The organism is Paenibacillus sp. FSL R5-0928, assembly GCF_037970385.1.
GTDB classification, from domain to species: Bacteria; Bacillota; Bacilli; order Paenibacillales; family Paenibacillaceae; genus Paenibacillus_AQ; species Paenibacillus_AQ odorifer.
The window spans coordinates 6,505,920-6,621,262 of the sequence record NZ_CP150225.1; the positions used below are offsets into that span (position 1 = coordinate 6,505,920).

The following is a 115,343-nucleotide window of genomic DNA, read 5'->3' on the forward strand; positions in this document are numbered from 1 at the left end:
CCTTTACTTTACCTCCGCGAAGTAATACAACACTGTGCTCTTGTAAGTTATGTCCGATACCCGGGATATAAGCTGTTACCTCGAGACGGTTCGTCAAACGAACACGGGCATATTTACGAAGCGCTGAGTTTGGTTTACGTGGAGTCATTGTGCCTACACGAGTGCACACACCGCGTTTTTGCGGAGCGCTCAAATTTGTAGCCTCACGCTTGAGGGCGTTATACCCTTTTTGAAGAGCGGGAGATTTAGATTTTTCGATTTTGGCTTGACGGCCTTTACGAACCAATTGGTTAATTGTTGGCATGTTGTTGCCACCCCCTTCCTGAAATGATAGTCGATTTAAGAACTCTAAGCCCACAGACCCAGGCGGTTCATAAAAAGACAAATGAAAAGTTCTTGCCGCTGGTGTTCACCCCAGTACAAAAACATTTCTGTAGCTATTGTTTTAAGACGGCTGCCATCGCAGCGCCAACTTCTATTCCGCAGGCCTTGCCCAAATTCAGCATCGTATCCACATATGTGATCTTAACACCTTGTTTGTTACAAAGCAAAACTATCCTGGAAGTAAGCCTTTGATCTCCGTCCTCTGCCACATAGACTTCTGCGGCTAGGCCCAACTCTACCGCCTTGACGGTTTGTTTGGTACCGATCTTGACCTGAGCATCCTGTAGTCCTCTATCATCAGTCATTCTCTTTACCTCCAATGAACAAGGATAACATGGCTACTCACGCACCTTAGACATTTTAGCATTATCAATAGATGGTGTCAAGAAATTCAGCAACAATTTTTATAGAAATTATACACAGCAGAACACTCATGCCATCCCTATGAGTAGGTATGACATGAGCACACTACCATGATTGCTAATTTATTCAGCAGGAACCGTCTCTAATGATTCAAGTTCGCTTTCTGCATTTGGATCACTTAGCTTAACGTTACGGTAACGGTTCATCCCAGTACCTGCAGGAATCAACTTACCGATAATAACATTTTCTTTAAGTCCAAGCAACTTATCTACTTTACCTTTGATAGCAGCGTCTGTTAGGACACGAGTAGTTTCTTGGAATGATGCAGCTGACAAGAAGGAATCAGTTTCAAGAGACGCCTTGGTAATACCGAGCAAGACTGGTTTAGCAACAGCAGGCTCTTTACCAGACAAGATAGCTTCCTTGTTAGCACCTTCGTACTCATGAATATCCGCAAATGCACCTGGCAACAGACTTGTGTCACCTGCGTCAATGATACGGATCTTCCGAAGCATTTGCTTGATCATAACTTCAATGTGCTTATCATTGATCTCAACGCCTTGGTTACGGTATACACGCTGTACTTCTTGCAGAATGTAGTTTTGTACCCCACGGATCCCTTTGATACGCAGCATTTCTTTAGGGTCAATCGAACCGTCTGTCAGCTCATCGCCGGCTTCGATTTCTTGGCCTTCACTAACACGTAGACGTGAACCATAAGTAATGGAATAAGTCTTGGATTCAGCTTCACCTTGAACCTCGATTTCGCGACGGTCTTTGGTTTCACGGATTTCCTTGATTACGCCATCGATTTCACTGATTGTAGCTTGACCTTTAGGGTTACGAGCTTCAAACAACTCCTGAATACGCGGCAAACCTTGAGTGATGTCATCACCGGCAACACCGCCGGTATGGAACGTACGCATTGTAAGCTGGGTTCCTGGTTCACCGATAGATTGTGCGGCAATAATACCAACTGCTTCACCAATCTCAACGTGTTTACCAGTTGCCAAGTTACGTCCGTAACATTTCTTACAAACACCATGACGGGCACGGCAGCTCAGTACAGAACGAATTTGCAGCTTAGTTACACCTGCGTTTACAATTGCCTCCGCTTTATCGGAGTCAATCAAATCATTGCGGTGAACAATGATTTCGCCTGTTTCTGGGTGACGAACAGTTTCGAAGCAGTAACGACCTTCAATACGGTCATACAGATCCTCGATAACCTCTTTACCATCCTGAATACGACTAACTGTGAAGCCTTTATCGGTTCCACAATCTTCTTCACGGACAATAACGTCCTGGGCAACGTCAACAAGACGACGTGTCAGATACCCTGAGTCAGCGGTACGAAGTGCGGTATCGGCAAGACCTTTACGCGCTCCGTGAGTGGAGATAAAGTACTCCAAGACGGTAAGACCTTCACGGAAGTTCGCCTTGATTGGCAATTCGAAAATCCGACCTGAAGGTGTTGCCATCAGACCACGCATACCACCCAGCTGAGTGATCTGCGATTTGTTACCACGCGCTTTAGAGTCAACCATGAGCATGATAGAGTTGAAACGGTCCATCGACTTAAGCAGGATGTTCGTAAGATCATCCTTAGTCTTCGACCAGATCTCAATAACACGGTCATACCGTTCGTCATTGGTGATCAAACCACGGCGATATTGGTTAGCAACCACATCAACCTTAGCTTCAGACTCTTTCAGGATGGTAACCTTTTCCTCAGGAACAATAACGTCCGACACGGCAACTGTAACACCAGAACGTGTGGAGTAAGTGAATCCGAGCTGTTTAATTTTATCCAAAATCATAGAAGTTTTGGTTGTGTGATAAGTTTCAAAACAACGAGCAATTATCAGACCCAGATATTCTTTACCTACAGCACTGGCTTCTGGAGCGGATTCAATCAGCTCGCGAATGTTCGCGCCTTTTTCGTAGATAAAGTATTTCTCTGGTGTGCCGTGCAGCAAGTTGGTTTTGGTTGCTTCGTTGATATAAGGGAAACTACTTGGGTAGATTTCATTAAAGATGATCTTACCGATCGTAGTAATCAACATTGCATTTTGTTGTTCTTCCGTAAAGCATGTTTTGCCAAGTGCTTTAGCCGGAATAGCAACACGAGCATGAAGTCCTGCAGTTCCGCGTTGGTAAGCTGATACAGCTTCGTTAACGGTACGCAGAATCATACCACTACCCTTTTCTTCCTTGTTATCCATGGTCAAGTAGAAAGTACCAAGGACCATATCCTGGGAAGGTGTTACAACTGGCTTACCGTCTTTAGGGTTCAAGATATTACCAGATGCAAGCATGAGAATGCGTGCTTCCGCTTGAGCTTCTGCAGACAGAGGAACGTGCACCGCCATTTGGTCACCGTCAAAGTCGGCATTGTACGCCGTACATACGAGTGGGTGAAGACGAATAGCATGACCTTCCACCAAAATCGGTTCAAATGCTTGAATACCGAGACGGTGAAGTGTTGGTGCGCGGTTTAGAAGCACTGGGTGTTCTCTAATTACTTCTTCGAGTACATCCCAAACTTCAGGACTTACGCGTTCAACTTTACGTTTCGCGCTCTTTATGTTGTGGGCAAGGCCCTTATTAACCAATTCTTTCATAACAAAAGGCTTGAACAATTCTAGCGCCATTTTCTTAGGAAGTCCGCACTGATACATCTTGAGGTACGGTCCTACAACGATAACGGAACGTCCAGAGTAGTCAACCCGTTTACCGAGCAAGTTCTGGCGGAAACGTCCTTGTTTACCTTTCAGCATATGGCTGAGCGATTTAAGTGGACGGTTACCAGGACCGGTTACCGGACGTCCCCGACGGCCGTTATCGATGAGAGCATCGACAGCTTCCTGGAGCATCCGTTTTTCGTTCTGCACGATAATGTCAGGAGCACCGAGATCAAGCAGTCTTTTCAGACGGTTGTTCCGGTTAATAACACGGCGATAGAGATCATTCAAATCGGACGTAGCAAAACGGCCACCATCCAACTGAACCATCGGACGAAGCTCCGGAGGAATAACCGGAAGAACATCCATGATCATCCAATCAGGCTTGTTGCCGGAGTTACGGAATGCTTCAATGACTTCCAGACGTTTGATCGCCCGGTTACGGCGTTGGCCTTGGGCCGTACGCAGTTCTTCTTTGAGGAATTCCAGCTCTTTATCGATGTCGATATCTTGAAGAAGCTTTTTAACAGCTTCAGCACCCATGCCGGCTTGGAACCCGTAACCGTATTTTTCACGGTAGCTACGATATTCTTTCTCGGACAGAAGTTGTTTCTTTTCCAGTGGAGTTTCACCTGGATCCGTTACAACATAAGATGCGAAATAGATAATTTCTTCAAGTGATCTTGGAGACATATCTAGTGCAAGCCCCATGCGGCTTGGGATACCTTTGAAATACCAGATATGAGATACCGGAGCAGCCAATTCAATGTGACCCATACGTTCACGACGAACTTTAGCACGGGTAACCTCAACGCCACAACGGTCGCAGACTACGCCCTTATAACGGACACGTTTGTATTTACCGCAATGACATTCCCAGTCTTTTTGTGGTCCAAAGATACGCTCACAGAAAAGACCCTCTTTTTCCGGTTTCAATGTACGATAGTTAATGGTTTCCGGTTTCTTAACTTCTCCGCGGGACCATGAACGAATCTTCTCCGGAGAAGCGAGTCCGATTTTCATAAATTCAAAATTGTTAACGTCCAACAAGGAGCAACCCTCCTTAACCTAATCCTGATTTAGTACCGCTTTGCCCTCTTCTGACTGTTACATCAAAAGAGGGCGTGCGGTCCTTTATAAAATGGAACTTTTAAGCTCCAGCTTGATTATTCTACTCCGACTTCTGAACCTTCTAAATTGAGGCTTAGTTTGTCGCCTGACGTCTCGTCCTCATCGTCCAATTCTCTCATTTCAATTTCCTGCTCGTCACCGCTAAGAATCTTAACATCCATACCCAGGGACTGCAGTTCTTTGATCAATACCTTGAACGACTCAGGAACACCTGGTTCCGGTACATTTTCACCTTTGACAATGGATTCGTACGTCTTCACGCGACCAACCACGTCATCGGATTTCACGGTCAAAATTTCTTGCAATGTATATGCAGCACCGTAAGCTTCAAGCGCCCACACTTCCATCTCCCCGAAACGCTGTCCACCAAATTGAGCTTTACCACCCAATGGTTGTTGCGTAACTAGTGAGTAAGGTCCTGTTGAACGGGCGTGAATCTTATCATCAACCATGTGCGCCAGTTTGATCATGTGCATGACACCAACAGTAACTTCACGTTCGAAGCGTTCACCTGTACGGCCATCATACAGTACAGTCTTACCATTACGCTGCATACCTGCTTCTTCCATCGTATCAAACACGTCGTACTCACGCGCTCCGTCAAATACCGGCGTTGCAATGTGAATTCCCAGACGCAATGCGGCCATACCAATATGGACCTCAAGCACCTGTCCGATGTTCATACGAGAAGGAACGCCCAGAGGGTTAAGAACAACCTGTACTGGCGTACCGTCCGGAAGGAACGGCATATCTTCTTCTGGCAGGATACGGGCAACGACACCCTTGTTACCGTGACGTCCGGCCATCTTGTCACCCTCAGAAATCTTACGTTTCTGAGCGATGTAGACACGAACCAATTGATTTACACCAGGAGGCAGCTCATCGCCGTTCTCACGTGTAAAGACTTTAACGTCCACGATAATACCATCACTACCATGAGGAACGCGTAAAGAGGTATCCCGTACTTCACGAGCTTTCTCACCAAAGATAGCGTGCAGGAGACGTTCTTCTGCTGTCAGTTCAGTTACACCCTTAGGAGTAACCTTACCCACCAGAATGTCACCAGCGCTGATTTCCGCACCGATGCGGATGATTCCGCGCTCATCAAGATTGCGCAGAGCTTCTTCGCCGACGTTCGGAATATCGCGCGTAATTTCTTCAGGCCCCAGTTTAGTGTCGCGAGCTTCAGATTCGTATTCTTCGATATGAATCGAAGTATATACATCTTCCTTAACCAGCTTTTCACTTAACAGGATCGCATCCTCGTAGTTGTAACCTTCCCAAGTCATGAACGCAACGACTACGTTACGGCCAAGAGCAAGTTCGCCCATTTCTGTGGAAGGACCGTCTGCCAGGATATCACCCTTCTTAACAATGTCCCCTCTTTTAGCTAGAGGACGTTGGTTAATACAGGTACCTTGGTTAGAACGCATAAATTTGTGTAATTTATATTTAACGATATCGCCTTTAACTTCCTTGCCTTCGACAGTCTCAACGCGACGCAGCCAAATTTCATTAGCTGAAGAACGTTCGATAATACCGTCATACTTGGAAACGATACATACGCCAGAATCCTTAGCGGATTTATGTTCCATCCCTGTTCCGACCAGCGGAGCTTTTGGAATTAGAAGCGGAACGGCTTGACGTTGCATGTTAGATCCCATCAGTGCGCGGTTGGAGTCATCGTTCTCAAGGAACGGAATGAGCGCCGTAGCGACAGATACAACCTGTTTAGGCGAAACGTCCATGTAATCGACACGATTACTTGGCATCGTTGTAATGTTGTCTGAGTCTTTGTTGTAACGAACGATTACCATATCTTCTTTAAAGGTGCCATCTTCTTCGATCAACACGTTAGCCTGAGCAACTACATAATTATCTTCCTCATCAGCAGTCAGATAGTCAATTTGCTCAGTCACCTTACCAGTCTTCGGATCCACCCAACGATACGGAGCTTCAATAAAGCCGTATTCATTGATGCGGGCAAAGGTGGACAAGGAGTTGATCAACCCGATGTTTGGACCTTCCGGCGTTTCAATTGGACACATCCGACCGTAGTGACTGTGATGGACGTCACGAACTTCAAAGCCCGCGCGTTCACGTGTCAAACCACCAGGTCCGAGGGCGGACAGACGACGTTTATGCGTAAGTTCCGCAAGCGGGTTCGTCTGATCCATAAATTGAGACAGCTGGGAGCTACCGAAGAACTCTTTAATAGACGCGATGACCGGACGAATGTTGATCAGAGCCTGAGGCGTAATCGCATTAGCATCCTGAATCGACATTCTTTCACGTACAACACGTTCCATCCGGGACAAACCGATACGGAACTGATTCTGCAAGAGTTCACCTACAGAACGCAGACGACGGTTACCCAAGTGGTCGATATCATCGGTATTGCCAATTCCGTGAAGCAAATTAATAAAGTAGCTGATTGAGGATATAATATCAGCTTGAGTAATATGCTTAACAGATTTGTCGATGTTGCCGTTAGCGATCAGCTTAATAACCCGGCCTTCTTCAATTGGCGAGAATACGTCAATTGTTTGAAGAGGAATATCTTCGCTGTCCATAACTCCACCAGTAACGCGGTAGTTTTTAAAGGCAACATTTTTTTCGAAATATGGAATCAATTCATCAAGCAATCTACGATCGACCATTTGGCCGGATTCTGCCAGGATTTCTCCAGTAGAGTCATCAACCAAAGGCTGAGCAAGACGTTGATTGAAAAGACGGTTCTTAATGTGTAGCTTTTTATTGATTTTGTAACGGCCTACGTTAGCTAGGTCGTAGCGTTTTGGATCAAAGAAACGCGCAACCAGCAAACTTTTGGCATTGTCTAGTGTCGGCGGTTCGCCCGGACGCAAACGCTCATAAATTTCAATAAGCGCCTTCTCCGTGGAGTCCGTGTTGTCTTTATCCAGCGTATTGCGAATATATTCATCATTGCCAAGCAATTCCAGAATTTCGGCATCACTACCGAAACCGAGAGCACGCAAAAGTACGGTAACAGGAATTTTACGAGTCCGATCGATACGAACATACATAATGTCCTTAGCATCGGTTTCAAGTTCCAACCAGGCTCCGCGGTTCGGGATTACTGTGGCGGTGTAGGTTTTTTTGCCGTTCTTATCCACTTTTGTGCTGAAATAGACGCTTGGAGAGCGAACCAACTGGCTGACAATAACCCGTTCCGCACCATTAATAATAAAAGTGCCGGTCTCCGTCATCAGCGGGAAATCTCCCATGAACACTTCCTGCTCTTTAACCTCACCGGTCTCTTTATTAATGAGCCGCACCTTTACACGCAGAGGAGCCGCATACGTTACGTCCCGCTCTTTAGCGTCGTCAACCGTATATTTCGGTTCACCCAGGCTGTAATCAATGAACTCTAGTACCAAATTACCTGTGAAATCCTGGATCGGCGAGATGTCCTGAAACATTTCCCGCAATCCTTCCTCCAAAAACCAATCATAAGATTTTTGTTGGATCTCGATCAGGTTCGGGACCTCGAGTACCTCGTTAATTCTCGCATAGCTCCGCCGAGTGCGTCGACCATACTGAACAAGATGTCCTGCCAACTTTACTCACCCCTCATGTCTACTCACTTAAAAATTGATTGCGAACCCTTGTTTGGAACCGTATAATGGAACCATACTACAAGGATTCAGTCATAAATAAAAGAAAAGCCCTTATCGAAATCTTCGAAAAAAGAGCGCATTTATCCATGACCAAAATACTCCTTATCAAGTAGATTTGCCCAAAACGTACATATTATACGTCACCAAGCAATAGTTTATGCGCTATTATCTATTACCACGCAGCATTTGCTACGTTAGAGCATAGACAACCAACTCGCAAAAACTTGCCGTGCGGCATGCGCTAGCCGGGCGACAATATATTGCTTGACATTTCAGCAAACTAAAGACATGGAGCCTATCTTAATACTGACATTTTATAATAATACCATTATCACTATCACATGTCAATAACCTATTGTATTTTTTTTTTGCGCTTTAATAATACGATAGCCTTTGTCTTTCCCTACTTCTTCCACCATTGAGAACAAGCTTTCTAGTTTTGCCACTGCGGATGGAGCACCCTGCTTCTTCTGAATCACAATCCACAGGTAGCCACCCTCATTTAAATGTTCATACGCATCTTCAAAAATCTTATGCACTACAGCTTTTCCTGCACGAATCGGAGGATTAGTTAGAATCACATCGAACTTCTGCTGATCATTCAATGCGCCGAGCACATCGCTTTCCATTATCGTAACATTCCGGATTCCGTTGTGCTGAGCATTCTCACGCGCCAGTTCTACCGCACGACTGTTAATATCAATCATGGTTACATGTCCTTTGGGAGCTAGGTATGCTGCACTTATGCCAATCGGCCCATAACCACAACCTACATCAAGCACCGCTGAACCGTCCGGAATTATCATAGCTTCAATAAGAACTCGGCTACCGTAATCGATGTCTCCTTTAGAGAATACACCGGCATCGCTCGTAAAACGAAAGCTTTTGCCTCTTAGTACGGTATCAATGCTACGTCTGTCATGACGTACTTCCGGCTGCTGCGAATAATAATGTTGCGACATCTCTTTCCTCCCTTTCCTATTATGTTAGCAGTTGGTATAAACGCCCTACTAACTCTATTTATAAAACAAACCCCTTGAACAAGTTCAAGGGGTTTTCAGTAATAGAAGGAATTACTTCACTTCTACAGCTGCGCCTGCTTCTTCCAATTTTGCTTTAGTAGCTTCGGCTTCGTCTTTGCTTACTTTTTCTTTGATTGCTTTTGGTGCGTTGTCTACAAGATCTTTAGCTTCTTTCAAGCCAAGACCAGTGATTTCGCGAACGATTTTGATAACGTTGATTTTGGAAGCGCCAGCGCCTGTCAAAATTACGTCAAATTCGGATTGCTCTTCAGCTACTGCTGCTACCGCACCGCCAGCTGCTACTGGAGCTGCTGCAGTTACGCCGAATTCTTCTTCAATTGCTTTAACCAGGTCGTTCAGTTCCAATACGCTCATGCCTTTAATTGCTTCCAAGATTGCTTCTTTACTCATGATTGAACCTCCATTTTATATTTAAATTTATTTGTGGTATTGATTATGCTGCAAGAGTCAAAGGCTTACGCGCTTTGTTCTTCTTTTTCAGCAACAGCTTTAACTGCAAGCGCGAAGTTGCGCATTGGAGCTTGAAGTACGCTAAGCAGCATGGACAGCAAACCATCGCGGGATGGAAGCTCAGCCAGTGCTTTCAGTTGTTCCGCGTCAATGACACGACCTTCAACTACGCCGCCTTTCAATTTCAAAGCGTCGTTTTTCTTGGCGAAATCGTTCAAAATTTTAGCTGGTGCTACTGCATCAGTTGTGCTGAATGCGATAGCTGTTGGACCAGTCAAAACTTCATCCAATTCACTCAACTCAGCCGCAGCAGTTGCGCGACGTAGCAATGTGTTCTTCAGGACTTGAAACTCAACGCCAGCTTCACGAAGTTGCTTACGCAGTTCAGTCACTTGGGAAACGTTCAATCCACGGTAGTCAGCTACAACAGTCGAAAGACTGTTTTGCAGTTTTGCAGTAACGACGTCAACCGCGTCTTGTTTTGCTTGAATTACTTTTGCATTTGCCAATGTATACACCTCCTGAAAATTTATGTGTCGGCGTTCTTTCCAAGGAAAGCTTCACCGCTCCTACGCAGGCAGTAGAAAAGCCTCCGCAGAATCACGAAGGCTTGATAAAACGAAAGTTATACGAGCGAGCTCGTTACTTCTTGTTTCTATCACAACACCTCGGTAGGAAATTAAGCACTAAGGCACCTACTGTCTACGGTAAGCATATTCAAGGTTAAGATTGATACCTTAAGTTTCACAACTGTTATAGATTATCAAAATTGACTCAAAGAGTCAACCCTTAATTATCTGAAGACGGTTGTGTTCACACGAGCGCTAGGTCCCATTGTAGAAGAAATCGAGATGCCTTTAAGGTATACACCTTTAGCAGCAGCTGGTTTCGCACGGTTCAAAGCGTCGATAAGAGCTTTAAGGTTATCGTTCAATTGTGCAGCATCAAAGGACACTTTACCGATTGGCGCGTGAATTTGACCTGCTTTGTCGAGACGGTATTCGATTTTACCGGCTTTGATTTCTTGCACAGCCTTGGAAACATCGAATGTAACTGTGCCAGCTTTAGGGTTAGGCATAAGACCTTTACCACCAAGCAGACGACCCAGTTTACCGACTTCACTCATCATATCAGGTGTAGCTACGCAGACATCAAATTCAAACCAGCCTTGTTGAATTTTGTTGATCATGTCTTGATCACCAACAAAATCAGCGCCAGCAGCTTCTGCCTCTTTCGCTTTTTCACCTTTTGCAAATACAAGCACGCGTTGTGTTTTACCAGTGCCGTGAGGCAGGACAACAACACCACGAACTGCTTGGTCTTGTTTACGCGGGTCTACACCCAGACGAACTGCTGCTTCAACGGTTTCGTCGAACTTAGCAGTCGCTGCCTTTTTCACAAGCTCTACAGCTTCTGAAGGCTCGTAAGTTGCTTCGCTGTTGATCAGCTTAGCAGCTTCTTGGTATTTCTTACCATGTTTAGCCATGAAAATGTTCCTCCTTTGTGGTGTTAGCGGAAATTCCTCCCACATACTTGCGGGTCACGAATGACCGATTCTTCGAAAACTACTAGTCTTCGATTGTGATACCCATACTGCGGGCAGTACCTTCAACCATACGCATTGCAGCTTCAACAGTTGCAGCGTTAAGGTCAGGCATTTTTGTTTCAGCAATTTCACGTACCGCAGCGCGGCCGATTTTTGCTACTTTTTTCTTGTTTGGTTCGCCGGATCCTTTTTCTACTTTAGCAGCGATGCGAAGCAGAACAGCAGCCGGAGGAGTTTTAGTGATGAAAGTAAAGGAACGGTCTTCAAATACTGTAATTTCAACCGGAATGATCAAGCCAGCCTGGTCGGCAGTACGAGCATTAAATTCCTTACAGAATGCCATGATGTTGACACCTGCTTGACCTAACGCCGGACCTACTGGAGGCGCTGGATTCGCTTTCCCTGCAGGAATCTGCAGTTTCACCATTTTAATAACTTTTTTAGCCATGAGTGACACCTCCTTGCAAAAATAGTGGTCTTCGAACGCCAATAGCGCTCTCCCACAAGAAACCCTAGCTTATGTTATATTTTCTCCACTTGAGTGAAATCCAACTCTAGCGGGGTTTCCCGTCCAAACATGTTAACATGCACTTTGATCTTGCTCTTGTCAGCCAAAATTTCTTCCACGGAGCCCACAAAATTCGCAAACGGACCAACCATAATACGTACGGATTCCTTGATTTCGAAATCAATCTTCGCTTTAGGTTCAACCATGCCCATATGCTTCAGAATTTGTTCTACCTCTTCCGGAAGCAAAGCTGTTGGTTTAGACCCTGAGCCTGTCGAACCAACAAATCCAGTAACGCCCGGAGTATTGCGGACAACATACCAGGAATCATCAGTCTGAACCATTTCCACCAAAACATATCCGGGGTAAACTTTACGCATAACGGTTTTTTTCTTACCGTCTTTGTTTACGATTTCTTCTTCCATAGGAACAAGAACGCGGAATATTTTGTCTTCCATGCCCATGGACTCAACGCGCTTTTCCAAATTGGCTTTGACCTTATTCTCATACCCAGAATAGGTATGAACGACATACCATCTTTTTTCCATATCAAGCCACCTGGGACCTCTCTAAATAATCGCTTCAATCACAGCGGAAATACCGATGTCCAGAACCCAGAAGTAAATAGCGACAACTACAATCGTACCGAGAACGATCAATGTATAGTTGGTCAATTCTTTACGACTTGGCCAGCGAACCTTTTTGAGTTCACTCCAGCTCTCAGTGAAAAAGGAAAACATAGACTTGAAACTACGTTTCATGCCGACTACACCTCCACAGACTATCTGGTTTCGCGATGAGGAGTTTGCGAGTTACAATACTTGCAAAATTTCTTCATCTCCATGCGGTCGGGGTGATTTCGCTTGTTTTTGGTAGTCGCATAGTTTCTTTGTTTGCAACTTGTACAAGCCAAAGTGATAATTACCCGCATGATGTGCACCTCCCGAGACGTCCTTCCAATTCACATTAGAAGACGCAAATATTGATCCTAAAAAAAAGCCGCGAATTTAGGCCTACCTAAAACACTTTAGCATAATGTCAAGGTCTGTGTCAACGAAAGAATTCCGTTCTGCACTGGGTAATTCCGGGTTTAGTAGTCATATGGCCGTACCCTGTCTTTGGGTCTATCTCTTCCTCACACTTCGCTGTCTTCCTTACCATTATGGGGTATTCCGTCTGTGTATAAACCTACCTTCAACGGCAACGACTAAAATCGGCTCAAATAGTAATTTATGGTGCAAGCACCTAATTCTATCCGAGTGATTTCAAAAAGACTAAAAAAAAGAACTCGATGTCCGAGCCCTCTCTTGTTCATTATATCATCAATTGTCACGTACTTCTAGATATCTTTCTAATTTCCTTTTTACTCGTTGTAGAGCGTTATCAATAGACTTTACATGCCGCTTAAGATCTTCAGCAATCTCTTGATAGGATCTTCCGTCTAAATACAACATCAGAACCTTGCGCTCCAAGTCACTTAGAATCTCCGCCATCTTATCTTCAAGACCAATGAATTCTTCTTGATTAATAATTAGCTCTTCTGGATCTAGAACCTGTGTTCCACAAATGACATCCATAAGTGTTCTATCAGAATCTTCGTCATAAATGGGCTTGTCCAAGGAAACATAAGAGTTCAGCGGAATATGTTTCTGACGAGTGGCCGTCTTAATAGCCGTTATAATCTGTCGTGTAATGCAGAGCTCAGCAAAAGCCTTGAATGAAGAGAGCTTGTCACCTTTAAAGTCACGAATAGCCTTGTATAGACCAATCATTCCTTCTTGTACAATATCTTCACGGTCTGCCCCGATCAAGAAATAAGAGCGGGCTTTAGCACGTACAAAGTTACGGTATTTATTAATCAAGTGTTCTAATGCGCCACTGTCGCCACCACGGAAAGCCTCGACAATATCTTCATCACTTATGAAATCATACTCAGACAGCATTATTTCCTTGAGGTCGACACTCACCAAGAATCCCCCCGGCTGCAACGCAAGACACATCGTTACTTCGCGAAATATAGGATCAGTATATATTATGTTACCTTCCACCGTCAACCGGAGTTTGTCCAAAATCAATCTAGAATAGCATAAATTGGAATAAAATATTTCCTGATTCTTCCTCGATCTCACTGTCTGCGCCATTTTTCCAGCTTACTGCGCACATCGGGAGGCAGTTTGTCTTCCAAAGAATGACGAGTAGAACTGACACCGCCAGGTTCGATAGCTTTTTTTACTTGTTTTTGATTCTCTTCAATTTCCAGATGCAATTCCCTTGCCGAAATTCGCAATGCACCTTGTGCAAAAATAATATGCTGCTCTATAAAATCACTCGTAGCCACATAGATCTGCCGGCGCCGATTGCTATATTCCCCAACCAGTCGCTCAATGCATTCATCTGCGGTTTCTTTTTCCTTGGTGAAGTACACCTGGACCTTACCCTGGACAAAAGACCTTCCCAACCCCGGAACACGGTATGCATCAAAAACAGCAATAACTCTTCGTCCAGAGAAAGCCTGGTAATCTGCCAGCAAATCCATCAAGCGGTCGCGTGCTTCCTGCATACCAATCTGGGACAGTGCCACAAGTTCCGGCCAGCCACCGATCATGTTATATCCATCCACAAGCAGCACATCGCGCCAGTCGGCCATAGCTATCCCTGCTGTTGCCGGCGGCGTATCACTTCATACATAATGACTCCTGCGGCGACAGAGGCATTTAATGAATTGATCTTTCCGGCCATCGGCAGCTTAAGAAGCACATCACATTTTTCACGAATCAGGCGTCCCATTCCTTTATTCTCATTGCCGATTACAACAGCTACCGGACCCGTGAAAATATCGGATTGGTATAGATTCTGATCGGTATCCACGTCTGTTCCTACTACCCAGACTCCCTGCTCTTTTAGACGGTCAATGGTCTGACCCAGGTTTGTAACCCGGGCAACCGGAACATACTCCACAGCACCCGCGGATGTTTTGGACACGGTCGCAGTTATCTGAGCCGAACGGCGTTTAGGTACGATTACCCCATGTACTCCAGTACAATCCGCCGTCCGCAGAATCGAACCCAGGTTATGAGGATCTTCAATTTCATCAAGCAAAATAAGGAATGCCGGTTCTCCTTTGGCTTCTGCTATAGCTAACAAATCATCCACTTCAACATAGGCAAATGGTGCTGCTTGTGCAACCACCCCTTGATGCTGCACACCTGGTGCCAGTTGATCCAGCTTACGCTTGTCCACATGCTGAATGACAATTCCCGCTTTCCGGGCTTCGGCAACGATGGGTGCTGTCAGATGCTTCTGGGCTGTCTCTGCGATCCATATTTTATTTAATGTACGACCAGCACGAAGCGCTTCAAGCACAGAATGCTTCCCTGCCAATATTTCCTCTTCAGTCTTCAATTCTTCTTCCATGTTCACTTCTCCTATTTTCTATTTCGCCAAAGCCTATCACGGCTGTTTCAACATAAACTGTATACCCTTGTGCACAATTTCTTCTATTCTCTCCTGTTGTCCTGTGTAGTACAAGTAACCAATCAAGCACTCAAAAGCTGTAGCATGACGGTATTCAAGCACATCCGCATTCTTAGGAACACTTCCCGATTTCGCATTTCTCCCCTGACGGGCGACATCCTTCTCCTCTTCCGTGAGACTAGGCTCCAAAAAGTTCAGAATTGCACACTGTGCTTTAGCGGATACCAGCCCTGTAGCAGAACGATGCAAATGGTTCGGACGCAAATTCGGAAGAGATACTAAATACTGGCGAACAGCCACCTCATAGATAGCATCTCCTACATAAGCTAGAACAATAGGCGAAAGTAGTCGCGCAGGTTTGGAAGGCTCATAAGGAAACCATCCGTTATCAAACTTGCGTTCCTCACTCATTTACGACGCCACCGCATTCCTTGTGGAGTATCCTCAAGCAATATGCCCAAGCGGCCTAATTCATCACGGATCTCGTCAGACCGGCTCCAATTCTTATTCTTACGAGCTTCAACCCGCTCGGCGATCAACCGTTCAACTTCTTCACTTGCAATTTCCTCTTCCAGTTCAGGCGTCAAACGCAGCACAGCATTCATTTCGCCAAAAGCTTGCAGTAATGCAGCAAAATCAGCAGGAGCAGCCTCGTTATTCGCAAGCGTATGGTTTGCCAGGCTCACCCAATCGAACATAGCCGTGATCGCATCAGGCGTATTAAAGTCATCCTGCATTCTAGCATGGAAATTGGCCACTATAGCCGACAGCTTATCATTAATCTCTGAGTTGACCTCACCTTGAGCACCATCAGCAGCGAGTTCAAGCCGATGTTTAACGTTACTCTCTGCAAGCGTGATCCGTTCAACGCTCTTTTCGGCGGAAGTCATAGATTCCTCTGAGAAATTCAACGGGTTGCGGTAATGGGTCGATAGCATAAAATAGCGGATAGCTCCTGCTTTAAAACGCTCACGGATGTCTTTTACAAGCCAGCCATTACCGAGCGATTTCGACATTTTCTCATCACCAATGTTGATAAATCCATTATGCATCCAGTAATTAGAGAGTGGTTTACCAGTCAGAGCTTCAGTCTGAGCGCATTCGCATTCATGATGCGGGAACTGCAAATCTTGTCCACCACCATGGATATCGATCGTATCCCCCAAGAACTCCCGCGCCATAGCCGAGCATTCAATATGCCAGCCGGGACGTCCGTCTCCCCAAGGGCTACTCCAGTGCACTTCACCAGGTTTGGCTGCTTTCCAAAGCACAAAATCCTCCGGTTTTTCCTTACGTGAGTCCACCTCAACACGGATACCAAACTGCAGCTCATCCAGATTCTGACGAGATAATTTACCGTAGTCTTCAAATTTTGAAGTGCGGTAATATACATCGCCGCCGCTTTCGTATGCGTATCCTTTTTCCTCAAGCTCTTTAATAAATCCAATGATCAGCTCCATGCTTTCCGTTACACGGGGATTCAAGGTTGCCGGTTTAACACCAAGCCCTTCCAGATCCTCACGGTAAGCAGCAATAAAAGTTTCCGCTACCTCTGCTACAGTAGTGTTCATTTCTTCGGCTTTGCGAATCAGTTTATCATCAACATCCGTGAAATTCGTAACATAACGCACCTCATTACCTAACTGCTCCAAGTAATTCCGGACCATATCAAAAACAATTATAGGTCTAGCATTTCCGATATGCATATATCCATAAACGGTTGGACCACACACATACATCTTAACTTTGCCCGGTCTCTGGGGCACAAACTGCTCCTTGCTGCGTGTCATTGTGTTATATATTTGTAAAGCCATCCTTATTCCAGCCCTTTCTGTTCATCCGGATTCCTTAATACCGGGATGCTTAAATTTCATAGTCACCAATATACTGCTGAGCTTCTGCTATCCGCTGTGCGGTTTTTTGTTTATCTTCTGCGCCAAGCTTTTCCCTAATTTCTTCGATTTCTTTCTGCAAAAACCGCAGTGAATCGACAAGCGGGTCAGGCATCTTCGTATGATCGAGCCGATCGGATACCCGTTCTCCATTACGTTTTACCACACGACCTGGATTCCCTACTACTGTACTGTTGTTAGGCACTTCACGCAACACAACAGCATTCGAACCTATATTTGAATTGTCACCAATACGAAAAGATCCTAAAACCTTCGCACCGGAACCAATAACTACATTGTTGCCAACCGTGGGATGTCGCTTACCTTTTTCTTTTCCGGTTCCTCCAAGCGTAACCCCTTGATAGATTATAACATCATCACCGATTTCGCAGGTTTCTCCGATAACTATCCCCATACCATGGTCAATAAACAGCCTATTTCCGATGACAGCTCCGGGATGGATCTCAACACCAGTCATAAATCTGCTAAACTGCGAAACCATACGAGCCATTGTATACCAGCGGCGTTTGAAAAAAGAGTGGGCGATCCGGTGACCCCAAATGGCGTGCAAGCCGGCATATGTGAAGACAACCTCGAACCAGCTGCGGGCAGCAGGATCGTTGTCAAATACCGCCCGAATGTCCGACTTAATATGCTTAAACATCACGGTTCCTCTCTTCTTAACTTCCTTATCTCCTGTTTACAGGTACACAAGAAAGGTATTGTCTCCAGGCCCATCATCCTTATCATACATATGCTGTGAGTGTTCGCTTGGTTTGTTATCTCGTAAAAATATAAGACAAAGAGTATTGTATGAAAATTATTTTTGCTTATATTTAGACAAAAAACGCCCCTGCAGCATAATGCTGCAGAGACGTTTAACCGCGGTTCCACTCTGCTTGAACGAATCAAATGAGCCGCTATTGTAACAAACGGCAGAATTTCTTCATTCCACTTGGCATCATTAACGGCGACGTTCCCGGCGCGATCTAATGAGCCTTAAAAAGGTCATTCAACCGTGCAGCTCACAGGCGCATGTTCTGCCCCGGACAAATGAATAACTCCCAGCCCGAAAGGGTGTCCCTTTCTCGGTTATTCTCTCTGGCAATTGTCTTCAATGGACGTACTTCTCCTGATCACAGCTATTATCATATAATTCTATCTTAGCGCAAAAGACAAGATACTGACAAGGGGGTTTAGTCGTATGAAATACGACCTTAAGCGCCCTTAATTTGTGATTTCAAACGTTCGATAACGCGATTTTTGCCGAGCAAAGCAATGGTTATATTAAGATCACGTCCGTGCGTTTGTCCGGTCAGAGCCACACGAATTGGCATAAAGAGTGCTTTGCCCTTATGACCTGTTTCTTTCTGTACTTCCTTAATCAGAACAGCCATGTTGCTTGCACTGAAATCCTGACAGGCTTCAACTTTAGCCAGGAAAGCAGACAATACCTCAGGGACTTGGCTTTCAGCCAGAACCTGCGCTGCTTCCGTCTCTAACTCTAGGTGACTGCGGAAGAACAGTTCCGATAGCGCCACGATGTCAGAAGCTGCAGTCATCTGCTCTTGATACAACGCGACAAGGCTTTCCGCCCATGTTTGTTGCTCTTCGTTCAGCTCAGCAGGTATTTTACCCGCTTTTTGCAGATGTGGAATAGCTAGCGCAGAGATCCGTTTAGGATCAGCATGCTTAATATAATGATTATTCAGATGCGCCAGCTTGTTTTTATCAAATACAGCCGGGCTTTTGGACAAACGGTCCGCATCAAAAATAGAAATAAGTTCTTCTTTACTGAAGATCTCTTCTTCTCCCTCTGGAGACCAGCCAAGCAGAGAAATGAAGTTAACCAGAGCCTCAGGCAAGTAACCCAATTCATCATATTGCTCGATAAACTGAATAACGGATTCATCCCGTTTGCTGAGCTTCTTGTGGTTGTCGCCAACAATAAGCGTCATGTGACCAAATAAAGGTGGCTCCCAGCCAAGCGCTTCATAGATCATAAGCTGGCGGGGTGTGTTGGAAATATGGTCTTCTCCACGCAATACGTGGGTAATAGCCATCAGATGATCGTCAACAGCTACCGCGAAGTTATAGGTCGGAATTCCGTCCTTCTTCACAATAACAAAGTCACCCATTTCTTTTGTGTCAAAAGAAATACTGCCTTTTACGAGATCATCAAACGCATACGTACGATCTTCTGGCACACGGAAGCGAATGCTGGCAACTCGTCCCTCAGCTTCAAAAGCTAGACGTTGCTCTTCAGTCAGATCACGATGTTTGCCAGAATAACGAGGCGTTTCTCCGCGAGCAGTCTGTTCTTCACGTTCCGCTTCCAGCTCTTCCTCTGTGCAATAGCAGCGGTAAGCCAGACCTCTGTCCAGCAAATCCTGCCAATGTACACGATATAAGTCAAGACGTTCTGTCTGACGATAAGGTCCGTACTCTCCGCCCACATCAACGCTCTCATCCCAATCCATACCCAGCCATTTCAAATACTTAAGCTGGCTCTCTTCACCACCAGCGACATTGCGCTTTACGTCTGTATCTTCAATTCTGATAATGAATTTACCGCCTTTATTACGGGCGAACAGATAGTTAAACAGCGCCGTTCTGGCGTTACCTATATGTAAATGTCCCGTAGGGCTCGGTGCGTAACGCACCCGGACTTCATCCGTCATTGTATTCCCTCCGCTTCATATGGTTGAACTTAATTTACTACTTAGACCATCTCAAGATGATATCACATCTTGGAGTAGACAGACAATAGATTGTGCGGCAATTCCTTCGCCGCGTCCGGCAAAACCAAGCTGCTCAGTTGTAGTAGCTTTAACATTCACCTTGGACGGGTCGGCATTAAGCGCACGTGCGATAATCTCGGTCATTTGTGGAATGTATGGAGCCATCTTAGGCTTTTGGGCGATAATTGTTGAATCGATATTTCCCAGCTTATATCCTCGCTCACGAGCAAGTGCCCATACCTCTTCTAATAACTTCAAGCTATCTGCGTCCTTAAAGGCTGGATCTGTATCCGGAAAATGTCTGCCGATATCACCAAGTCCAAGTGCGCCTAGAATCGCGTCACTAACTGCATGCAGCAGTACATCTGCATCGGAATGCCCAAGCAATCCTTTTTCGTAAGGAATCGTAACTCCCCCAATAATACAAGGCCTGCCCTCTACCAGCTGATGCACATCAAATCCTTGTCCTACAGCGATCATGATTGTCCCTCTCCCCTGTTTCTTTCTGTGAATTCTGCATAATCCAAATCATCAGGTGTCGTAATCTTAATATTTCTGTAGCTTCCCTCTACCACAGAAACCGGAATCCCCGCACGCTCCGCCAAGCTGGAGTCATCGGTGCCCAGAAAGCCATCCCGTTCCGCCGCTGCATAAGCCTCCAGCAAATCAGAAAGACGAAAAGTCTGCGGGGTTTGAATCGCCCACAGACTTCGCCGATCCGGCGTAGACAGTACTTGTCCTTCATTATCCACCTGTTTGATCGTATCCTTGACGGGTACAGCAAGAACCGAAGCACCCATCTGCTTCGCTCGTTCGTAGCAAGCCTCAATTTCATTCGGCTGTACAAACGGACGAACACCATCATGTACCATTACCCACTGTGTCGTAAGTTTCAACAACCCTTTATGTACGGAATGCTGACGCTCAGATCCACCAGTTACTATAGCCTTAACCTTGTCCAGCTTATAGAGCTGTATCCATTCCCGGCAGCGTTCAACATCCTCTTCACCGGTTACGAGCACGATTTCAGAGATCAATTCGTGCTGCTGGAATACCTCCAGCGTATGAACGATAATCGGCTTCCCCTGCAGTAACAAATATTGCTTGCTCTCCGCAGTTCCCATTCGCGTTCCTCTGCCTGCCGCCACAATGACGACGCCCACACTGTTTGACATTAATCTGGCTCCTGTCTTTCACGTATAATCCCATCATAACGTGTTTGGCGGGCATTTCCAACCCATAGGACAGTCCCCATACACTTTATCTTCACTTATTGCGCTTTTTCCAAAAGTTTTGGCTTAGCAAATATCATTCGTCCGGCCGAAGTTTGCAGCACGCTAGTGACCAGAACCTCCATCGTAGTCCCGATATATTCCCGTCCGCCCTCTACAACAATCATCGTTCCATCGTCTAAGTAGGCTACACCTTGCCCATGCTCTTTGCCATCCTTAATGACCTGAACTACGATTTCCTCACCAGGCAGCACTACTGGCTTCACAGCATTCGCCAGATCGTTAATATTCAGTACGGAAACGCCCTGCAATTCGCAAACCTTATTTAAGTTGAAATCATTAGTGACTACTTTACCTTGCAGTACCTTCGCCAACTTCACTAACTTACTGTCAACCTCAGAGATTTCTTCAAAATCTCCCTCATAGATCAATACCTTCACATCAAGCTCTTTTTGAATTTTGTTTAGAATATCAAGCCCACGCCGTCCCCGGTTCCGCTTCAACAAATCCGAAGAATCAGCAATATGCTGGAGCTCTTCTAGTACGAATTCAGGTATGACAATGGTTCCCTCAATAAATCCCGTCTTACAAATGTCAGCGATTCTTCCATCGATAATAACACTTGTGTCGAGGATTTTATGTTCCTCAAGCCCGCGGCCTTCCGGCTCAGCCGCTTGACCCCAGCGTCCAGATGTCCACAGTGCAGCTAGCTCCTCTTTTTTCTCCAAACCGATCCGCAGCCCCAGATATCCAAAAGCTAACGTAGCTGGCACTTGCAGCAGCTGCCCAGCTTTCCCAAGCCAGATCATTGCAGGGTATAACAGAAGAGATAACAGAAGCCCCCCTGTAAGCCCAGCTGCACTTGCAGCTAATTCATTCATTGGAATACGCGAACAGTAGTGAACCGCCTCCCGAAGTTTTGAACCTCCCCATTCCGCGCATAAAGACCCCGCAAACAAAAAAATAATGGCACCCAGCACCGTAAATAAAATGCTTCCTTCTACAGGTAAGCTTTCACCCAGCTTTTCCATCCCCTTGGGGAATCCTCTTTCGAGCGCATGGTATAGCGAAAAACCTGACCAAGCACCACATATTAAGGCAAAAGACAAAATCACTTTTTTCCACATAACCTAACGCACCTCCTTTTTATTCATCCTAAATGGATCTATTCCTCACCAGTATGTTCCAATTTTCAAGACGATAAACTTGGGGTAGCGCTGGAAATGCAAAAAGGCTTTGCCATCCCTTAGGGAAGACAAAACCTTTGGTCATAATTTATTCAGTTACCTTACCTTATGGACCGATTAACCGTTCTTGGAGTGATACACTTTATCCTCTGAACGGCTACGACGACGATGACGGCGTCTGGCAGTCAACCGATCAATATTTTGCTTAAAGCCGTATAGTGCGTAAATTCCAAGTAAGACAAAGATCAGCTTAGCGATTTGCTCTGGGAACACTACAGCTACAGCCACTGCAACAACAATAACCACTGGCGCTCCAACCACCGCTTTTTTCGGCAATCCAATCTTTTTGAAATTAGGATATTTAACAGTGCTGACCATCAAATAAGATAAGAGCAGTGTAGCAACGATCATAAACGGAGCCGAAACATCTTTATTAAAAAGAGCTAATGTGGCCAGTACACCACCTGCAGCAGGAATTGGCAAACCGATAAAATAACCCGGAACCCCCGGACGAACATTAAAACGGGCTAAGCGCAAAGCACCAAACACCGGAAAAATCGCAGTTACTGTCCAGCCTAATGCAGAGTTCAAATCCTGCAGGCTTGAGACGTACAAAATAACGGCCGGTGCGACTCCGAAAGAAACGACATCAGATAAGGAGTCCAGCTCCTTGCCAAATTCGCTTTCGCATTTTAGAGCGCGAGCTACTCGACCATCTAAGCCGTCTAACAGCATAGCAATAATAACCATGATAGCGGCCATGCTAATCTTACCGTCAAACGCCATCATGATACCAAACATTCCGAGCATCAAATTACCTATCGTAAAAAGACTCGGAATTGATTTTTGTATCATTTCTTCACCTCAATTTTCTAACTTTGGCCTTTAACGTCCCCAATATTACGTGATTGTATGTTATTTACATTTGCCTGTCAATAAGAACTTGCTTCTGTAAACGTTTGAGCCCATCCTGAATATTACGGGCCCGCACCTCCCCAATTCCGTCCACTTCATCCAATTCAGCTATGCTTGCGGACATCAAATTAGGCAGCATTTCAAACCGCTCCACCAGATTGTGAATGATCACATTCGGAAGCCGCGGAATTTTGTTAAGCAGGCGATAACCACGTGGAGTCACCACTTCTTCAGAGGTAATTGCCGTAGAAGAATAACCCAGTATACGGGCAATATGGTTGTCATCCATCAAATCATCATCGCTTATCCGTTTGAGACCGGCGATAATTTCACGGATTTTATCCTCCTGCTCTTCCTTAGCATAGTCTCTGTATAGAAGCCATGCTTCTTCCTCTGTATTTCCAACCAGTTCTTCCATCTGCATGCTGATCAGGCGTCCTTCGTTGCCCAATTCGTTGATATAACGTTTGATCTCCATTTTTATGCGCAGAACCATCTCTACACGCTGGATAACACCCACTACTTCAGCAACGGTAACAATGCCCTCATATTCTGAAGCTGACAAATTCGTCAGTCCTTGCGTGAGCACTGCTTTATACTTCTCGAGTGTCTGAATCGCTTGGTTAGCCTTTGCCAAAATTGCGCCGATCTCTTTGAGTGCATAACGTATCGAGCCTTGATAAAGCGTGATGATATTGCGGCGTTGTGAAATGGAAACCACCAGCTTACCCGTTTGCTTGGCTACCCGCTCCGCGGTCCGGTGACGGATCCCCGTCTCGATGGATGAGATAGAGGAATCCGGTATAAGTTGTGTATTAGCATACAATATACGCTTTAAATCCTCACTTAGAATAATAGCTCCGTCCATTTTAGCTAGCTCATATAAATAATTGGGCGAAAAATCGCAGTTAATGGAGAATCCGCCATCCACTACGTCCATCACCTCAGGACTGTACCCTACGACAATAAGTGCCCCTGTCTTAGCGCGCAGCACATTCTCCAAACCTTCCCGAAAAGGTGTACCCGGTGCCGCCAGTCTGAGCAGATCATTCATATTCTCTAATTGGTTATATTCTTTCATATCCCTGTGCCCCCTAATCTAACGCGACCGATAGTGCATCTGCTACGGTACTGACGCCAATAATCTGGATATCTTGCGGGTGCTTCCATCCCTTCATGCTCTTCTCAGGCATAATCACCCGCCGGAAGCCAAGCTTTGCGGCCTCCTTAACGCGCATTTCCGCGCGCGAAACGCCTCTTACCTCACCGGTAAGTCCTACTTCTCCGAAGAAAACGTCGTAAGGTTTTGTTGAAATATCACGAAAACTGGAGGCGATACTAATAGCTACAGCTAGATCAATCGCCGGTTCATCCAGCTTTACTCCCCCGGCAACATTAAGGTATGCATCCTGATTCTGCAGGAACATGCCCATCCGTTTCTCGAGTACAGCGATAATAAGTGCCATCCGCTGGTGATCCATGCCTGTGCACATTCGCCGTGGGGAAGGGAAGTGGGTGGCAGCAACAAGTGCCTGAAGTTCTACAAGCACAGGTCTAGTTCCCTCCATACTAGCCACCACAGTAGAACCAGCCACGCCAAGCGGACGTTCCGATAAAAAGAGCTCCGATGGATTCTCTACTTCGGTAAGCCCCGCTTCACCCATTTCGAAAATGCCGATTTCATTCGTAGAGCCAAAGCGGTTTTTTACAGCCCGCAAAAGTCTATACGTATGATGCCGCTCACCCTCAAAATACAGCACGCAGTCCACCATATGTTCAAGCATCCGTGGTCCAGCAATAGCCCCTTCCTTGGTAACATGACCAACGAGAACTGTTGCAATTCCACGAATCTTAGCGATACGCATAAATCTTGTCGTACACTCCCGAACCTGGGTCACGCTGCCTGGCGCACTCGTTACTTCTGGCATAAATACGGTCTGAATAGAATCGATGACAAGAAATTGTGGCTGGATTTGTTCGATCGCTTCTTCTATGCTTTCCATATTTGTCTCACATAGTACATAAAGCTCCGTTGACAACGCATCGAGGCGATCCGCGCGCAGCTTAGTTTGCCTTACCGATTCTTCGCCCGAGATATACAGTACTCGCAATCCCTGTGTTGTAAGGGCGTGCGAGGTCTGTAATAAGAGCGTAGATTTACCGATTCCTGGGTCTCCCCCTACTAGTACCAGCGATCCTGGTACGATCCCCCCACCGAGAACACGGTTAAGCTCACCTATACCTGTCAGTATGCGCGGTTCCTTGTCACTTTCTATACTTATGATCGACTGTGCCTTTTCTTTACTATGAAAAATAGGGGCATTCATTCCCTGTGTTTTGACTACGCTTTCCGTTTCCTCCACCATGGAGTTCCAAGCCTGGCACCCTGGGCATTTCCCGAACCATTTTGGCGATTCGTATCCACAGTCGGTGCAAAAAAATTTTGTTTTTGCTTTAGCCATTTGTTCTCCTTACGGTCCGAACTGTTTACAATTCGGATCATTTTCTTCTAATGAAAGTTTACCATTTCTACCCCTTTAACGAAAGGTCATTCGGTATTTGCATTAAATGTATATTTAAAATTGATCTATTTCCAATAAAAAAAGCTTCCGCTCCTCTATAAATAAGGAGCGAAAGCCTTGTTTATTTTATTCGGATTCTACTTCTTTTTCAAGCGCTGGCGCTACTGGAGCGTCCACTTTAGTCACCACAAGTTCTCCGCCGACCTCATCAATATTGAGGGAATCACCCTTTTGGATATTTCCTCTCAACAATTCCTCAGAAAGACGGTCCTCAATATGCTTCTGAATTGCCCGGCGCAATGGACGTGCACCAAAGGCTGGGTCATAACCTTCTTTAGCCAAGAAGGCCTTCGCTGCATCCGTGAGTACGAAATCAACATCATATTCACGCAGGCGCTTGCGGAGCTCATCAGACATCAACGTAACGATCTCAGCGATATGTTTCTCATCGAGTGAGTGGAAGACGATGATTTCGTCGATCCGGTTCAAGAACTCTGGACGGAAGCTCTTCTTGAGCTCTTCCATAACCTTGCCCTTCATATTGCCGTATTCTGCTCCTGCATCTTGCACAGCCGTGAATCCAAGTGTCGAATTCTTCTTGATTGCCTGTGCGCCTACGTTAGAGGTCAGAATGATAAGTGTATTACGGAAGTCAACTACCCGGCCTTTAGAGTCGGTAAGGCGACCATCTTCAAGCACTTGCAGCAAAATGTTGAATACTTCCGGATGCGCTTTTTCAATTTCATCAAGCAGTACTACAGAGTATGGTTTACGACGTACCTTCTCTGTTAATTGGCCGCCTTCTTCATAGCCGACATATCCAGGAGGGGCACCAACTAAACGGGACGTGGAGTGCTTCTCCATGTATTCCGACATATCAATACGAATGACCGCATTTTCATCGCCGAACATAGCTTCAGCAAGCGCACGTGCCAACTCAGTTTTACCTACACCCGTAGGACCGAGGAAGATAAACGAGCCCATTGGACGTTTCGGATCTTTAAGACCCGCACGCGCCCGGCGCAATGCCCGGCTGACAGCCTTAACAGCTTCGTCCTGACCAATCACTCGTTCATGCAGCAGAGCCTCCATGTTAAGCAGACGGTCGGTCTCTTCTTCCTTCAGCTTGCTTACAGGGATCCCCGTCCAGCTTGCGACAACCTGTGCGATATCTTCAGGTGTAACTTCAGAGTCGGTGCGTCCTTGTTTTTCTTTCCACTGGTTCTTAGTCGTATCAAGCTCTTCACGGATTTTTTGCTCCGTATCACGCAGGGCAGCCGCTTTCTCAAACTCTTGGCTCTGAACAGCGGAATCCTTCTCCTTGCGGATATCATCCAAGCGCATTTCTAGTTCCTTCAGATTTGGCGGGATAGTGTAAGAGTGAAGCCTTACTTTAGACCCTGCTTCATCGATAAGGTCAATGGCTTTATCCGGCAGGAACCGATCCGGAATGTAACGATCAGACAGCTTTACAGCTTCCACGATAGCTTCATCCGTAATTTTCACACGGTGATGTGCTTCATAACGATCGCGAAGTCCAAATAGAATTTGTACCGCTTCTTCTGGAGATGGCTGATCCACCGTAATCGGTTGGAAACGGCGCTCCAAAGCTGCATCTTTTTCAATATATTTACGATATTCATCCAGCGTCGTCGCACCGATGCACTGAAGTTCTCCGCGGGCTAAAGCCGGCTTAAGAATGTTAGATGCATCAATAGCACCTTCTGCGCCACCAGCACCGATCAGCGTATGAAGCTCATCGATAAAGAGTACGATATTCCCCGCTTGGCGAATCTCATCCATGATTTTCTTGAGGCGGTCTTCAAACTCACCGCGATATTTAGTACCAGCCACTACAGAACCCATATCGAGCGTCATTACGCGTTTGTCGCGCAGTGTTTCTGGAATTTCATTATTAATGATCTTTTGGGCCAAGCCTTCAGCAATAGCTGTTTTACCAACCCCAGGTTCACCTATCAACACGGGGTTGTTCTTCGTCCGGCGGCTCAGTACCTGAATAACACGTTCAATTTCCTTGCTACGACCGATAACTGGATCCAGGTTGCCATCCTTCGCATAAGCCGTCAAATCGCGTGCTAGGCCGTCTAGAGTCGGTGTGCTGACATTAGCAGGTGTTCCGCTATGACTGGATGCAGCCTCGCTGCTTCCCAGAAGCTGAAGCACTTGCTGACGAGCTTTGTTCAAGCTGATGCCGAGGTTATTAAGCACACGAGCCGCGACACCTTCTCCTTCACGAATAAGTCCTAGCAGAATATGCTCAGTGCCGACATACGTATGTCCCAGCTTGCGGGCTTCGTCCATCGACAACTCGATTACTTTTTTGGCGCGAGGAGTATAAGCAATGTTCGTAGGTTGTTCTTGGCCTCTGCCAATCAGTGTCTCCACTTCATCCTGGATTTTCTCAAGACCCAGACCCAAAGCGATTAATGCTTTAGCAGCAATGCCGTCTCCTTCACGAATAAGTCCTAGCAAAATATGTTCTGTGCCAATATTGTTGTGTCCTAAACGAACAGCTTCTTCCTGCGCTAGCGCTAGCACTTTTTGTGCGCGTTCCGTAAATCTTCCAAACATCATATCTCCTGCACCTCCATGAATAATAAATATCTATATTAATGTTGTGTTCCCAGTGTTTCTCGGAGCAGTTTCGCCCGATACATATCCCGTTCAGTAGCGTTCATCTCGTCACCGAACATTTTTTGCAGAAATCCTGGCTGTGTCTTAACGTTAAGCTCATTAAGCACGGAAATCGAAGGGCCTTCCAGTATGCCAAGGTCGACCCCAAGTCTCACATCAGACAGCCGTTGTGCGGATTCTTTAAGCTCCATTAGAGCTGCATAACACAAAATCCCATAAGATCTTTTCACTCGGTCTGTAATTCTTAAAGCGGAATCTACCAGCAGCCTTTCACGGGCATTTCGTTCATGCTCTATAATCTGGGTGACTACACTGTGAAGGTTCTCGATGATTTCACTTTCCGTTTGACCGAGAGTAATCTGATTGGAAATTTGAAAGATGTTCCCTACTGCTTCGCTGCCCTCACCATAAATTCCTCTTACAGTCAATCCCACTTGATTCACTGCTGACAATATGCGATTGATCTGTTGGGTCATTACTAGTGCTGGCAAATGCAGCATTACTGAGGCACGCAGCCCTGTACCCACATTGGTGGGACAACTGGTCAAGTATCCTCTTTTATCATCAAAAGCGTAATTAACAGCTGATTCGAAGATATCATCGATGGCTGTCGCACGTTCCCATGCTTCTCTTACCTGAAGACCCGGGAACAGACATTGGATCCGCAGATGGTCTTCTTCGTTAATCATGATGCTGACCGACTCATCTTCATTTAATATCACAGCTGCGCCACGTGAATCATTAGCCAGATTAGGACTGATGAGATGTTTCTCGACCAATACCTTTTTGTCCAGTTCATTCACTTCAGCAAGCTTTATCAGTTGAAAAGATCCGAATTCGGCAGCAGTTTCCCCATGAAACACAGGGGCCAGCAGCTCTAATACTTCTTCCGATTGCTCTAAGGAAGCAAGCATAGGGAATGGAAGATGCTCTAAGTTACGTGCAATACGCATACGGCTGCTAATTACAATCTCGGAGTGACTGCCTCCCGAGCGCATCCAATCACTAAGCGCTTGTTCAGTAAATCGGAGACTTGACATGTCATATCCCCCCTATATATCAAAGACTTTACTCTTGTGCCATTTCTTTTTCAAGTTGGCGAATTTGATCCCGCAGCTCTGCCGCAGTTTCGAATTCCTCCTGTGCGATACTTTGCTGTAATTCCAGCTTCAATTCATCAATTTGCCGTTTGAACACAATCTGTGCTCCAGCACGTTTGGGAATCTTGCCTACATGCGAAGTGCTGCCATGCACCCGTTTAAAGAGCGGGTCCAGTGCACTGTTAAAATATTTATAACAGGAGCTGCAGCCAAAACGACCCAATTTGCTAAACTGCGAGTACGTCATCCCACAATTCTCACATTGCAGACTCTGCGTAGTCTTCGTAGCAGCCGTCTTTTCCTTACCGGCCCCTTCAAGATCAAGCAGACCGGACAGCAAGCTGTGAATGGAGAATCCTCCAGCAGTTCCCGGGATCAGTTCACCCTTCTCCCGCGCACAGCTCTCGCAGATATGAAATTCTGTCTTCTCTCCATTCACGATCTTGGTGAAATGGAGTGTTGCTGGCTTGACGCCACATTCCTGACATTGCATAAGCGAAAGCCCCTCCCTTATGATTGACAATTATTTGCCTAACAAAGAGATTAACATCGCCTTCATAATCTTGGCCCGAATCTCATCCCGATATGGAATCTTAACCGTTAGGCAATCCCGAGAAACAGCAGCGCGCATAAGACACGCCTCACGCTTGCTTAGAAAACCAGCTTCCTCCAGTTGATAAATCAACCCTTCGGCAGCGTTCTGATCTATCCCGCCACCTATAGTATGGTTTAAATGGGCATGCAGTGCCACGTTGGGCGGCAATTCAAAACGTTGAATACGAATATATCCCCCGCCACCACGCTTACTTTCCACCACATAGCCTTTTTCCAGTGTAAAGCGTGTACTAATAACATAATTGATCTGTGACGGTACGCATGAGAACTGGTCCGCCAGGTCATTTCGCTGGATTTCCACCGTACCTTCGGGACTTTCATGCAAAATATTCTTCAGATATTGTTCAATAATATCAGAGATATTGCGCATCACTCATCCTCCAGTGCTCTTTAAAGCTTCATAATATCGCTTGCGGCCCGCATCCTTAATGACATTCATTAGTGAACTTCATTCATATAAGTCTGAAGAAAACTTCACGAATTCAGAGGATCGCACTGTATGTCATCAGGTGCGTTGACTTTGACTTTCTTTGACTTTTTAATATTATAACATATTCTGTGCTAATTCCAAGAGGATTCTCTTATTTTTCACTTTTTTCAGCGAATGTATTCGGAAATAAAGAACTCTCCCAGCATCTTTCGAAGGGGAGAGCCTAATTATTTTCTAAAAATGATCAAAAAGTGCGGTTTCAGCTTGCGGTATGATTTCTTCGAGCCATTCCAGAGCCGTCGGATTACCAGTCACACGTCCATAACGAGCCAGCTCTGCTGGGCTTTTATATCCAAACATTAGAATCGTCAGCGTACCAATATCACAGCTTAAGTCAGCTGCATCCCGTTCACCCTCTATACGCAAGAAAGCTGCTGCTCCCTCTTCGGAGACCGTCCATTCCCACAACCCGTCATTCCATGGTGCATATTTATCTTCAATATAGATAACCTGTTTCTTCTGACTGCTGTGACGCTTAAAAGAATAACTCTCCACAAATACTTTAGCATTCACAATACGCGCCATAAAATAAGGATAGTTCTCCTGCTCTATACGCGGATCAGGCAGCAAAAAGGGTAACATATCATCGGATGGCACCAGTTTTAGCGATGCACCGGTCACCATTGAATCGTGATTCGCAAGAAATGTCCACAGCCCCTGCCGGGCCTGTTCGTTCAAAAACACAAATTCATCAATGACCAGTTCTCTATTTTCTATCTTATATAATACGTATCCTTCAGGTTCCCCAAGCTGTGAATAAAATACCGCAGTCTGACCTTCATCATCCAGAACAGAGTTCTCCCACCAGTCCAAATCACGCTTAAGTGTTCCGTTATATCTAACTGCAAAACGATTGTATAAGTTGTCCAATACTACGATATCTTTAACACCGCGTCTTACCTTGCCCTCAACTTCAACCTTCTTGGGAAACTTGGCAACAGGAATGGAGTATTTCTTATATTCACAATAAACTTCCCAACCAAATTTGCGATAAAAGGGGATCAAGAACGGATGCAGAAAAGATAATGTCTGCCCCGCCTCATTCATCGTTTGCAGCGTATGCGCTAGGAGCTTTGCCACATGTCCCTGTCTGCGATTCTCTGGCCATGTCGCTACCCCAGCGAGCCCTCCCATAGGTACTAATCTACCTTGTATGTACACTTGGAATGGAAGAAGAGTAAGTTTGGCTTCCAAAGTACCTTCTTCAAAAGCACCCCATACGCGTTCTGCTTTAAATCTTTCCTTAGCATTAGCCCTTTTCTCACTGGGCAGCTTGTATTGAAAAGCATATTCAGATAAATCCATGCTTAGATTAAACTCTTCTGAGTGCAACTGTCTGATATCCACAAAACTCACCTCACCATTTATGAATTTACTTTTATGGTTAGTATAACAAGAGAGTGTATTGTGTGCGAATTATAAGGATATTTTTCGAACTTTTTTTAGTTATCCACAGCTTTAAGCAGTTTCAAAAATAGTCTTGTAATCTTGTCCTATTCAAGTTAAAATAATTATCCACTTATCAATCCCTCTATCCACATAAATCCGACTATATCCACAGCAACCCGTGTATTACTTAGGTTTTCTGTTGACAGATCTACATAAATATGTACTTAATCCACACCATTCGGTGATTTTTTGCCTTTTAATCATCTATCCACATGTGCGTAAGTTTTCTGCAAATTCCAATGAATTATCCACAAGTTTTCCACAATCTATAATAGACGCAAAAAAGCCACTGTCGAGTTATCAACAGTGGTCTATTTGTGCTTGGCAACGTCCTACTCTCCCAGGACCCTTCGGTCCAAGTACCATCGGCGCTGGAGGGCTTAACGGTCGTGTTCGGGATGGGTACGCGTGGAACCCCTCCGCTATCGCCACCAAACATGCGTCTGTGAAACAGACGCTGCCGCGTGAAATTCGGTTCATCACCAGAAGTGACAATGAATTTCTAAGCGTGTTACAGGCTTAATCGCCTGAAAACTGAATCCGAAACGAATCTGCATTCTAAGTATAGGATAAGCCCTCGACCGATTAGTATTGGTCAGCTCCATGCATTGCTGCACTTCCACCTCCAACCTATCTACCTCGTCGTCTTCAAGGGGTCTTACTAATTGGGAAATCTCATCTTGAGGGGGGCTTCACGCTTAGATGCTTTCAGCGCTTATCCCGTCCGTACGTAGCTACCCAGCCATGCTCCTGGCGGAACAACTGGTGCACCAGCGGTACGTCCATCCCGGTCCTCTCGTACTAAGGACAGCTCCTCTCAAATTTCCTGCGCCCACGACAGATAGGGACCGAACTGTCTCACGACGTTCTGAACCCAGCTCGCGTACCGCTTTAATGGGCGAACAGCCCAACCCTTGGGACCTACTTCAGCCCCAGGATGCGATGAGCCGACATCGAGGTGCCAAACCTCCCCGTCGATGTGGACTCTTGGGGGAGATAAGCCTGTTATCCCCAGGGTAGCTTTTATCCGTTGAGCGATGGCCCTTCCATGCGGTACCACCGGATCACTAAGTCCGACTTTCGTCCCTGCTCGACTTGTAGGTCTCGCAGTCAAGCTCCCTTATGCCTTTGCACTCTGCGAATGATTTCCAACCATTCTGAGGGAACCTTGGAACGCCTCCGTTACTCTTTAGGAGGCGACCGCCCCAGTCAAACTGCCCGCCTGACACGGTCCCCGTACCCGATAAGGGTACTAGGTTAGAACCTAGATACGATCAGGGTGGTATCCCAACGGCGCCTCCACCGAAGCTTGCGCTCCGATTTCTACGGCTCCCACCTATCCTGTACAGATCGTACCCAAATTCAATATCAAGCTGCAGTAAAGCTCCATGGGGTCTTTCCGTCTTGTCGCGGGTAACCTGCATCTTCACAGGTATTAAAATTTCACCGGATCTCTCGTTGAGACAGCGCCCAAGTCGTTACGCCATTCGTGCGGGTCAGAATTTACCTGACAAGGAATTTCGCTACCTTAGGACCGTTATAGTTACGGCCGCCGTTTACTGGGGCTTCGGTTCATAGCTTCGGGTTACCCCTAACCACTCCCCTTAACCTTCCAGCACCGGGCAGGCGTCAGCCCGTATACTTCGCCTTGCGGCTTCGCACAGACCTGTGTTTTTGCTAAACAGTCGCTTGGGCCTTTTCACTGCGGCCCCCTCGTGCTATTCACACTACCGGGGCACCCCTTCTCCCGAAGTTACGGGGTCATTTTGCCGAGTTCCTTAACGAGAGTTCTTCCGCGCGCCTTAGAATTCTCTTCTCGCCTACCTGTGTCGGTTTGCGGTACGGGCACCTTCTCCTGGCTAGAGGCTTTTCTTGGCAGTGTGAGATCATGACCTTCGCTACTATAATTTTCGCTCCCCATCACAGCCCAGCCTTAATGATGTGCGGATTTGCCTACACATCAGCCTCACTGCTTAGACGGACATCCATCAGTCCGCGTCACTACCCTCCTGCGTCACCCCATCGCTCATAGCGGATTACGGTGGTACAGTAATTTCAAACTGTTGTCCTTCGACTACGCCTTTCGGCCTCGCCTTAGGTCCCGACTTACCCTGAGCGGACGAGCCTTCCTCAGGAAACCTTGGGCTTTCGGCGGATCAGATTCTCACTGATCTTTTCGTTACTCATACCGGCATTCTCACTTGTGTAGTGTCCAGCGCTCTTTTCAGTACACCTTCAACCCCTACACAACGCTCCCCTACCCCAGATACATACGTATCTAGCCATAGCTTCGGTGGTGTGTTTAGCCCCGTTACATTTTCGGCGCAGAGTCACTCGACCAGTGAGCTATTACGCACTCTTTCAATGGTGGCTGCTTCTAAGCCAACATCCTGGTTGTCTGTGCAACTCCACATCCTTTCCCACTTAACACACACTTGGGGACCTTAGCTGATGGTCTGGGCTGTTTCCCTTTTGACAATGGATCTTAGCACTCACTGTCTGACTCCCGGCAATAAGTATATGGCATTCGGAGTTTGACTGAGCTTGGTAATCCTTGCGGACCCCGCACCCAATCAGTGCTCTACCTCCACTACTCTTATACCGAGGCTAGCCCTAAAGCTATTTCGGGGAGAACCAGCTATCTCCGAGTTCGATTGGAATTTCTCCGCTACCCCCACCTCATCCCCGCACTTTTCAACGTACGTGGGTTCGGGCCTCCAGTGCGTGTTACCGCACCTTCACCCTGGACAGGGGTAGATCACACGGTTTCGGGTCTACGTCCACATACTCAATCGCCCTATTCAGACTCGCTTTCGCTGCGGCTCCACCTTCTCGGCTTAACCTTGCATGTTAAACGTAACTCGCCGGTTCATTCTACAAAAGGCACGCCATCACCCATAGATCGGGCTCTGACTTTTTGTAAGCACACGGTTTCAGGTTCTATTTCACTCCCCTTCCGGGGTGCTTTTCACCTTTCCCTCACGGTACTGTTTCACTATCGGTCGCCAGGTAGTATTTAGCCTTAGCAGATGGTCCTGCTGGATTCATACGGGGTTTCACGTGCCCCGCACTACTCGGGATCCGTCTCGGAGAGAACACAGTTTAGGTTACAGGGCTTTTACCTCTATCGCGGGCCTTTCCAGACCTCTTCACCTACCATATTCCTTTGTAACTCCATGTGAGACGTCCCACAACCCCTAAGAGCAAGCTCTTAGGTTTAGGCTGTTCCGCGTTCGCTCGCCGCTACTGACGGAATCACTATTGTTTTCTCTTCCTCAGGGTACTTAGATGTTTCAGTTCCCCTGGTCTGCCTCTACACACCCTATGTATTCAGGTATGAGTAACTGCGAATTACCACAGCTGGGTTTCCCCATTCGGACACCCCCGGATCAAAGCTTGCTTACAGCTCCCCGAGGCAGTTTCGTTGTTCGCCACGTCCTTCGTCGGCTCCTGGCGCCTAGGCATCCTCCGTGTGCTCTTATTAGCTTAACCTTGATTCTTCCGAAGAAAAATCTCACTAATAACATTTACTTGTTTGCACAAGTTGCTAAAAGATGTTCTAAAACGCAAATTCGTTTCGGTATCCAGTTTTCAAGGATCAAGTGTATAGACATAACAAATAGATGAAGTTTGTTGGTGGAGCCAAGCGGGATCGAACCGCTGACCTCCTGCTTGCAAGGCAGGCGCTCTCCCAGCTGAGCTATGGCCCCGCAAATTCCATCAAAACCGAACAAATGGATACACGTTAATTAGTTTTGGAAGCTGAGCTTCCGATTTGAATGTCCTCATTGCAGAGAACGATTCTCCATAGAAAGGAGGTGATCCAGCCGCACCTTCCGATACGGCTACCTTGTTACGACTTCACCCCAATCATCTACCCCACCTTCGGCGGCTGGCTCCCTTGCGGGTTACCCCACCGACTTCGGGTGTTGTAAACTCTCGTGGTGTGACGGGCGGTGTGTACAAGACCCGGGAACGTATTCACCGCGGCATGCTGATCCGCGATTACTAGCAATTCCGACTTCATGCAGGCGAGTTGCAGCCTGCAATCCGAACTGAGACCGGCTTTGATGGGATTGGCTCCACCTCGCGGCTTCGCTTCCCGTTGTACCGGCCATTGTAGTACGTGTGTAGCCCAGGTCATAAGGGGCATGATGATTTGACGTCATCCCCACCTTCCTCCGGTTTGTCACCGGCAGTCACTCTAGAGTGCCCAGCATTACCTGCTGGCAACTAAAGTTAAGGGTTGCGCTCGTTGCGGGACTTAACCCAACATCTCACGACACGAGCTGACGACAACCATGCACCACCTGTCTCCTCTGTCCCGAAGGCCGCCACTATCTCTAGTGGATTCAGAGGGATGTCAAGACCTGGTAAGGTTCTTCGCGTTGCTTCGAATTAAACCACATACTCCACTGCTTGTGCGGGTCCCCGTCAATTCCTTTGAGTTTCAGTCTTGCGACCGTACTCCCCAGGCGGAGTGCTTACTGTGTTAACTTCGGCACCAAGGGTATCGAAACCCCTAACACCTAGCACTCATCGTTTACGGCGTGGACTACCAGGGTATCTAATCCTGTTTGCTCCCCACGCTTTCGCGCCTCAGCGTCAGTTACAGCCCAGAAAGTCGCCTTCGCCACTGGTGTTCCTCCACATATCTACGCATTTCACCGCTACACGTGGAATTCCACTTTCCTCTTCTGTACTCAAGCCACCCAGTTTCCAGTGCGACCTCAGGTTGAGCCCAAGGTTTAAACACCAGACTTAAATAGCCGCCTGCGCGCGCTTTACGCCCAATAATTCCGGACAACGCTTGCCCCCTACGTATTACCGCGGCTGCTGGCACGTAGTTAGCCGGGGCTTTCTTCTCAGGTACCGTCACTCCGGTAGCAGTTACTCTACCGGACGTTCTTCCCTGGCAACAGAGCTTTACGATCCGAAAACCTTCATCACTCACGCGGCGTTGCTCCGTCAGGCTTTCGCCCATTGCGGAAGATTCCCTACTGCTGCCTCCCGTAGGAGTCTGGGCCGTGTCTCAGTCCCAGTGTGGCCGTTCACCCTCTCAGGTCGGCTACGCATCGTCGCCTTGGTGGGCCGTTACCCCACCAACTAGCTAATGCGCCGCAGGCCCATCCCTCAGTGACAGATTGCTCCGTCTTTCATTCTTCTCTCAGGAGAAAAAAGAAATTATCCGGTATTAGCTACCGTTTCCGGTAGTTATCCCAGTCTGAAGGGCAGGTTGCCTACGTGTTACTCACCCGTCCGCCGCTAAGTTATTTTGAAAGCAAGCTTTCAAAATAACTCCGCTCGACTTGCATGTATTAGGCACGCCGCCAGCGTTCGTCCTGAGCCAGGATCAAACTCTCCAATTAGTATTGAAAAGAGCGATATGCTCATTTTGAAACTGACGATTCATTAAATGAATCTTTTTTTAAAAATTAACGTGTTCCATTTGTTCAGTTTTCAAAGAACTTGCTCCTGGCATTTCGACATTCAATGTCTCTCGCACAGGAATTAGAGTATATCATGTTTGTTTCTATCTTGTCAACTTATTTTTTCATCGCTTGTGTTTCGTATGTGCGATGCGTCGTAAGCACAAGAGATAATATACCATGCTGTCATTGAGTTTGCAAGCTTTTTTTGAAATAAAAAAATCATTCGTATAAATAACTTCGATACAACACAAATTGATACCATTCATCCATTATTTGTGGCTAAATAGAATTTATCGTATTCGCCAATCTTACCTTCTAACTATCAGTACAGAGAGGAGTCAAAATGAAGACCAAACCTACAGACGCTGCGTCCACGGTAGACAGCAAGGACAAAGAGCAGCGTAATCTGCAGCAGGCAACGATTTATAAAATTTTGTTAGCTGTCAGTTTTGTTCATTTATTTAATGATTCTATACAGGCAGTCATTCCAGCAATCTTCCCTATTCTCAAAGATAATCTACTGCTCTCTTTCGCCCAGATTGGATGGATCTCATTCGCTTTAAATATGACGTCATCAGTAATCCAACCCGTCATCGGATATGCTGCAGACCGTAAACCCCGTCCTATATTATTACCACTAGGTATGTGCAGCACATTTTTAGGTGTACTTCTATTGGCTTATGCCAATAGCTATTTTCTGGTCTTATTCTCGGTTATCCTGATCGGATTCGGTTCAGCCACCTTCCACCCAGAGGGTATGCGTGTTGCTCATATGGCCGCAGGTCAGCGAAAGGGATTGTCGCAATCTATTTTTCAAGTGGGCGGCAATGCTGGACAGTCCCTTGGTCCAATGCTTACGAAATGGGTATTCATCCCCTTTGGCCAGATTGGTGCCCTAGGCTTCACGATCGTCGCGGCTGCCGGAATCGCTGTTCAGACCTATGTAGCTCGCTGGTATAGAGAAATGCTAGATGCCGGTTATACCTTTCATAAAAAATCAACAGCACGAGCAATCGACCCCGCCCGCCGAAAAAGCATACGAACAGCAACGATTATTCTTGTATTCCTAGTCTTTGTTAGGTCTTGGTATGGCGCTTCTATCGGTAGCTACTACGCCTTCTATCTAATGGACAAATATCAAATGACACTGGATAAAGCCCAAATCTATATTTTTATGTATTTGGCTGCTGGCGCAGTGGGTACATTTTTTGGGGGTCCGCTGGCTGACCGTTTTGGACGGCGTAATCTCATCTTACTGTCAATGGTCGGAACCGTCCCCTTTGCGCTTGCTCTACCCTTTGTAGGTCCATTATGGGCGGCTGTATTGCTGCTGATTGGCGGTTTCATACTTCTGTCCAGCTTCTCGGTTACCGTCATTTATGCTCAAATGCTATATCCGGGCAACATTGGCACAGTTTCAGGTCTGATCACGGGACTTGCTTTTGGACTCGGCGGGATCGGCTCATTAGTCCTCGGCAACCTCATTGATAGTATCGGGATTGCTAAAGTGTTCATCGCTTGCGGCTTCCTCCCGCTGCTTGGGTTTCTTGCCTTGCTGCTTCCTAGAGATGAGAAATTAGAAGAATGGGCGGCGCAATAACTTCTCAATGATCACTTAAGGCTTTACTCATTACTGTAGAAAATAGAGCGGCAGCCTTCCCGCTGCCTTCAGTCATATAATTATCCTGATTCGTACGATCAAAACCCATCCATACCGCAGCTGTCCACTCCGAAGTATAGCCTACAAACCAAAGATCCCGATTGGCTTTCTTGCTCACGCCAGCCAAGTCCAATTGGGTCGTACCGGTCTTTCCCGCTACTGGTCTGTTCATCTGCGCTTTTTTCCCTGTTCCTTCATTAACAACATTGCGTAACATAGCCGTCATCGCTTCTGCGGTACGCGGCGAGATTACCTGACGTGATTCAGAGGGATGAGTATACAAGACCTTCCCTTTTGAATCCGTTATGGAGCGCACCATATGAGCCGCATTAAATTTGCCTCCACTAGCAAAGACACTGTAGGCCTGGGCCATTTTTAGTGGAGAAACCCCATTATGAAGCCCCCCCAAAGCTATAGATAAATGATTGTCCTCCTCCGTCAGTACAATTCCTAATTTGGCGGCAAATTGCCGCGCAGAAGAGATTCCAACCTGCTTCAATAGCCATACAGCTGGTGCATTGATGGACTTTTGCAAAGCTGTGTTCATTGTAACCTGACCTTGGTATATACCGTTCAAGTTCTCAGGCTTATAGCTGCCATAAGCAACTTTACGGTCGGACAGCACACTATTCGAGTTGAATTTCCCGCTCTCGAGTGCAGGTCCATAATCAATGATCGGCTTAAAGCTGGAACCAGGCTGACGTGCATCAATAATAGCTCTGTTCAAATTGCCCTCGTTTTGATCTCGCCCACCAATCAACGCCACTACTTCTCCTGTACGATGATCCATTATGGTCATAGCTGCTTCTACCTGCTGATCTTTTCCGTCAGGTGGAAATGAAGCCTCTTTGAGAACGGCCTGCTCAAGTGCCTGCTGTGCTTTGATGTTCAAACCTGTAACTATAGTGTAGCCGCCTGTACGAAGCTCCTCTACGGATTTCCCTGTGATCTGAGCCGCTTCCTTAAGGGCGGCATCCACATAATACACTCCGGCAACCCCATTTTCGACCGCAGCTGGAGGCTGATATTGTTTATTCAGAGCTTCCTGCATTTGCTCATACGTGATTAGTCGCTGATTGAACATCATCTTTAGCACTAGATTTCTTCTCGTTTTGGATAATGCACTATTGTCTACTGGGTTATAAATAGAGGGTCCTTTAGGGATTCCCGCCAGAGTGGCTATTTGCCAGATCTCCAATTTTTTCAGATCAGACACGCCGAAGTAACGCTTCGCTGCTGCTTTTACTCCATATTGTCCCCGCCCCATATAAATCTGATTGAGGTACAGCTGCAAAATCTCACGTTTCGTCAGTCGCTGCTCCAAGGCAAAAGCAATAGAGGTTTCATTTAACTTGCGCAGCATGTTCTTATCTCTGTTCAAATAAAGATTGCGAGCAAGCTGTTGAGTAATACTACTGCCACCTTCTGATAAACTCATGTCCAAGATATTTTTTAAGAAAGCGCGTGATATCCCTTTATAATCGACCCCTTGATGGCTATAAAAACGGCGGTCTTCTACTGTTAAAAAAGTATCTATTAATAAAGCCGGCATCTCCTCAAGCTCTGCTGTAAGCCTATAACCCGAGCTCGGTAGCGGAGTCATTCGTATAACTGTTCCATCTGAAGCTGTGATGAGGCTTGATTCTGGCAATTGCAGCCTATCCTCATGCCGGTTAAGTACGCCCCCCCCATACTGGTATACATAGAACAAAATCAAAAGCGCCAATACCGTACTAATAACACTCACATCAAATAATAGGTACCCTACTCGCAATATCCGGGTGCGTGCATTCCATCTGCTCATGATTCGATAATCAGGTTCTCCAGGAACCGCTCCATACTGCGCACTTCATCATTCGCTGCTGCAAGAAGTGTATGTGCTTCCGCCTCATTCTCTTCAACCTCACGGAGGGTGCGAAGGATCGCCCTAGTCCTTATTAATAAAGCTACTGCTAGTGTGTCCTCTATCCGCTTTGAGCTTGCATCTCTATTTGGAACTTCTATTCTTTGCATTCGATTCAGGTTAGCAGCAATTTCACCTATTTCTCCTCCAGAAAGAACCTTGATGTTCTGAGCGACTCCTTTGTCTGCCAGCTCCGAGGTTCCCACCACTAGCGAGCGCAAATCATCAGCTATTTTCTGTGAACGAAGAACATACAGCCCACCGAAGACTAGAATAAATAGAAGGATGGCACTAGGGGTTTGACCCATATGATTAATAACCCAATGAATAAGCCGGACAAAAAAGGCTTCTGATTGGCCCGAATAATGAGAATACAGCAAAGCGACAGCCCGCTGGACAACAAAAAGAAAGGCAGCACTCAAAAGAGCGCAACCCATAAAAATATATAAATAGCTGATACGAACCGTCCGAAGTTTTGGCATGGTAGTTCCCTCCTTGTGCCACAAGGATAACTTCCAAATCTTAAGAACCCGCCAGAGTTTTCTTAAGATTCTATGAAGAATGGGAAACGGGTAATAAAATCCGTGCGAAGAGATGTACTTTCTACATAAATAACGCCATTGTGGCGTTCGATGATACTTTTGGCAATCGCAAGTCCAAGCCCTGAGCCACCTGTATGCTGTGAACGCGACTTTTCTGCCCGATAGAATCGTTCAAAAATAAAAGGGATATCACTTTCCGCAATCCTGTCTCCAAAGTTGCTAATACGGACCACAGCATCCTTTTCCTTTTTACTGAAACCTATCTCCAATTTTCCGCCGCTTCTGCCGTAACGGATCGCGTTAGTAATCAGATTTTCATAAGCACGTACTAATTCTTTAGGCGAAGCCTCTATCCATAACTCATCAGCAACGTCCTCGATCTCATAGACCATATCCGCCTTTGTTAGTTCAGGAACCGACTCCTCCGCCAGCTGCCGTATGAAAGCCTTCAAATCCAATCTCTGCATAACCAAAGGGTACTCTCCACTATTTACACGTGTGTATTCAAAAAGATCATCGATCAGTTTACGCAGCACCAGGGATTTGTTGTAGGCTATATCCACGTAATACCGTATTTCCGCTTCTTCCTGACATCGATCTTGTTCGATGTATTCCAGAAAACCCAAGACAGAGGTAAGCGGGGTGCGTAAATCATGGGAAACACCTGTGATCAAGTCATTTTTTGCATTTACAGCTTTACGTTCCTCCTCTATGGAGTGCTGCAAACGCTCAGCCATTTCATTAATATTCTCAGCCAGCACACCCAGCTCATCCGTGGTTCTGACTTCAATTCTATGGGACATCCCGGAGCTTGTAATTTCTCGAATCCCTTTCGTGATCTCTTCCAGATACAGCACAACTTTACGAGTGTAGATAAAAAAGAATAATAAAAAGCTGATAATACCCGCTGCTGTCATTAGTGGCATAGAACCAATATGATTAATAATCCAGCGCAGTATGCGTGAATAGGGAGCCGACTCTGAAGCCGGATTTAGATAGATCATAAAGTTGACGAGTTGGTACCCTGCCATGAGCAGTAAAGCGCCCGAAAGCACACTCAGCAAAAAAGCGAACATAAACTTCCAGCGAATCGTCGTTATATATTTAGAATTCAAGAAGCCTCACCTAATCCTTTCAGGAAGGTCCGTCCAATTTATAGCCAACTCCCCAGACGGTTTGTATGTAACGTGGGCGTTTCGAATCGATTTCGATTTTGTCTCGGAGATTACGAATATGTACCATCACTGTGTTACCGCCATCTAGAAAAGGTTCATTCCATACCTTATTGTAAATTTGCTCCAAGCTAAGCACTTGACCTTGGTGTCTCGCCAAAAGCTCTAGAATAGAGAATTCCCGCGGAGTCAGTTTAATCTTCTGCTGGTCTACATACACCTCATGCTTAGACGTATCTATAGTCAGATCCTCAAAGCTTAGTTTGCTGTCGTTTCCCAACGTATTACTATCCTTATTAAATCCGTGATAACGGCGCAGCTGTGATTTTACTCGTGCCACAATCTCCAAGGGATTAAACGGCTTGCCCACGTAGTCATCTGCCCCGAGGCTCAGGCCGGAGATTTTGTCCATATCTGTATTTTTGGCTGATAGTATGATAATTGGCATTTTCCGCTCTTCACGGATTTTCATACATGCAGCTAACCCGTCCATTTTAGGCATCATGACATCAAGAATAATTAGATCAACTTCCTCTTTCTGCAGACATTCCAGCGCTTCCATTCCATCATAAGCCTTTAGCAGTCTATAGCCTTCATTACAGAGATAAATCGTTAACAGTTCTACAATTTCCTTCTCATCATCTACTAACAATATCGTTTCTCTCTTCACAGGAAGGGTTTCCTTTCAAATATAGTAATAAATATCTATAGCCTATATATTAGCAGATCATCCGAATTTTTTTCTAAAAAAGAAACGTTTAGTTGTATCCACGCAAAAAAGGCCCCTGCTCCTCTCGCACTTAAACGAAATGGAACCCGGAACCTTTTGGAATCGAATATAGTTTGTTACTTACATATCCAACAAGCGAATTAGCTCATCTTCATCCTCAATGACCTGAATGCCTAACTGCTGCGCTTTAGCCAGCTTACTGCCAGCTTTTTCACCAGCGATAACTAAATCTGTCTTCTTGGACACACTTCCGGACACCTTTGCTCCGAGTGCTTCCAGACGTTCAGCTGCTTCATCTCGGGTAAGCTTTTGCAAGGAACCGGTCAATACGACCGTTTTGCCACTAAAGAAGGAATCGGTACTAACAGGACGTGGCGCCTCAGGAGCCTTCGCTTCCACACCCAACGCCCGCAAGCGGGAAACATTAGCTACTACAACTGGATCTGCGAAGAAGCTGACAATGCTCTCGGCGACAATCCCACCAATGTCTGGTAACTCAGCGAGCTCCTCGGCTTTGGCCTGCATCACGGCATCCAGATCGCGGAAATGATCAGCCAACATCTTCGTCGTTGCTTTACCTGTGTTAGGGATCCCTAACGCAAAGAGAAATGAAGCAAGATCTCTACCTTTGCTATCTTCTAAAGCTTGCAGCAAATTCTGTGCTTTTTTCTCACCAAAACGGTTCAGCTGTACGAGCTGCTCAAAGTTCAGTTCATACAGATCCGCAGAGTCATGTACATTAAGCTCATCATAGAGCTGACCCGCCGTCTTCTCACTGAATGTCTCAATATCCATCGCATCACGCGAAGCAAAGTGGGTGATCCGACTGATAATCTGCGGCCTACAATTCAGTTTATTGTTACAGAAAAGATGTGCTCCGCGCATTTCTAACGGATATCCACAAGCTGGACAATCCTCAGGGAAAATAATCTCTCCACCGTCATTCTCCTCTGTTACCTTGCCGAGAATTTCTGGGATAACATCATTGGAACGGCGAATAAAGACCCGCGAACCTAAGGCGAATTTCAAGTTTTTGCGCTCAATATCACCCACATTATTCAGGGTGCAGTTCTGAACGGTAACTCCAGCAAGCTCTACAGCCTCAACCCGAGCCAGCGGAGTCACTTTACCTGTACGACCTACATTCCAGCTAACAGACTCCAGCACGGTCGTCGTTTCTTCGGCTTCAAATTTATAAGCTACTGCCCAACGCGGGAACTTGTCAGTGTATCCAAGCACCTCACGGATTCTGAAATCCGTGACCTTAATTACAGCCCCATCAATGAGGTAATCGAGACTCGAACGACTCTCCTCGATTCCAGCAAGCTGCTCAGTTACATCATCAAAATCATTGCAGTAGGTCAGGTATGGGTTCACTTTAAATTTGTTATTCCGCAGAAAATCCATCATTTCCTGATGATCAGCGAACTCCGCACCTTCTGCAAAGCCTACATTATAGAAAAAAGCGTTCAAACGGCGGTCCGCAGTAGTCTTCGGATTAAGATTACGCAGTGCACCTGCTGCTGCATTACGCGCATTCTTCAGCGGCTCTGCAGCCCTTGTATTATAATCAGCCAGCACAGACAGATTCATAATCCCTTCACCCTGAACCTCAATGACCCCATCCTTGAAGGGAATCGTCAATGGAACGGATTTGATGGTCTTCACCTGTGCAAGTATTCCTTCGCCAACTACACCATTGCCACGCGTCGATGCCTGTTCGAGAACACCATTACGATAGGTTAAATTCAGCGTTAAGCCATCGAACTTCAGTTCTACTGCATAACAAGGATCAGGAAGAGGGTTGTCTGGATTCTTGAGATTGTATTCATTCACTAACCGGAGCACCCGGGTATTCCAGCTGCGCAGCTGTTCAATATTCTGTGCTTTATCCAGACTCCAAAGCGGTGCCAGATGCCGATGCGGCGTGAAACCCTTAAGCAGCTCTCCACCTACACGTTGTGTGGGCGAATCCGGTAGTACGAAGCCACTCTCAGCCTCCAGTGCTACAAGCTTGTCGTATAAAACATCGTATTCCTTATCGCTGACTAGCGGTGCATCCAGCGTGTAGTAGTGGTAATTATAGTTATTTAATTCCGCAACAAGCTCTTCCATCACATGCATAGCATCCATGCAGGTACATCCCTCCGTCAATAAGTTTCCTAAAGTTAGCGTGATCTAAATATCCGTTCGTTAATCGTTGTCTGTTATTATTCCACTTTGGTAATCGGTGCAAACCCCGCAAGCAGACGTTTCACACCCACGGGTGCCGGAAAAGCAATCTGTAGCTCCGTGTCATTCCCGCTGCCTTTAACAGATACAACGGTGCCCGTGCCCCATTTGCCGTGGGAGACCTTGTCACCCGCTTTGTAATCGCCAGCTGCAGCAGCCCCTGCTCCGGTAGCACGCTGTGCGCCTCCGGAGGTCACGGTCACGCTGCTCTTGCTTGCCGCCGCTGACGCCGTGCTTCCGCCGCCTGCCGGTGTAGCTCCGGCGGCGCCACCTCGGCCGCCAAAGTTCCCACGGCCACCGCTGCCGAAGCCGCGTCCGCCGTAAGCACCGCCTACCTCCGCGCCTCCGCGCTGGAAGCGGTCTTGAGTCTTAACGGTATCTTCCTTCAGTTCCTCCGGAATCTCCTCCAAGAAGCGGGACGGTTGGTTCGCCGTCGTCCGCCCAAAGAGCGTGCGCATCCGCGCACAAGAGAGAAACAGTTGTTTCTCCGCGCGGGTGATCCCTACATACGCAAGCCGGCGTTCCTCTTCCAGCTCGTCGTTGTCCTGAAAGGCACGGCTGTGTGGGAACACGCCTTCTTCCATTCCGACGATAAATACCGTCGGGAACTCCAGACCTTTGGCGCTGTGCATCGTCATTAACACAACCGCATCACTACGATCCTCTTCATCATCGTTCACACTATCGATATCTGCGATAAGTGCAAGATCCGTGAGGAAGGAGACCAGCGACTTGTCTTCATTGTTCTTTTCAAACTCCATCGTCACCGATAAGAACTCATCGATATTCTCTAACCGCGAGCGTGACTCGAGTGTATTTTCATTTTGCAGCTCCAAACGGTACTGCGACATCTCCAGTATTTTTTCCGTCAATTCGGTTACAGACAAGAACTCCACCATACGGTGCAGAGCTTCAATCATATCGTAGAACTCTACTAGCATATTCCGTGTCCGTCCAGCAAAGCCCAAATCATCGACCGTTTGCAGTACTCGGAAAATAGAAACACCACGTTCACCAGCCGCAGCTGCCAGCTTACCAACCGTTGTATCTCCTAATCCACGCTTAGGAACATTAATAATACGCGTCAGGCTGATATCATCATCAGGGTTAGACAATAAACGTAGATACGCCAGCAGATCCTTGATTTCTTTACGATCATAGAACTTGATCCCGCCAACGATTTGATATGGAATATCTGATTTGATCAGAATTTCCTCTATTACCCGTGACTGAGCATTCGTCCGATACAAAATCGCGTGATTCTGGTAGGCTTGACCTTGTTTCACATTTTTGCTGATTTCTCCGGTTACAAAATATCCTTCGTCATGCTCGGAATCCGCCCGGTACACCTTAATCTTGGCGCCTTCCTCGGAATCGGTCCACAGCTTTTTCGGTTTACGGCCACTATTAAGCGCGATTACCCCATTGGCTGCATTCAGGATATTAGCGGTTGAACGGTAATTCTGTTCTAGCAGAATCGTCTTCGCTTCCGGATAATCCTCTTCAAAATTAAGAATATTCGTAATATCCGCACCACGCCAGCGATAGATCGACTGGTCACTATCCCCTACCACACAAATGCGGTGGTGGCTGTCTGCCAGCATGCGGCACAACATGTATTGTGCTCTGTTCGTATCCTGATACTCATCCACATGGATGTATTTGAATTTCTTTTGGTAAAAATCCAGAACCTCGGGAACTTCCTTAAATAATTCGATAGTCTTCATAATCAAATCATCAAAATCAAGCGAGTTATTGCTTCTCAAACGTCTTTGATACATTTTATAAACCTTAGCAACTAAACCTTCGAAATAATCACCGACTTTTTGCTCATACTGCGCCGGAGTTATCAACTCATTCTTAGATGCGCTAATTATGGCTTGTACAGCTTTCGGTTCGAATTTTTTCGTATCAATATTCAGTTCCTTCATGCAATTACGAATGACTGATAACTGATCTGTAGAGTCCAGAATCGAGAAGTTGGAGGTAAATCCAATCCGCTCAATATCCTTCCGCAAGATCCGAACACACATGGAGTGAAAGGTAGATACCCAAATATCTCTTCCCTCAGGTCCAACGAGCTTAGATACACGTTCCTGCATTTCCCTCGCAGCTTTATTCGTAAATGTAATCGCCAAAATCGCCCAAGGCGGCGCCTTTCGATTAGCAATCAGCCAGGCAATTCTGTGAGTCAGCACTCTCGTCTTCCCACTGCCCGCACCAGCCATAATCAAAAGGGGTCCTTCAGTAGTTTCGACAGCCTGCCTTTGTGGAGGATTCAATCGGCTGACCGCGTCTTGTATGTTAATAAGTTGCATGTGTAACATGCTCCTTTCCAAAAATGAAATTACAAATCATAAGTAGTCCATAAGCTAGCCGCTACTCGAACTGCTCTTGCACCGTCTTTTTAACAGCTAATACCGTACGAATTGCCTGCTCTACATCCCGATAAATAATATTGCCGACAACTACTGTATCACATAGAGCTGCTGCCTGCTCGGCCTCCGCCTCACAAGTAATGCCGCCTCCATAAAATAGTTGGGCTTGCTCCACCATCTCACGCACTATACGTACTGTCTCCATCTCCCCAAATCTACCGCTATATTCAAGATATACTATTGGCAGAGACATCAGCTTGTCCGCAACCTGGGCATACGCAGCCGCCTCTTCAGCATTAATGGTTGTCTCGGCCCCTGTAATCCGCGCAACTGAAGAATCACTGTTCAAAACGACGTAACCTTCCGTTAGCAGCTGATCCCATGGGATCATAAATCCATAACGCTCTATAGCTCGACGATGATGACCTACAATCCAAGCTGGATCGGGTGTATTTAGCACCATAGGAATCATATAAAGATCAAATCCGGGTACAGCAGCTTCAAGTTCGGATACCTCGAGTGCACAGGGCAGCTCAAAACGTCTTACTCTTGATAAGAGATCTACTGTATTCTCATAGGTTACTCCTGTAGAGCCCCCTATCAATATGGCATCCGTGCCGGACAAGCAAACGGCCTCCAAATCCTCATCAGAAATCATACGATCCGGGTCCAACTTAAACACATGCCGCCAAGGTTTGATCATTTGCTGTACTGATTTCATGAGAATCATCCTTAATTGTCATTTGGGCAAGACAAAACACTCCTGCCGCCGCAAAAGATATAGATCTAGTCTATGCCAGCACAGGAGGTGTGTCAATTTAAAGCGAACAAAAATACGAACATTTTTTCGTATATAAATTTGGGGTCCCTGCAAAGTACCTGAATACGCATCTGAGGAAAGCATCACTTTGTGGGGATATATTAGTGGTAATGAGTGGAGAAAGATTTCAGCGCATACCTTTGAGGTTATTCAAATCATTTTCAGGCACAAAATCACTATAAAATCCGTCTACACCCATACGAGATAACTCTCTAATCTCATCCTCTTCATCCACTGTATGAACGTATACACGAGCTCCGATATTTTTTAACTGTTTGACAAAACTCTTGGTGGCCCGGCTAACTGGCATCGTAATATCCACACCTGTTTTTTTAACAAACTCAATAACTTGTTCATCCGTATCCTTAGATTGGTACAAGGTGTAAAGCACTTCTGGAAAAGAATACACCTTATTGATCTCATCAAGCATCGGCTGATTGTAGATCTGTGGAACTATCCGCTCCAACAACGCTGGATCCCGACGCTGCGCCGCTTGGGTCAGCAATGTAAATTGCTTCTCTATAAGATCCGGTTGGATTTCTTTGGTATCCGTAACGATATAAGCATCTGGATAATTCTGCATTAGATCAAGCACCTTCTCAATATCAAGGGGAGAGTATATATTCAGGATGGGGCTGTCCATAAATTCCTCGTAATCTAGTGCCACACCCTGTTTATTAGCAGGGAGAACCTCCAACTGACCTAAAAGCTTGCTCATATTGCCTGTCCATTCATGCCGAGCAACCAACTGATCATCCTTCGATAGCAAAAAATCAACTTCAAATACGCGAGTGCCCCGTTCATAGTTAGCGACAAATGCCTCCCAAGCATTGGTATACGCATAGCCGTTGATTCCCCCCATGGCATGTGCAACGATTTTGTGCGCTTCAAAGCCGCTCACGGGTTGCTCTTCCTCTTTGTTCAACGTTATTACAAGAATCATTATTAGTGCGACAATCATTACTACGGTTGCAATAATCTTTTTCTTATTCATAGTTGTGAGTTTCCTTTACAAAGTTTAGATTAGAAAATTAATACCCCGCTCTGCCAGTGGCAAAACGGGGTATTATTAAAATTTCACAAATCTAAATAAGTGCAGGTCTCAATATGCGTTTTTGTTAACGAAGCCGTTGCGAATCGTTTTGAAAATAATTCGAATGTCGAACAGTAAGGACCAGTTCTCGATATAGAAAATATCGTGCTTAATCCGTTCCTCAATTGAAGTGTCCCCGCGCAGCCCATTGCTCTGTGCCCAGCCCGTAATTCCTGGACGCACATGGTGCTTCACCATATACTTCGGAATTTCATCACGGAATTGTTCTACATAAAACGGTCGTTCTGGCCGTGGGCCAACTACACTCATATGACCCAGTAATACATTAAAAAATTGCGGAAGCTCATCCAGACTTGTCTTACGGATAAAGGTTCCAAATCGAGTTCTACGAGGATCTTCCCGCGTACTCCAACCTGTATCCTCTTCCCCGTCCTGCTGCATCTTCATTGAACGGAACTTATACATCATAAAATTACGCCGATTAAGTCCCACACGTTCCTGCCGGAATATAATCGGTCCCGGTGAGGTAAGACGTACGCCGAGAGCTACGATCAGCATCACGGGAGATATCATAATAATCGCGAATAGAGAGAACACGATATCAAACAAACGTTTTGCCATCTTATTACCCGTCATATCCAGTGGAATATCACGAACATTAATCATTGGCATACCTGCGAAGTTATCAAAGTAAGGACGCGCCGGTAAATAATCAAAGAAATCCGGAATAATCAATGTGCGTACCCCTGCTTTTTCACAGGCCGCAATAATCGAAGGATATTTAGAATGCGCATCGAGCGGCAAGGCTAGAATAACCTCGTCCACAGGCAGCATCTCCAGCATTCCGGATAACTGATCGACCGTTCCCAGGATAGGTTTATACCGTTGCTCCTCAATCCCGTCCCAAGTATGGTAATCGTCTAAAAAGCCAATGGCTTCATATCCAAGCTCAGGATATTGTTCCAAATTGTTGTAGAATCTTTTACCAAGAGTACCTGCGCCGATGATAAGTACGAACTGGCGGTTCAATCCTTTTTCGCGCAAAGATTTAAGCATCTTCTTCAGCACATAACGGTAAAGCATAATGGAAAGAACATTAAACCCCATATAAATAGCCAGATATGTACGGGAGATGTCAATTTCTTTCACGAAGAACATTAGACCGAGCAGGATGAAAATGCTCATGATATGCACTTGGAAAATCTTAATAAATTCATCGACAAAACGTTTCTTACGCTTAGGCAAATAAAGCGATAAAAGGATACCGATTAAGACAGCTACTGCACCATAAATCATACTCCAATAAGCGTAAGACTCTACAGGCAGCGTGTTATAGGATTCCATCCATCCGCTCTTGAACTTGATCCACCAAGCCGCTAAAAAGGACAGTTGGATGACAAGAAAGTCAGCAACCATATAGAGCTGTGTCAAAAATTTCTGATTCCGCCGAATCATAATCTCACCTCAGTATTCTTATCGTTACGTGCGCCTGTTTCCGTAGCAGAGCTAAGACTCTGTGCAGGTGATGGAACTGCTTTAGGAAAGATTAGGGCATTCCGCAAAAGGGACAGAGCAAATTTCACACCAACACCAGCATATACTGTTCCATTTATAATACTGTTGTACTTCCTACTATAATGCTTACGATGAAATAAAATCATTGCCCTGTGAAATTCATAGACGATCTTGAACGGTCTACGTCTGGCACTGCCGCCTTTAAGATGTACGATGGAGGTCTTCGGATAATAATAAATCTCCCACCCAGCCTCTTTAATACGATAGCACCAATCTAAATCCTCACCGTACATAAAAAACTCTTCATCTAATCCGCCCACCTGATCAATCGTCTCCCGCCGCAGCAGCATAAACGCACCCACCAGACAATCTATCTGGTAATCAAGATCAGGGTCCAGATAACCTAACTGGTAACCGTTAAACTTCGGTCGATCTGGAAACAACTTACTGAAACCAAAAGCATAATAGAAGGAAGCTGACGGTGTAGGAAATCCACGCTTACACGCTTTATCCAGCGACCCGTCTGGCAAAATAATCTTACATCCTGACGCCCCAACATCGGACCGACCATCCATAAAGGAGATCATCGTCTCCAGCGTGTCCCTGCGTACCACCGTATCTGAATTGAGCAATAGTACATACCGTCCGGATGAAGCTTCCATCCCCTGATTATTTGCACGGGCAAAACCGACATTGTCGTTATTTGCGATCAACATGACACTTGGAAACTCTCTACCAATCATCTCTACCGAATCATCATGGGAATTGTTATCTATCAAAATAATCTCATAGGAATAGTTCGTTTCTGAGTCATATACCGACCTGATACAGTCCATCGTCAGGCGACACGTGTTGTAATTGACAATAAGTATGCTTACATCTACATTCACTGCGTAACGCTCCTGACAAATATAGTAATCTACCGACAATTATTATAACATAAAACCTCCCTGAGAGGAGATGACCTTTCAGGGAGGTTTTACCAGATACTGTTCAATTTACGGGTTTCTTTCTCTCTTTTACGACGGTCTGTATATATTTTCGTTTCTTTTTCAACGCTGGGAGCTGAGTAAAAAAGGATTTCCATGCTACGATTAACTTTGGCTCTCTCAGAAGCATATAACCATGAGCGGCAATTTCATAGGGAAGAGAAACCAAGATTGTCTTCAGCATAGTTCGAGCCGATTCATTCTTGTAGATCATTTTGTAGCGATTAATGTAAGATATTCGTCGGATAAACATCGGTTTGGTACTGCGGCCAGACGTTTTCCACCCACGTTCATGATACCCAATTGCCTCAGCATCATAATATCCCCGCCAGCCGAATAACTCCGCCCTCCAAGCCACATCCACATCTTCCTTATAGGCAAAAAAATCTGCATCAAAAAACTCGCCATCAACACTTATGTCGTTGATCATCCGTCGAGAATACATCGCCGCCGCCCCAGAAACGCCAAATACTGTCCCCGACTGTGTCCATTGTTCTGCTGGCTCACCCGCACCACGATCAAATGCACGCCGCGCTGTATTCATCCGTAAACCAGTGCTATCCACTAATCCGTGATCAGCCTTTAACAAAAGCTTTCCTGTGGCGCTGCCGATTAAAGGATTGGTCTCCATTTGTGCGATTAGTCTAGAGATATAATCTGGAGCCAGCGTCAAATCCGGATTGAGAACGAGGACATAATCTGTTTCTGTAGTAGCTATAGCTTGGTTATGGGCTGGGGCGAAGCCTGTGTTTTTTTGATTTTGGATAAGTAGCAGGCTCGTGGGCGCTTTCATGTTAGCTTGTGAATTGAAAGGTTCTAAATCCTCTAGTGAATTACTTGAAAAAGCCCCTTTATCGATCGCGTTAAAGAACATATTCACTTTCTCTGCACAATCGTCCGAAGACGCATTATCCACAACAACAATTTTCTCAATAGGATAATCCTGTGCCATTACTGCCTCTAAGCAATCTATAATGTCATCCGCACTGTTGTAGGTCACGATATGTACACTAACTGTTTTGTTATTCATGAGTATCCTCGACTTTGTAATTTCTAATTAACTACCTGCTTCCTTCTTATTATAACGAAAGAACACAAAAAACTCCCGCATCGTTATAAACGATTTGGGAGTTTCAATTGGTGTTATTCTATTCTTTTAGCTCTAAGAGGAAATCTCTCAAGCCTTCACGCCAAGGCCGAATGTCCTCAAAACCATTCGTACGTATCGACAGATGCTCCATCACCGAATTCCGAGGACGTGGTGCAGGTCTCGGAAACTGTTCCGTGGCACAGGGTTCAAGCGTAGCAGTGAATTTGAAACCCAAAATATCCTCGGCCTCTACAAAGATCGCCTGTGTAAATTCAAACCAGGTACAAGAGTCGCTATTTGACGCATGGTATACACCATACTTCTCAGTTTGAACAAGCTCAAGCAAGAATCGAGCTAAATCGACTGTATAAGTAGGCGAACCTTTTTGGTCATCGACAACTTGAAGCATTGGCTTTTCTTGACCAAGCTTTAGCATTGTTTTGACAAAGTTATTCCCGTATTTGCCGTACACCCATGATGTTCGTACGATGAAATACTTAGAGGAGAGGGATTGAACGAGTACCTCACCCGCACGTTTCGATTTGCCGTATATACTCTTAGGGTCTGTATTATCATATTCATGGTAAGGCTGTGCTCCCATACCATCAAACACATAATCCGTGCTAATATACACCAGCTTGGCTCCAGCTTTTTCAGAAGCTAGCGCTACATTTCGGCTTCCAGTAGCATTAATTAAATAAGCTGCATCAATATCACTTTCTGCCGCATCTACTGCCGTATGAGCAGCACAGTGAATAACCGCATCCGGTCCAAAACCGCCAATAACTTGGATGCACTGATCCAGATCAGTAATATCCATCTCCTGACGATCGCAAGCCAACACTTCGTGACCTTGATGCTGGAGCAGTAAAACTACGTCCTGACCCAGTTGTCCGGCCGCACCTGTAACAAGTACCTTCATAGCTATTTTACCCCCGTATCAAAATTACAATGAGTCACCTAATCGATCACCATATTGCTGTTCAGCATATTTTTGGTATTCCCCAGATTGAATACGGGTCCACCACTCGCGGTTATTGAGATACCATTGGATAGTTTCTTTAATACCTGTTTCAAATGTATGTTTCGGCTTCCATCCCAGTTCATTCATAATCTTAGTTGGATCAATACCATAACGGCGATCATGACCAGGACGGTCTTGAACATAAGTAATCAAAGAATCAGGCTTGCCTAGTTCCTGCAATACCGTGTTTACAATATGCACATTCGTACGTTCATTATTACCACCAATGTTGTAGACTTCGCCGTTCACACCCTTGTGAATAACCAGATCAATCGCGCTGCAATGATCCTCAACATACAACCAGTCGCGGATATTCATTCCATCGCCATAAACAGGCAACGCTTGATCAGCAAGTGCGCGGGAGATCATCAGCGGAATAAGTTTTTCCGGGAATTGGTACGGGCCATAATTGTTTGAGCAGCGGGTAATATTCACTGGCAGTCCAAACGTTTCGTGATATGCACGTACTAGCAAGTCTCCGCCTGCTTTGCTTGCTGAATATGGACTGTTAGGAGCCAAAGGAGTTTCTTCGGTGAATAATCCAGTCGCACCCAGTGATCCATATACCTCATCCGTAGATACTTGAACAAACTTAGTGATACTGTATTTTTTCGCCGCATCCAAAAGTACTTGTGTTCCAAGTACGTTCGTCTTCACAAACACTTCCGGCTCTAAAATACTCCGATCCACATGCGATTCAGCCGCGAAATTAACAACGACATCCACACCCTGGCTAATCAGTTCATCCATCGCAGTAACATCTGTAATATCAGCCTTCACGAACGTATAGTTCGGATGATTCTCGATCGATTTTAGGTTCTCCAGATTACCTGCGTAAGTCAATGCATCCACATTAACAATTTCGTAATCAGGGTGTTGTTGTAACATGTACAGCACAAAGTTGCTGCCGATAAACCCAGCCCCGCCAGTAACTAGCAGTTTCATTTATAGCCCACCTTTTGTTCTTTGAGATTATATTCAAGTTCTTGCTTACCACTGTTAATCAAAGTTTATTTCCGCATCTTTCAGTAATGGATGACGTTGATCCTTATCCGACAATATCGGACTAGAAGTCGGCCAATCAATACCTAAGGTTGGGTCATTCCATAATATGCCACGATCATTTTCAGGGGAATAATATTCGTCCACCTTATATAATACTTGGGTGTTAGGCACTAACGTACAAAAACCATGCGCGAAGCCTTTAGGCACCAGTAGCTGACGCTTATTATATTCGCTAAGAATTACTCCCACCCATTGCCCAAATGTTGGAGAAGTACGACGGATATCGACGATAACATCATAAATAGCACCGGATAAGACGCGAATTAATTTAGTTTGAGCTTTAGGGTTTAACTGGTAATGTAAGCCACGCAACACCCCAACCTCTGCAGAAAGAGATTGGTTATCTTGGATAAATTGATAGTTAACGCCAAGCTTGTGCATGATTTCTTCGTTGTAGCTTTCCATAAAAAAACCCCGGTTGTCGCCGTGGACCACAGGTTCTAGTATACTAGCGCCTTGTAGTTGTAGAGGTGTAACTTTCATAATCACAAAACTCCTTTACATCTAAAGTTCCAGTTTTCCTAATTCTTCGGCATGTGATTACCTGTGTTAACCACTAGCTTTCATTGAGAATTATGTCCATCGGTTTCAGTCACAAGGATTTTTTAAGTCTTCACGGTGTGAAAATAATAATCTTTATATTACGCTGTATTTGGATAAAAAAATAAATATATCTTCACCTGATCAAAAATAATATCCATATAGATTAATCCACTGCTATTACAAAAACGCCAACCATTATTACTATCATTCCTAGCCATTTCATAAGTGAAACTGGTTCATTAAATATGAACAGAGCAGCGAGTAAGCCTAGAACATAAGCTATACTTTGTACAGGGTAAGCAACACTTAAAGGCACTCTAGATAAAACAACAAACCAAACTAATGTTGCAAAAACATATAGCAGTAGACCTGCTATAATTTGGATATTAAATAATGCTTTCCATGCATTATTTAAACTAACCCCTCCCATTTTCTCTAGTCCTAATTTAAAGAAAATTTGTCCCGAAGCTAACATGACAATGTTAAATAAAAGCAACAAAGCATTAATTATACCAGATGAACGTAACGTAGTATCACCTCATTTTTCATTATTTTTTGTTCGTTTTAACTCTTCCACTTCGTACTTAAGCAACCCAATTTCTTGTGATAATTCTTTCACTTTTATTGTTGACCTCGATATCACTATAGTTAATGAAAATAAAATTAAAGTAACTCCAAAAATAGAAAGCAAGAACAGTGCATTTACAGGTATCTCTATACCCATCAGACCAGCAATCGTTTCAAACGAACTGGGGAATATGGAAAGAACAAGGACAATTAACATTATACATAACCATAACATTGAGTACTTCAACTCAATACGATATTTACGAATCATATTGATAAGAAGAACAAAGCAAAGAACAGAACCAATTAACAAAATAACTTGAAGCTTATAAGATATCATATTTTACTTCCTTCTTATACAATTTGCTTTCTCATTTTATCAATAAGTATAGCTAAAGAGACTTTCAGCATATAATATACTGATTTCAATTTTGTGATGGACGATTTTCCTCCCTGCCTCGATTTCATCTCCACAGGAACTTCCTTCAAAGAAAACCCGTTTCTCTTTAGATACATTATTGACTCAGGTTCTGGATAATCTGTAGGATATCTCTTCGAGAAAAGTTCAATTACACCTTTATTACAAGCACGAAATCCAGATGTCGGATCAGTAATGACTTGATTAGTAAGGAGCAACAAAAGATTAGAAAAATAATTTATACCAATTCTTCTTATCCTTGAACTTTGAAATCCCGTTTTCTCAATATAACGAGAACCAATTACCAAATCAGCTTCATCATTTAATAAGGGCTCTATTAATTTGGAAATATATTTAGGATTATGCTGACCATCCCCATCTACTTGAATAGCAATGTCAAAACCAAAATTGTGAGCATATTTATATCCCGTTTGAACTGCTCCACCAATACCCAAATTACACGGAAGATCCACAACTGAAACCCCTATATTTTTACACATACGACTAGTAGTATCAGCTGAACAATCATTAATGACTAATATCTCTGAATTCGGAATGTTAGTTGCTTTGATATTGTTTAAAAGCCGCAAAATATTATCTTCTTCATTATAAGCAGGTATTATCAATAGGATTTTCTTTTTATTCATACTTACTCCCTTTAAGATGTGTTGTTCTAACTGGTTCCAGGAAAATAATACCTTACCAAAATCGATGCACAACTTTTTGCAAGGATAACAACAAAACAATAAAGATCAAAGCCATGTAGATATATTGTTGCCGTATCCTTTTAATAATTGGAGTCAATAAATAAATAGAATACAGAAATATTATGGATATCGGTATAAAATACCTTCCTTGCAATCCATATATGACATTATCCTCACCTTGCGTCCATGTAAGATATAACGTGGATGCTATAATAATTACAGTTAGTAATGATACTGCAAACAAAATAAATCCTTTCTTAATATGAAGAAGATTATTATCGCTATTTTTCATTTCAATAATTACAGACGTCACGAGCATACATAGGTAGATAATGGCACTGAAATAATGTACAGAAGTCTCTCCCCAACCAAAAACACCAACAAATTGAACATATAAATAGTCAAAATCGATAAAAGTATTTACCAATTTATGAATATAATCAAAAGGGTGATGCAAAGCTGTACTCAATTGCATCATAGGATCAATTGGAAAAGTTACTTTAATACTCTTTAATATTAGCCCCCATGACAACAGAACAAGTAAACTTGAAGCTACTATAGTAGCGACGTAAGTAATATACTGCTTGAAACTGGCTGTCTTTTCTTTTGGTAATAGAAATACCAAAAGACAAATGAGGAAATATGCATTCTTAGAAGCCGCCACTATACAAGTTATTATTAATAAAGAAATAAATTGTTTTCTAGAAATAAATTTAATATTGGGATCAAAAATTAAATACATGAGGTAGGCGAAAAACAGAAATAGTGCTCCGTTTGTTAGCGCATCTGCACTAAGGGATGCTGCTTGATTAATAGTCATCGGCATAATAGCGAGCAATAAAAAAGTGTATTTCAACTTGGGGATTAATTTTATCGAGAGATAGGTCATCGCTATGTACGTAAATAGGTTGAAAAGTCGACCTAAATAGAAAGTAAATAATAAATTAAAATTCAGTAAATTTCCCAATTTGATCCCAATTGCTTGTGGTAAATATACTATTGGATGATAAACCGCGGAACTTGGAAAAAGAAAAAAATCATTTTCACCAGGAACAACATGAATTTTAGCAGCATTTTTCAAACTCTCAATCGTTGCTTTGTTTTCATAATTCCGTGTGATGGTCCCTCCTCCAACCGCAGCTTCAAAATCCCTAATTGCAATAGGAAGGTAATTTCCGATCTCACCATTAATATTTTCAGTTACTAAATTACGTTCTGAAATTTCATAAGCCCGATAAAAATGGGCGAATTCATCAGCTGATTGAAATGGAGGAACAAACACCACCCATATCAGTCCAAAAATAGATGCTAAAATCAAAAAAATATTTTGAGGCTTTAATTTCCTACTCATTCTTGTACCCACCTTCTTTCTCTATTTATCCGAATTATTCTATTAAACAAGAAAAAATCTATAGCGTAAAATAAATAAAAAACATTAATTCACTATAAATCACACACTTTTTCACAATCAGATAATATTAAAATATCATTCCATAATTGATCGCTAAATTATTAATGTTACTCTAGTGAGTACGATATCCTAGGAACTATTTCTTCTATAAATATTATCAGATATCATTTTTCAATTTTAACATCTTCTTAATTTTCACAATTCCGTATTGCAAACCCTTTTTAATAAGCCAGCATTGTATACTAACATAATTACGCATATTACTAATTTTAAATTCAGTTTTGGTAAGGTTTTTCCTATTGGTAATACCTTGACGTATTCCTTCAGAATACTCCTTTTGAAAACCAATTTTTTTATAAAATTGATATTTAAATAAATGCCCTACAATTAGGAATGGGGCGTTGAGAAGCAGTTGAATCCCTAACATATTTTTATAGAGCAGGTATACATTATTTCTGGCAGATAATTTTACTTTCACAGAATTATATCCGTTTCCTGTGGTAGCACTTCCTATGTGATAGATAATTGATTCTGCGCAATATAAATTATCGTAACCTTCTATACGAGCTCTATAACCAATGTCCACATCCTCTAAATATGCAAAAAATTGCTCATCAAAATAACCTATCTTATCAAAAACTTCCCGTCTATATATTGCCGCACCCGCGCAAGAAGTAAAAATGTACCTATTATCCAAGTATTTATTTATATTTTCACCATGTCCCTCTTGATATGCCCATCCAAACACAGTAAACGCATCACCAGCATTATCTATGAGTTTATTATCATGAAATTGGATCATTTTACTGGAACAAGAAAAAACATTTTCATCGCTCTCAATACAGGCGAGAAGATTTTCAAGCCATTTGACCGTTAGAAGAGTATCATTATTTAGTAAGGCCACATATTTACCTTTACTATTTAAAATCCCTTGATTTACTGCAGCACTAAATCCTTTATTCTCATCTAGTAATAGGCAATTAATTTCCGGCATTATTTCTAGTGCAAGTTTAATACTATCATCTGTCGAACCATTATCAACCAATATAGTTTCATAATCTTGATATGATTGTTCTTTTAAAGTAGTCAGACAGTCAATCAAAAATTTTTCGCCATTAAAATTAGGAATAACGATAGATACATTCATGATTTATTCCCTTAAAAACTTGTCGCGTTCGGACAACAGTTTTCTTATCCCCTGATCAACATTAATTTTAGACTCGAATCCCAGATATTCTTTAGCTCTTCTTGGATCGAGTACATTTCGCTTCACATCAATATCTCTCATGCCTTTGTAATCCACATGTGCTTTAACCTTAGTGATAATCTCAATCTGTTTGATTATCTCAATAATACTTGTACCAATTCCTGTGCCCACGTTAAAAATAGGTTTAACGCTATGCTCTGTATGAATATATTCCACAGCAGACATAACTGCCTCAATCACATCTGATATTTCAATGTAATCTCTTACCGTTGAACCATCGCCCCAAACGGTAATAGTATTACGAGTTAATATAGTGTCTAAAAACACTGAAATAGCACCAATCTTCTTCTCAGGGTCTTGTCCAGGACCATACGGATTGGCTACACGCAAAATAATATTATTCATATCATATAGTTGATTGTACATTAATAGAATTTTTTCAATAGTAAGTTTCATTATCCCATAATGATTCAAAGGGTGAGAGTTGCTGTCTTCATTTAGAAGATCTACCTCATTGAAATCTCCATAAACAGTTCCTCCCGAGGACAAGAAAATCACTTTCTTTATCCTCTTTCTCTTCGCTGCTTCAAGCAGTTCTAAGGTTTTTATAACATCATTCCTATAGGAGTCGGTAATATTTAACATGGAAGAATAAGGAGATACCGTACTTATCAGATGTATAACAACATCCTGGTTTTCCAGTAAATTATCAAAGTGATCTTCCGTCAAGAAATCCCCTTCTATTGCAGTGAATTCAACATCTGGCAAACTTTTATCGGTGATGTGTCGATCGTACACAGTAACATTATAGTTACTTTCACACATTTTTTTCGTTAGATGTGCCCCTATAAATCCAGCCCCGCCCAATATAAAAACATTCATAAGTTAAACAACCCTTTCGTCGGTCTCTCCCTCTTTATAAAAGGGGGAAAATCAGAACAATCTAAAATACGCAGACGCAAAATTGCTCATTTTAAATTGTTCGAATAATAATTTCGTATTTTTTGCATATTCAGAGTATTGTCCTGAGTCTGTAACCATCACTCGCATTGCATCTGTAAGTTCTTGAACATCAACTATTCTTTCCTCGTTAAGTTCAAGTATGATACCTGCATATTTATCCTCTTTTACAGAATGTAACATTTTTGGAATTTCTCCAATATTAGTAGATATTACAGGCTTATCATAAGCAAGATATTCAATGATAGAATTGGGAAGACTTTCAGATATAAAATAACTCGGAAGGATTGCTACATCAAATGCTTTTACCCATCCGATCCATTCAGATGGTTTTTTCAAGTCCATGATAAAATGGATGAACTTATTATCTTTATATTTCTCTCTCATCTCATTAGCGTATTGACCATGCCCTACTAAAATTAAATGAATCTTTCTTTCAAGTTCTTCATTTAAGTTAATAACAGCGGTGATACTCTCTTCCCAACCCTTTTCTTTTATTGCACGAGATACAAGGCCAAATACGAAATCGTCTTCTGCTATACCAAGTTCCGTCTTATCTTTTAAACCGATATTTTGTAATTGATATCCATAATACACTTTGTATAACTTATCGATATTATTTACTTCAACAGTATCAAATACTCTTTTATTCTTATTAGTTGCATAAATAATACTGTTAGCTCGATCAAGAACAGGTTTAACTAGACTTGAAAAATCATTATCCCAATCAGGATTTTCTATTAATGCCTCGTAGCATCCGTGCATAGCTAACACCCAATTAATATTTTGATTACCTTGAATTGCATGATAGGTAATTTTATCGGACCACCAAATATGACTATTTATAACCTCAATTTTCAAATCATTAATATATGATCTCAGTTCATCCGGGTTACCATTACTTTTCAAAACATTCACATTTTTTGAAATCATACCTGACATCATTGAATCTTCTAACCAAGGTCTAGCATTGTACACATACACATCTTGAAAGGAAGCAAAAAAATTGGCTAATCTAACAACCAACATTTGTCCTCCTCCCACCTCAAAATCAGGAGCAACAAATAGTATCCTTTTTTTGATACGTAAATAATTAACCGAATTAACTTTCTTTCTAGCTTCATTTTCTAAGTTCAAGAATTTATCAGCTAATACATCGTTTTTCAGTATATCCTTACTCTCATAACCTTTACAGCCTAATCTTGCATATTCATTTGGAATATGTTGAAGAAATCTATCTACTATAAATCCGGGGATCTCAAAGTTCTCTAAAATAAATAATTTGATAGCTAACATCTCTTTAAACAATTCAAGCTTCTGCTCACTTCTGCTTACAATGCTACTAGAGTGTCTTCTATGATAATTCAATATATCGGAAACAAAAGAGATCTTTCCTAATTTTAGCGCATATAAATACGCTAACCAGTCTCCTCCAATCTTATAATCGCATAGCATTTCTTCCAGTCCCTCAAGTGCAGAAGATCTGAATAATACAGCACTAGCATTAGGGATGGTATTCTTAATAGCCAGCCCCTCGACTACTTCTTCTCTACCTTCAATGCAATATGAAGAATCCCATTTAGTTAATGACAAATCCTTTGTATACTCAGAATAAATATAGCCAACTTTAGTAGAGTTTCCATCTATAATTTCAGATTGGCAATAAGCCAAGTTCACCTCGTCATCATCAAATGATGGGATTAACTTCTCTAGCATATTACTCTCACATAAATCATCAGCTTCAGCAATCCATATTAGATCTCCAGTAGCCTCTTTAATTCCTCTGATCCATTGGCCAAAACAACCCACATTCACTTCATTTTTTATTATCTTATAAGGAATATTAGATCTCTTTAGTATTCTTTCTGCCACTTGCACACTATTATCAGTAGACATATCATCCAGAAAAATAATTTCTTTTGGTTTCACTGTTTGATAAATAATAGAGTTCAATCTATCTTCGATATAATTTTCATAGTTATAATTGGGGATGATTACAGAAACCTCTTTGCTAAAAGTCTCCTCACCTTGTGTCATATGCAACAATTGGTTAACATAATCTGAAAAATCCAATTCCTTTTCGATTAATTCCAGCCCAAGTTGCTTTATACTTTCATATGATTGCTCATCGCCTAAAATCCTATAAATCTCTGATGCAAAATCTTTAGTATTCAAATATGGGGCTGGTCTAACACCTAACCTTTTAATAAATTCCCCCATGCCGCCATTCCCCTCAAAAGTAACTGTAGGCGTACCATTATCAATTGCCTCTAATACAATAGAAGGAAATGGATCTTCCCGTGAAGGAAGTAAGAATAAGTCAGCTCCCTGTAAGATCGGGGAAAGATTAGTTTGAAAATCAATTTGGTGGATATATGAGTCTAACTTTAAGATTTCCGCATCATGTTTCATCCACTTTTCCAGTATTGGTTCGACTTGCCCAACCCATACAAAATGTAGTTTTCCTCCATTCTCCCCCACTAACATTTCTTTTGCTATTGAGAAGAAAATATCAAACCCTTTACGAAGATCACCGTATCCCCCGCCTAAGAGGATAGTCGAATCTGGTTCAATCTTCAAATTTTCACAAAGTTTCTTTTTTGCAGCCTGTTTATCCAAAGCACCTCTACGTTTGTTATATATGCCTTGAGGTCTTATATGTACCTTCTTTTCATCTACTGGAAAACAATCTGCGAAAGACTCTCTAACAAAATTATTTGGAAACACAATTTTGTCAGAATATTGAACAGCATAATTTGCTGCTTCTATAAAATCATAAGTCTTTATAGAAGTGGGTAGTTCATGGACAAGTGAAATAACCTTTATACCATGTTCAAACATTAATTTAGTAAGGATATTTGAAACAACGGAGTTAGAGATACAAATATTTACTCCTTTATCCTTAAACTCATTAATTATTTTGTTAACTTCTTCTTCATTCTCTAAGTAGGAGAGAGAATTCTGATTGAAATTAATTATGGTAGCATACTTGGAAAACTCATTAACAAGTGGACCGCCTTTTAGTAACAAAACAATAACATCCTTATTAAAAACCTTCTTTAACGTTTTTACAATGTTAAGAGAAAGGATAGATGCCCCCGCATTTTGCGCATCATGAGAAACAAATAAAACAGTATTACTCTGTTTTAACGAGATTTCCCTTTTAAAATCCTGACCGCTCACTTGAATATTATTGTAACTATCCACGTTCTGATAGAGTTTACTCTTCGTTTTTTGGATAGCCTGCTTTAGCCCGTTCTCCTTCAATTCTTTAAAGAATTTTGCTCTCAGATGTGGTTGTTTACTAACAACCCTGCGTAACTTCCCCGTATATTGCTTCAATTTATTCGCCTTATACTCAGAATTGGATATCTGAATTAGTTCCAACTGACCGAGAGTAAAAGAAGAAGCCTCTGCTATTTCCAATGTAATAATCTCCGCATCAAAATCACACTTTAAGAAATACACAATGGGAGTTCCATAAAATGTTCCTAGATGGTACTTTTCATGCCTTTGATTATTGCCTTTCACATGTAATATAACTTCTCCAGTAGTCTCTGTATTCGAAATATTATATACTAATTTATAATATTTCTTACTGGTTTCAAGTTTGAAATTAATAAATACTGACTTATTATTTTCTGAAACTAATAGTCCGTGCGTACCTACAGATGCGTTCTCAACTTCTAAAGAATTTAACCGAGTCGTTTGCCTTAAAATATTTTTTTTGATATGATTTCGTTCGATAATATTCTGTACTAAATTTGTAGCTTCATTCAACTTTTATCACACCAATCTCGTTTATTTAATCATTCTAGCAATTAGTTTTCCTAGAATTGTTGAATATATTTTATTGAGTTCATTAACTCTCACGTTCAATTCTTCAGTTTTCATATTTAACTCTTCAGTTATTTGACTAACCTTCAATTCTTCTTGTTTCCTCAAGATTAATTCTTTGTCTGACCTTTCTTCTACACTTGATATTCTCTGCAACAATTCCTCTATACTTTCTTTACTCTTCTCCAGACTATCTTCAAGAAGAACTTCAAATTGCTTATTTTTCAGCTTTAAATTCGAATTTTCCAACAGGAGATCAGTATATTCCTTTTCTATCGATTGTATTTTATATTCAGAACCTCTGAGTTTTCCTAATAACCAATCAGGCTTACTAAACTCATAATCTATACAACTCAGTCTAACGATAATTCTACTTAGTTCCATTCGTGGTGAATCAAAGAGAATTTGTGGGTCTTCATGAAGAAACAAAAACGTACTCCCATCTGAAAAATCCGCGTTATTACCATATCTATCTATAACTAGTTGCTCACCGTTTTTATCAATACAAACGATTTCCTCTATATTAATGATACAATTCACATTCAATGGATCAAATCGCAATCTTTCGATCCCCTCGTATCCTATTAAATCAAATTCATACTCTCGAGAAGAAGCATTCGCTCTTATCGTTAAGCTTTGTTCTTCTGTGATACCATCACCGCAATCAACATATAGCTGCGAATAATAGTAATCTCCCTTAGTTACAACATTTCTTATTTTGCTAGAATTCTCCTGTTGGGGTTGTAGTTCCATAACAAATTGGTATAAATCACATAAGGGTCTATTTTTCAGGAATTTAACAACACCATTTGGTAACCCATCAAAAAAATTACCCAATTCTGTTTCACCCACGCGTTTTATAATTGCATCTTCCCACTTAACAGCTAAATTACAGGTAGATATCATATTTATTAAACTGGTATATGTGAAAAAACGTATATGAGTATCGTCAAGTAGACCCGTTTTTCTGTATTCAAATTTGTTGTGCAGCAAATCAATAATGACACTATTATGGGCAATATTGGGAACTGAAATCAACAAAGAACCCCCTATTTTTAGGAGTTCTACGCATTTGTTCATAACAATCTGAGGATTGTAGAGATGTTCTAATACATCAGCAAAAATAATGTGATCAAACTTCACATTTTCATACTGCTCAAACCATTTAAAATCTTCGATATTACCTATTACTACATCTTCAGCAAAAAATGAAGCTTTCTTTGCAGCAACTTCGTCTATCTCAACAATATAAACTTTACAATTTAATTGTTCCTTTAAATATTTTGTCATTCTTCCAGCAGCAGGACCAAATTCTAATACTGTCGACCCTGGTCTGATTTTTTTTATAATAAGTGACAAAGAGTTTTTAGACGAGACATCCAAATCGAAATCATATTTCACTATCAATCACCATCCATTTTCCATTTATGCGGAAGAACACAAATACCCTCACCTATATAAGCAGATCTTACAAAAAACTCTTTAATTCTTGCTCTATAATCAATGGGTACATGAGCATTGTTTTCAAAAATTGCTACATCAAAATAATAGCTGCCACCCAATAAATTAAATCCTTCGTATTCCAAATAAATAGTGTTTATTCCTTTTTTATAAGAAACTTTTTCTTTATCTAATAAAGTATTAACACCGCAGACGTAGATATCATCGATAGTATGAATAGCTACCCCAATAACTATATCTAAATTATCAGTATTCATTTCAAAATCAATCTTTAAATTGAAATTGGAGTTATATTCGATTTCATCAATTTCCTTACCATTAGTATCAATAATCTGAAATCTTTCGATAACACCTATCATATCATCATTCAGTTTTAATTTTTCTTTATTATCCTCATTTTCATTAGATTTTGTAGATTTTTCGCCGTATTTCAGATAATCGGTATAACGATCACATATCAAGTCGGTGTCGCCCTGTGCTTCGATCCTTCCTGAATTCAACCAGATTGCTCTGTTGCAATAACGCTTTATACTGTTTATATCATGAGAAACAAATAATATAGTTTTACCCTTGTCTCGAAACTCACTAAACTTTTCCATACATTTTATTTGGAATTTCAGGTCACCAACTGCCAACGCCTCATCGACTATTAATATTTCTGGATCCACATTAATAGCTACTGAAAAAGCTAACCTTGCGAACATACCACTGGAATAAGCTTTAACTGGTTGATAAACAAAATCACCTATATCTGCAAATTCCAGAATACTATTTAATTTTGCATCCATTTCCTCTCGACCAAACCCCATCATCATACCATTCAAGTATATATTTTCTATACCTGTATACTCCAAGTTAAATCCTGCACCAAGTTCTAATAATGCAGAGACTTTGCCATTAACACAAACCCCTCCAGAGGTAGGTGATGACACACCAGTAATAATTTTTAGAATTGTAGACTTCCCTGATCCGTTCTTTCCAATTATACCAACTACTTCGCCTCTATATATTTCCATGCTAACATCGTTAAGTGCATAGAAGGGACGATGGTAAGTCATTTTCCGAATACTCAAAGACTCTTTTAAACGGTGTACAGGCTTCTCATAAAGCTTGTACACTTTTGTTATATTTTCAGCTCTAATAGCCAACTCTTTACTCATATCCCTCACCTTTTCTAAAGCACATCTGCAAAATGTGGTTTCATTCTCTTCATAATTGTAATACCTATTAAGAACAATATCGATGTGAGTAACCAAAAATAAATAGATTGGTTATACCGTTCCCAGAACCATACCTTATTAATTAGAGCATCACGATATCCTTCGACAATATAATAGACAGGATTCACTTTAAGTATCCAACGATAAGAGGCCGGAAGCATAGTTGAACTCCACAAAATTGGGGTTAACCACATACCAAACTGTAATATCAAGCTAATAATTTGTCCTAAATCTTTAAAGAAGACTATGAGGGAACTCGAAATGAGCGATAAACTAAAGACAAAACAGATCGTACACAATGAGTAGTACACTACCTGTGTAGCGTACATAGAGGGATTAACACCATACAGAAGGAAGATAATAAAGGTCAGAATAACAAAAAATAAATGTACAAAGAAAGAAGATGTTATCTTCACTAAAGGAAGTAATCTAATTTGGAAAACTATTTTTTTTACTAAATAACTATACTCCATTAGGCAATTTGTCGCACTTCCCCAGGCTTCCGCAAAAAAGAACCACGGAACAATACCTGCCACTAACCATAGTATAAAAGGAACACTATGTACCGAACCCGATCTAAATCCAACTTCAAAAACAAACCAATATATCAAAACAGTAACGACTGGCTGTACGAATGCCCAAATCACACCCAAATATGAACCTGCATACTTTGTTTTAAAATCATTTACCGATAAGAAATAGAGCATCTTCTTATTGTAATACAGCTCTTGAAATAAATATTTGATATCAGAACGTAATTTCACAAAAACTAAAAAAATAATAGCAGTTAATAATGCTATACCAAAGGCAAGAAGTTGCTGAACTGTTTGATTATCTTTTATTATATTTTCTTTTATCTCGTTCGAAGGAACAAATTCAATATAAGGATCTTCTCCTAAAACTGAAACAGACAAATTTCCTTGTTCGTATTTTAAATTTTCTACTTGATTACTGTTTTTTAAATCAATATCTTTCATGTTGATTTCATAAGAGTGTAAGGGTGAGCTAATAGATATATTGCTTATAAATAAATCTCCAGGTTTTGTACCTAAATCTAATCTTAATTTTTGAACATCATCATCTAAAGGGAACTTAAGTGGTTCAAACTTTCCCACTTTATTATAATTCGCAACTACCGACTGTTCCTCATTTAACTGCTCATTATTCTTTAAAAAATACACTTGAAAATAATCTTTTTCTCCACTCTTTACAGTTAGCTCCAATTTCATTTTGTTAGATGGTTGAATAAAAAATATGAAAAAAGCGTAAAAAATAAAAAGAGATATCACTCCAACAATTCCAAATTTCGCAAGTCTTTTTTTACTAAATCTCACTATATAGTGCCCCTCTGCTAATTATATATAACAATCTCAGACATTACCTTCCGCAACATCAATTAAGTATTTTCCATAATCAGTTTTCAAAAGAGGCTCCGCCAATGCTACTAACTGTTCTTTCCCAATATAATTCATGCGAAACGCTATTTCTTCAACACAAGATATATAAAGCCCTTGTCTTTTCTGAATGGCCTCTACAAAATTCGAAGCTTGCAGTAAGGAGTCATGTGTTCCCGTATCTAGCCATGCCATACCTCTTCCCATTAGTTCAACTTTTAATTTATCCTGCTCCAGATATTTTTCAATTACAGAAGTTATCTCTAATTCCCCTCTTGCAGATGGTTCTACGTTACGCGCGATTTGCACAACATCTTTGTCGAAAAAATAGAGCCCAGGAACTGCAAAATTCGATTTAGGATTTCGTGGTTTTTCTTCAATTGAAATCACTCTCTTATCCTGATCAAACTCTACCACACCGTACGCTTTAGGGTCATTTACGTAGCAGCCAAATATTAAGGCTCCTTCTTCTAGTTTAGAGGATTCTTGCAATATCTTAGAGAAATTAAGACCATAAAAGATATTATCTCCTAATACAAGAGAAACAGCATCACCATCAATAAAATCAGCACCCAAAATGAACGCTTCCGCTAATCCATTGGGTTCACTTTGAACTTTATACATCAACTTCATTCCTAAAGCTGAACCATCTCCTAGTAAATTTTCGAAAAAAGGTAAGTCTCGAGGAGTAGATATAATTAAAACTTCCTTTATACCCGCCAACATCAAAACTGATAGCGGATAATAAATCATAGGTTTATCGTAAATCGGAAGCATCTGCTTTGATATAGCTCTTGTTAGTGGATACAACCTAGTCCCAGAACCTCCTGCTAATATTATGCCTTTCAAAATTGATCGCCTCGTTCATTAATTAGTGTTATTATTCTTTAGGAATAACTGTTACTGTTTACTAGTCTTGTAGTAAAATACTACATGTATGCTATTAATACTCATGTAATTACAGGAAAAGGAGATTATAACGTGTCGAAACCAGTATACGGTAAAAACGCCGCTCAGTCGAGAAATGTTGAAAAGATAGCAAGTCCGATTTGGGCATTAGTTGTTGGTTTTATTCTATTTTTGTGTTGGACCCCATTTCAAGTGGGATTGTTTAATGGATCGCTAGTAGATTACGAGAAGCCAATATACGTATCCGCACTATTAAGCGCACTGATGCTGCTAGTCTGTGTTGGCTTGAACTACAAAAAATTCAAGCTTGAAGAGCAGAGTGATTTAGTAGCTTGGGCAGCATTATTGCTCCCTGTGACCTATGCTCTGTCACTGTTTGTCGCAGTTTCGCATTATACGGCGATGAATATGCTGTTCATTCAGTGTACATATGCCGCAGTTTTCATTATAGCCTTTTATCTCATGAAGCAAAAGCAAGTAAATGTTGTCATTCAAAATGCTATATTAGCGATTGCGTATTTTATAGTGGGTTTTGGACTTTTAAATTGGCTAGGCAGTGGTAAATTAGCAGGAGATCTTATAGGTTGGTTCTCAAACACCGTCCGAAATGATGTCTATTTAGATGCTGTTATGACTGACTCTAACGGACTTCGTCTGACTTCGATCTTTCAGTACGCAAATACGTACGCTGCCTTCTTGATGGCCTTTCTATTTGTAGCGATATTCGCGCTTATTCGCTCTAAAAATTGGTATGGAACGTTAACACACAGCTTTATGTTGGTACCTATCATTGTTTCTATCTTACTGACGTTATCTCGTGGCGGCTTAGTCCTGCTACCTGTAGTATTCATACTCCTACTTCTATTCCTAAAACCTGCACAGCAAATCCTTTGGATTCTGCATCTAGGAGTTGCTGGTATTGCTTCGCTACTAATTACAACTCCAGTGACCAATCTGGGCTTAGAGTTAAATACAAATTTCACTTCATCCGCTGCCTTAAAGGGTTGGGGATACCTGCTGGGTGCTTCAATAGTTGTTGCCATTATCGGCTGGATGATCCAACGTTTCGTATCTCCATGGTTACATATGAAATTGGAGAAAGTGTCGTCACGTAAACGGACAGGTCTTTGGATTCCGCTCGGATCTGTCGCTCTAATTGCTATTGTAGCTTTCTTGCTTATCGGTACGAGTGCAAAAAGCATCTTACCTGACAATATGGAGACTCGCCTCGAGAACATCAATTTCCAGCAACATAGCGTACTCGAGCGGATTACTTTTTATAAGGATGCCTTGAAGGTAGTTAAGGATTATCCGATCCTCGGTGCTGGTGGAGGAGGCTGGGCCTCGCTGTATGAGCATTATCAGAACAACCCTTATACAAGCCGGCAGGTGCATAACTTCTTCTTACAATTCCTCATTGAAGTAGGTATTGTTGGATTTATCATATTTATGAGCTTCATTCTGTATATCTTCTATAAATATATTCGTGGATATGTAAAACGGGATAAAAACGAATTTGAGAATGGTTTCTTCTATCTAATTATTGCTCTATCTATTCTTGTGCACAGTCTACTTGATTTCAACATGAGTTATGCCTTTATGGGCATACTAGTTTTTATTGGCCTTGCCGGAATGGCCTCCGTTATGGATAGCAAGCCACTGCGGAAAAATTGGAATAAAGCGGGCATCCGTTTTGGATACCTCGCTGTGCTTTCTTTAGGAACCTTGTTCCTAGTGTTCTTGTCAATCAGCTATATTGGCTCCAGTAACTCTGCTTTGAAAGCTAAACAATTGAGAAGTTATAGCACTTCCTACGAAGAGCTTAGAGCCCCATTGATTGAGACTTTGAACAAACGTCCAAGTCATCCAGAATCGACAATTTATCTATCGGCCTTGGATCAGCAGGTATTTAGTCAAACACAACAGGAACAGTTCCTTGACGAGGCATACAGTGTATTAACTCGCGCACTCAAAGATGAGCCATACAACAAAAATCTTCTGCTCCAATTAGTGAGCTACTACGATCTGAAAGGTCAAAGCGACGTCGCCTTGGGTATTTACCGTGACAACGCAGATAAGTTCAACTGGGATATCGATTGGTATGATGCAATAATCAGCCGTTCCTTTGCCTTAGGTCAGCAAGCACTTAATCAAAAGGATGAGACAAAGAAACAAGAGTATTTCAATGAAGTGCAAGAAGCATATAACCACGTTCTAGCTGGGATTGAACATCTGAAGACTCTTCCACCAGAACAACTGCAAGGGCGTCCTTTCTCAGTAACGCCAACTATTGCTTTAAACGTTGGCAAAATGCAACTTTTATCCGGACAAGAGGATGCGGCGAAGACCACTCTCAAGCTTAATTCAGATGCTAATTACACGGATATTATGAACAGTGAAACTCCATGGGATATAAATTGGTACAGTTCACTCATCAGCCGTTCATTTGATTTGGGGCAGGCAGCTTATGCACAACAAGATAATCCAGATAGAATAGACAACATGAAAGCTGGCTTTGTTATTGGGCTTTTGGCCTACGATCATGTACTTGCGGATAATGATCCTTCGAAGACATTTACTCCGGATGTGACACTGAAGGTAGGGAAAATGCAATATATGTCTGGAAAGATACAAATTGCAGCCTCCATCTTAAAAACAGCCTTAAGCCAAGATTTCGCTGATGCAACCAATCGTGAGATTGCTCGTTGGTACCTTGCTGCACTGGCGAAAACTGGTGGCGAGGATCAGGCACTATACGATTCGCTGATCGCAGCTGATCCTGCGGAAGCAGCACAAGTTGAGGCCATTACAAATTCACAATTTTAATAAAAGAAAGAAACCATAAAGGCGCGCCACTGTAATAACAGCGGCGCGCCTTTTTTTTAGATTATATGAGATTTACTTATAGCCCGACCTTAGCTGCTTCGCTCTCGACAAGCTCTTTCATATAACGAAGCAAGTCATCTTTAAGCTCCTCGTGTTGAAGTGCATAATGAATGGTAGTCTGGATAAAGCCCATTTTCTCACCCACATCATGACGTTTACCTTCAAAGTCATAGGCAATAATTCGTTCAACCTCGCTTAGACGTGCTATCGCATCAGTAAGTTGGATCTCTCCACCTACACCTACCTGCTGCTCACCTAGCATATCGAAGATACGTGGAGTTAAGATGTATCGTCCTAAAATTGCTAGATTAGAAGGAGCCTCTTCTCTCTTTGGCTTTTCTACTAGACGATTAGCTTTATATACCCGTTCTGCCAAAGGCGAAGCATCTACAACACCATACCGTGATACTTCTTCCCATGGAACAGGCTGAACACCCACGATAGAAGATTTATACTCGTCATAAACATCTATCATCTGTTTGAGACAAGGTTTATTCGCTTCAACAATATCATCGCCTAGCAGGACAGCAAACGGTTCGTTTCCTATGAATTTACGTGCACACCAAATTGCATGTCCGAGACCTCTTGGTTCTTTTTGACGAATGTAGTGGATATCTGCCATTTCGGAAGATTTACGAACAGATTCAAGCAGCTCCCACTTCTGCTTCTCTGCTAAGTTAAATTCCAGTTCAAAAGAGTTATCAAAGTGGTCTTCAATCGCACGTTTACCTTTCCCTGTTACAATAATAATATCCTCGATCCCGGAAGCAACAGCTTCTTCAACAATATATTGGATCGTCGGTTTATCTACAATCGGTAGCATTTCTTTAGGCATTGCTTTAGTTGCAGGTAAAAAACGAGTGCCGAGACCTGCGGCGGGAATAATCGCTTTACGGATCTTCATCACATTAACTCCTTCTATCATATACTCTTTTCAATTACATATCTGTAAGTACCCTAAAATGGCATATTTCTTTCAATTATAGCAGTTACAGCACATTTATGTCAGAGTGTTTGTTATATTTGTATATCTATTCCAATGAAATAAGAGGGTAGGAATTATAATCAAATTGCTATTTTAAATACTTTGCTGCCCCAATAATATACTATTATTTAGTATATGCAAATTAGGATGAGGACGAGATCAAATCTAATAAAAAGGGCTAAGCAATACCAGCATCTACCTGGTAGTTACTTAGCCCTTATCTTTAACTCTTAACTCTTATTACTTCGCGTTCACCAATTGCCCACGCGTTACGCCAAGTTGGTTAGTAGCCTTTAGGCTCTTCCATACCTGCGTACCAGAGATTTCACCACGCAGAGCGCGGCTGTAGAGGCTGATTACCTCAGCCACTTGCTCTGGCGTCTCTTCCAAGAACTCCACACGGTATGAAGATACTCCTAGGTCACGGAAATTGTTCAAATACTCCGCACCAGACTGCTCAACAGCGTTATAGACGGTATTACGGCAGCCTTCATCCACACGAACTGGATGTGACATTCCAATACGGTCTTGCAAAGAAGCACGGTGCTCTTCACAAGGACGACCACAGTTCGTATAGTCAGTGCCTTCACTCATAAAGGTACAGTACACACAGTGTTCAGTATGGAACATCGGCAAATGCTGATGGATAACGACCTCCATCCGGGAAGTATCGCTGTGCTCAAGCAGATCGACCATCTGTTGAATGTTCAAGTCATAGGATGGCGTTACTATGTCACAGCCTGCCTCAAGGAACAAATCCACTGCTTTATGATTGGCGATATTCAATGAGAAATCGCCAATCAGGCGTGGATGCACAGCATCCGGTTGCTCCTGGCGGCGGCGCAGATAATAATACAACGCGCCTGTATTACGCACGAGCACAGCATCCGGCTGCAAGCGAAGAATATTCGCGTGGTAGCCGTTCTCGCCCGGCATATGAATGCGCGGCGTGGCCAGCGCTATGCTGGCCCCTGCAGCCCGTACCACATCTACCGCTGCCGGGAACTGCTTGATAAACTCGAAGTCGGCGTAGATGTTTCTCACGCCGGCCTCGAGCGCAGCCTGCACCTGCGGCAGGCTGCGGCACAGCGCGGTGAGCTCCGCTTCACCAGCGCGCTGCGGAGCGACACCCCTGCGGGTGGCGTCGCCGTAAACCTCGATCGCCCGTTTCACGTAGACGGGCGGTTTCGGGCGCTCGCCCGCAAGCAGCTCCACCGCTTGGCGGCGGATGCTGTTCAGCTCGCGCATAGGGACGATGACTTCGCCTTGCAGATGCGACTCCAACGCGTCAAGCTGGAACACGGTCCCGCCCAGGCGGCCGAATTGTTCTTCCAGCAGCGCGGTATCCATCGGACGCTTTTGCGCGGCTTCCAGCGCGAGCTCCGAGTCCACACGGACGGTAACGTTCTTCTGAATGTCCGTCCACCAAGTCGTCAGCTTCTCGCCGACGCAGCCTTGCACTCTAACATGTACCGGAAATACCCGGTACGGCTTTTCGGTTTCATAAGTCTGGCGCAGCGCCTTATCTAACGCAGGGTCATTTGTCTTCCAAATGCGGTCACCGACATTTAGACGACGAAGATCTACATCATTACGACCGGCTACGATGTCGATGATCCAACCTTCTCCGGCTTCGCCTTCCAGCTTCACACCTTTACGACGAAGGTCGTAGACACGACCGCCTTCTTCTTTTTTCGTCGGATCCCCAGCGTCAAAAACAATTCCGTCCCCACGCTTAAGCGGTGCATGAATACGGCAGACCACTCCGTCACGCAGAATTTGCTCAACAGTCCCCAAATATACACCACGGCTTTTTGGGAAAGTCCCGTCTACCAGTTTCTTATTGTTCGTTCCATCCAGGAAACCATGTGTAAACCCGCGGGAGAAGCTTTGTTGCAGCTCACGCACCTCCTCCTTCGAAGGTTTAGACAGATCGCCTTCAAAATACCGATCAATCGCTTTACGATACTTACTAACTACATTCGCTACATATTCCGGGCTTTTGAGGCGACCTTCGATTTTAAAAGAAGTCACACCCGCCTCGATCAGCTCAGGCATTAGATCAATTGCTGCCAGGTCCTTAGGAGAGAGCAAATAAGTTACGTCTCCCATAGGTTTTACCTCACCATCCACCATCAGATCATAAGGCAGGCGACAAGCCTGAGCACATTCACCGCGGTTGGCAGAACGTCCGCCCCACATTTCAGAGGTCAGACATTGACCGGAGTAGGAAACACATAAAGCACCGTGTACGAATACTTCCATCGGCAGGCGGGCTTGCTCCCCGATCGTACGAATTTGTTTCAGATTGTTCTCACGACCTAATACCACACGTTCCAAACTAAAAGGTTTAGTAAACTCGACCGCTTCCGGCGAAGTAATGGTCATCTGTGTCGATCCGTGAATCGGGAAATCCGGTGAGATTTCGCGGATCATTTTGACCAAACCTAAATCTTGTACAATTACTGCGTCCACGCCAGCATCCACGCATGCATCAATCAGTTCTTTTGCATCAGACAATTCATTTTCAAAAACCAGTATATTAAAGGTCAAAAAGCCCTTCACACCATAGCTATGCAAAAACGCCATAATTTCCGACAGCTCGTCCATGCGAAAGTTGTTCGCTCTGGCCCGTGCATTAAACTTCTCTACGCCAAAAAAGATAGCATCCGCTCCGTTTGCTACCGCTGCACGCATGCAGTCCCAATCACCTGCGGGTGCCAATAGCTCCACGTCTTCTCTGCGTATTTGTTGCTCTTTCATTTATATCCTCCCAAACCGCCATTTGACGGGTCATTTCTAGTTGATTAACTTGATAATTGTATCAAATATCACACTTGAGCGCCATGCGTTTACCAACATTTATATAGAATAAAAGTCATAATGCTGTCAGGAAGCTGACTTCTTGCTTATTGCTCTTTACTCCGTGAATGTTGTAGAACATGCAACTTTATTGCCCAATTCAGCGCTTCGACAACTAAATGTTGTACATAATGCATCATTCTCACACTCTAGTATCGACAACTGGCACAAAAAGTTGCAACATTTACAACAATTCACTAGGAATATCGTGACATACAATAGAATGTTGTATCAAATCGAATACACTAATCCACCCTTTAGTTATTCACATTATGCCCAACTAAGATAACATTGGGTCCAATCCCTTTTCCCTCTTTATACAAAAAAAGAACGCTCCAAGCCAAATCGGCAACTGGGACGTTCTTCGTCTGATTGAATTATACGCTTCTATTCGTGTGTCAGCTACGACATTGGTACTCTTTTAACTACTTGCTGCCTGTAAACCGAAACGATTGTAACGTCTTGTCTAATAGAGCCTGCTGTTCTGCAGTGGCATTGGCATCATTCAGCGTAACGGTAATCATGTAGACCACATCATTTTTACCAAACACAACCTGCTTGCTGCGAAGAGGGATACCATTTTTGATTTGATGTGCAGTTATGATCGTAGCAGGGACATCCGCAAAGGTAGACTCCACTACACTTTCTATACGAGGGCCTTTGGGATCATTATTTTTATTTTGATAAGCATCTTTGAGAACATTAACTGTATAATCTACTGAACCCTCGGATTTTGAGTTGATCTGTAGACGTCCTCCGCTGAAGCGATATTCAATCGACTGTGTCTCAAAAATATCCTGATAAGGTGTCCATAAACTTGGAATATCAATGGCATAACCGTAGGTTTTGGATACTTTGGTTAATGTCTTATTTTTGAGCGTCTTATAATCATCACTAGCGAGTCGCCCGAAGTTCTCCTTCAGCAGATCAAAATCAATGTCAATAGAGGATATGATGGCTTTGAATTTTGCCTTATCGTCATCTTGCCCAGCAGCTGTTACATATTCAAAATAATAACGATACCCATTTTTGAGTATGAGAGCTTGATATTCTGTAGTAACACCGTTTCCGTAATTTAGCTGTAGCTCATTAATTTGTGCGGATACGCCCGAGATCTCCGACTTGTTGCTGTCTTTCAGAATATAAGCATCCGCTACAAAGTTTTCTTTAGTTTTCATTTTCAGATCTTCAGCCCAGCTCTCTAGTGTAGAACCAGCAGGTGCCGAGGTAACTGCCACACTCAGATGACTTCCCTGCTTACTCTCGTAATAGAGATGCTGGTCATCCTTACTCCAATCTGCGGGAACCTGTAGCGAAATCCCATAGTCCTCATTGTACGCGTCACGCAATCCATTTTTGACCGTAGAAAGATCACGGATTTTTTTGTTTTTAGTATCAAAAGAAGGCTGGAAAGAGTTAAGTAATCCTGTGTATTTAGCAAAATCTTTATAATTAACTGCTTTGTTATCCGTCAAATAAATCTCGTAGAGTCGACCTTCAGCATATAACAGTCTACTTTCCCAGAGCGCTCCACTGGAATCTTTACTGATCAATCTAGCATAAGGTATCGCGGCTTTGGGGAACGACTCCCGATCCAATATCAACTCCCCACCTGCCTCGACCTCCCGAACCAGCTGTTCCAGCAGCCCTTCCGCATCTACCGCAACCGCCTGGTCACTTACATGAATCTCCACATAATATAGATTGTCCGCACTTGAAAAGGTAGCCACACTTTCATCCCCACCGCTATTTCCAGCGATCAGCCCAGAGGGATAATTCAGTGTCCATTGAAAATAGCTGTTTCCAATTTGAGTCTTACCAACATCGCTGTCAATCCCAGTATCCTCTGGCGTATCTTCTTCGTTGTCTACAGGAACTAGGGTAACCATAAGCTCACCCCCACTCCCTTGAGTAAGGGTCGCACCTAACACATCAGCCATAAAACGTAGCGGTACCATCAGCACATCTGAAACCATCCGGGGCGCTGAGCCCAGTTTAACTTTGATTCCATCCTTCCAAGCGATATCACTCCCAATCGTCATCACCCCTGAATGAGTACCGTAGGTTACTTTTACAACATCGTTCTGCTCTAAGGAAACATTGCTGCCAAACGTCTTTTTAAAAACCCCAAGCGGGACCATAACCGTTCCGTTCTCCCTATAAGGCCGCTCAATAGCCACCTTCTTACCATTCACCGTAGCTGAAGTACTACCAACTTTTAGACTCAGCTGTTGCTTGTCTCCTTCTGAAGCTAATGCTGTTTGTATGGGTAATATAGAAAATAGCAGTAATACGGCCAACATCGCACAAAATCCTTGCTTTAAAATTTTTAAGCCCATTTACCGTCCCCCTCTCCAGTTTGCTGATCACTCTTCCGCGTGCTCGTCCCCATCCGTTTCATAATCATCTCCGCTTAACAACGGATCACCTTGAGTGAGCACGAGTTTACGGACGACGATATCCCCATCGCTTTGCATAACCAGCCGCACAGTTGCTCCCGGCAGGTAGCTTTTGAACAATTCATTAATATCAACTAGTGAGACCACACGATGCCCGTCGATGCTATATAAGACGTCCTCTTCAGCAATCCCTGACTTGAGTGCTTCTGAAGACACCACCTTCGTGACGGACAGCGGGTCCAGCGTTGGCAATCCCACAACCGTAGACCAGCTTGCCTCCAGCTCTAGCCCCAGACTCGGATGCTGGACCTCACCATATTTTAAAAGCTGGTTCATAATATACTGCACAGTATTCGCTGGAATCGAAAACCCCATATTTTCCACACCCACCGCTGAGTATTTCAGGCTGTTGATTCCCAGCACCTCACCTTTCATATTTACTAGCGGCCCTCCGCTATTTCCGGGATTAATCGCTGTGTCACTCTGGATAAGACGATAAGCCGCATCTACCTCACGGTTAAGACCACTTATAACGCCTACAGTCGCTGAATTTCGTAGAGAAAAGCTAATCGGTGTTCCGATAGCAATAACCTTCTCCCCAACCACTGTTTTGCTATTCGCTGGTATAAACTTGGCGGGCTTTAAATGGGTGGCATTGATTTTGATCAGCGCCAGATCACTAACTTCATCCAGATATGTTTCTTTAACGCTGTAGGTTTTGGAGTCCGAAGTGACTACTATGGCATTTTGCAGATCCTTGATTACATGAGCATTGGTTATAATCCATCCGTTCGATTTCACAATGATGCCGGAGCCATGCGTCAGATTGTACCGATCATCCAGGCCACTATTCCCGCCACTCTCATCTTTGCCGATAATGCCCACAACAGAAGGAGTGATACTTTTAATAATTCCAGGTATCGGATCTTCTGCCGCTGCTTTACTAACCACCTTACTAGTACTATCAAAAGCAAACACCGACTGACTCCATACTCCCGACAGCACTACGCCGCACAGTAATAGACCCAATCCTTTCCTCACCAGCTTCTCCCCAATACTCCTCATTCCTCACCAGACCCTCTCTTTGCAAATGGATAAATTTAACATTATATAATTTGAAAAAAGACGCCTTCAATGCGCCCATGGCGTTAAAGGAGTCTTTTGGTGCAAAGCTGTTCAATTTAGTTCTTTCATTAACTTAACCAATGCATCACCATGGCATAGTCAGAGATCACAAAAACCAGCAAGCTAACGGCTCCAAAACCAATGGCAAATTTGTTCTTCTGGGGAGCTTTCAATAGTCGAACAACCCCGACCAAAATCAAGATGGTAAATAAAATCATAAACACATCAAAGGTATGAAATTTAGACGGTCCTTGCGCGGCAACTTCTGCAAGCAGCATAACCTTACCTCCTCAAAAATGTTGTCAAGCAAGATCCAGTAATCCCCATATCACCTTCTATGTTATCGCTACCATTTGGGCGATGCAATAGGTTTTGTAGAAAAATTATGTATTTGTCGCAAAAAATATATTTTATCCCTGCAAAATCCGTAATATTGATGAGATTAATCACTGACAATTGGGTGCAACATAGTGAAAAAGTGCTGTGAGCCCAATCATCTCTTTCGTCGTGAAGGTTACAATAGAAAGTCCGTTAACTGCTTTAGAGATGAAATAAATTGAGCAGTGAATTGAAATTTAGAACTTAGAACTTAGAACTTAACATTCCGGGCTCTAAATTTAGGTTTTTAATGAATTAGGGAAATTCTCCCTAAAATTGTCCGATTAACAGTTCATTTTGTGGTTATCAGGGAATTCCTCCCTAAAAATCATTAGAAAACCGGGTATATGAGTAAATTCACCCGATAATTGGGGAGGTTTTCCCGGATTTCACCTTATATGATCTAAAAACTCGGATTTTCAGGGAAGTTTTCCCTAATCTAACAAACAGTTATTTGATAGAGTGATATGATGATTAATTATTCGGTTTTCAAGGAACTTTTGGCCCTAACGTTAATCAATTACTTGTTAACCCTATCAACAGAATACTCCTCATTGAATCTTACTACGAACATGTCCTACATATGCCTACCTTGCCTATTATTAAATCCATTTTTTCTATAGAATTCGTATAACTTTTGCTAGAAATATCACATCATATATCTATGAGCCATCTTTCGCACAATTACCAGATAATCCCACAACGCCTTAAGTCGCTTTGACTCCATTCTAGAGGACGAGGTTAGCTATTAGCTGTTAGTTGTCAGATGTTTCCCTTCAAGAAATTATTGCTTACAACCTACAATAAAAGCCCCGGCAAGATACCGAGGCCTTATTATACATAGGTTATATTACTTACTGTTTATTTGGTTTCCGCCGTCTCAAGCATAAGCGCTTCGGTCCGCTCTGTATCACGAATCAGAACCGGCTTCAGATATTTACCTGTGTAAGACTCTGTGACAGTAATGATCTTCTCCGGTGTTCCTGTTGCCAGGACGGTACCACCGCCGCTACCACCTTCCGGTCCCATATCGATGATATAATCCGCAGTCTTGATTACATCCAGATTATGTTCAATAACAAGAACCGATTCTCCGGAATCCACCAAACGATGCAATACCTCAAGCAGACGACCAATGTCATCTACATGCAGACCTGTCGTAGGCTCATCCAAAATATAAAGTGTTTTACCCGTGCTGCGACGGTAGAGCTCAGAAGCCAATTTTACCCGCTGTGCTTCACCACCGGATAAAGTGGTTCCCGGTTGACCAATCTTAATATAACCAAGTCCTACATCCATCAGTGTTTGCATTTTACGATGGATACGCGGGATATTTACAAAAAACTCTGTTGCGTCCTCTACCGTCATCTCTAACACATCTGAAATGTTTTTGCCTTTATATTTCACTTCTAGTGTTTCCCGGTTATACCGTTTGCCTTTACATACTTCGCAAGGGACGTATACGTCCGGCAAGAAGTGCATCTCAATCTTAATGATCCCGTCTCCACGGCAAGCTTCACAACGTCCGCCTTTTACGTTAAAGCTGAAGCGTCCCTTTTGGAAACCACGTACCTTAGCCTCATTTGTCTTGGAGAATAGGTCACGGATGTCATCGAATACACCTGTATAAGTTGCTGGGTTGGAGCGCGGTGTCCGCCCGATTGGCGACTGATCGATTTCAATAACCTTATCGAGATTTTCTAGTCCACGAATTTCTTTATGCTGACCAGGACGCACCTTCACAGCCTTATTCAGCTGCCGTGCTAAACTCTTGTAAAGAATCTCGTTGATAAGCGAGGATTTACCGGAACCCGATACACCTGTCACCGCTGTAAATACACCTAATGGAATCTTCACATTCACATTTTTCAGGTTATTCTCTTTAGCACCACGTATTTCTACCCATCGATCATCGGTAGGACGGCGTTTAGCGGTAACCGGAATAAATTTACGTCCACTTAAATATTCACCCGTTAATGAATTTGGATCTTTCATAATCTCTTCTGGCGTCCCTTGAGCCATAACTTGTCCACCATGAATACCTGCGCCCGGACCAATATCAATAATATAATCCGCTGCCATCATCGTATCTTCGTCATGCTCTACAACAATCAGCGTGTTGCCTAAATCACGCATATGCGCAAGCGTAGAGATCAGGCGATCATTGTCCCGTTGATGCAAGCCAATACTTGGCTCATCCAGAATGTACAATACACCCATGAGACTTGAACCGATCTGAGTAGCCAACCGAATACGCTGCGCCTCACCACCGGAAAGCGAACCCGCTGCACGGCTAAGCGTCAAATAATCCAAGCCTACATTCACAAGGAATCCAAGCCGATTGCAGATCTCTTTTAGAATGAGGTTGGCGATGGCTGTTTCTTTTTCGCTCAATTTTATCTCTTCAAACCAATGCTGGCAGTCTCCTATTGAAAGGTCCGTAACATCAGAAATATTATGATCATTGATAGTCACAGCTAATATTTCTTTTTTCAGACGTTTACCTTTACATACATGACATGGCTTAGCACTCATAAACCCTTCGATAAATTCACGAATACCATCCGAAGCAGTTTCACGGTAACGCCGCTCGAGGTTAGGTATAATCCCTTCAAAAGCAACCATCGCATCTTTCTTTTGACCGAAATCATTTTCATAACGGAAGCGGACCTTCTCACTGCCTGTACCGTTCAGTAATTTATTCATATGATCAGGTGTCAGACTGCTTACCGGAACGTTCTGTGGAATTTTAAAGTGTTCACAAACCGACTTTAGGAATTGCGGATAGTAATTAGAAGTACTTCCAGTCCAAGCTAAAAAAGCACCTTCTTCGATGGATTTCTCAGCATCAGGAATAAGCAGGTCTGGATCGACCACCATCTTCATGCCAAGTCCATCACACTCTGTACAAGCTCCAAACGGACTGTTGAAAGAGAACATCCGTGGTGCCAACTCTTCAATACTAAAACCACAAATTGGACAAGCAAAGTTAGAGCTGAAAAGCAGCTCTTCCTGGCCGATGATATCCACAAGGATTTTACCGCCCGAAAGCTTAAGCGCCGTCTCCAGTGAATCCGTCAGCCGGGTCTCCACATCGTCTTTAACAACGATCCGGTCTACCACAACTTCTATTGTATGTTTTTTATTCTTTTCTAGTTCAATATCCTCAGACAGATCTCTTAGTTCCCCGTCCACACGCACACGTACGAAGCCTTGCTTAGAGATATCTGTGAAGAGTCCTTTATGCTCACCTTTACGTCCTGAAATGATTGGCGCCAGGATCTGCAACCGAGTTTTCTCGGGATACTGCATAATCCGGTCTACCATCTGTTCAACGGTCTGGGAGGTAATCTCAATACCATGCTCTGGGCAATGGGGATGACCAATACGTGCAAAGAGCAACCGCAAATAGTCATAAATCTCCGTAACTGTACCTACCGTGGAGCGTGGGTTCCGGCTTGTTGTCTTCTGATCTATAGATATCGCCGGGGACAAACCATCAATTGAATCCACATCTGGTTTCTCCATTTGTCCCAAAAACTGACGTGCATAAGCTGACAAAGATTCAACATAACGCCGTTGTCCTTCAGCATAAATCGTATCAAATGCAAGCGATGATTTACCTGAGCCGCTCAGTCCCGTCAGCACGACGAAACGGTCACGTGGAATCGTCACATCGATGTTTTTGAGATTGTGCGCCCTCGCGCCTTTAATTACAATATTTTCGTTCGCCAACGGAACCTCTCCTTTAAAAAACTATTTCAACTTTATTTCAAAATATTCTCAAAGCCTTTTCAAAGCCTTTCGATCCCTCCCAAACCCTCCCTTCCAAGGGAGGGCCCCAAGGGTTGCACCCTCTGGACACCCGCATTTTCTGGAGAAGGAGTATGGTGGGACGTAACTTAGTGACTATAATGCTCAGAGCGCTTATCCCTACGGGACCACTTGGACGTTACCGCACTAACTAAAGACAGGTACATGCAACTGTCATAGACGTTGCATGGTGCTGTCCCTGCGGGATACGCATAAGTACCAAGTACATTGCCTGGTGCTGTCCCTACGGGATACGCGTAAGTGCCAAGTACATTGCGGGCGCTGTCCCTGCGGGATACGTTTAAGTGCCATAAACATTACTGGATACGCGACCCTCTATTGATTCAAAAAGAACGGTCTAGGACAGCACCGTTCAATACCTATTTTAAATATCGGTGATGCATTGATGGTTTATTACTCAGCCCGAAGCTCCAGCAATGCGTCACGCAGCTCTGCCGCACGTTCGAATTGCAGGTTCTTGGCAGCGTCCTTCATTTCAGCTTCCAGACGCTGGATCAGACTTTGTTTTTCTTTCTTATTCATCTTGCCACCCACACCTGTGAGATAATCGGCTTTAGACTCAGCAACCTTCGTCGCCTCGATGATGTCACGCACTTTTTTATTAATGGTGGTTGGGGTAATGCCATGTTTCTCATTATGAGCAATCTGAATGGCGCGACGGCGCGATGTTTCGCTCATCGCTTTCTCCATCGAATCAGTGATCCGATCACCATACATGATTACACGACCCTCAGAGTTACGAGCCGCACGGCCAATCGTCTGAATTAGTGAACGTTCGGAACGAAGGAACCCTTCTTTATCGGCATCGAGAATTGCAACTAAAGATACCTCCGGTAAGTCGAGACCTTCTCTCAGGAGGTTAATCCCTACCAGGACATGGAACGTACCGAGACGAAGATCCCGCAAGATCGCCATCCGTTCCAGTGTTTTGATGTCAGAGTGCATATAACGAACCTTAATACCGATTTCCTTAAAGTAGTCTGTCAGATCCTCCGACATCTTCTTCGTCAAAGTGGTAACGAGTACACGTTCATCACGTTCGACCCGGTCACGGATTTCGCTAATCAGATCATCGATCTGGCCTTCTGTAGGACGAACCTCAATGATTGGATCCAATAGCCCAGTCGGACGGATAATCTGCTGCACCATAGTTTCGCAGTGTTCCATTTCATAAGGTCCAGGTGTCGCAGAAACGTAAATGATCTGGTTCACTTTATCTTCGAACTCTTCGAACTGAAGCGGACGGTTATCCAGCGCAGAAGGCAGACGGAAACCATGCTCTACCAACACTGTCTTACGCGCCCGGTCACCGTTATACATCGCCCGAATTTGCGGAAGGGTAACATGGGATTCATCTACGACAATTAACATATCATCAGGAAAATAATCCATTAACGTATATGGAGTTGCTCCTGGCTCCCTGAAGGTTAGTGGCCCGGAATAGTTCTCAATCCCCGAACAGAAACCCACTTCCTTCATCATCTCAATGTCGTAACGTGTCCGTTGTTCCAGACGTTGCGCTTCCAGAAGCTTGCCTGCGTCACGAAGCACGGTCAGCCGCTCTTCCAGCTCCCGTTCAATATTGACTATTGCTACACGCATCGTTTCTTCCTTGGTAACAAAGTGAGAAGCCGGAAAAATGGCGACATGGTCGCGTTCACCGATCAATTCACCCGTTAAAACATCAATTTCAGTGATCCGCTCAATCTCATCGCCAAACAATTCAACGCGAATCGCATGTTCACCCTGAGATGCCGGGAAGATTTCAACCACATCACCACGTACACGGAATGTTCCGCGTACAAAATTGATATCATTGCGCTGGTATTGAATATCCACCAGTCTGCTCAGAATCTCATTGCGCGGCTTCTCCATCCCAACCCGCAAGGACAACAGCAAGCTTCCGTATTCCATTGGTGAACCGAGACCGTAAATACAAGACACACTCGCTACAATAATAACGTCACGCCGTTCGAACAAGGAGCTTGTCGCGGAGTGGCGAAGTTTATCAATCTCTTCGTTAATGCTGGAATCTTTCTCAATATAAGTATCGGAGGAGGGAATGTACGCCTCTGGTTGGTAATAGTCGTAGTAGCTGACGAAATAGTCTACCGAATTATTCGGGAAAAACTCCTTAAACTCACTTGCCAGCTGGGCAGCCAGTGTCTTGTTATGCGCAATAACCAGCGTGGGGCGATTTAATTTGGAAATAACTTGCGCGACAGTAAAGGTCTTCCCTGTACCTGTCGCTCCCAGCAGCGTCTGGTGCTTCTTACCCTGCCGGATGCCTTGTAGTAATTCATCTATGGCATGAGGCTGATCGCCCTGGGGTGTATACTCGGACTCCAATTCAAAAGTCTTCGTACTGACGACAATATCACTCATTTGCCCGTCTCCCCTCTATCGTCTAAACTAGATTAATATATTATAATTGTTGTCTGAATCTTCTCTCTCCATACGATAGTAAAAAATATGGAAGATAAGAATATGTGTTCCCGTTCATTATACAGTGTTGCTTAGATCGATGCAAACCATAATACACAGAAATGTTAGGAGCTTGAAGCATGGATATTACCGCAATAATCGGCCTAGTGGCCGGACTGGCTGCGCTAATCGGCGGCTACCTCTGGGAAGGCGGAAGCCTTTCCGGACTGCTGCAGCTTAATGCAGCTTTGATTGTATTTGGAGGTACGATTGCCGCCGTAATGATCAGCTTCCCGGCAGCTAAGCTACGCTCCATTCCCACCGCTCTGCGCATGGCTTTTGGCCGCAATCCTGAACGTGATGAAGAGAAGGCAGAAGAGCTTATCGCAATGGCCACAGTGGCCCGCCGCGGCGGCGTTTTAATGCTCGAAAAACAAGCGGAAGCACATCCCGATTCCTTTACGCGCGAAGGACTGTTGCTTATCGTCGATGGCACTGACCCTGAGCAGGTAAGACAGATTTTGGAATTGGAAATGGATGCGAAAGAATTGAAGCATGAAAGCTACGCCAAGATTTTTGAAGCCGCTGGCGGATATGCTCCAACGATGGGGATCATCGGTACAGTTATGGGACTCATTAGGGTACTGGGCAACCTTACAGACCCATCAAATCTAGGTACCTCTATCGCAGTAGCGTTCACTGCAACACTGTACGGAGTAGCCATCGCTAATCTAATATTTTTACCCATTGCTTCCAAAATCAAATCCCGCAGCCAAAGTGAGCTGCATAGCATGGAGATGCTGCTAGTAGGCATTCTTTCTCTACAAAACGGGGATCATCCGCTGCTGGTGCGTAAAAAACTGAACTCCTTCATTTCAGATACCACCACAGATGACCGTGCAGAAGCAAGAGGTTTTATATGAGACAAAGAGACCGGCGCAAACGGCGGGTAGAGAATCGAGAAAGCCGTGATCGTTGGATGATTACTTACGCAGATCTAATTACGCTTTTACTTATATTTTTCGTTATATTGTATGCGATGAGCAGCCTGGACACTGACAAATACAATATCGTAACCGGCTCTTTATCCCAGACTTTCAAGTCGAGCAGCACTGTTCTTGAAGGCGGAGATGGTATTTTAGATGCTGGAAAGACCCCTGACAACAAACCAGAGAGTACAGATGGGAATGCGAACGCAACTGCAAAACCAAATGACGGTTCTGATAAACAAACGGAGAATGAAACACCTTCAGCACGGGAGTTGGCTTTTCGAGAACAAGAGGCGAAGCTTGCTGAGTTAATGGGTGTGATCACCCACTATGTGGAGGAGAATAATCTCGGTGAACAAATATTTGTAGCCGACAAACCGCAGGGCATAGAAATCACGCTCAGCGACCGTTTTCTTTTTGATGTGGGTAAAGCAGATGTGAAGTCACCAGCCCTTCCTGCTCTTCAGCAGTTGTCTGGCTTATTCAAAGATATCGGGGCAACGATCAGCATTGAAGGACATACGGATAATACACCAGTGTCATCAGCTTCACGTTATAACGACAATTGGGAGCTATCGGGTGCTCGTGCGCTTTCTGTGCTGCGCTTTTTCTTAGATAATGAAGGACTGAACCCGGACACTTTTCAATATGCAGGTTATGCCGATACCCGACCAACAGCAGATAATACTACGGTAGCAGGCAAACAGAAAAATCGACGCGTAGAGATCATTGTCCTTCGACAGCTTCAAGAGGTGGAATAAAAATATAGTTGTTTGTGCTCAGAGCTAAGTTCGGCGGCTAAGGCCATTTCAATTGCCACATTGACCAATAATGGGGTTTCACCTAATTTAATTCGGGAAAACCTCCCTGATTTTTCACCTAATATCGTATCCAATCGCGGAATGAGGGAATTTCTCCCTGATTATTACTCTTTTTAGTCTGATATAGTGGTTTTACCGAGATAATTAGGGAGGAATTCCCTAAAATCCTAACTCTCACGCTATAATCGTCTAAAATGAGGGAGGTTTTCCCTAATTCCATACTCCACTAGACCCTCAAACCATTCGATTGAGTTTACGAATACTCGCACAATCTACATAAGAAACACAAACAGCAAGTCCCCAAATCACAGAAACTTGCTGCTAAAAACATCACACTTGATCAGACTATTTCCCGTCCCCAATTTCCAATTATTCAGCAACTAACGCGCTATAACCGGCTGCATCTAACAGACCTTTTACAGCATCAGCATATTCTCCATCAACTTCAATCTCAAAAATCCAACCCCCGCCATATGGCTGATCATTGATAAGCTCCGGACTAGCTTCTAATCCATCATTCACCTTGGTAACCGTCCCAGAGACGGGCGAATACAATTCCGATACCGTCTTAACGGATTCGATACTGCCTACGCTGTCACCGGCCGAAATGGTTGATCCTACCTCAGGAAACTCAACAAATACGATGTCGCCTAATAAATGCTGAGCATGGTCCGTAATCCCAACACGTACTACTCGTCCTTCTACTTGCTGTGCCCATTCATGCTCTTCGCTGTAAAGAAGGTTGTCTAATACTTCACTCATTTCAAGCCGCCTCATTTCCAATTTGGAGTTCTAAATTTAGTTATAGCCTAAGTTATCCCGGCTCACAATGTCAATATTACTAACAGGAAATTTAAATTTGTCATTTTTTCGACGTTTTCTTGTTGACAGCGCCCGACTATACCCGTTTAATGGAGACATACAAGAAGAAACGACGTTGTCGTCTTTTTATAGACAATAACCGTTTCTCGGAGAAATATAAGGATAATGTATAATGTGAACCATATACTTTCTTATATTTGAAATAAATATAGTTGCGGATGATGGCATAGGGAGAGACTGTCTCACTTGAAGACGGCGCCGAAGGAGTAAGCCCTAACAGGGGTGAATCTCTCAGGCAAAAGGACCTTTGTCGGACGTATCTCTGGAGAGCATCAGACGCAAGGCTAGATGCGTCAGATCACCAACGGGGAAACCTGCAAGCTAGTTACGGCAGGGTAACTCTCAGGTACAAAGGACAGAGCAGAAAGCGATTTGTGCATTTATGCATGATTGCTTCTGCCTGTCCTTTTTTCGTATGTAATCAGATCAAGGGGAGTGACGACATGGATGCTTTGAGAAGAACACCTTTTTATGATCTCTATTCCGCTTATGCGGAATCCAGATGCATTGACTTCGGTGGCTGGGAGCTGCCAGTACAGTTTACAGGTATCGTAAAAGAGCATGAAGCCGTTCGCCAGCAGGCTGGGCTGTTCGATGTCTCGCATATGGGTGAATTCATGGTGATTGGGAGCGGTGCAGAAGCCTTTTTGCAAAAAATGACAACCAATGATGTCAGCCGTCTCACGGATGGTGCGGCACAATATACACTGCTCTGTTATCCAAATGGCGGAGTTGTCGACGATCTACTCGTGTATCGCCTAAGCGAAGGGCATTATATGCTCGTCGTTAATGCCTCCAACATCTACAAAGACTTCCAGTGGCTGCAAGAGAATTTGACCTCTGAATTCGGCGAAGTCACGCTCACTAATGTCTCTGACGAGACGCTTTTGCTCGCCTTGCAGGGTCCTCTGGCAGAGACCATTCTCGCGGAAGTTACTGATGCTCCTATTTCAACACTCAAGCCTTTCCATTTCATCGAACGCGCCACCGTTTGCGGTGTAGAGGTACTTATCTCCCGTACGGGTTATACCGGTGAAGATGGCTTCGAGATCTACGCTTCGCTGGAAGGTGCAGAAACGTTATGGAACGGACTGCTTGCTGCAGGCGCGCCTCACGGATTAACACCTGCTGGACTGGGTGCACGGGATACCCTGCGTTTTGAGGCAAAATTACCACTGTACGGTCAGGAGCTATCCGCTGACATCACCCCGCTTGAAGCAGGAGTACAGTTCTTCGTGAAGCTGGACAAAATAGACTTTATCGGACGCGATGCACTAATACAGCAAAAAGAAGCTGGGATTCCCCGTCGCCTTGTCGGCCTAGAAATGATTGATCGAGGCATTCCACGCTCCCATTATCCTGTTTGGGCAGATGGGGTTAAGATTGGTGAGGTCACAACCGGAACACAGTCCCCTACGCTGAAACGGAACCTGGGGTTGGCTTTGATTGATGCTGCTTACAGTGAAATAGGCACAGAGGTTTACGTAGAGATACGCGGCAAGCAGCTTAAGGCTGTAGTGATCAAGGCCCCTTTTTACAAGTATAAACGCCTTTAGCGTCCATATAAGGACGGTGAGCTTTTAAGCGAGAAATAGAAGGATAAAGTATAGCGTGAAAATTGTACTTTCTTATATTTTAAAAAAGCCAAGGAGTGAAACCTTAATGAAGCACCGTTATCTGCCCATGACAGAACAGGACCGCGTAGAGATGATGGAGGCCGTCGGGATTCAGTCTATAGATGAGCTGTTCTCCGATATTCCTGAAGCGGTACGTTACCAAGGCACTATGCCGATGTCTGAACCACTCGATGAATACGCCCTGCTGCGCCACATGAAAGGTTTGGCTGACCAAAATGCCGACTTTGATTCTCACGCCAGCTTCCTCGGCGCCGGATTATACGATCATCACATCCCTGTGGTCATCAACCATGTCATTTCCCGTTCTGAATTCTACACTGCCTACACTCCTTATCAACCGGAGATCAGCCAAGGTGAGCTGCAAGCGATCTTCGAATTCCAATCCTACATTTGCGAACTAACCGGTATGAAAGTTGCCAATGCCAGTATGTATGATGGCGCTACAGCTTTATCCGAAGCAGCGGTTCTCGCAGCTGGTGCTACCAAACGCAAAAAATTAATCGTCTCCCGTACCGTTCATCCTGAGGCTCGACAAGTGCTATGTACTTCGGCTAATGCTTGGGGTCTGGAGGTGGTGGAGATTGACTATAAAGACGGTGTTACCGATCAAGCTAAACTCGCTGAAGCTATCGATGGAGATACTGCCGCAGTGCTTATTCAATCGCCTAACTTCTTCGGCAGCATCGAGGATCTTCGCTCGGTTGAGCCGCTGATTCACGCGGTTAAAGGTCTTCTTGTAGTCAGCGCGAACCCAATAGCTCTAGGTGTACTTGAAACTCCGGGCAAACTTGGAGCCGACATCGTAGTGGGTGATGCTCAGCCACTCGGTATTCCAGCTTCTCTCGGGGGTCCAACTTGCGGATTCTTTGCCGTAGCTGATCACCTGATGCGCCGCATGCCAGGCCGGATCGTTGGCCAAACGGTAGACCGTAACGGTAAACGTGGCTTCGTTCTTACACTTCAAGCGCGTGAGCAGCATATTCGTCGTGAAAAAGCGACATCGAATATCTGCTCCAATCAGGCGCTGCTGGCTCTCTGCGCATCCGTCTACTTGTCCGTTATGGGCAAAGAAGGCATGCGTGAAGTAGGCGAGCTAAATATTCGCAAAAGCCATTACGCTGCTAATAAACTCAGCGGACTAACAGGTGCTGAACTTGCCTTCTCCTCCCCATTCTTTAACGAATTTGTCGTGAAGCTTCCTGAAGGCAGCAGTGTGGCCTCTATTAATTCGAAGCTGCTGAAGGAAGGTTATCTTGGGGGTTATGATCTGGGTCGTGATTATCCTGAACTTGCTGGACATATGCTGGTTGCCGTAACGGAAAAAAGAAGCAAAACCGAAATCGACCAATTCGCTAGCGCACTGGAGGGCTGTTTATGAAACCGGAGCAAAGTCTAATTTTTGAATTAAGCCGTCCTGGCCGTTCGGCCTATTCTTTGCCACTATGCGATGTGCCGCAGGAAGAAACCTTGGAGTCCCTGATTCCATCAGATTTACTCCGTAGCGAACCCGTCGTACTTCCAGAGGTATCTGAAGTAGACGTCATCCGCCACTACACTTCTCTTTCACGTCGCAACTTTGGTGTAGACAATGGCTTCTATCCACTCGGTTCATGCACGATGAAATACAATCCGAAGATTAACGAAGATGTTGCCCGCTTCTCCGGCTTCGCCAAAATTCATCCCTACCAACCGGAAGAGAGTATTCAAGGCGCACTGGAATTAATGTATACCCTGCAAAATGATCTGTCCGCGCTGACGGGCATGGATGCAGTATCCTTACAGCCTGCCGCAGGTGCTCATGGTGAATGGACCGGCCTCATGATGATCCGCGCCTACCATGAAAGTCGCGGCGAGACGCGTACTAAGGTTATCGTGCCGGATTCCTCGCACGGAACCAATCCTGCTAGTGCCTCAGCAGCAGGACTTGAAACGATCACGATCCCTTCCACAGATAAAGGAATGGTCGATCTTGAAGCACTGAAGGCAGCCGTCGGTAGCGACACAGCCGCACTAATGCTAACTAACCCAAGCACACTGGGCTTGTTCGAAACCCAAATCGTCGAGATTGCTGAGATCGTGCATGAAGCAGGCGGCTTACTCTATTACGATGGAGCCAACTCCAATGCCATTATGGGCATTACCCGCCCTGGCGACATGGGCTTTGACGTTGTGCATCTGAACTTGCATAAGACAATGAGCACCCCACATGGCGGTGGTGGCCCTGGGGCCGGACCAGTCGGCGTAAAATCTATCCTCATTCCATTCTTGCCACAACCTACTGTGGTGAAGAATGAAGATAGCCGCTTCTCACTTAACTTCGGTGGTCCTGAATCCATTGGACGCGTGAAAGCTTTTTACGGAAACTTTGGTATTCTGGTTCGTGCCTATGCCTATATCCGCACCTATGGTCCAGACGGACTGCGTGAGGTATCCGAAAATGCTGTGCTGAATGCGAACTATATGATGCACCGTCTGGCGCCGTATTTTGAAATCCCATATCCGGGTGTATGTAAGCATGAATTCGTGATGTCCGGCAAAAACCTCAAGCAATATGGCGTGCGCACCTTAGACGTTGCTAAACGATTGCTCGACTTCGGCTACCACCCGCCAACCGTGTACTTCCCTCTGACTGTTGAGGAATGCATGATGATCGAGCCGACGGAAACCGAAAGTAAAGAAACGCTCGACGGCTTCATCGATACGATGATTCAGATTGTGAAAGAAGCGCAGGAGACACCAGAAATTGTAATCAACGCACCGCATACCACAGAGATTAGCCGTTTGGATGAGACACAGGCTGCGCGTAAGCCAGTTTTGAATTGTTCTTGCGGTTAAGTACTTATCAAAAAAATGTTCTAGACAGATAAAAGCCATCCTCCGTTGTTGATTAATTTCGGAGGATGGCTTTTATATCTTATGTACAAACGAGTATTTTGATGTTTATCATCAAAATTTACAACTTAAGTATTTCTATCAATTCCCATCTCTCGCTGATATCCATCTTACTATAAATACTCTTAACGATATTCCGCACAGTCCCCTCTTTCACATTAAGGTCATTGGAAATTTGCAACGCACCTTTTCTTAGTGACCAGTGATACGCTACCTCCCTTTCTCTGGGCGATAATCGATACGAATCACACTTTTCCTGAAATCTGTACTCAATTAACTTTGGGCTTCGTTCCTTCAACTTCAGAACAATCTTTTCGGATAATTGTTTAATAAAGAGAATCGAAAAGCCAATTTGCCTCTCGGCTTCAAATGAAATGTCGATATATCCACATATACAACCATTTATCATTATAGGAGCGCATACACAATTCCACTCTTTAAACATTGGCATACTATGCTCTTCTCCACGCACTACTGCAATTGATTTAACCTCCATCGCTAGTGAAACTGCATTTACTCCAGAGAATTGCTTCGAAAGGTTAGTTCCACTCCTAATTCCAAAATGATCTACTTTCTTCTGAAACGCTTCGAAAGGAGTAACAATATTAATAATATTGCCGGCTTGATCTGTTAAGAAAAAAACAAAGGGCAATAAGAGAAATTCCGTTACTTTCGCCAATTCTGAATGTAGTACTTCAACCAATACCTCGTAGGGAACCAGCTCTTCTACAGAAAAGGATTTTTCTGTTTTGAGGTTACTCCAAGGTTGGCAAAATTCACACAAGGAATTATTAGATTTTTTATCTACATCATCTACCGTAAACCAAGCTCGTTCACATTCAAGAATATCCAAACAAACCATTCTCCCAACTTATGGTATTAATTAAACAGAGCATAACACTCCATTCAAAAGAAAACAATGACATAAGTCGTGAGGTTTGTGTTAGATCAAAAAGATAAAAAATTGTTAAATAAAGTGGAATTATTGTAAAAAAAAATATATTTTAGCACAGATTAACTCAAAAGGGAATATATACTGAGGGATATGTATCTTAATAGATATTCTAGTTACTATAAAGTTATTAATCCACTCATCAGGGAGTTTAACAATTACGATAGGTTTGTGAAAATTCACATAGTTATGATCTTTTTTAGGAGGTGCTGAATTGTTTGAAATTCAAAAAAATCAAGAAATTTTGCTTGAAAATGTCCTTTCCGTTAGAAAGAAGATGAATCAAGAAGAATTACAAATAGAAATAGCTCAAACTGCAAAAATAATAGAAAAATATCAAGCAGTGAAAGCAGGACCCCTTATTACGAGCACATTCTCGGCGGAGATTGTTAATGGGGAATATTTAATGGACATGGAGATTATGATTCCTCTCAATAAGCCTTTTCCATCAGATCAAACTTATAAACACAAAAAAATTTTCCACTTAGTTAATGCCCTATCCTGCAGATTCATGGGGAACCCTGTTGGAGTACAAAGTACATATGAATCTATTATAAAGTACATATCAGATAAGGGACTTCAACAAATCACAGCATTTTATAATGTGTACACTTCAGATAACTCTGAAGCTTCCTTAGAAAAAATGATTATTGACATTTATGTAGGTGTAAATCCATCTATTTTATAAAAATGAGGAGCCGGCTATGAAAAAAAAAATAGTGATTTTCTGTTTTAGTATCACATTAATTTTCACTATCTTGAGTTTTATTTATTATATCGATACCTTTCAAGATACTACAATTACTGTATTAGGAACTCTTTTGATTTTGAATCTATTTATCATCAGTGAATGGAATAAGCTTAGACTGGGAAATCAAAATATTAAGCTTTGGAAGGTGTATTTTTCAGTTATTTGCTCAGGAATTATATTGATAGCCAAAATGAATAGGATTACTAATGGTCCCATATGGATACCCTTTTGTTTCACAGGATTTATCGCTCTCATATTAATTGGATTGAATTTTCTAGCCAAACACGAAAAATGAATATGGAATTAAATCAGGGATTTTCATTTGATCATTCACTCCCGATTTAATATAAATCATGATTAAAGGAGGTGACATAATGGAACTCAGTTTTAATCATAGTACGTTTGAAGAACTTGATTTATCTTCGTTGATGGATCTTAATGGTGGTGGCTGGTTAACTAAAGCAGTCGGCGTAGCCTCTTCAGTAGTGGGCGTTGGGGTTGCTGCTGCTGGAGTACCAGCAATCGCTAGTAGCTGCGCAATCTTAGGAGCAATTGCCACAGTACCAGCTCTTCCTGCATTAGGTTTAGCTGCTGCAGTAGCAGGCGTAGGAGTCGCAATATTTGGATAAGGGGGGATTGAATTGGAAATTTCAAGTAGTGGTTTTGAATTATTAAAAGGATCTGAATTGTACGATATTCAGGGCGGTGCTCTTTGGGGACAAATTGCAACTGGTATAGGTGGAGTTATTGCTGGAGCCACTTTAATAGCAGTTGCGGCAACAGCACCAGTTAGTCTTCCAGTAGTAGCAGCATGCGCCTTTGGCTATACTGCCTTAACTACATCTAGTATCATTGTAATTTCCGCAGGAATTGCTAATAAAAATATATAAAACACTTTCCTGAATATTTAGTAGCTCCAAGAGAATAAATATCATTCACTTGGAGCTTATTATGATTTCTATTAGGTCAGAGAAGCAATCTTCTAGTGAGGCTTATTTACAAAAAGATTTTGTTTCAGTTACGAAATCATTCTCTACATGGATAAGATATTGTTGATCCCAATGAATATGTACAAATCACTAATAGTAGGTGGGGTTTATTCTGTTTAAGAAATACTATTGTATTAAACAGCTTGATATTAAAGACTGCGGTGCAGCCTGTCTAGCAACTATCTCCAAACAATACGGTCTCAAATATCCAATCACTAAAATTCGTGAAGTAGCCGGAACTGATAAAATGGGAACCAATATATATGGACTCATAAAAGCAGCAGAAAAACTTGGGTTTACAGCAAAAGGAGTCAAGGGAAGCCATGAAGCCTTCTTCGAAAACTTCCCACTTCCCGCTATTGCCCATGTCATTATAGATCAGACATTATTACACTATGTTGTAATCCATAAAATATCAAATAAGGAAATAATTGTTGCGGATCCAGTCCAAGGCATAGTTAAATATACACCGGAAGATTTCTTCCAAATCTGGACAAGTGTCCTTATCTTAATGGTACCCACTCCTCAATTCAAAAAAGGGGACCAAACAAAAGGTCTATTTGCTCGTTTCTTTGGATTGCTGATTCCTCAAAAAAGAATGCTAGGAGGAATTTTTCTAACATCTATACTCTACACTATCTTAGGTATACTTGCTGCATTCTATTTCCAATTTCTTTTAGACGAAATTCTACCCTTTGGATTAAAAAAGACACTTAACATAATATCTGTTGGAGTCATCATTCTCTACATATTTCAAATATTATTAAATGCCTTTCGTAGCCATATCTTACTGACGTTGAGCCAAAAACTCGATATTTCACTCATACTTGGCTATTACCACCATGTGTTAAAGCTCCCAATGAATTTTTTTGGTACACGTAAGACAGGAGAAATAATATCAAGGCTTATGGATGCTTCGAAAGTACGAGATGCCATTTCCAGCGCAACACTAACCATCATGATCGATATTATCATGGTTATTGCCGGTGGAATTATTCTATATTCGCAAAGTGCTCTTTTATTCGGAATTACTATACTTATGGTGCCAATGTATCTGGTATTGGTTTGGAGCTTCCACAAACCATTTGACCGTTTAAACCGCGAACAGATGGAAAAAAATGCTCAGCTCACCTCCTATATTGTTGAATCAATAGATGGTATCGAGACAGTTAAAGCCTATCATGCAGAATCGAAAGTGGGCTATGAAACTGAACAGAAGTTCATCTCATTTCTGAGATCTGTCTTCAGTTTTGGTCTTTTCAATAACATTCAAGCCTCCCTCAAGAGTTTTGTACAACTCGTTGGAGGAGTAGCCATACTGTGGGTCGGAGCAAGACAAGTGATAAAAGGCAATATGACAATGGGCCAATTGATTACCTATAACTCGTTATTGGCTTACTTCCTGCAACCCATCCAGAACTTAATCAACCTCCAGCCCACTTTGCAAACGGCCATTGTCGCTGCTGACCGATTAGGAGAAATTCTTGATTTGGAAGCGGAGAAGCATAATGATGAGGACAAGAAGATTCAACCTGCTTCATTAAAAGGTGATATTAAATTTGATCGTGTCAGCTTCAGATACGGTACACGTTCCCTTGTACTTCATGATATCGATTTGACACTTAGACAGGGTGAGAAAATTGCCTTTGTCGGTGAGAGCGGCTCGGGTAAAACCACACTAATCAAATTAATTATGCAATTTTACCAACACGAAGAAGGCGATATCTTAATTAACAACTACAACATTAAAGATATTCATTTAGATAGCTTAAGACAGCGGATCGCATATATCTCACAGGATACTTTCTTTTTTAGCGGAACAATTCGGGAAAATCTATGTCTGGGTGTCGATCAGGATATGGATTTGGAACTGATTGTTACCGCCTGCCAAACCGCACAGGCTCACGAATTCATCAATCAGCTTCCACTCCGCTACAACACTTTGTTAGAAGAGAATGCGACCAATATTTCCGGAGGACAGAAGCAGCGACTGGCTATCGCCAGAGCGGTGCTCAAACAGCCGGATATTCTTATTATGGATGAAGCCACTAGTAACCTGGATTCTACAACGGAGAAGGCAGTATCGGAGACGATCAATGCTTTTGAAGACATGACTACGATTATTATCGCTCACCGTTTGAGTACAATCATGCGTTGTGACCGAATTTATGTCATGGATCAGGGGCGGATTATTGAGTATGGGACACATCAGGAGCTTCTAGATTACCGTGGAAAGTACTACGGCTTGTGGAAAGATCAACTCCCCGGGGTTGAACAAAAACAAGATCACACCATTCAATATGCTGCTGCAGGAGTAGGCGAGGTGTCTCTCGTATGAGCGCACAAATACATAACTTATCAGAAATGACCGATAGCAGAGAAATCATGGAATCCAAGACCAGTCCTGTGATTTCTATTTTCATACTTATCTTATTTATTCTATTGGGGTCTGCGTTGGTCTGGTCCTATTTTGGCCAGATCGATGAAGTCGCCAAAGCCTCTGCTGTAGTTAGGCCCAATGAAAAAGTCAGTACCATTCAGACTTCATCTGTGGGAAAAGTGGAACAGGTATATATCCATGAAGGGATGCAAATTAAGCAGGGCGAGCAGTTAATTTCCTTTGAGCATAAAGAACTCGATATAGAATTATCCAATCGTAACTCCGAAATCAATAAGCTCACTAAGAAACTGCACTATCTCGAGCTTTATAAACAAAGCATTAGCAATTTAAACAATCAATTTTCTTCTGAACATGCAGACGAAGTTTACTATTATGACATGGTAGAACAATTTCTCCTTGAATACAGCCAGCAGCAGCAGACCTATCAAGGAACCCAGGATCAGCTTACAGCTGCCATTCACGAGAATATAGGTTTGCAAGAATCTTCTGCCTTTAGTGCCGAATCCAGTTTGGATAAATCTCTTCAAAATAAAATTGAACTGGAACGAAAAAAGAAACTGCTGAATGTTGAAATTACAAACGAGAAATTGCTTGTGCAATCCATCAAAGAGAATCAAAATCTGCTTCCATCTACAGATACCAAACGGACGGAACAATATAATACATACCAAATTAAATATGTGCAACTATCTAAACAATCTGCTGAGAAAAAAGAAATCTACAACCGTTCGCTCAGCTTGGGGGACCGCCTTGTGCCTCAATCTCAGATTACAGATGAACAGCATCTATATGAAAGTTCATATTTGCAAATCAACCAATTCCAAACCGAAGCCGTGCTCAGCGCAGAAAGCAATATCACCAATTACAATCAACAATTGGTTGAGATAGAGGTCAGCCTCGATTTGCTAATAAATGGGCATGATCCCTCAGTTTCAGAACGAAAAACTTTAGAAATGCAAAAGAAACAGCTGGCTGAGCAGCAAAATGATCTACTGAATCAAGAGAAACTTAACCGGTCAACCGAAAAAACCTCATTGGAAAAGTTGAAACTTGACCGTATTGTACAGATTCATTCAGCAATAGAAGAAAATAAAAGAACCTTAATTACGCTGCAAGAGGCTATTAAGCAACTTGAGCTTGAACGAAACAAAAGACTGCTCATAGCACCAATTTCTGGGACCATTAATATTTTAAAAGAAACCAACATCGGGGACATGGTACAATCCGGCGAAGCCTTGATCTCCATTATTCCTAGCAACGAGTCAAAATATAAAATGAGCATCGCCGTACCTAACGCAGAAGCAGGAAAAATAGCGATTGGCAATAAAGTTGATTTCAGCTTTTCAGCCTTCCCTAAACAAAGTTTCGGTTCCCAAAAAGGTACGATTACATCTATCAGCACAGATTCAATTGTTCAGCAAGACGGTCTAAGCTACTATTTGGTGGAAGCAACGATATCCAATGACCCACTTGTTAATCGCAGAGGTGAACGTGGAGAGCTTCGTGTAGGGATGATAGCGCAAGCCTCTGTTATTACCGACTCCAAGAAGATCATTGATTTTGTTCTTGAAAAAATCAACTTAAAGGAATAGTGAGGTTGCCAGCTAAATGTTAAAGAAAACAGCTCTCTTGATACTTTCCTTCTTATTACTTCTATTGCCGCATTCCATTACAGCTCATGCTGATACGCAGGTATCTAGTGCAACAAAATTGCTTTCCATGGAAGAAACAATCCAGCTAGCATTAACTAACTATGTAGATATCAAGCTCTCACAATGGAATATTGCAGAAACGGATTCCAAATTCTCGTATGTATCATCTGAAAAGAAAAAGCTGGAACAAAAAAATGTAGTCATAACTAGCGGACTGCTGCCAGTAAATCCTGATATTTTTATCAGTAGTATTCCTGGTTACTCTGATTTAAGTAAAGAAGAACAGGCAGGGGTTAATCAATCCATTCTCATTCAAATTATGATTAACACATCTCTGAATCAATGGGTTAGCGCTCAGACTGAAAGCCAAAACAGTTACAATCAAGAGACTAAAACAGCGCAGCTCAAGGAATTTCGTGACCAGTTGCGCACATTAGAAACAGATAAAGTAATTAATCAGTTACGACTTCAAAAAACAGAAGCCCTCATCCGCTACTACGCTGTGCAGAAATATTATCAACTCTCTTCTCTAAAAAAAACGATTGAATATGACAAACAAGAAAGCCAATATTGGTTTCAACATTCTGTGGATACCTTGCGATCATACGAGCATGGTCTACTGTCTAAGAGAAGTTTGGACGATTTTAATCGTAAAAATGCGGAACGAAAATCTGCTTTTGAACGTAACCTTAGGAGTTATGAAGCTCAGCTAGAACAATTTAAGCTTGAGTTAGGATTATCATCCTATTCAGAAGTCCTGCTGGATGATGTCATCTCCAGTGCACCAGAGCCTGTGAATTGGAACACTGTAGTCAGCCTCTCTAGCAATTATGATTTACGCGAGGAAGATGCACGAATCACACTCGCCAAAGATAATCTTGATGCCGTCAAAGCTTTCGATGCCGGACTCGTCACTTATTATTCTGTTCTATGGGCCAGCCAGATTTCACACAAAAATATAGTACAACAACAACTCGAAGAAAAACTGGCAACTTATAGGCCGGAAGCCAATGAAATTGATTTTGAATATTCAGAGCTGAAAGAGCAGCAACTGGAGCTCGTACGCGTCTCCCAGGATAATGATACTCTCTTAAATAGCGGATTAATTTCAGCAGCTCAGGCAGATCAGAACAAGCTCGATTTACTCAACTTAAATCGGCAATTCGATAAGCAAAAAGTAAAGTACGCTTTATTCCAAGCAAAGGTTACTCTGGCTCTTAGTGGAGTCATCCTCTAATAACCATTAAATTATCATTCATAACTCAAAGGAGAAATCACAAGATGAAAACCATATCCAGCATAATCGCAGCAACTCTTCTTTCTACCGCTATCGCATGGCCTGTCCATGCCGCAGAGAAGCCAATCTCCATTCAGATCAATCAGCAACAGCTCGCACTGAAGGGACAGGCTCCCTTCAATGATAATGGTACAATTGTCGTTCCTTTTCGCCCGGTTTTTGAAAAACTAGGACTTTCAATCGATTGGAATCAAACCACAGGTACCATAACGGGTACTAAGGAAGGGCTTACGATTACACTGCAACTAGGCAGCAAGCAGGCCAGCGTCAATGGTGTAATAACCCAACTTTCTGTTGCCCCTAAGCTCATCAATAATTCCACTTACATTCCGCTGCGCTTCGTTGGGGAGGCTACAGGTAATGAAGTCTCCTGGAATGCACACTCGAAGACAGTAACCATTACAGGCAAGACTAACCAGGTAAACCCGCAGGAAATCAATGCTTTTTTTGAAAAATACGTAACCTATACCAACAATGAGAATTATGAAGGGTTCATGAGCCTAATCGATAGCAAGTCTCCTCTTGTGGTCATCGGGCCACAGATTAAGAGCCAAATGGAACAATACGATTCGACCACTTCACTTGATCAATTAGAGGTTATCAGCCTTCAACCCACAGAGGCTACGGTTCACACCGTTGAAACGACTACACACCTCAGCGGTCCATTCACCTTAGACAATACCTCTGAATATATTTATAGCTTAACGCGTACTGCCAGCACTGAAGACTGGAAAATCAACAACCTGCAGATTAAAGGCGTACAATATATACTCCCAGATAAACTGCTGAACGCTAAGCCAGCTGTGACGAAGTCGGATGAAACGGATATATTAGCTGTGCTTAAGAGCAACTTGGACTATACCAATGCAGAGAATATTCAAGGTGTGCTATCTACTATTGATCCTGAGTCCCCTGCTCTCGAACAAACCAAACAGCTCTTCAGCCAAATTTTCACAGTCTATGATCTAAAGTTCACTCTGGAATCTGCCAAAATCATTCATTATACCCAGGATACCACAGCCGTATATATGGTTCAGACGAGCATCAAGCTTAAGGGTCCTGAGTTTCAGGATAACCGCTCCACCTCTGTCACAACGCTGAAGAAATCCAAAGCAGGCAAATGGATGCTGGATCAGACCTATCCGATTAGTGTAGACAAGTTAACTCCATAATTATAAGGATTTGTAACAAAACAAAAAAACGGCAAGCCCCATTAACCCGGAGGCTTGCCGTTTGCTTATTTAAAGTGCCGGAGCATTAGTTTTTTCTGCTCCTTTACGCTCTTTTGCCGATTTACGGAAGTAGAACAACTCGTAAATCGCCGGCACTACAATCAGCGTAAGCAGTGTTGCTGCGGTTAAGCCGCCAATGACCACAATCGCCAAGCTTTGCGAGACGATGCTGCCCATCTCGGCATGGCCGAACAGCAGCGGTGTCATGGCGCAAATGGTGGCAATCGCCGTCATGAGAATCGGACGCATCCGTGTTCCGGCAGCTTCTAGAATAGCCTCGTGAATACTCATATTGGCTTCATTTTGCTTAATCCGGTCAATGAGCACAATGGCATTCGTAACAACAATACCTATTAACATCAACGCCCCGAACAGAGCAGTGAAGTCAGGCGTTACACCGGACACGATAAGTCCAACAATTGCACCAATCGCCGCTAGTGGCAAGGAGAACATAATCGCCAGTGGAGCCCGAAGGGTTTTAAAGGTGAGTACCATAATCAGATACACCAACCCGATGGAGATTAATGCCGTCATACCCAGGTCGTTGAAATCCTCTGACTGATCAACTGACGCTCCGCCTGCAAATAAGGTCACGCCTTTCGGAAGTGTAAGACTATCGGTTTCTTTTTTAATATTCGCACCGATCTCAGATACCTTCTTCGGATCAACCTCTGCTGTAATTCGTACATACGGCTTCCCATCTTTATGGAACAACATTGCCGGCTCATTCCGAACCTCATAAGTTGCGAGCTGAGACAGTGGCTTCGGCCCCTCAGCCGTCATGAGCGTCAGTGCTTTTAAATCCTGCTCCGTTTGCGGCTGAACCATAGGATCTAACACTACACCTGCTGCGTCACCATCGAGCTCAATTTGCCCCATTGGAATCGGATTAAGCATCGCTGACAGCTGCATTGAAATCTCTTGCGCATTACTTTGCGCCGGATCTACCTTAAAGGAAAATACAGGTTTGGTATCCTCCATATTACTGCTGACTTTTTGAATCCCCTCTACGGTCTTCAGCTTAGCGGTAACATCTGTTGCTACAGTAGTAATATCCGCAAGATTATCTCCGACAATATCAATATATTCGCTGGTAGAGCTGGACCCCATCATACTCATTTGGTTGGCAACAAGCGTTGCTCCAGTATATGAATCTTTTACCTCACGAACATGATCGATAAAAGCCTGAGCATCTGCACCTTTTTTCATAACAACGGTATAGTCCACTAAGGTTTCAGAGGTAACATTCCCCCACTTAGCGGCGTCCGCACTATTGCCTGATTGCATGATTACCGTTTCTGCTTGTGGCTGCTTCATCAAATCTTGCTCTAACTGCTTTCCCTTTTCCAAAATATCTTTGACAGGAACATCCTTCGGATAATTCATCTGAACAGAAACATAGCTGGCATCTGATGCATCGAGTGCCCCTTTTGGCATAGTCACATAAGCAGCAATGGAGCCAATCAGAAGCAGGAGACCCAACGATAAGCTAACCCATTTACGGCGAAGATTCCAGTCCAGAAAGCGGATAAACCATTTAGAAGGTTCATGTTCTTTCATTGATGTCCTTCTCAGCAGCCATGAGCTTAAAAGAGGAACAACCGTCAAAGCTACTACGAGTGAAGTAAGCAATGAATAGGTCACTGTTAAAGCAAACGGCAGTAAGAAAGCTTGCAAACTACCACGTAAGAGACCCATCGGCAGAAATACTGCTACCGTAGCGATGGTTGATGAGGTAATCGCTCTAGCCACTTCCCCAGTTGCGCTAATAATCATTTCACGAGAAAGGGGTTCTTTTTGCAGCCTACGGTAAATGTTCTCAATCACCACGATACTATCATCGACCAAGCGGCCTACCGCAACCGCGACTCCCCCGAGTGTAATGATATTTAAGCTTATGCCGGAAATGTTCAGCAGATATAAGGTGACCGCTAACGAAAGCGGAATGGATACTGCCGTAATCAGAGTAGCCCGCAGGTTACGCAGGAACAACAGAATCACAATCGTCGCAAATAATGCACCTAGCAATACCTCACGCATCATACTGTTCACCGAGGTAACTACCATATCCGATGTACTGAATACCACTGCTGCTTCTGCATTAGGAATGGTTTTATTAATATGATCTACGGCAGCCTGAATGTTATCTCCGACACTGACTGCATTCGCATTAGCCTCTTTGGTCACTATGGCGAATAGAACGTCTTTCCCATTCGAACGGCTGACACTTTCCTGATCCTGCTTCAATTCGACAGCAGCGATATCCTGCAGTTTAACGCCCGCAGATACAGGAAGCTTTTTTAAAGTATCCATACTATCTATCGTAGAAACTACGTTAACATTACCGGTTTGCCCACCAATTGTTTGCTCCCCAAGGGATGCCGATACATTACGTCCTTGAAGTAAACCTAATACTTGTGGAGTCGTGACTCCCTTCTCAGCCATTAATTTTGGGTCCAGCTTAACACTGACCTGCGGAGTTACCTTACCATATAAAGCAACGTTCGCTACCCCTTCAGCTTTTTGCATCTCTGGAATGATAGTTTCTTCCGCAAGCTTAAGATTCTCTTTAGTCAGGCCCTCGTCAAAAGCAAGGGTAACCTGGGATACAGGAATCATGGAGGTATTCAACTGAAGTACAAAAGGAGCCATTACCCCTTCCGGGAACTTCAATGAATCGACGACCTTCTGGACCTCCTGTGCAGCATCCTTCATATTCGTTTTCGAATCATAAAAAATATTCACCTGCGCATATCCGTCTCCGGAAGTGGACAGTATTTCCTTCTTCCCCTTCACAAAAGCGGCCCCAGCTTCTATCGGCTTCGTTACATTAGTCTCCATAGCATGTGTATCCTGGCCAGGACCCAGCACAGTTACAGTCACTTGAGGATTATCCGCCTCTGGCATAAATTCCATCGGTAACGAAGTGTAGCTCATCCCTCCCACCACAAGAGCCATGACTACTAAAAGCCCCACCGCAGCCTTGTTACCGAACGACCATTTTGTTAACCATTTCATTTTCTTTTTCCCCTTCCACTCCACATGATTTCTGGCACTCCCCTTATGTCTGTTTGATTATGTATTAATTTCCATCCCGAGATTTAGTTTAGTCATTTTTGGCTGAAGTCAAAACAGCCCTACGGCTGGTTTCGTACTCAGTCTTAAGACGGGGAACTTTCCCCTTCTGCAGACAGATCCCCGTACTTTTTCTTGATGATGGCAACTTGAACGTGAGCATAAAAAAAGAGCCCCGTTAGCCATATAAATGGCCAACAGGACTCCCTTTTGTTATGGTTTATTTCCCTTCCGCACGTACTGGATCACGGAACATAAATTTCAATAGTGGCGGCGTTACAAGTGTAGTTACAATGACAACAATAATGACCGAAGTAAAATACTGTTGCTGTAACAAGCCGCTTTGCAGCCCTGTGGCGGCAATGATCAACGCAACTTCCCCCCGTGAAATCATCCCTGACCCAATAATGGCAGACGAGTGGTTATCAAAGCCTGTAAGACGCGCGCCCAGACCGCCACCAAACAGCTTGGTCAGAATGGCAACCACCGTAAGCAAGATCACGAAGCCTATTTGACTGCCTACCCCTTCAAAGGAAACACTAAGTCCGATACTTACAAAAAAGACCGGCACAAAAATCGAATAAGCAATCGGCTCGAGCTTGGATTCTACCGTGTGCTTAAAGGAAGTTTGCGAGATAGCAATCCCAGCCGCAAAGGCACCAATGATTCCTGCCATCCCCATGATTTCAGCAAAATAGGCGAATGCGAAACAAATCATTAACGCTGCTGAGATAACTGCCTCTGTCACCTTCAGCGGAGCCATCCATTTCATGACCCGAGGAACAATAAACCAGCCGGCAACAATCGCTACGGCAAAGAACAACACCTTTTTCCCAATTAGAAGACCAATAGAAACGTCTGCCCCTGTACCGAAAAAGCTCATCAGAACAGCGAGCAAAATAACAACCAGAATATCATCTACTACAGCAGCCCCCAGAATTGTAGAGCCTTCACGTGTGTTCAGCTTATTCATATCTTTTAACACCTGCACCGATATGCTGACCGATGTTGCACTAAGAATAACGCCCATAAACAATGCATTATGATAAGCAAAACCAAACATTTCTCCTAAGGCGAACCCACCCAAAAAGGGTAATATAATTCCACCGACGGCTACTGCAAAAGCTGATTTCCAGTTCTTGCGCAATTGATCCAGGTCCGTCTCAAGCCCTGCTATGAACATTAACAGTAGAACACCGATCTCAGAGATATAATGAATAAACTCTCCATCCTGAACCCAGCCCAGTACCGCAGGCCCCAGTATGATTCCCACAATAAGCTTGCCTAGCACAGCTGGTTGCCCAAGCCGCACAGATAGATCACCAGCTACTTTGGTGAACAATATGATCAGCATAAGATATAAAACAAACTCCATCTTTCTATCCACTCCCTTGTTGTATATAAGAACTGCCAACCAGGAGCTTCTCCAAGCCAAAAAAAGACAAAGAGGAGCCCTTGTTGACAGGCTCCTCCAAAAAACAAATAATTATTCAATTTAACTTTATAAATTATATTATACCTATATTTAAAATAACTGTAAACCAGATGCGCCGATAATATAATTATGCACATTTGATTTGTTCTAGAATGCAATTACTTATTTCAGATAGAACACTTCACGTAAGGGCTGCATAGGCACCTCATCATTGAAATCAAATGACCCTTCAACCATCTTAGAGGTAATCGCATTCCAGCGGTTGCAGGCATCACTTTTGGCAATGTAATCAAAAGCCGCCTTACTATCCTCACACTCATAACAGTAAAAAAATTGATTGCCATTCTGAAAGATGGAATAGTTAGAAATACCAGCCTTACTGTGCTCCTCCAAAATTTCTGGCCAAGGATTTAAATGCATAGCTACATACTCCTCTAAACATTCTTCCTTCACCCGCCATGTCCAAGCCAATTTATTGCTGCTCATCTGCTCATCCTCCTAGAAATCCCCTCTTTTGCACATATTAAGAACTAGGGACATTTGATACCTATTATTGTACCTGAATAGAGTAGTCCAAGCTATGCATATCTATATTCTCTGGAAATTTCTTAAGCGTTAATTCCGGCTTCACTCGGACGAAGAATAGCAGAACCAATCGCCAGCAGCACGGCGGCCATAAGGCCCAAGATGGCAAAGGGCAGCCATAATTCATTCCAGCCCCCACCTGTAGCAGCGATATCGATCGCTTGGATCGCCCATTTTTGCGGTACAAAATTAGCTGCCTTCTGCATATAGTCCGGCATAATGGATAACGGCCAGAAGCAGCCTCCAAGCATACATGTCGGGGTCAAGATCAGCGAATTAAGCATGCCCGTATTATTGGGATTGCGAATCAGACCTGCTACCGTACTAGCTAAACCCATGGAAACGAGCATAAATGCTGCAAGAACCAAGAAATACAAGTAGAGCGGTAACCCAAAGTCAAACTGCAGCACATAACGGCCTAAGGCAAGTATTACAATGATTTGAATTAACCCAACGATGAAGCTTCCCAGAAAATTACCGAGGGCAATCTCATACGAACGAACCGGGGCACTGAACATACGTTTCATCGTTCTTTCTCTTCGATCATCCATAATAAGTGACACTGAACTTGTAACCAGCCCCATTAAGAACATCAAAGTAAATCCTGTGACGATGCTTAAGCCCTCTTTGGGATATAAATCATAATCCGTTCTTATACTGCCTACACTATGTTGCTCTGCTCTCTGCATTACGGCAGCAAACTGTGAGTCTGAGCCAGTAGCCTCAGCCCGAGCTGCTCCAATTAGTCCAGCAGTGTTTCGCATTTCATCAGCAATTACACGGATTTTCATTTTTACCATAATTGATGTTTCGGTAGCCTTAAGCTCATACACACTAATTTGCGGCTCTTCTCCAGCAAGCAGTGCGGAGGTGAAGTTTTGCGGTATCAAAACACCGGCTTCTCCGTTCTGATCGATAATACTCTCCCTCAAATTATCCTCATCTGTCTTCTCCACAAGCTTATAATCACCGGTATTCTCCAGCTCGGTAAGCAAATGTTTACCTGCTGCACCATCATCCATATTCGAATATAAAATAGTAGCCGGTCTTTCACCCATACTTCCACTAATTGCTACTATCACCGACACGACAATACAGGGCAGAAGAATATACGTAAGCAGCCCATTCCGAGAACCGATCGTTCTTTTCACCATATTCCAAGCAATCGTTAAGATCTTATCCATGGTAACCTACCTTCCGGTACGAGATAACCGCTCCACTGAATAGAACTAGACAGATGATCGACATGACCAGCAGATTCGGCAAAATCTCTGAGACCTCTGCATGCAGCATCATTTTTAGAACAGCTTGTAGCACCCAGTGATTCAGGGTAAATACCCCGACGGAGTTCACCCATGATTCCGGAAGTGGAGCCATCCCTCCACTAATAAAGGTCATGACCACAGTGATAACATTAATAATACTTCCTGCACTTGCTTTAGTTTTGCTAAACATTGAAATGACAATCGATAACGTCATGGAAGCAATGATCATTAAGAGACAGAAGAGCAGCAGCAAGCCCGGACGATTGCCCCAATTTACACCAAACAACAAGTGAGTCAGGATAATAATCGCTGCACACTGCACTACACTTACAACCCCTACACCTAACATTTTACCAATAAACAGCTCAGAACCTTTTACCGGCATTGAAGTTATTCGGAAGAGGGTATGATTTTCTTTTTCATTAAAAAGAGAGGTACTGACGGTCAAACCGCTATATAGCAGAAACATCAGCATCATGGATACCGCATAGAATTGGGAGGCTGTATAGGATCGGCCACCTTCACTGAGCGCCCCAACCTTAACAGAAGGCTGCTCCCCCGAACTTGGTGCAGTAACAGTCAAAGCTTCTGGACCCAGCGTCATAGCTACGGACTGCTTATAGTTAATATTGTTCAAAAAGTTATCGAATACCGTCCCCGCAACCATATTATCTGTCCGATCTTTACCCAGAATAAACTCTAGCTGTGCAGTATCACCGCTTTGTACTTTTTTATCGAAGCCTGGAGGAACAATAACCGCATAACCATATTTTCCGGTACGCAAGCCGCTTTCCGCTGTCTCTCGGCTCCCTACTTTGACCGGAATGATGATATCCTTAAGCTCCGGCGTCTTCAAAAAGCTGTCTATCATCGCCGAGCTTTCATATCCTTCTCCAGAAAGATTAACTATACCAACACGTACTGGATCAATCTCAGACGCTGCCTTATCACCGATTACACTGGAAAGGGAGGCACCCAGCAGAAAGATCAAAAGCAGCGGTAGCAGAAACATATTAATGATGATTGAGCGTGAAATAAACAGCCTGCGAAGCTCATAAATCATAATTGTCCAAATATTTCTCAAAGCGTTCTCTCCCTCCTTTAATCGCGCAATGTCCGTCCTGTCAAACTAAGGAATAATGTCTCCAGATCCGGCTCCTCTATATTCAAAGAACCAATAACCCCTTCATGTTTAGCAAAAATAAATAAGATATCCTGCAGCTCATCCTGTGAGGAGGGGAGAAACATTTCTACCGTTCCCTCTTTACTTTCCACTCTCGTGATCCGCGGGTGTAGACTAAGCTCATTGATTAGCTCCGGGGTGATGTTCGTTGCTTTGACCACTATTTTTTCTTCCTGAGAAACCCGTTCCCGCAGCTCCTTTTCCGTACCACAAGCAATGATATGTCCCTTATCCATAATCGCTACCCGATCACAAATGGCTGCAACCTCTTCCATATAATGACTAGTGTAGATGACGGTTGAGCCAAGCCGATTGAGCTCTTTGACCGACTCAAGGATATGATTACGAGACTGCGGATCAATCCCTACGGTCGGCTCATCCATAATAATCAGCTTTGGATGATGCATGATGGCACAAGCGATATTCAAACGTCTCTTCATCCCTCCGGAGAAGGTGGCTGGTTTTTCTTTGGCCCGGTCACTAAGTCCTGTGAAAGCAAGAGCTTCCGCCACCCGCTCTTTCAGCAATTTTCCCCGCAAGCCATACAATCTTCCGAAAAAAGTTACATTTTCAGCTGCTGTCATTGTATTGTACAAAGCCAAATCCTGCGGAACTAAGCCGATCTTTTTCTTAACCTCCAGTGCATACGAAGAGACTGATAACCCATCAATAACAATGTCTCCACTATCAATCTTTAGCAGGCCGCAAATCATACTTATAGTTGTACTTTTGCCCGCCCCATTCGGCCCTAGCAGGCCAAAGATCTCTCCTGCTTGAATCGTAACATTCACATGATCTACCGTTAATTTGTTCTCATACCGTTTCACCACATCGGTCAACACCGCGATTGCCATCTCTTATCTCCCCTGTCGTGTGTGCTTCTATATTTTCAATTTTATTCTAGGTTGAATTTTTACGGATGTACGAAAGGTCATTTTTTGAAGGTGACTAAAGTCATCTCCTGAAGTAGTGGGATAATATGCTAAGATTATTAAAAAACATAAAGGATGACTAAGGCGTGCCCAGAGAGCTAAACTTATTGCGTTACGGACTCATCTTAATCCCTGCGTTTATTACCATTTATGTCTATCAATATAACGATTATGGAATCTTCACGCTGCATATCCTGATGCTTCTATTCCTTGTGGTCATGGTGCCAAAGCTCCCTCGATCCATTCATGCTTTGATTAGTATCATTGAAATCTTGTTCACGGCCTGGTTATGTTATCAATATGGCAGCATGATGATTTTCCCCGCTATATCAGCACTGCTTTATTATTCCAGACTCCAGCCTAAAGCAGTGCCTTATGTGTTCACAGGTGTACATCTGATAGCTTTGAACGTTGCACTCCAGAATTCTCCATCGCTCGTAGTGACTTACATTAACTTTTCATTTCTGCTCACTGCCTACCTAAATAAGCTATTATTAAAAGCTGGCCAGAGGCGCGAAGACACTCTTCTTCTATATGATGAGTTACGCAAAAAGCATTTCGAGCTCGATGAAGCTCGCAACCGCCTGCTGGAGTTCAGCGCGCAAGTAGAAGAGTCTGCCCAATCCAAAGAGCGCGTCCGCATCTCACGACAGCTCCATGACGATATCGGCCACCGGCTAATCCGGATTAAAATGATGATGGAGGCCGCCCTCCAGACCTTGCCTACCTCTCCCGAGAGCGGAATGCAAATGATGGAACTGATTCGTGACCAGCTGTCGGCCAGCATGGACGATATGCGGTCCGCAGTTAAACGTATCAACTACACTCCGAAGCTTGAGGGAGCTTATGCGTTAGACCGGCTGCTCGAAGAAATTGGACGTGAGACGGGGATCGAGACCTCATACCAAGTACAGGGCATACCTTATCCACTCTATCCCAGTATTCAAGTAATCCTGTACAAAAACGCCCGTGAAGCTATAACCAACGCCTTGCGGCATGGAAAAGCAACGTCCATCCGGATCAAAATTGACTACGCGCAAGCAGGAATCACTATGGAGGTTAGCAACAATGGATCACTTCCAGAAGAAGAGAAGCTCCGCAAATTATTGGGGAGTGGTGGAGACGGGATGAAAGGAATGTACGAGCGCACTCATCTGATCGGCGGAACACTCGAACTAAGGCAGGCGCCACATTTTACAGTCGTTACACGGCTGCCCATTTATAAGCAAGATGAGATTGTATAACGAAAGGAGCCATGCTAATGATTAAAGTGTTGATTGTTGACGACGACCCCTTTATTCGCCAAAGTCTGCAAGTATTGCTAGGTATGGACCCAGATATTGAAGTTGCCGGAGCAGCTTGTGAAGGTAACGAGGCCTTGGAATTACTTCAAAAAGGATTAAAGACCGATGTAGCTCTGATGGATATCCGCATGCCCGGCTGCGGTGGCGTTGAAGGAACGGAGAAGATTAAGCAGGCTTTTCCGCAAATTGCGATATTGATGCTGACCACTTTCGATGACGATGAATATATCATTGAAGCACTGCGTAACGGAGCTAGTGGATATTTGCTCAAAAACATACCGCCAGACCGGATCATCCAGGGCATTAAAACGGTTTTTGATGGGAACATGCTTATCCACCCTGATATCGCCCGCAAGCTGGCAACCTTTCTGCAGCCTACGGCACGGCAAGAATTGCCACAGGTACAGCCACTGGAATCGTTCGGATTGACCAAAACAGAGCTGGCTGTAGTGGCTTCTATCGCTGAGGGGCATAGCAACAAAGAAATCGCCGGACAGCTTTTTTTAAGCGAAGGTACCGTCAAAAATTACATAACGGATATATTAAGCAAATTAGAGCTCCGCGATCGTACGCAAATTGCAATTTTTTATTTGAAGAACATGCGGGGTTGAACTAGTAACATATAACATGTGAATAGGCCGCTGCCAAAGTTAGTTTTTCTTACGGACTCCAGTGAAGTTACTCCTTGGACGCGGGCTCGGACTCCAGTGACGTTGCTCCTTGGCGCGGGCTCGGACTCCAGTGACGCTATTTACAATTTTATCGGCGTTTGAGCAGAGTTTCGGACTCCAGCGACGTTACTCCTTGGCGCGGGCGGGCTCGGACTCCAGCGACGCTATTTACAATTTTATCGGCGTTTGAGCAGAGTTTCGGACCCCAGCGACGTTATTCCTCAGAAAGAGGCTCATTTGGGGTGTTTTTAATGCCAATAGTGGCTTTCGGGTCCGTTACCATTCTAAAAAAGCGAAAATGCTGCGATTAGGGGCAACTGGGTCCGATAGCAACTTCTCGCACGCGAAACTACCATCTAATCAAAACAAAGATGCCCCATTCACCATTTCATGGCTGATGGGGCATCTTCTAGTTATCCTTCCGCTGATTCCCGCTTGGCTTCAGTGGTTTTTTTTCGTTTAAGTTGGCCGTCCGGAAGGTTCCGGCTGCGTATGCCTGTCTTCATCCCGATGATGCTGTAGATGCTGGAAGGCTTCGCCTCAGCGGTAATCATCCCATCCGTCTCCGGCACCAAAATAATACCGAGCTGATGGTGATCCCCATCATAGATCGGGCTTTGAAGGTATTTGCTCTCCCCTTCACGGTTCAGCACCTCCAGCTTGCAGAACGCTGGATTCATGCGCAGCGCCTCATGTAGCTGCGCCGCATCGGTCAACAGGACCCCGTTGACCTTCAGTAAGATCTCACCGGGCAGGATGCCCAGCTCCTGGCCGGGACTGCCCGGCAGCACGGCCAGCACTTTGCGGCCGCGCGGTGGATGCACGAAGATGGGGCTGATGCTGCGCTCTTCCAGAGCGCTGTACCAGCTTAACCCTTCGTGCAGCACAATGGCTGCGAGCGCCGCGACCAGAGTCAGCGGGCTCCACCAAGCGGCAAGCAGGCTTAAGCCGAGCAGGACGATGCTGTAGATCAGCAGTCGTCCTGCAGTGCGGGCCGCCTTGCGCCCGGGCAGCATGCCCTGCGTCATCTCGCTGAAGCCGATGATGACGGGCAAAGAGACGATGCCAAGGCTGCCGCCCAGCAGCGAGTGCCATGGCAAATCCGTTCCTGCTCCCGATGGGATCAGCAGGAACAGCGGCAGCGGCCAGAAGGCCTGCAGCTGATAGCCGCCAACGACCATGCCTCGCTTTCCCTTCAGGAAGAGCGGCGTTGCAAGCTTGGCCCCTTGTCTGCGGGCCAGCA

Annotated in this window: 87 protein-coding genes, 1 tRNA gene, 3 rRNA genes, 1 riboswitch and 1 other annotated feature (2 of these 93 cut by a window edge); of the genes, 16 read left to right on the forward strand and 75 right to left on the reverse strand. The window is 43.7% G+C overall.

What is annotated here, in order from left to right; all coding sequences use genetic code 11:
• From rpsL to MKZ16_RS29830, 34 genes are all read right to left on the reverse strand, one after another.
• Positions 1-304, reverse strand: the 5' portion of a protein-coding gene (rpsL, locus tag MKZ16_RS29665) for a 30S ribosomal protein S12 (RefSeq protein ID WP_036680518.1). 116 nt of this gene lie to the left of the window's left edge; 304 of the gene's 420 nt are visible here — the first part of the coding sequence; its start codon is at positions 302-304; its stop codon lies off the left edge, out of view.
• Positions 305-437: 133 nt separating this feature from the next.
• Positions 438-689, reverse strand: a complete 252-nt coding sequence (locus tag MKZ16_RS29670; RefSeq protein ID WP_038573459.1) for a ribosomal L7Ae/L30e/S12e/Gadd45 family protein — start codon at positions 687-689, stop codon at positions 438-440.
• Positions 690-869: 180 nt separating this feature from the next.
• Positions 870-4,481, reverse strand: a complete 3,612-nt coding sequence (gene rpoC, locus MKZ16_RS29675; RefSeq protein ID WP_036680514.1) for a DNA-directed RNA polymerase subunit beta' — start codon at positions 4,479-4,481, stop codon at positions 870-872.
• Positions 4,482-4,597: 116 nt separating this feature from the next.
• Positions 4,598-8,143, reverse strand: coding sequence for a DNA-directed RNA polymerase subunit beta (gene rpoB, locus MKZ16_RS29680; RefSeq protein WP_038573461.1), 3,546 nt, complete (start codon positions 8,141-8,143; stop codon positions 4,598-4,600).
• Between the two features lie 404 nt (positions 8,144-8,547).
• Positions 8,548-9,165 carry a class I SAM-dependent methyltransferase gene (locus MKZ16_RS29685; RefSeq protein ID WP_076105933.1) on the reverse strand — a complete coding sequence of 206 codons (618 nt, stop codon included), beginning with the start codon at positions 9,163-9,165 and terminating at the stop codon, positions 8,548-8,550.
• Positions 9,166-9,276: 111 nt separating this feature from the next.
• Positions 9,277-9,636 carry a 50S ribosomal protein L7/L12 gene (gene rplL, locus MKZ16_RS29690; RefSeq protein ID WP_036680508.1) on the reverse strand — a complete coding sequence of 120 codons (360 nt, stop codon included), beginning with the start codon at positions 9,634-9,636 and terminating at the stop codon, positions 9,277-9,279.
• A 65-nt stretch (positions 9,637-9,701) separates the two neighbouring features.
• Positions 9,702-10,205: a 50S ribosomal protein L10 gene (gene rplJ, locus MKZ16_RS29695; RefSeq protein ID WP_076099619.1), complete on the reverse strand. Its 504-nt coding sequence runs from the start codon at positions 10,203-10,205 to the stop codon at positions 9,702-9,704.
• Positions 10,206-10,269: 64 nt separating this feature from the next.
• Positions 10,270-10,422 (reverse strand) — a sequence feature (ribosomal protein L10 leader region).
• 67 nt (positions 10,423-10,489) lie between these two features.
• Complete coding sequence (gene rplA / locus MKZ16_RS29700; protein ID WP_036680504.1) at positions 10,490-11,182, reverse strand: 50S ribosomal protein L1; 693 nt, start codon at positions 11,180-11,182, stop codon at positions 10,490-10,492.
• A gap of 82 nt (positions 11,183-11,264) precedes the next feature.
• The gene (gene rplK / locus MKZ16_RS29705; protein WP_036680502.1) at positions 11,265-11,690 is read right to left on the reverse strand and encodes a 50S ribosomal protein L11; all 426 of its coding nucleotides are present in this window, start codon (positions 11,688-11,690) and stop codon (positions 11,265-11,267) included.
• 74 nt (positions 11,691-11,764) lie between these two features.
• Positions 11,765-12,298: a transcription termination/antitermination protein NusG gene (gene nusG / locus MKZ16_RS29710; protein WP_036680499.1), complete on the reverse strand. Its 534-nt coding sequence runs from the start codon at positions 12,296-12,298 to the stop codon at positions 11,765-11,767.
• 21 nt (positions 12,299-12,319) lie between these two features.
• Positions 12,320-12,511 (reverse strand): preprotein translocase subunit SecE, encoded by a 192-nt coding sequence (gene secE, locus MKZ16_RS29715; protein WP_036680497.1) that lies wholly within the window; start codon positions 12,509-12,511, stop codon positions 12,320-12,322.
• 20 nt (positions 12,512-12,531) lie between these two features.
• On the reverse strand, positions 12,532-12,681 hold the full coding sequence (gene rpmG, locus MKZ16_RS29720) for a 50S ribosomal protein L33 (protein ID WP_076099620.1): 150 nt from the start codon (positions 12,679-12,681) through the stop codon (positions 12,532-12,534).
• Positions 12,682-13,072: 391 nt separating this feature from the next.
• A complete protein-coding gene (sigH, locus tag MKZ16_RS29725; RefSeq protein WP_036680496.1) occupies positions 13,073-13,717 on the reverse strand; it encodes an RNA polymerase sporulation sigma factor SigH in 645 nt (214 codons plus the stop codon).
• Between the two features lie 158 nt (positions 13,718-13,875).
• Complete coding sequence (locus tag MKZ16_RS29730; protein WP_036680494.1) at positions 13,876-14,397, reverse strand: NYN domain-containing protein; 522 nt, start codon at positions 14,395-14,397, stop codon at positions 13,876-13,878.
• A 2-nt stretch (positions 14,398-14,399) separates the two neighbouring features.
• Positions 14,400-15,164 (reverse strand): 23S rRNA (guanosine(2251)-2'-O)-methyltransferase RlmB, encoded by a 765-nt coding sequence (gene rlmB, locus MKZ16_RS29735; RefSeq protein WP_076105935.1) that lies wholly within the window; start codon positions 15,162-15,164, stop codon positions 14,400-14,402.
• 36 nt (positions 15,165-15,200) lie between these two features.
• Positions 15,201-15,635: a Mini-ribonuclease 3 gene (locus MKZ16_RS29740; RefSeq protein ID WP_038573467.1), complete on the reverse strand. Its 435-nt coding sequence runs from the start codon at positions 15,633-15,635 to the stop codon at positions 15,201-15,203.
• Complete coding sequence (gene cysS / locus MKZ16_RS29745) at positions 15,632-17,038, reverse strand: cysteine--tRNA ligase (protein ID WP_076105937.1); 1,407 nt, start codon at positions 17,036-17,038, stop codon at positions 15,632-15,634. Before cysS ends, MKZ16_RS29740 begins: the two co-directional genes overlap by 4 nt.
• 49 nt (positions 17,039-17,087) lie before the next feature.
• A complete protein-coding gene (cysE, locus tag MKZ16_RS29750; RefSeq protein ID WP_036680489.1) occupies positions 17,088-17,780 on the reverse strand; it encodes a serine O-acetyltransferase in 693 nt (230 codons plus the stop codon).
• A 553-nt stretch (positions 17,781-18,333) separates the two neighbouring features.
• On the reverse strand, positions 18,334-19,797 hold the full coding sequence (gene gltX / locus MKZ16_RS29755; protein WP_076105939.1) for a glutamate--tRNA ligase: 1,464 nt from the start codon (positions 19,795-19,797) through the stop codon (positions 18,334-18,336).
• Between the two features lie 51 nt (positions 19,798-19,848).
• Positions 19,849-20,337 carry a 2-C-methyl-D-erythritol 2,4-cyclodiphosphate synthase gene (ispF, locus tag MKZ16_RS29760; protein WP_036680486.1) on the reverse strand — a complete coding sequence of 163 codons (489 nt, stop codon included), beginning with the start codon at positions 20,335-20,337 and terminating at the stop codon, positions 19,849-19,851.
• Complete coding sequence (gene ispD, locus MKZ16_RS29765) at positions 20,334-21,032, reverse strand: 2-C-methyl-D-erythritol 4-phosphate cytidylyltransferase (protein WP_036680484.1); 699 nt, start codon at positions 21,030-21,032, stop codon at positions 20,334-20,336. The genes ispF and ispD overlap by 4 nt, the downstream gene beginning before the upstream one ends.
• Before the next feature lie 95 nt (positions 21,033-21,127).
• Entirely contained in the window at positions 21,128-22,216 is a 1,089-nt protein-coding gene (locus MKZ16_RS29770) for a PIN/TRAM domain-containing protein (RefSeq protein WP_036680481.1), read from the reverse strand.
• Positions 22,217-22,393: 177 nt separating this feature from the next.
• Positions 22,394-23,131 (reverse strand): CDP-diacylglycerol--serine O-phosphatidyltransferase, encoded by a 738-nt coding sequence (gene pssA / locus MKZ16_RS29775; protein ID WP_036680477.1) that lies wholly within the window; start codon positions 23,129-23,131, stop codon positions 22,394-22,396.
• A 64-nt stretch (positions 23,132-23,195) separates the two neighbouring features.
• Positions 23,196-24,272, reverse strand: a complete 1,077-nt coding sequence (gene disA, locus MKZ16_RS29780) for a DNA integrity scanning diadenylate cyclase DisA (protein WP_036680475.1) — start codon at positions 24,270-24,272, stop codon at positions 23,196-23,198.
• Positions 24,273-24,285: 13 nt separating this feature from the next.
• Positions 24,286-25,653, reverse strand: a complete 1,368-nt coding sequence (radA, locus tag MKZ16_RS29785) for a DNA repair protein RadA (protein WP_036680472.1) — start codon at positions 25,651-25,653, stop codon at positions 24,286-24,288.
• Positions 25,654-25,839: 186 nt separating this feature from the next.
• Complete coding sequence (gene clpC, locus MKZ16_RS29790; protein WP_036680471.1) at positions 25,840-28,308, reverse strand: ATP-dependent protease ATP-binding subunit ClpC; 2,469 nt, start codon at positions 28,306-28,308, stop codon at positions 25,840-25,842.
• Positions 28,309-28,343: 35 nt separating this feature from the next.
• Positions 28,344-29,408 (reverse strand): protein arginine kinase, encoded by a 1,065-nt coding sequence (locus tag MKZ16_RS29795; protein ID WP_036680469.1) that lies wholly within the window; start codon positions 29,406-29,408, stop codon positions 28,344-28,346.
• 28 nt (positions 29,409-29,436) lie between these two features.
• Positions 29,437-29,961 (reverse strand): UvrB/UvrC motif-containing protein, encoded by a 525-nt coding sequence (locus MKZ16_RS29800; RefSeq protein ID WP_036680467.1) that lies wholly within the window; start codon positions 29,959-29,961, stop codon positions 29,437-29,439.
• Positions 29,962-29,991: 30 nt separating this feature from the next.
• Positions 29,992-30,453, reverse strand: coding sequence for a CtsR family transcriptional regulator (locus tag MKZ16_RS29805; RefSeq protein WP_036680465.1), 462 nt, complete (start codon positions 30,451-30,453; stop codon positions 29,992-29,994).
• A 294-nt stretch (positions 30,454-30,747) separates the two neighbouring features.
• On the reverse strand, positions 30,748-31,920 hold the full coding sequence (locus tag MKZ16_RS29810) for a GNAT family N-acetyltransferase (protein ID WP_076105941.1): 1,173 nt from the start codon (positions 31,918-31,920) through the stop codon (positions 30,748-30,750).
• Positions 31,921-32,341: 421 nt separating this feature from the next.
• Positions 32,342-32,458 (reverse strand): 5S ribosomal RNA (gene rrf / locus MKZ16_RS29815).
• Positions 32,459-32,587: 129 nt separating this feature from the next.
• A 23S ribosomal RNA gene (locus MKZ16_RS29820) occupies positions 32,588-35,514 on the reverse strand.
• A 142-nt stretch (positions 35,515-35,656) separates the two neighbouring features.
• Positions 35,657-35,732, reverse strand: a tRNA-Ala gene (locus tag MKZ16_RS29825).
• Positions 35,733-35,833: 101 nt separating this feature from the next.
• Positions 35,834-37,391: ribosomal RNA gene (locus MKZ16_RS29830) — 16S ribosomal RNA — on the reverse strand.
• Together the 16S, 23S and 5S rRNA genes with 1 tRNA gene alongside form the textbook arrangement of a ribosomal RNA operon.
• A 406-nt stretch (positions 37,392-37,797) precedes the next feature.
• On the opposite strand from MKZ16_RS29830, the gene MKZ16_RS29835 reads away from it, so the two are divergent.
• Positions 37,798-39,054 (forward strand): MFS transporter, encoded by a 1,257-nt coding sequence (locus MKZ16_RS29835; protein WP_036678676.1) that lies wholly within the window; start codon positions 37,798-37,800, stop codon positions 39,052-39,054.
• Positions 39,055-39,058: 4 nt separating this feature from the next.
• Here MKZ16_RS29835 and MKZ16_RS29840 read toward each other — a convergent pair whose 3' ends face one another.
• From MKZ16_RS29840 to rfbA, 25 genes are all read right to left on the reverse strand, one after another.
• Positions 39,059-40,918: a PBP1A family penicillin-binding protein gene (locus MKZ16_RS29840; protein WP_076107108.1), complete on the reverse strand. Its 1,860-nt coding sequence runs from the start codon at positions 40,916-40,918 to the stop codon at positions 39,059-39,061.
• A complete protein-coding gene (locus MKZ16_RS29845) occupies positions 40,915-41,499 on the reverse strand; it encodes a HAMP domain-containing protein (RefSeq protein WP_076107107.1) in 585 nt (194 codons plus the stop codon). The genes MKZ16_RS29840 and MKZ16_RS29845 overlap by 4 nt, the downstream gene beginning before the upstream one ends.
• A 62-nt stretch (positions 41,500-41,561) precedes the next feature.
• A complete protein-coding gene (locus MKZ16_RS29850) occupies positions 41,562-42,674 on the reverse strand; it encodes a HAMP domain-containing sensor histidine kinase (protein WP_036678670.1) in 1,113 nt (370 codons plus the stop codon).
• Positions 42,675-42,693: 19 nt separating this feature from the next.
• Positions 42,694-43,401, reverse strand: coding sequence for a response regulator transcription factor (locus MKZ16_RS29855; RefSeq protein ID WP_036678667.1), 708 nt, complete (start codon positions 43,399-43,401; stop codon positions 42,694-42,696).
• Between the two features lie 180 nt (positions 43,402-43,581).
• Positions 43,582-45,594: an NAD-dependent DNA ligase LigA gene (gene ligA, locus MKZ16_RS29860; RefSeq protein ID WP_036678665.1), complete on the reverse strand. Its 2,013-nt coding sequence runs from the start codon at positions 45,592-45,594 to the stop codon at positions 43,582-43,584.
• Positions 45,595-45,671: 77 nt separating this feature from the next.
• Positions 45,672-48,011, reverse strand: a complete 2,340-nt coding sequence (gene pcrA, locus MKZ16_RS29865) for a DNA helicase PcrA (protein WP_036678664.1) — start codon at positions 48,009-48,011, stop codon at positions 45,672-45,674.
• A 61-nt stretch (positions 48,012-48,072) separates the two neighbouring features.
• On the reverse strand, positions 48,073-48,792 hold the full coding sequence (locus MKZ16_RS29870; RefSeq protein ID WP_094902717.1) for a heptaprenylglyceryl phosphate synthase: 720 nt from the start codon (positions 48,790-48,792) through the stop codon (positions 48,073-48,075).
• A 226-nt stretch (positions 48,793-49,018) separates the two neighbouring features.
• Positions 49,019-49,885 (reverse strand): phosphatidylinositol-specific phospholipase C/glycerophosphodiester phosphodiesterase family protein, encoded by an 867-nt coding sequence (locus MKZ16_RS29875; protein ID WP_038573481.1) that lies wholly within the window; start codon positions 49,883-49,885, stop codon positions 49,019-49,021.
• A gap of 108 nt (positions 49,886-49,993) precedes the next feature.
• On the reverse strand, positions 49,994-51,400 hold the full coding sequence (locus MKZ16_RS29880; RefSeq protein ID WP_076107105.1) for an undecaprenyl-phosphate glucose phosphotransferase: 1,407 nt from the start codon (positions 51,398-51,400) through the stop codon (positions 49,994-49,996).
• Entirely contained in the window at positions 51,397-52,350 is a 954-nt protein-coding gene (locus MKZ16_RS29885; RefSeq protein WP_076107104.1) for a glycosyltransferase family 2 protein, read from the reverse strand. Before MKZ16_RS29885 ends, MKZ16_RS29880 begins: the two co-directional genes overlap by 4 nt.
• Positions 52,351-52,453: 103 nt before the next feature.
• Positions 52,454-53,479: a glycosyltransferase family 2 protein gene (locus MKZ16_RS29890; protein ID WP_076107102.1), complete on the reverse strand. Its 1,026-nt coding sequence runs from the start codon at positions 53,477-53,479 to the stop codon at positions 52,454-52,456.
• Between the two features lie 118 nt (positions 53,480-53,597).
• The gene (gene rfbD / locus MKZ16_RS29895; protein ID WP_038573485.1) at positions 53,598-54,461 is read right to left on the reverse strand and encodes a dTDP-4-dehydrorhamnose reductase; all 864 of its coding nucleotides are present in this window, start codon (positions 54,459-54,461) and stop codon (positions 53,598-53,600) included.
• Positions 54,462-54,485: 24 nt separating this feature from the next.
• The gene (rfbB, locus tag MKZ16_RS29900; protein WP_038573487.1) at positions 54,486-55,508 is read right to left on the reverse strand and encodes a dTDP-glucose 4,6-dehydratase; all 1,023 of its coding nucleotides are present in this window, start codon (positions 55,506-55,508) and stop codon (positions 54,486-54,488) included.
• Positions 55,509-55,562: 54 nt separating this feature from the next.
• On the reverse strand, positions 55,563-56,111 hold the full coding sequence (gene rfbC / locus MKZ16_RS29905) for a dTDP-4-dehydrorhamnose 3,5-epimerase (protein ID WP_038573489.1): 549 nt from the start codon (positions 56,109-56,111) through the stop codon (positions 55,563-55,565).
• Positions 56,112-56,334: 223 nt separating this feature from the next.
• Entirely contained in the window at positions 56,335-56,646 is a 312-nt protein-coding gene (locus tag MKZ16_RS29910; protein WP_052097543.1) for an EamA family transporter, read from the reverse strand.
• A 63-nt stretch (positions 56,647-56,709) separates the two neighbouring features.
• Positions 56,710-57,078: a DUF2304 domain-containing protein gene (locus tag MKZ16_RS29915; protein WP_038573493.1), complete on the reverse strand. Its 369-nt coding sequence runs from the start codon at positions 57,076-57,078 to the stop codon at positions 56,710-56,712.
• Between the two features lie 14 nt (positions 57,079-57,092).
• Positions 57,093-57,803 carry a glycosyltransferase family 2 protein gene (locus MKZ16_RS29920; RefSeq protein ID WP_038573494.1) on the reverse strand — a complete coding sequence of 237 codons (711 nt, stop codon included), beginning with the start codon at positions 57,801-57,803 and terminating at the stop codon, positions 57,093-57,095.
• A 52-nt stretch (positions 57,804-57,855) separates the two neighbouring features.
• Positions 57,856-59,214 carry a DUF2142 domain-containing protein gene (locus MKZ16_RS29925; RefSeq protein ID WP_038573495.1) on the reverse strand — a complete coding sequence of 453 codons (1,359 nt, stop codon included), beginning with the start codon at positions 59,212-59,214 and terminating at the stop codon, positions 57,856-57,858.
• A gap of 217 nt (positions 59,215-59,431) precedes the next feature.
• The gene (locus tag MKZ16_RS29930; RefSeq protein ID WP_038573496.1) at positions 59,432-60,421 is read right to left on the reverse strand and encodes a glycosyltransferase family 2 protein; all 990 of its coding nucleotides are present in this window, start codon (positions 60,419-60,421) and stop codon (positions 59,432-59,434) included.
• Between the two features lie 3 nt (positions 60,422-60,424).
• On the reverse strand, positions 60,425-61,363 hold the full coding sequence (locus tag MKZ16_RS29935; protein ID WP_038573497.1) for an NAD-dependent epimerase/dehydratase family protein: 939 nt from the start codon (positions 61,361-61,363) through the stop codon (positions 60,425-60,427).
• A gap of 51 nt (positions 61,364-61,414) precedes the next feature.
• Entirely contained in the window at positions 61,415-65,221 is a 3,807-nt protein-coding gene (locus MKZ16_RS29940) for a glycosyltransferase (RefSeq protein ID WP_038573499.1), read from the reverse strand.
• Between the two features lie 21 nt (positions 65,222-65,242).
• Positions 65,243-66,679 (reverse strand): class I SAM-dependent methyltransferase, encoded by a 1,437-nt coding sequence (locus MKZ16_RS29945; RefSeq protein ID WP_052097350.1) that lies wholly within the window; start codon positions 66,677-66,679, stop codon positions 65,243-65,245.
• Between the two features lie 2 nt (positions 66,680-66,681).
• Complete coding sequence (locus MKZ16_RS29950) at positions 66,682-67,899, reverse strand: ABC transporter ATP-binding protein (RefSeq protein WP_076107100.1); 1,218 nt, start codon at positions 67,897-67,899, stop codon at positions 66,682-66,684.
• A 14-nt stretch (positions 67,900-67,913) separates the two neighbouring features.
• A complete protein-coding gene (locus tag MKZ16_RS29955) occupies positions 67,914-69,293 on the reverse strand; it encodes an ABC transporter permease (RefSeq protein ID WP_244886397.1) in 1,380 nt (459 codons plus the stop codon).
• A gap of 36 nt (positions 69,294-69,329) precedes the next feature.
• On the reverse strand, positions 69,330-70,202 hold the full coding sequence (gene rfbA / locus MKZ16_RS29960; protein WP_038573503.1) for a glucose-1-phosphate thymidylyltransferase RfbA: 873 nt from the start codon (positions 70,200-70,202) through the stop codon (positions 69,330-69,332).
• Positions 70,203-70,334: 132 nt separating this feature from the next.
• Here rfbA and MKZ16_RS29965 point away from each other — a divergent pair, with 132 nt between their 5' ends.
• Positions 70,335-73,088, forward strand: coding sequence for an O-antigen ligase family protein (locus MKZ16_RS29965; protein WP_076107098.1), 2,754 nt, complete (start codon positions 70,335-70,337; stop codon positions 73,086-73,088).
• A gap of 76 nt (positions 73,089-73,164) precedes the next feature.
• Here the strand turns inward: MKZ16_RS29965 and galU are convergent, their stop codons facing one another.
• The 7 genes from galU to uvrB all read right to left on the reverse strand — a co-directional run bounded on the left by galU (position 73,165) and on the right by uvrB (position 87,116).
• A complete protein-coding gene (gene galU, locus MKZ16_RS29970; RefSeq protein WP_036678633.1) occupies positions 73,165-74,052 on the reverse strand; it encodes a UTP--glucose-1-phosphate uridylyltransferase GalU in 888 nt (295 codons plus the stop codon).
• A gap of 321 nt (positions 74,053-74,373) precedes the next feature.
• Positions 74,374-76,896 carry a U32 family peptidase gene (locus tag MKZ16_RS29975; protein WP_076107096.1) on the reverse strand — a complete coding sequence of 841 codons (2,523 nt, stop codon included), beginning with the start codon at positions 76,894-76,896 and terminating at the stop codon, positions 74,374-74,376.
• A 524-nt stretch (positions 76,897-77,420) separates the two neighbouring features.
• Positions 77,421-79,334 carry a stalk domain-containing protein gene (locus tag MKZ16_RS29980; RefSeq protein ID WP_076273720.1) on the reverse strand — a complete coding sequence of 638 codons (1,914 nt, stop codon included), beginning with the start codon at positions 79,332-79,334 and terminating at the stop codon, positions 77,421-77,423.
• A gap of 27 nt (positions 79,335-79,361) precedes the next feature.
• Positions 79,362-80,423 (reverse strand): trypsin-like peptidase domain-containing protein, encoded by a 1,062-nt coding sequence (locus MKZ16_RS29985; protein ID WP_256718598.1) that lies wholly within the window; start codon positions 80,421-80,423, stop codon positions 79,362-79,364.
• Positions 80,424-80,587: 164 nt separating this feature from the next.
• Positions 80,588-80,797 (reverse strand): DUF2759 family protein, encoded by a 210-nt coding sequence (locus MKZ16_RS29990; protein ID WP_036678627.1) that lies wholly within the window; start codon positions 80,795-80,797, stop codon positions 80,588-80,590.
• Between the two features lie 961 nt (positions 80,798-81,758).
• Positions 81,759-84,632, reverse strand: coding sequence for an excinuclease ABC subunit UvrA (uvrA, locus tag MKZ16_RS29995; RefSeq protein WP_036678625.1), 2,874 nt, complete (start codon positions 84,630-84,632; stop codon positions 81,759-81,761).
• Between the two features lie 492 nt (positions 84,633-85,124).
• Positions 85,125-87,116 (reverse strand): excinuclease ABC subunit UvrB, encoded by a 1,992-nt coding sequence (uvrB, locus tag MKZ16_RS30000; RefSeq protein ID WP_036678623.1) that lies wholly within the window; start codon positions 87,114-87,116, stop codon positions 85,125-85,127.
• Between the two features lie 179 nt (positions 87,117-87,295).
• On the opposite strand from uvrB, the gene MKZ16_RS30005 reads away from it, so the two are divergent.
• Both MKZ16_RS30005 and MKZ16_RS30010 read left to right on the forward strand, forming a co-directional pair.
• The gene (locus MKZ16_RS30005) at positions 87,296-88,078 is read left to right on the forward strand and encodes a flagellar motor protein (RefSeq protein WP_036678620.1); all 783 of its coding nucleotides are present in this window, start codon (positions 87,296-87,298) and stop codon (positions 88,076-88,078) included.
• Positions 88,075-88,905: a flagellar motor protein MotB gene (locus MKZ16_RS30010; RefSeq protein WP_076107091.1), complete on the forward strand. Its 831-nt coding sequence runs from the start codon at positions 88,075-88,077 to the stop codon at positions 88,903-88,905. The genes MKZ16_RS30005 and MKZ16_RS30010 overlap by 4 nt, the downstream gene beginning before the upstream one ends.
• Positions 88,906-89,334: 429 nt before the next feature.
• Here the strand turns inward: MKZ16_RS30010 and gcvH are convergent, their stop codons facing one another.
• Positions 89,335-89,727 carry a glycine cleavage system protein GcvH gene (gene gcvH / locus MKZ16_RS30015; protein ID WP_036678614.1) on the reverse strand — a complete coding sequence of 131 codons (393 nt, stop codon included), beginning with the start codon at positions 89,725-89,727 and terminating at the stop codon, positions 89,335-89,337.
• A 278-nt stretch (positions 89,728-90,005) separates the two neighbouring features.
• A riboswitch (glycine riboswitch) is annotated at positions 90,006-90,104 on the forward strand.
• Between the two features lie 186 nt (positions 90,105-90,290).
• Between gcvH and gcvT the strand changes: the two genes are divergently transcribed.
• The 3 genes from gcvT (at position 90,291) to gcvPB (ending at position 94,319) form a co-directional block, all read left to right on the forward strand.
• Positions 90,291-91,403: a glycine cleavage system aminomethyltransferase GcvT gene (gcvT, locus tag MKZ16_RS30020; RefSeq protein ID WP_076107089.1), complete on the forward strand. Its 1,113-nt coding sequence runs from the start codon at positions 90,291-90,293 to the stop codon at positions 91,401-91,403.
• 106 nt (positions 91,404-91,509) lie between these two features.
• On the forward strand, positions 91,510-92,862 hold the full coding sequence (gcvPA, locus tag MKZ16_RS30025) for an aminomethyl-transferring glycine dehydrogenase subunit GcvPA (protein WP_036678609.1): 1,353 nt from the start codon (positions 91,510-91,512) through the stop codon (positions 92,860-92,862).
• Positions 92,859-94,319, forward strand: coding sequence for an aminomethyl-transferring glycine dehydrogenase subunit GcvPB (gene gcvPB / locus MKZ16_RS30030; protein WP_076107087.1), 1,461 nt, complete (start codon positions 92,859-92,861; stop codon positions 94,317-94,319). Before gcvPA ends, gcvPB begins: the two co-directional genes overlap by 4 nt.
• 118 nt (positions 94,320-94,437) lie before the next feature.
• Here the strand turns inward: gcvPB and MKZ16_RS30035 are convergent, their stop codons facing one another.
• Entirely contained in the window at positions 94,438-95,229 is a 792-nt protein-coding gene (locus MKZ16_RS30035) for a helix-turn-helix transcriptional regulator (RefSeq protein ID WP_076107085.1), read from the reverse strand.
• Between the two features lie 313 nt (positions 95,230-95,542).
• Here MKZ16_RS30035 and MKZ16_RS30040 point away from each other — a divergent pair, with 313 nt between their 5' ends.
• The 7 genes from MKZ16_RS30040 to MKZ16_RS30070 all read left to right on the forward strand — a co-directional run bounded on the left by MKZ16_RS30040 (position 95,543) and on the right by MKZ16_RS30070 (position 103,590).
• Positions 95,543-96,016, forward strand: coding sequence for a hypothetical protein (locus MKZ16_RS30040; protein ID WP_051491031.1), 474 nt, complete (start codon positions 95,543-95,545; stop codon positions 96,014-96,016).
• A 437-nt stretch (positions 96,017-96,453) separates the two neighbouring features.
• Positions 96,454-96,708: a hypothetical protein gene (locus MKZ16_RS30045; RefSeq protein ID WP_036678596.1), complete on the forward strand. Its 255-nt coding sequence runs from the start codon at positions 96,454-96,456 to the stop codon at positions 96,706-96,708.
• Between the two features lie 12 nt (positions 96,709-96,720).
• Positions 96,721-96,969 carry a hypothetical protein gene (locus MKZ16_RS30050; protein WP_036678593.1) on the forward strand — a complete coding sequence of 83 codons (249 nt, stop codon included), beginning with the start codon at positions 96,721-96,723 and terminating at the stop codon, positions 96,967-96,969.
• A gap of 199 nt (positions 96,970-97,168) precedes the next feature.
• Positions 97,169-99,406: a peptidase domain-containing ABC transporter gene (locus MKZ16_RS30055; protein WP_256715549.1), complete on the forward strand. Its 2,238-nt coding sequence runs from the start codon at positions 97,169-97,171 to the stop codon at positions 99,404-99,406.
• Positions 99,403-101,061: an HlyD family efflux transporter periplasmic adaptor subunit gene (locus MKZ16_RS30060; RefSeq protein WP_038573521.1), complete on the forward strand. Its 1,659-nt coding sequence runs from the start codon at positions 99,403-99,405 to the stop codon at positions 101,059-101,061. The genes MKZ16_RS30055 and MKZ16_RS30060 overlap by 4 nt, the downstream gene beginning before the upstream one ends.
• 16 nt (positions 101,062-101,077) lie before the next feature.
• Positions 101,078-102,358 carry a hypothetical protein gene (locus MKZ16_RS30065; protein ID WP_038573523.1) on the forward strand — a complete coding sequence of 427 codons (1,281 nt, stop codon included), beginning with the start codon at positions 101,078-101,080 and terminating at the stop codon, positions 102,356-102,358.
• Between the two features lie 44 nt (positions 102,359-102,402).
• Entirely contained in the window at positions 102,403-103,590 is a 1,188-nt protein-coding gene (locus tag MKZ16_RS30070; protein ID WP_076107083.1) for a copper amine oxidase N-terminal domain-containing protein, read from the forward strand.
• Between the two features lie 69 nt (positions 103,591-103,659).
• Here the strand turns inward: MKZ16_RS30070 and MKZ16_RS30075 are convergent, their stop codons facing one another.
• The 6 genes from MKZ16_RS30075 to MKZ16_RS30100 all read right to left on the reverse strand — a co-directional run bounded on the left by MKZ16_RS30075 (position 103,660) and on the right by MKZ16_RS30100 (position 112,047).
• Entirely contained in the window at positions 103,660-106,668 is a 3,009-nt protein-coding gene (locus tag MKZ16_RS30075) for an efflux RND transporter permease subunit (protein WP_076107081.1), read from the reverse strand.
• A 277-nt stretch (positions 106,669-106,945) separates the two neighbouring features.
• Positions 106,946-108,100: a cation:proton antiporter gene (locus MKZ16_RS30080; protein ID WP_036678577.1), complete on the reverse strand. Its 1,155-nt coding sequence runs from the start codon at positions 108,098-108,100 to the stop codon at positions 106,946-106,948.
• A 222-nt stretch (positions 108,101-108,322) separates the two neighbouring features.
• Positions 108,323-108,646, reverse strand: coding sequence for an L-rhamnose mutarotase (locus MKZ16_RS30085; RefSeq protein WP_038573529.1), 324 nt, complete (start codon positions 108,644-108,646; stop codon positions 108,323-108,325).
• Positions 108,647-108,768: 122 nt separating this feature from the next.
• Positions 108,769-109,929, reverse strand: coding sequence for an ABC transporter permease (locus MKZ16_RS30090; RefSeq protein ID WP_076107080.1), 1,161 nt, complete (start codon positions 109,927-109,929; stop codon positions 108,769-108,771).
• Positions 109,922-111,094, reverse strand: a complete 1,173-nt coding sequence (locus MKZ16_RS30095) for an ABC transporter permease (RefSeq protein WP_081393472.1) — start codon at positions 111,092-111,094, stop codon at positions 109,922-109,924. The genes MKZ16_RS30090 and MKZ16_RS30095 overlap by 8 nt, the downstream gene beginning before the upstream one ends.
• Before the next feature lie 17 nt (positions 111,095-111,111).
• Positions 111,112-112,047, reverse strand: coding sequence for an ABC transporter ATP-binding protein (locus MKZ16_RS30100; protein WP_076107078.1), 936 nt, complete (start codon positions 112,045-112,047; stop codon positions 111,112-111,114).
• A gap of 164 nt (positions 112,048-112,211) precedes the next feature.
• On the opposite strand from MKZ16_RS30100, the gene MKZ16_RS30105 reads away from it, so the two are divergent.
• Positions 112,212-113,369, forward strand: coding sequence for a sensor histidine kinase (locus MKZ16_RS30105; protein ID WP_076107076.1), 1,158 nt, complete (start codon positions 112,212-112,214; stop codon positions 113,367-113,369).
• Positions 113,370-113,386: 17 nt separating this feature from the next.
• On the forward strand, positions 113,387-114,040 hold the full coding sequence (locus MKZ16_RS30110) for a response regulator transcription factor (protein ID WP_076107075.1): 654 nt from the start codon (positions 113,387-113,389) through the stop codon (positions 114,038-114,040).
• A gap of 473 nt (positions 114,041-114,513) precedes the next feature.
• Here MKZ16_RS30110 and MKZ16_RS30115 read toward each other — a convergent pair whose 3' ends face one another.
• On the reverse strand, positions 114,514-115,343 hold the 3' portion of the coding sequence (locus tag MKZ16_RS30115) for a PDZ domain-containing protein (RefSeq protein WP_339815131.1). It continues 145 nt past the right edge of the window; 830 of the gene's 975 nt are visible here — the last part of the coding sequence; its start codon lies off the right edge, out of view — the gene reads right to left on this strand; its stop codon occupies positions 114,514-114,516.

What these genes read in the sequence shown, in the direction of transcription:
- ispD (WP_036680484.1), bottom strand. Translation starts at nt 21,032, where the DNA reads ATGTCAAACAGTGTGGGCGTCGTCATTGTGGCGGCAGGCAGAGGAACG.
- MKZ16_RS30090 (WP_076107080.1), bottom strand. Translation starts at nt 109,929, where the DNA reads ATGGATAAGATCTTAACGATTGCTTGGAATATGGTGAAAAGAACGATC.
- clpC (WP_036680471.1), bottom strand. Translation starts at nt 28,308, where the DNA reads ATGATGTTTGGAAGATTTACGGAACGCGCACAAAAAGTGCTAGCGCTA.
- galU (WP_036678633.1), bottom strand. Translation starts at nt 74,052, where the DNA reads ATGAAGATCCGTAAAGCGATTATTCCCGCCGCAGGTCTCGGCACTCGT.
- MKZ16_RS29880 (WP_076107105.1), bottom strand. Translation starts at nt 51,400, where the DNA reads ATGATTCGGCGGAATCAGAAATTTTTGACACAGCTCTATATGGTTGCT.
- ligA (WP_036678665.1), bottom strand. Translation starts at nt 45,594, where the DNA reads ATGGATGCTATGCATGTGATGGAAGAGCTTGTTGCGGAATTAAATAAC.
- MKZ16_RS29770 (WP_036680481.1), bottom strand. Translation starts at nt 22,216, where the DNA reads ATGTGGAAAAAAGTGATTTTGTCTTTTGCCTTAATATGTGGTGCTTGG.
- MKZ16_RS30110 (WP_076107075.1), top strand. Translation starts at nt 113,387, where the DNA reads ATGATTAAAGTGTTGATTGTTGACGACGACCCCTTTATTCGCCAAAGT.
- MKZ16_RS29870 (WP_094902717.1), bottom strand. Translation starts at nt 48,792, where the DNA reads ATGAAATCAGTACAGCAAATGATCAAACCTTGGCGGCATGTGTTTAAG.
- MKZ16_RS30060 (WP_038573521.1), top strand. Translation starts at nt 99,403, where the DNA reads ATGAGCGCACAAATACATAACTTATCAGAAATGACCGATAGCAGAGAA.
- pssA (WP_036680477.1), bottom strand. Translation starts at nt 23,131, where the DNA reads ATGATACAAAAATCAATTCCGAGTCTTTTTACGATAGGTAATTTGATG.
- MKZ16_RS29950 (WP_076107100.1), bottom strand. Translation starts at nt 67,899, where the DNA reads ATGAGTAAAGAGTTGGCTATTAGAGCTGAAAATATAACAAAAGTGTAC.
- MKZ16_RS29845 (WP_076107107.1), bottom strand. Translation starts at nt 41,499, where the DNA reads ATGCCAAAACTTCGGACGGTTCGTATCAGCTATTTATATATTTTTATG.
- secE (WP_036680497.1), bottom strand. Translation starts at nt 12,511, where the DNA reads ATGAAACGTAGTTTCAAGTCTATGTTTTCCTTTTTCACTGAGAGCTGG.
- uvrB (WP_036678623.1), bottom strand. Translation starts at nt 87,116, where the DNA reads ATGAGTGATATTGTCGTCAGTACGAAGACTTTTGAATTGGAGTCCGAG.
- MKZ16_RS29875 (WP_038573481.1), bottom strand. Translation starts at nt 49,885, where the DNA reads ATGAATAAGAAAAAGATTATTGCAACCGTAGTAATGATTGTCGCACTA.
- MKZ16_RS29840 (WP_076107108.1), bottom strand. Translation starts at nt 40,918, where the DNA reads ATGAGCAGATGGAATGCACGCACCCGGATATTGCGAGTAGGGTACCTA.
- MKZ16_RS29670 (WP_038573459.1), bottom strand. Translation starts at nt 689, where the DNA reads ATGACTGATGATAGAGGACTACAGGATGCTCAGGTCAAGATCGGTACC.
- MKZ16_RS29930 (WP_038573496.1), bottom strand. Translation starts at nt 60,421, where the DNA reads ATGAATGTATCTATCGTTATTCCTAATTTTAATGGCGAAAAATTTTTG.
- nusG (WP_036680499.1), bottom strand. Translation starts at nt 12,298, where the DNA reads ATGGAAAAAAGATGGTATGTCGTTCATACCTATTCTGGGTATGAGAAT.
- MKZ16_RS29730 (WP_036680494.1), bottom strand. Translation starts at nt 14,397, where the DNA reads ATGGCCGACTGGCGCGATGTGCTGCTTGTGGATGGATATAACATGATC.
- MKZ16_RS29910 (WP_052097543.1), bottom strand. Translation starts at nt 56,646, where the DNA reads ATGTTAGCTTCGGGACAAATTTTCTTTAAATTAGGACTAGAGAAAATG.
- MKZ16_RS29740 (WP_038573467.1), bottom strand. Translation starts at nt 15,635, where the DNA reads ATGAGTGAGGAACGCAAGTTTGATAACGGATGGTTTCCTTATGAGCCT.
- MKZ16_RS29925 (WP_038573495.1), bottom strand. Translation starts at nt 59,214, where the DNA reads ATGAGTAGGAAATTAAAGCCTCAAAATATTTTTTTGATTTTAGCATCT.
- MKZ16_RS30085 (WP_038573529.1), bottom strand. Translation starts at nt 108,646, where the DNA reads ATGAGCAGCAATAAATTGGCTTGGACATGGCGGGTGAAGGAAGAATGT.
- MKZ16_RS29805 (WP_036680465.1), bottom strand. Translation starts at nt 30,453, where the DNA reads ATGCGCAATATCTCTGATATTATTGAACAATATCTGAAGAATATTTTG.
- MKZ16_RS29935 (WP_038573497.1), bottom strand. Translation starts at nt 61,363, where the DNA reads ATGAATGTTTTTATATTGGGCGGGGCTGGATTTATAGGGGCACATCTA.
- disA (WP_036680475.1), bottom strand. Translation starts at nt 24,272, where the DNA reads ATGAAAGAATATAACCAATTAGAGAATATGAATGATCTGCTCAGACTG.
- radA (WP_036680472.1), bottom strand. Translation starts at nt 25,653, where the DNA reads ATGGCTAAAGCAAAAACAAAATTTTTTTGCACCGACTGTGGATACGAA.
- ispF (WP_036680486.1), bottom strand. Translation starts at nt 20,337, where the DNA reads ATGATCGCTGTAGGACAAGGATTTGATGTGCATCAGCTGGTAGAGGGC.
- MKZ16_RS29890 (WP_076107102.1), bottom strand. Translation starts at nt 53,479, where the DNA reads ATGAATAACAAAACAGTTAGTGTACATATCGTGACCTACAACAGTGCG.
- MKZ16_RS29835 (WP_036678676.1), top strand. Translation starts at nt 37,798, where the DNA reads ATGAAGACCAAACCTACAGACGCTGCGTCCACGGTAGACAGCAAGGAC.
- MKZ16_RS30100 (WP_076107078.1), bottom strand. Translation starts at nt 112,047, where the DNA reads ATGGCAATCGCGGTGTTGACCGATGTGGTGAAACGGTATGAGAACAAA.
- rplL (WP_036680508.1), bottom strand. Translation starts at nt 9,636, where the DNA reads ATGAGTAAAGAAGCAATCTTGGAAGCAATTAAAGGCATGAGCGTATTG.
- MKZ16_RS29975 (WP_076107096.1), bottom strand. Translation starts at nt 76,896, where the DNA reads ATGAAAGAGCAACAAATACGCAGAGAAGACGTGGAGCTATTGGCACCC.
- MKZ16_RS30005 (WP_036678620.1), top strand. Translation starts at nt 87,296, where the DNA reads ATGGATATTACCGCAATAATCGGCCTAGTGGCCGGACTGGCTGCGCTA.
- MKZ16_RS29800 (WP_036680467.1), bottom strand. Translation starts at nt 29,961, where the DNA reads ATGCAATGTCAGGAATGTGGCGTCAAGCCAGCAACACTCCATTTCACC.
- gcvH (WP_036678614.1), bottom strand. Translation starts at nt 89,727, where the DNA reads ATGAGTGAAGTATTAGACAACCTTCTTTACAGCGAAGAGCATGAATGG.
- MKZ16_RS30045 (WP_036678596.1), top strand. Translation starts at nt 96,454, where the DNA reads ATGGAACTCAGTTTTAATCATAGTACGTTTGAAGAACTTGATTTATCT.
- MKZ16_RS29915 (WP_038573493.1), bottom strand. Translation starts at nt 57,078, where the DNA reads ATGATATCTTATAAGCTTCAAGTTATTTTGTTAATTGGTTCTGTTCTT.
- gcvT (WP_076107089.1), top strand. Translation starts at nt 90,291, where the DNA reads ATGGATGCTTTGAGAAGAACACCTTTTTATGATCTCTATTCCGCTTAT.
- rpmG (WP_076099620.1), bottom strand. Translation starts at nt 12,681, where the DNA reads ATGCGGGTAATTATCACTTTGGCTTGTACAAGTTGCAAACAAAGAAAC.
- rfbD (WP_038573485.1), bottom strand. Translation starts at nt 54,461, where the DNA reads ATGAAGGTACTTGTTACAGGTGCGGCCGGACAACTGGGTCAGGACGTA.
- MKZ16_RS30010 (WP_076107091.1), top strand. Translation starts at nt 88,075, where the DNA reads ATGAGACAAAGAGACCGGCGCAAACGGCGGGTAGAGAATCGAGAAAGC.
- MKZ16_RS30075 (WP_076107081.1), bottom strand. Translation starts at nt 106,668, where the DNA reads ATGAAATGGTTAACAAAATGGTCGTTCGGTAACAAGGCTGCGGTGGGG.
- MKZ16_RS29920 (WP_038573494.1), bottom strand. Translation starts at nt 57,803, where the DNA reads ATGAATAAAAAGAAAATCCTATTGATAATACCTGCTTATAATGAAGAA.
- cysS (WP_076105937.1), bottom strand. Translation starts at nt 17,038, where the DNA reads ATGGCTTTACAAATATATAACACAATGACACGCAGCAAGGAGCAGTTT.
- MKZ16_RS29990 (WP_036678627.1), bottom strand. Translation starts at nt 80,797, where the DNA reads ATGCTGCTTGCAGAAGTTGCCGCGCAAGGACCGTCTAAATTTCATACC.
- MKZ16_RS29980 (WP_076273720.1), bottom strand. Translation starts at nt 79,334, where the DNA reads ATGGGCTTAAAAATTTTAAAGCAAGGATTTTGTGCGATGTTGGCCGTA.
- rplA (WP_036680504.1), bottom strand. Translation starts at nt 11,182, where the DNA reads ATGGCTAAACATGGTAAGAAATACCAAGAAGCTGCTAAGCTGATCAAC.
- MKZ16_RS29685 (WP_076105933.1), bottom strand. Translation starts at nt 9,165, where the DNA reads ATGTCGCAACATTATTATTCGCAGCAGCCGGAAGTACGTCATGACAGA.
- gcvPA (WP_036678609.1), top strand. Translation starts at nt 91,510, where the DNA reads ATGAAGCACCGTTATCTGCCCATGACAGAACAGGACCGCGTAGAGATG.
- MKZ16_RS30070 (WP_076107083.1), top strand. Translation starts at nt 102,403, where the DNA reads ATGAAAACCATATCCAGCATAATCGCAGCAACTCTTCTTTCTACCGCT.
- MKZ16_RS30080 (WP_036678577.1), bottom strand. Translation starts at nt 108,100, where the DNA reads ATGGAGTTTGTTTTATATCTTATGCTGATCATATTGTTCACCAAAGTA.
- rfbC (WP_038573489.1), bottom strand. Translation starts at nt 56,111, where the DNA reads ATGAAAGTTACACCTCTACAACTACAAGGCGCTAGTATACTAGAACCT.
- rfbB (WP_038573487.1), bottom strand. Translation starts at nt 55,508, where the DNA reads ATGAAACTGCTAGTTACTGGCGGGGCTGGGTTTATCGGCAGCAACTTT.
- gltX (WP_076105939.1), bottom strand. Translation starts at nt 19,797, where the DNA reads ATGACGGATGAAGTCCGGGTGCGTTACGCACCGAGCCCTACGGGACAT.
- pcrA (WP_036678664.1), bottom strand. Translation starts at nt 48,011, where the DNA reads ATGCAACTTATTAACATACAAGACGCGGTCAGCCGATTGAATCCTCCA.
- gcvPB (WP_076107087.1), top strand. Translation starts at nt 92,859, where the DNA reads ATGAAACCGGAGCAAAGTCTAATTTTTGAATTAAGCCGTCCTGGCCGT.
- cysE (WP_036680489.1), bottom strand. Translation starts at nt 17,780, where the DNA reads ATGTTTAAGCATATTAAGTCGGACATTCGGGCGGTATTTGACAACGAT.
- MKZ16_RS30065 (WP_038573523.1), top strand. Translation starts at nt 101,078, where the DNA reads ATGTTAAAGAAAACAGCTCTCTTGATACTTTCCTTCTTATTACTTCTA.
- MKZ16_RS29795 (WP_036680469.1), bottom strand. Translation starts at nt 29,408, where the DNA reads ATGTCAAGTCTCCGATTTACTGAACAAGCGCTTAGTGATTGGATGCGC.
- rlmB (WP_076105935.1), bottom strand. Translation starts at nt 15,164, where the DNA reads ATGGAAGAAGAATTGAAGACTGAAGAGGAAATATTGGCAGGGAAGCAT.
- rplK (WP_036680502.1), bottom strand. Translation starts at nt 11,690, where the DNA reads ATGGCTAAAAAAGTTATTAAAATGGTGAAACTGCAGATTCCTGCAGGG.